The following is a 113,782-nucleotide window of genomic DNA, read 5'->3' on the forward strand; positions in this document are numbered from 1 at the left end:
AGTTTCAGTTCGCGCACCGGCAGTTTGAGCTCGGCGCTCCAGAAATCCAGGCAATACCACTGCAACTGGCCGGCGTTGCGTTCGAACAACGGCTGCAATTCCATCTCGGCCATGGCCCGACTCACCCCGTGCAATTCGGCGTAACGCTGGGGCAGGTGTTCCATCCAGAAATGGTTGTCGTAATGCAGGTCCAGCAGCGTGCCGTCCATATCCAGCAGAACGGTGTCGATGTCGCGCCAGGGCAGCAGGGACATAAAAAACTTCTCCAGCGGTAAAAAAGATATCCGACGTAAACAATCAGGATAGGCCGGGTAAAGGCTGGTTTGAAAGCGTCGCGAGCGAAGGGAGTGCAAGGAAAAAACAGGCGAGGACGGGGAGTTTACGAGTTGTAAATGACCCGTCCGAGCCTGTTTTTGACGCAGCAATCCCGAGCGCAGCAGCTTTCAATCAGCCTGTATAGTAACGCGTTCACGCCAAGGAGCTTCTTATGCGCCAGAAACCCACCATCCTCGCCCGCGAGATCGTCGCCACCAGCCGTTTGTTCTGCGTCGAAGAGCTGAAGTTGCGCTTTTCCAATGGCGTGGAGCGTACGTATGAGCGACTGGTGGGCAAGGGCGCCGGTTATGGCGCGGTGATGATCGTGGCGATGCTTGATGCGGACCACGCGGTGCTGGTTGAAGAGTATTGCGGCGGCACCGATGAATACGAGCTGTCCTTGCCCAAAGGCTTGATCGAGCCGGGCGAGGACGTGCTGGCGGCAGCCGAGCGGGAGCTCAAGGAAGAGGCCGGGTACGGCGCGCGGCAACTGGAGCATTTGACTGAGTTGTCGTTGTCGCCCGGTTACATGAGCCAGAAGATCCAGGTGGTGTTGGCCACTGATCTGTACGAAGAAAGCCTTGAAGGCGATGAGCCCGAGCCGATGGGCGTGGACAAAATCAACCTGCGTGAGTTGTCGGCCCTGGCCCAGAACCCGCGATTCACTGAGGGCCGCGCATTGGCAGCACTGTATCTGGCCCGTGATCTACTGACTCAGCGTGGAGTGTTCCAGCCATGATTTTCCCCCATCCGTTGATGGCGCCTGTTGTTGAACTGGCGCTGAAAGCCGGTGAAGCGATTCTGCCGTTTTGGCGTGCCAACGTCGCCGTGACTGCAAAATCCGATGATTCTCCGGTGACGGCCGCCGACATGGCCGCTCACCATGTGATCCTGGCCGGGCTGACGGCGCTGGACCCGAACATCCCGGTGTTGTCCGAAGAAGATGCCAACATTCCCCAGAGCGTGCGCGCCGGGTGGCAGCGTTGGTGGCTGGTGGACCCGCTGGACGGAACCAAGGAGTTCATTTCCGGTAGCGAAGAATTTACCGTCAACATCGCGCTGATCGAGCAGGGGCGTGTGGTGTTTGGCGTGGTGTCGATGCCGACCAACGGACGCTTCTACGTCGGTGGTGCGGGTCTGGGCGCGTGGCGTGGCGATAAAGACGCGGAGCCTTTGCCGATTCAGGTTCGCGAGGTTCCTGCTGAGGGTGAAGCGTTTACCGTGGTTGCCAGTCGTCGGCATTCGAGTCCTGAGCAGGAGCGCTTGCTGGCCGGGTTGAGCGACAGTCTGGGTGAGCTGCAATTGGCCAATATCGGCAGTTCGCTGAAGTTCTGTTTGTTGGCGGAGGGGGCGGCGGATTGTTATCCGCGGTTGGCGCCGACTTCGCAGTGGGACACGGCGGCGGCGCAAGGCGTGCTGGAAGGGGCGGGCGGTGAGGTGCTGGATTTGAGCGGTGCGCCGTTTAGTTATCCGGCGCGGGAGTCGTTGTTGAATGCATTTTTCCTGGCGCTGCCGGCGAAGGCTGTGTGGCGGGAAAAGTTGTTGGCTTTGGCTCGGGGTTGAAGATCAAAAGATCGCAGCCTCGTTTCACTCGACAGCTCCTACACAGCTCCTACAGGGGGCGGCGCGTTTCTCTGTAGGAGCTGTCGAGTGAAACGAGGCTGCGATCTTTTGCTTTAGCGGTGAAGGACGTACTGCCCCGTAAACTTCACCGCATCGTCATCACTGTCGGCATTCACAATCCGTGAATGCAGTGTCAACCGCGCTCTCCCATACCGCACATACATCGCCAAAAACTTCTTCCACACCGCCGCACTCGGCGCATGGCAAATCGCTGTCGCGTCCATGGTCACCGGCAGCGGATAGCTGATCTGTCCTTCCTGAATCACGATGTGCCCGCCTTCAACCCCTTCTTCACGCAAACGCAGATGCAACCAACCCCAACCGGCCAGCACCGCGCCGCAATACAGCGTTGGCCTCCAGCGGCAAGTGCAGGCGCAGTTGTTGGTCGTGCCAGTCGAGCACTTTGAGGCCCATGTCCCGCGTCAGGGGAATGTCGCGATGGAGGACTGATTCCAGATGATGGCTGTCGCGGCTCATGCACGGATCTCTTGTTTGAAGATGATGATTTGACGGTAGCTCAATCGGGTTCCTCGGTGTGGCTGCTGCCACCGTCGGCGAAGTTCAGCCCGTGTTTGCGCAGCTTGTCGTGCAAGGTCTTGCGTGGGATGCCAAGCGCTTCGGCGAGGCTGCGCACCGAGCTGTGAGAACGCGCCAGTTCGGCGGCGATCAAGCTCTTCTCGAAGTTTTCCACTTGTTCGCTGAGACCGCCGCTGACCACTTCGACCGTCATGCCTACAGCGCCATCTGCTGCGTTATTGTCCAGGGCCAGTTCCAGGCCCAGGGCAAAGCGTTCGGCGGCGTTCTGCAATTCCCGCACGTTACCCGGCCAGGTGTGGCGCAGCAGCAGGGCGCGTTGTCCCGGTTGCAACTCGTGGGGCGGTAGGCCATGGCGAGCGCTGGCTTCGTCGGCAAAGTGCTGGAACAGCATCAGCGCATCTTCGCCACGCTCGCGCAGCGGTGGAATACGCAGCGGTGCGACGTTCAGGCGGTAATACAAGTCGGCACGGAAGCGGCCCTGATCGGCGGATTGACGCAGGTCTTCCTTGGTCGCAGCGATGATGCGGATGTCCAACGGGATCAGCTGATTGCCGCCCAAGCGCTCGACCACCCGCTCTTGCAGCAAACGCAGCAATTTCACCTGCACATCCAGGCTCATGCTTTCGATTTCATCGAGGAATAATGTGCCGCCATTGGCGAACTCGAACTTGCCGATGCGACGCTTTTGCGCGCCGGTAAAGGCGCCTGGCTCGTGACCGAACAGCTCGCTTTCGACTACCGACTCGGCCAGGGCGCCGGCATTGATTGCTACAAACGGACCGTTACGACGGCTCGACAGATCGTGCAACGCACGTGCGACAACTTCTTTACCGGCGCCGGTTTCGCCAAGGATCAGCACATCGGCCTTGGTCGCTGCCAATGCACCGATCTGCTCGCGCAGGCGCAGCATCGGCGCCGATTGCCCGACCAGTCGGGTGCTCAGCTCATTGCGATCGCTCAGGGCCAGACGCAGGCTGCGGTTGTCCAGCACCAGCCGGCGCAGGGCCAGGGCGCGGCGCACGCTGTCGAGCAGGGCGTCGCTGGCGAAGGGTTTTTCCAGAAAGTCATAAGCCCCGGCGCGCATGGCCTGCACCGCCAGCGGCACATCGCCGTGACCAGTGATCAGCAGCACTGGCAGTTCCGGGTCCTGGGCATGCAGTTCAGTCAGCAATTCGAGACCGTCCATGCCCGGCATGCGGATGTCACTGACCACCACGCCGGGCCAGTCGCGTTCCAGTTGCGCGGCCAGGCCCTTGGCTTCGGCCAGTGGCAGAATTTTCAGGCCGGCGAGGTCCAGGGTCTGGCTCAGGGCTTGACGCAGGTGCGGATCGTCGTCGATCAGCACGACCTGGATGCGGTTGTCGATGGTCATGCACTTCGGTCCTCGGACGGTTGCAGGCTCACACCCGGTGCGCCTGCACGCAGCTTCAGGGTAATCAGGGCGCCACCTTCCTTGTGGTTGGCGAACGACAGTTCACCACCGAAGGCACGCATCAGGGTTTCGCAAATCGCCAGCCCCAACCCAAGCCCCTGAGTGCGGGTCTTGGTGGTGTAGAAGGGCTCACTGGCGCGGCCAAGTGCCTCCAGGCAGAACCCGGGGCCATTGTCGCGAATGTACAGATTGACGCCGTCGGCAGTGGTTTGGGCACTCAACCAGAGCTTACGCGGCGGGCCTTTTTCCGTCAGGGCGTCCAAGGCGTTGGCCAGCAGATTGCCGAGCACCTGACGCAGACGGGTTTCCCCGGCCTCGACCCACAGGGTGGCGGCCGGCAAGTCGCGGATCAGCTCGACTTCCATGCTGCGTCGACGCTTGGCCAGCAGCGCCAGCGCATCGTCCAGCGCCGGTTGGAGGGCGACGCTTTCCGGGGCGTGGCGATCGCGCCGGGCGAAGGCGCGCAGGTGGGCGATGATCGAGGCCATTCGCCCGGTCAGTTCGCTGATCAGCTTGAGGTTGCCGCGCGCATCGTCGGTGCGCTGATGATCGAGCAGCACCTCGGCGTTTTCTGCGTAGCTGCGGATCGCCGCCAGCGGTTGATTCAATTCGTGGCTGATGCTCGCCGACATGGTGCCAAGGGCCGACAGTTTGCCGGCCTGCACCAGATCATCCTGAGCGCGAACCAGCTCTTGCTGGGCCTGTTCGCGTTCCAGCACTTCCTGTTTCAGTCGACGGTTGAGGCCTTCGAGGTCGCTGGTCCGCTCGGCTACCCGGCCTTCCAGCTCGCGACGGGCCTTGGCTTCGAAGGCGATTCGTTCGAGGTAATGACGGCGTCGCTGCATCATCAGACCCAGCAGCAACATCAAGACCAACAATGTCGCGCCGCCGATGGCGACGACCGTGCGTACCGGGCGATCGATCAGGGTGCGGGGGGCGAGGATGCTGACGTTCCAACCGGTTTCTGCGATTGGCTGGGTTTGTGTCAGCCAGGCGTTGGGGTTGAGCCGCAATGGTTTGGGATCACGGGTCGGATAAGGTTGAATCGCGGTGATTGCCTTTCTTTCCTCTTCGCCCAACGGGCGGGTCGAGCGGAATCGCCACTCGGGCCGCGACGTGAGAATGACCACCCCGTTATGGTCGGTCAGCAGCAGTTGTTCCGGGGTTTTGCCCCAGAGGCTTTCGGTGTGGTCTAGGTCGACCTTGACCACCAGCACGCCGATGATCTTTTCGCCGTTACGCACGGCGGCGGCGAAGAAATAGCCACGCTTGGCCGAGGTTGTGCCCAAACCGAAAAAGCGCCCAAGCCGCCCGGCCATGGCTTCGCTGAAATACGGCCGGAAGGAAAAATTACGCCCGACGAAACTGTCGTGTTTGTCCCAATTGGACGCGGCCAGGGTCTTGCCCGTGGTGTCCATCAGGTACATGACTTCGGCGCCAGTCTGGGCGCTGATATTTTTCAACAAGCGATTGGCGTTGCCTTGGGTGACGCCATCGTCGGGCGCGCCGAGGACGGCTCGCAGGGCCGGCAGATCGCCGAGGATTTGCGGCAACACTTCATAACGGTGCAGGGTACCCAGCAGGTTGGCGACGTAAAGGTCAAGGGTCTGACGGTTCTGCCCGGCCAGTTCGCTGCGGTAGTAACGCTCGGCCAGATGCTCCAGCGGCCACAGCAATGGCGCCAGGCACAGCGCGAGCAGGGCCAGGCTGCGCCAGCGGGGTCTGCGGGGGAGGGTTGGAGTCATGAGCATCGAGCGCCTGTGGGTACAGGCGCATTATGCCTAGGCTTGCGGGCGCAGTCTGCGCGCCGTGGGTCAGGCACGCTTGCGCGGTGAAGATTCAGACGGTGTTTCAGGAAAAGACGTCAGCGTCCTTGAAGAACGCGGCGGCCTGATCTTTACCGGACAGTTGCGGTGCTTCATCCAGTTGCCAATCGATGGCGAGGTCCGGGTCGTCCCAGCGAATGCTGCGCTCGGCGGACGGTGTGTAGTAGTCGGTGGTTTTGTAGAGGAATTCGGCGAACTCGCTCAACACCACGAAACCGTGGGCGAACCCCTCCGGGACCCAGAGTTGGCGATGATTCTCGGCGGACAGACGCACGGCCACCCATTTGCCGAAATGTGGCGAGCTGCGGCGAATGTCCACCGCCACGTCGAGTACTTCACCCACTGTGACGCGAACCAGTTTGCCCTGAGTGTTTTCCAGTTGGTAATGCAGGCCGCGCAATACGCCTTTTTGCGAGCGGGAGTGGTTGTCTTGAACGAAATTCGTCTCCAGGCCCGTCGCTTCTTTGAAAGACTTGGCATTGAAGCTTTCATAGAAGAAACCGCGCTCGTCACCAAATACCTTGGGTTCGATGATCAGAACACCGGGAAGGTCGGTGGTGACTACTTTCATGGTCTTTCTCCAGTAATAGGCTTGATCGGGACATTCTTGCGCAAACTGGCGGCCGGGGCGAGTGGCGCGTGTTTTTTCCTGATCCGACTGACGCCGTCGAACATCAGGTGGGTGACAGGGAGGAGGAAGGGGTTGCGTATCGTCCAAAGCAGTGGCGATATAAGCGCCTAATAAAATTTCAGGGGTCGTTGTATGCCACTCGCCACGTTGATTCATCGCGCCAGTTTGCCCAGCCCGCAAGTGTCTGCGGAGCAAGCGCTTGAGCTGTTGAAGGGACATTACGGGCTGAGTGGAAGGTTGCAGGCCCTCGGCAGCCAGCAAGATCTTAACTATCGGGTCGACAGTGACCAAGGGCGTTTTGTCCTGAAAATCTGCCGTGGCGACTACTCGGCGCAGGAGCTGCACGCCCAGCACGCCGGGCTCAAGCATTTGGGTGAACACCCCGATGTGCATGTGCCACGAGTGATTCCCGCCAAAAACGGTGCAGACCTACTTTCCCTGGAAGTCGGGGGCCAACCGGTGCATGTGCGCCTGCTCGATTACATCGAAGGCCAGTCGCTCACACACCTGGATCATCTGCCCGGTTCAGTGGTGGCCGGTTTCGGTCGGCTCTGCGGTGAAATGGACCTGGCCCTGGCCGGTTTCGACCATCCGGGCCTCGAGCGCACCCTTCAATGGGACGCCCGTCACGCCAACGCGCTGATCGCGCATTTGCTGCCGGTCATCAACGACGACCAGCAACGCCGGTTGATCGCCGATGCGGCTGAACGGGCCGAGCGTCATTTGCAGCCGCTTGTGGATAAGCTGCCGGTGCAGGCCATTCACATGGATATCACCGACGACAACGTGGTGTGGCAGCGAGATTCGCAACGCCAGTGGCAATTGCAGGGCGTGATCGATTTCGGCGACCTGGTTCGTACCTGGCGCATTACTGATCTGTCGGTGACCTGCGCGGCGCTGCTGCACCACGCTGATGGCGATCCGTTCTACATTTTGCCGGCGGTTCAGGCCTATCACGCTGTCAATCCGCTCACGCATGAAGAGTTACTGGCGCTTTGGCCGCTGATCGTCGCCCGTGCGGCGGTGTTGGTGCTCAGCGGTGAACAGCAGGTCAGCATCGATCCTGGCAACGCGTACAGCCGCGACAATCTCACCCACGAGTGGGAGATTTTCCGCGTCGCTACATCAGTGCCGTTGGCGTTGATGGAAGCGGCGATCCTGACCTCGGTCGGCCAGAACCTGCCGAGCATCGGTAGCGAAGGTTTCGCGCCGCTGCTGCCGAGCCTGGTGGGGCGTGAGTTTGCGTTGATCGATTTGGGCGTGCTCAGTCCGCATTTTGAGGCCGGCAACTGGGAGCAGGAGGGGATCGATCAACGTCTGCTGACCGAAGCCGCCGCGGCTCATGGTCTGGCGGCCAGTCGTTATGGGCAATATCGCTTGTCCCGCACCCGGCCGGACAGCGCCACGGAGCCGGACACGTGTCCATTGCACGTCGAATTGCGCCTGCCCCACGGCACGGCGGTCGAGTCACCGTTTGCCGGGGTGGTGCATCAGCCGGCTGCAGGCGTGCTGCAATTGGATGGCCCGCAACTGAGTGTGCGGTTGTGGGGCGTGACGCCGTCGCTGCACGTGGGCGCAGCGCTGGTCAAAGGCCAGGTGTTGGGTTCGGTCAACGGGCCATTGGTGGTGCAGTTGTGCCGAGGCGCCTCGTTCAATGCGCCCCTGTTTTGTACGCCGTCTCGTGCCGCGGCCTGGCAAGCGTTGTGCCCGTCACCAGCGGTGCTGCCGGGACTGGCCTGTGACGCTGAAGAAGAACTCGATTCGCAGACGTTGCTGGCGCGCCGTGACGCCAGTTTCGCCCGTACCCAGAAGCACTATTACGTCGACCCGCCGCGCATCGAACGCGGCTGGCGCAATCACCTGATCGACATGCAGGGTCGCTCCTACCTCGACATGCTCAACAACGTTGCGGTGCTTGGCCACGGTCATCCGCGCATGGCCGCGGTCGCCAGTCGTCAGTGGTCGCTGCTCAATACCAACTCGCGTTTCAACTACGCGGCGATTGCCGAGTTTTCCGAGCGCTTGCTGAAGTTGTCGCCGGACTCCATGGACCGAGTGTTCCTGGTCAACAGCGGCAGCGAGGCCAACGACCTGGCAATCCGCCTGGCATGGGCCTACAGCGGCGGTCGCGACATGCTCAGCGTGCTGGAGGCCTATCACGGCTGGACAGTGGGCGCGGACGCGGTCTCGACCTCGATTGCCGACAACCCGAAGGCTTTGAGCAGCCGTCCGGACTGGGTGCACCCGGTCACCGCGCCGAACACCTATCGCGGCGAATTCCGTGGACCGGATAGCGCGCCGGACTACGTGCGCAGCGTCGAACACAACCTGGCGAAAATTGCCGAGCAGAAGCGTCAGCTGGCCGGTTTCATCTGCGAACCGGTGTACGGCAATGCCGGCGGTATCTCGCTGCCGCCAGGGTATTTGAAGCAGGTTTATGCGCTGGTTCGTGCTCAGGGCGGTGTCTGCATCGCCGATGAAGTGCAGGTCGGTTACGGCCGCATGGGCAACTTTTTCTGGGGTTTCGAAGAGCAGGGCGTGGTGCCAGACATCATCACCATGGCCAAAGGCATGGGCAACGGCCAGCCGTTGGGCGCGGTGATCACTCGCCGGGAAATCGCCGAAGCGCTGGAGGCCGAGGGTTACTTCTTCTCGTCGGCCGGCGGCAGCCCGGTCAGTTGCCAGATCGGCATGGCGGTGCTGGATGTGATGGAAGAAGAAAAGCTCTGGGAAAACGCTCAGGTCGTGGGCGGGTATTTCAAGGAACGGCTTGAAGCGCTGATCGATATTCATCCGCTGGTGGGCGCGGTGCATGGTTCCGGCTTCTATCTGGGCGTCGAGTTGATCCGCAATCGCGAAACCCTGGAACCGGCGACCGAAGAAACCACGGCGCTGTGTGATCGGTTGCGCGAACTGGGGATCTTCATGCAGCCGACCGGCGATTACCTGAACATCCTCAAGATCAAACCGCCGATGGTGACCTCGCGTCAGAGCGTGGATTTCTTCGTGGACATGCTGTCGCAGGTTTTGGATGAAGGGTTGTAAACGGTATTTTTCGATGTACACGGACTAATGTGGGAGCGGGCTTGCTCGCGAAAGCGTCGTATCAGTCGACATCAATGTTGAGTGATCAACCGCCTTCGCGAGCAAGCTCGCTCCCACAGGGGATCGCGCTCAGTCCGATTATTATCGAGTTTTACTGCGTTGTTTTAGACAGAAGGCATACTTATCGCTTTTAAAGCCGATTTTTATCGGCTATAAAGTCGTCATTCTTCTTTCTGTCATCGGTCGATGCCACCTTCGACCCTCAAGCAATTGCCCCGGAGATGATTCATGAGCCGTATCGTTACCGTCGCCGCCACCCAGATGGCCTGTTCCTGGGACCTTGAAGCCAACATCGAGACCGCTGAGAGGTTGGTCCGTGAGGCCGCGGCGAAAGGCGCGCAGATCATCCTGATCCAGGAACTGTTCGAGGCTCCGTACTTCTGCCAAAAGCCGAACCCGGATTACCTGCAGCTGGCCACGACCGTTGAAGACAACGTCGCCATCAAGCACTTCCAGAAAGTCGCCAAAGAACTGCAAGTCGTTTTGCCGATCAGCTTCTACGAACTGTCGGGCCGTGCGCGTTTCAACAGCATCGCGATAATCGATGCCGACGGCAGCAACCTCGGGATTTATCGTAAAAGCCATATCCCGGACGGCCCTGGCTACCACGAAAAGTACTACTTCAATCCGGGCGATACCGGCTTCAAAGTCTGGAACACCCGTTACGCGAAAATCGGCGTGGGCATCTGCTGGGACCAGTGGTTCCCGGAATGTGCCCGCAGCATGGCGTTGCTGGGCGCGGAAATCCTGTTTTACCCGACCGCAATCGGCAGCGAGCCACACGACAAGACCATTTCGTCCCGTGATCACTGGCAGCGCGTGCAACAAGGCCATGCCGGCGCCAACCTGATGCCGCTGATCGCCAGCAATCGCATCGGCAACGAAGAGCAGGACGGTTACGACATCACCTTTTACGGCTCGTCGTTCATCGCCAACCAGTTCGGCGAGAAGGTTCAGGAGCTCGACAAGACCGAAGAAGGCGTGCTGGTTCAAAGCTTCGACCTCGATGAGCTGGAGCACATCCGCAGCGCATGGGGTTCGTTCCGTGATCGTCGCCCGAACCTGTATGGCACACTAAAGACCCTCGACGGTTCCCTGGAGTCCTGATCGCTATGACCACTTTGAACAGCACCCCTCGCGCTGATGGCTTTTACATGCCAGCCGAATGGGCGCCGCAAACCCAGACCTGGATGATCTGGCCCGAGCGCCCGGACAACTGGCGCCTGGGTGGCAAACCGGCGCAGGCCGCGCACGTCGCGGTGGCCAAAGCCATTGCCCGCTTCGAACCGGTGACCGTGGCGGTTTCCGCCGGCCAATATGAAAACGCCCGTGCCCGCCTGGACGTGCCGAATATTCGTGTGGTGGAAATGTCCAGCGACGACGCCTGGGTTCGCGACACTGGCCCGACGTTTGTCATCAATAACAGTGGCGAAGTCCGTGGTGTGAATTGGGACTTCAACTCGTGGGGCGGTTTCGACGGTGGTCTGTACTCGCCGTGGAATCGCGACTCGCAGGTCGGCGGCAAGATCCTCGAGATCGAGCGCAGCCAGCGCTACCGCACCGAGGGTTTTGTACTCGAAGGCGGTTCGATCCACGTTGATGGCGAAGGCACGCTGATCACCACCGAAGAATGCCTGCTTAACCGCAATCGCAATCCGCACCTGAACCGTGCAGCGATCGAAGCGGTGCTCAGTGCGAATCTGGCTGTGGATAAAATCATCTGGCTGCCGGACGGTTTGTTCAACGACGAAACCGACGGCCATGTGGATAACTTCTGCTGCTACGTGCGTCCGGGCGAAGTGTTGCTGGCCTGGACCGATGACCCGCAGGACCCGAACTACCCGCGCTGCCAGGCGGCGATGAAAGTGCTGGAAAGCAGCACCGACGCCAAGGGTCGCCCATTCACGGTGCACAAGATGCCGATTCCGGGGCCGCTGTATGCGACCGAAGAAGAGTGCGCTGGTGTTGATCCGGTGGACGGGACTCAGGAACGTAATCCGACCGTTCGTCTGGCCGGTTCCTACGTGAACTTTCTGATCGTGAACGGCGGCATCATCGCGCCGAGCTTTGACGACCCGCTGGATGGCCCGGCAAAAGAGATTTTGCAGGCACTGTTCCCGCAGCACGAAGTGGTGATGGTGCCCGGCCGCGAACTGTTACTGGGAGGCGGTAACATCCACTGCCTTACCCAACAACAGCCAGCACCGCACAAGGAGTGAGTGAGGTTGTAACAGCTTGAGTTGATTGCAGAATCGATTCGGCAACCATTTTCCCCTCCCTCCTTGTAGAGAGCCCGCAGTCCATCAGGACCGCGGGCTTTTTTGTATCCGCTTGTCGACAGTTACGAAACCTTGGCACAGCTCTTGTATCTCTCATGGTGCAAAACAGGGAGGGGGAGAACTGCGATGTTCTGTCATAAACCTTGGATAAGTTAGCCGCTCACAAACCAGGAGAGAGCGCGGAAATGAACGCCGAAATGAATGTGGTGAGCGAGCGGGCGTTGCATCCCCTGGCAGTAAACAGCGAATCGCTCCAGGTCCTGGCGCACTGGTTGAAGTCCAATGGAACGCGTCAGATCAGAGAACCTGATCCGCGCCGGATGATGATCGAACGCTACCCCGCTGGTTTATTCAGCGAAGCGGAGCTGGAAGCGTTGTGGGATGTGATGGAAGGATAAGAAGAAAAAACAACGGATTGGTAAAAGCGCTGCCGGGATGGCGGCGCTTTTTTTATGGGCGAAGGTTTTTTCATGATCACTGGAGATCAAATGTGGGAGCGGGCTTGCTCGCGAAGGCGGTGTGTCAGTCGACATTAATGTTGAATGATCGATCGCCTTCGCGAGCAAGCCCGCTCCCACACTGGATCGCAGTGAATTTAGAAACTGTAGGTTCCGGTCACGACCAGGCTGCGCGGTTCACCCGGCTGAATCTGTGCCGCACTGGTGGCCGACGAGTAATAGGTCTTGTCGCTGATGTTGTTCAGCGCCGCGCGCAAATCCCAATCCTTCTGCCGGAACCCGGCCAATGCATCCCAACGGCCATAACCCGGCAGCACGGTGGTGTTGAGGTTGTCGGCATAACGCTGGCCCACCAGGGTCAGGCCGGTTTCGGCGTACCAGCCCATTTCCGGTTTCCAGGTCAGGAACAGGCTGCCGTTATGCTTGGCCACGTTGCTGATGCGTTTGCCTTCAAAGCCGTTGTTGTCCTTTACGACCGTCGCGTCCTGCACACCCACGCCACCGCGCACGTACCAGTTGCCAGCGATCTTGCCGGTCCCGGTCAGCTCGATCCCCCGGGAGCGTTGCACGCCGGTCATCAAGGTGACGGTCGGATCGTTGGGATCGCTGGTACGGCGGTTGTAGAGTTCCAGTTCGTAGATCGCCAACGTGGTGCTCAGGCGATCATCGAGCCAGTCGCTCTTCACGCCGATTTCCTTTTGCTTGGTCAGCTCGGGACTCAGGTCATTGCTGTTGCCGGCGGCGCCTGGGGTGATACCGATCAAACCACCGCCGACCGGGGAAAACGTCTTGGTCCAGGAGGCGTAGAAGGAATGATTCTGCAGCGGCGTCCACACCAGTCCTACACGCGGGCTGGTGCTATGGCTGTCACGATCTTCGGAAATGTCCCGCAGCTTGTTGGTCGACTCAATGTCAAAGGTGTCGTAACGCAAGCCGGCCAGCAGTTGCCATTGATCGTTCAGGCGCAGTTGATCCTGCACGTACACCGCACGGCTTTCGACTTCGGTGTGAGTGCTGCTGGACACTTGCATCCGCCCGGTATGGCGCAAATTGCGGTCGGGGTTGTTCAGGTCCAGTGCCGGTACAGGCTGAGCCCCGCGTCCGGTGGCCGCGTTGTACAACGTAGGGTCGCGCCGCTGGCTACCGATTTCGATGCCGGTCAGCAAACGATGCTCAAGGCCGAACGTGTCAAAACCGCCTTCCAGTTCGACGTTGTTGTAGACGTTGCGGGTGGTCAGGTCCTGTTGCCAGTGCTGGCGCGTGACCTTGTTGGTCGCCGGGGTATAACCCGTCAGGTAGGTGTTGTCGAAATCGCTGTTGAGCTTGAACACGCCCAGGGTGTGGCGCAGCTGCCAGTTGTCGCTGAGCTCATAACTGAGTTTCGAGCGCAGGGATTGCGACTTGTCATCGATGAAATCGTGCTCGCTGCCGTAGGTCGTGTCCCGTCCTACGTCCGCCGGGCGCCCGTTTACACCGGGGATGCCGCGATCCGGCGTACGGTTGTAGCGGCTGTATTCGTACTGCACCAGCCAGTTCAGGTCCGGCGTCAGTTGCCAGCTCATCGACGGAGCGAACAGTTGGCGATTGCCGCTCACGCCGTCGCGGAAGCTGTTTTGGTCCATGTTGCCCATGTTCAGGCGCAGGCTGATGTTCTCGCTCGGGTCGGTGCTGAGGTCGGCGTAGAGGCTGCGCAAATCATCGCTGCCGCCCTGGGCCTCGATGGTCGAGCGACGACCGAATTCAGGCAATTTGCTGACCCGATTGACGATCCCGCCCTGACTGCCACGACCATATAAAACAGCGGCCGGGCCTTTGAGGACTTCGATGCGTTCGATGTTGTGCAAATCGCGCACGTATTGGCTGTCGTCGCGGATGCCGTCGAGGTAGAAGTCGTTGCTGGCGTCGAAACCGCGGATGCGCAGGCTGTCGAAGCGAGTGTCGGCGCCGCTGCTGACGTTGGGGATGCCGCTCAGCGCGGTGCCCAGATCGTTGGTGCCGTAATCCACAACGTTCGCGGTTTTGATCGAGTCGATGGCTTGTGGAACGTAGCGCACCGGCGTGGCGGTGCGGGTCGCGGTGCTGGTTTCTTTCACGCGCGGGTCATCGGCTTCAGCTTCGGCGCTGATCGACGTCTCGGGTAAAACAGTGGTGGCGGCGCAGGCAAAACCGGCAGAGAGAAATGCAGAAAGCCCAAGTGTGACGGGCGTGAGGCGAAAGGGGGCAGGCATCTGAAGCGCATCCGGAAGGGTGGAGTAATTCGAGGATGTGAATGGTAATGCTTGCTATTTACTTCCGTTAATTATTCTTGAAAGGTTTCTCTGTTTGATTATTTCGAATTGTGTCGAGATGGCTACAGTGGGGCCGTGAGGCCATTCGACCGATTCATGAAACAGACTGAAAGCCATTGCAGCGTTTTTCAGAAACGGGCGGAGGACTAATCTGCCGGCATCTCGTTTTCCTACGCTTTTGCCGGAGTCTTCCCATGATCCTTCACTACATTTACGACCCGTTGTGCGGCTGGTGCTATGGCGCAAAACCGCTGGTGCAAGCCGCCCAGGCTGTTTTGCCAGTGATCGCCCACGGCGGCGGGATGATGACCGGTGCCAACCGCCAGACAGTCTCGCCACAACTGCGCAACTACGTGATGCCCCACGACCGGCGCATTGCCGAGTACACCGGCCAGCCGTTCGGCGAGGCGTATTTCGAGGGTTTGCTGCGCGATGAGACAGCGGTGTTCGATTCCGCACCGCCGATTGCCGCGGTGCTGGCAGCCGAGCAGCTCGCCGGCCGCGGACTGGAGTTCCTGGGGCGTTTGCAAAGTGCTCACTACGAGGAAGGTCGACGCATTGCCGATGAAGCTGTGTTGTTAGAACTCGCGAAAGACATCGGTCTGGAACCTCAAGCGTTCCAGGCTGCTTTCAAAGACGCTGAAACCGATCGCCATATCAAGGACAGTCGAGCATTCCTGGCCGAAGTCGGCGGCCAGGGTTTCCCGACCTTCGCCCTGGAACACAATGGCCAATTCACCCTGATCGATATCGGCCCGTGGCTCGGCAAGCCGCAAGCCTTCGCGGCATGGCTGAGTCAGTCGCTTCCCGGACAAGCGTCATCATCGGAGCTTCAAGCCTGTGGCCTCGACGGCTGCGCCCATTGACGTCGACCAGTGATTTCTTAGACGTTTTTCGCCTATTTACAGACGATTCATGAAATTGACACATCGTTAAGGGCGCGGCTAGGATTCGCCCCACGCCTGTGGCTAACCGCCATGACTCATAAAATAACAAAAAGGCCCGCCACGATCTCTTCGTGCGCGGGCCTTTTTGTTTGGGGTGAAAAAAGAGTGCGATAGCGCCGTTTCAGCCGTTCGACACAGCGCGTATCAACCGATCATAAGGAAAAGAACAAAATGTTGAACAAGCGAATCAGCCTGATCGCTCTGGGGATGTTGAGTGCTACACAGGTCATGGCTAACGACCAGGCCGAATCCAAGGGTTTTGTTGAAGACAGCAGCCTCAAAGTGCTGCTGCGCAATGCCTACATCAATCGCGACAAAAAAGACGGCAACGACGACCAGCGTGAATGGGGTCAGGCTGCCATCGGCACCTACACCTCGGGCTTCACCCAAGGTACCGTCGGCGTGGGCGTTGATGCCTTCGGTCTGTACGGCTTGCGTCTGGACCGTGGTAGCCACAGCGGCGGCCAAGGCATCGACTTCTTCAAGGAAGGCGACAGCGGTAACCCGGCCGGCGACCTGGCCAAAGCCGGTGGCGCGGTAAAATTCCGCGTATCCAGCACCGTTCTGACTTACGGCGACCAGATGCCGGTCCTGCCGGTGCTGAACTACGACAACTCCCGCCTGCTGCCAGAAAGCTACACCGGCACCCTGATCACCTCCAAGGAGATCAAAGGCCTGGAGCTGAACGCCGGTCGCTTCACCGCCGAATCGCGCAAAAGTGCTGAAGGCCGTGACAGCGGTGGCCTGAAGTCGATCAACGTGTTGGGCGGTAGTTACCAGTTCACCGAACAGTTCAAGGCTGCGCTGTACGCCTCCGACGTCGAAGACGTGTTGAAGAAGCAATACGTAAACGCCAACTACATGTTCCCGATCGACAAGGATCAGTCCCTGACCCTGGACTTCAACGGCTACCGCACCAAGCTGGACGATTCCTACGTCCGCGACAGCGGTGCCACCGGCGACGACAACAAGATCTGGAGCCTGGCCGCCACATTCGCCACCGGCGCGCACTCGTTCACGCTCGCCCACCAGCGCAGCACCGGCGACAGCAACCTGGGCTACCCGTATGGCGGCTATCAGAAGGACCAAGGTCGCGTCGGCGATGGCGGCAATACCATCTACCTGGCGAACTCCTACTGGTCCGACTTCAACGCCGAAGACGAACGCAGCTGGCAGCTGGGCTACGGCCTCGACTTCAGCACCTTCGGAATTCCAGGCCTGAGCTACAACTTCGCCTACGTGCGCGGCGACAACATCACCACCTCCACCAGCGAAGGCGGTACCGAGCGCGAAATCTTCAACCAGTTCAAATACGTCGTGCAAAGCGGCCCGGCCAAAGACCTGAGCGTGAAACTGCGCAGCTCCATCCTGCGTGTCTCGCAGAAATCGAGTGAGTACAACTCCAGCGGTAATGAAGTGCGTGTGTTCGTGGATTACCCGATCAACATTTTCTGATGATCGGTTGCGCTATCTAAGCCTGATGCAAGGCTGAGAAAGGAAAAGCCCCGATTGATTCGGGGCTTTTTTACGCGTGCGGCTTGGGTCTACGTGACGACGTCACTGGTTACGATTGTTACCCGGTGCATCGAGCACCTTCGCTACGTCATCGATGATCGCCTTGCTCATATCCTGCAAAAAATGCGACGCCCAGGCATGCCGGTCGGTGTCGCGGACCATGGCGGCGTCAGATGCTAGAAGTTTGGCGATGTGGAGCAGGTCGGAGGCGTGGGAGAGGGCTTTGATCACCGGGACACCGGCATTGATGCGAAACAGCGGTTGGTTGCCGTGGTAGGAGAAAGGGGTGAGGCCGATGGTTTTCAGGTCTTGGGGGTTGGTCATTGGGCACCTCCGGTTTTTGGGCGGTGGTGGGCGTGACCCGGTGTGGCAGTAGCGAAAATTTTGAATGGATTGCGGGCATGCATAAGGAGAACTCCGGTTGGTTCCTGCATCGAATTCGAGTTCTCAGGCCCGGTCGCTGAATTGGCAGCGACGGGTTGAAGGTAGCTTGAGGGAGGAGGATGCGCAACCGTGGCTAGGTGGTGGCGTCGGTGTGAAATTGATTGGTTCGACAAGCAACGCCAACAGCGTAGAGATCGCTAGCTAGCTTCAATCAGCGCTCGTTCTTCCAACCAAATCTCTTGAACAAACTGGTCCGTAATCGCATAAATTCCATGCCCGCGCCGCATGATGATGTTCTCGGCAACCAGTGCAATTACCACTGGCTGAATTTCTTCAACGCGCACCTCACGACCCACGATCTTCGAATACTCAGCTGCAGCATCGATGGAGAAAATACCCCGAGCATCGCCTTCCGTAGACGCGATTTTGTTGAAAATAGCCTGAGCCAAACTACCTAACAGCTCCACTTTTTCTAGTTCGATGCTGGCCGCCGCCGAGCGCAAAGTGCTGGCAATAACAGGCAGGAAAAGATCGGGATCACCTTCTTGCTGCATGAGCTGTCGCAAGGCTTTGAGCATTTCCTCAGGCCGGTTCCCCAAGGTATTGAATGCTTCAATAGCGACTTCGAGTGAAGGTAGCTTTTCTTTCTTAACCGTCGCAGCGAGCCGGTTAAGCAAGTATTCAACGTAATCCCCTTTCAGTACTGGATACGCTGTCGATGTCGCCCCAGAAAACGCCTGGTTCCTCTTCGCCGTGAGTTCGCTGACTTGCGCCCTGTGCGATCCCGTTCCAATAAACAGAAAGTAACCCGGTGTATCTGGTCGGGGATTGATCGCATCACGAGCAGCTTTGAGTGCCAGAAGCAGCTGATTACCATCGTCGGATGAAATGGCGTGCTGTACTTCGTCGATGATCAGCACCAAGTCGGTTTTCGCTTGATCAACAACCTCTGTCAGCGCCTGCGCCAGCGTTGGCCCACCTGAGTTCCCGATGCTGTCGAGTTTGAAACCAAATTTGAATCCTGCAGCGCCTATATCCGCAGCGCTGACACGCTTGAGCATTTCGAGCAAACCGGAACCCGGCGTTTGCAGCTCTTGCAGGGTTTTACGGATGGCGTCATGCACCAGTGTCGCTGGATTGGCCAGTGTGTCGCTCCATAGGTCGACGTAAATGACCAGAGCACCCGCTTCTTCCAGCGCAGGGATGAGGTCGCTCCTCAGGAATGTCGTTTTTCCGGTCCTTCGCAGGCCGGATAAAAACAGACCTGAGCGCAAACCTTCATCGAGAACGCCCGGATTGAGAAGCTGGTTCGCCATTTCTTCGGCCAATTCAGGACGCTGAAAAATGCTGCTCATGCAATTACCTCTTTTTATGGATACGCCATAATTATTGGCCAGCCATAATTTAGCATAAAGACTGGGAGCTGGCCTGAGGGCGCTCCAATCGCCATTTCCAGAGCGAAAAGGAAGTTTTACCGCATGTCGTTGGCAGCGACATAACATCAATACGTGTCGCAGAAATTGAAAAATAGCGACACGTTCGAACCAAAGAGATCGTTGTCAGGTACAAAAATTTCGCGTCTAGCTAATTACACCATGTAACTAATGATGTTCCAGTCCCCACCTTTATCCCCTCCAGCTAACTCCATACATTGAGCTCCAACGCCGACCCATTCATTCCGAAGGGAAGGTCACTTGGAGATTCCTCATGCCTTTCGTAAGCGTTCGCATCACCCGCGATGGCGTTACCTCAGAGCAGAAAGCTCAGGTGATCGCCGAAATAACTGAAACCCTGGAACGCGTCCTCAACAAGGATCCGCACCTGACCCACATCGTGATCGAAGAAGTCGACACCGATAACTGGGGATACGCCGGCATCACCACCACCCTGTATCGAAAGCAGCTGGCTGAGGCGGAGGGGCAGTCATGACCGCATCCGTCTCCATCGATTTCATCTCCGACGTGGTGTGCCCGTGGTGCGCGTTGGGCGCGACGGCGCTGGAGCAAGCGATCGAGAACGTGGCCGGTGAGGTCTCGGTGGAGCTGACCTACAAGCCCTTCGAATTGAACCCAAACATGCCGGCAGTCGGCGAAAAAGCGGTCGAGCATTTGATGCGCAAATATGGACGAACCGCCGAAGACGTCGCCGCCGGTAAGGCGATGCAGATCGCTCGCGGTGAGGCCATTGGCTTCAAGTTCGATCTGGAGAAGCGCAGCCACTTCTACAACACATTTGATGCTCACCGGTTGTTGATGTGGGCGTTGCAGGAAGGGCGGCAGGTCGCACTGAAGAAAATCCTGCTGCGCGCTTACTTCACCGACGGCCAGAACCCGAGCGATCGCGAGACGCTGGTGGGTCTGGCTGCTGAAGCGGGGCTGGATGCGGCGGCTGCTCAAGAGGTGTTGGCGTCCGGAGCGTTCGCTGAGGAAGTGCGTGAGCTTGAAGCGTTTTACCGCCAGCGCGGCATCAATTCGGTACCGGCCATGGTGCTCAACGGTCGTCACCTGGTGTCCGGTTCGCAGTCGGTCGAGTACTACGAACAGATGTTGAGACAAATGGCGAAGGCCCCCGCCGAAGCCTGATTACTTACTTTTTCAAACCATCATTTATTAGTTGAGGTTCATCATGAGCAATTCGAAAAAAGTCATCGTTATTACTGGTGCTTCCCAAGGTCTCGGCGCAGGCATGGTCAAGGCGTTCCGTGATCTGGATTACAAGGTTGTCGCCACTTCGCGTTCGATCAAACCGTCCACCGACCCGGACATCCTCACCGTGGCGGGCGACATCGGCAACCCGGAAGTCGCCCAGCAAGTCATCCGTGAAGCCATCGCACGTTTTGGCCGCATCGACACCCTGGTCAACAACGCCGGTATCTTCATCGCCAAGCCGTTCACCGCGTACACCGCGGAAGACTACGCCAACGTGCTGTCGGTGAACCTGAACGGCTTCTTCTACATCACCCAACTCGCGATCACCGAAATGGAAAAACAAGGCAGCGGCCACGTCGTCAACATCACCACCAGCCTGGTAGATCACGCCATCGACGGTGTGCCATCGGTACTGGCGTCGTTGACCAAAGGTGGCCTGAATGCGGCAACCAAATCCCTGGCCATTGAGTACGCCAAGCGTGGGATTCGGGTGAATGCGGTTTCCCCAGGTATCATCAAGACGCCGATGCACGGCGAGGAAACTCATGAAGCGCTGGGGAACCTGCACCCGGTTGGGCACATGGGTGAGATCAGTGATATTGCGCAGGCAGTTGTTTATTTGGACAGTGCCAACTTCGTCACTGGCGAGATCCTGCACGTCGATGGTGGTCAGAGCGCCGGTCACTAAGGCCCGACCTGTCCCAACGCCGTCGATCAATGTCGACGGCGTTTTCATTGGAGAGCGCACCATGACCATCCATGTTCATAAGATTTTCCTGATCACCGGAGTCAGTTCAGGCTTCGGCCTGGCTTTTTCGCAAGCAGCGCTGGCGGCGGGGCACACGGTGGTGGGTACGGTGCGGCGCGAATCCGAGCGTGCTGCGTTCGAAGCGCTGGATGCTCATCGCGCCAAAGCGTTCGTACTCGATGTCACCGATTTTCCGGCGATTGAGCCGCTGGTGGCCGATATTCTGCGCGAGGTGGGCCAGATCGACGTGTTGGTGAACAACGCCGGTTATGGTCATGAGGGCATTCTAGAGGAGTCGCCGCTGACTGAACTGCAGCGTCAGTTCGACGTTAATGTGTTTGGCGCGGTGGCAATGATCAAGGCGGTTTTGCCCGGTATGCGTGAGCGGCGCAGGGGGCATATCGTCAACATCACGTCCATGGCCGGCTTCATCACGTTGCCGGGCATCGCCTACTACAGCGGCAGCAAATTCGCCCTCGAAGGCGTGAGTGAAGCGCTGGCCAAAGAAGTGGAAAGTCTGGGCATCCACGTGACCGCCATGGCGCCGGGCTCGTTTCGTACCGAATGGGCAGGCCGCTCGATGATCCGTTCGGGTCGTACATTGAGTGAGTACGACGCGGTGTTCGATCCGGTCCGCAAGGCGCGTGAAGAAAAAAGTGGCAAGCAGGCCGGCGATCCGCACAAAGCGGCGCAGGCATTGTTGACCCTGGTGGCTGCGCAAAAGCCGCCGGTTCATCTGTTACTGGGTAAGGATGCTGTGAGGCTGGTGCGCGAAAAGATTGCGCACCTTCAGGCGGAAATCGACGCTTGGGAGCACCTTTCGGAGTCGACGGAGTTCGACTGATCGAAACCCTCGGGGGCGTAGAAACTCAAACCTCGGAAACAACAAAGCCCTCGTATTTCTACGAGGGCTTTGTTTTGTATGGTGCCGGCACCAGGAGTCGAACCCGGGACCTACTGATTACAAGTCAGTTGCTCTACCAACTGAGCTATACCGGCGTGTTAGGGCGACGATTATAGCGATTGGGTTGGTTCTGTAAACCCCTGAATTCAGACTATTTTTGCGTAGGCGTCAGGCCGGCCCCGCGGACGCTTCTGCGGGGCCGGTCAATGCGATTGCTTTAAAGCGTTACACGCCGTTTTTAACCGCGTTGATCAGGTCCTGACTCAGCACTTGCGCAGGCGCTACTTGCACACTTTGCGTGTAGAACGGCGGCAGGTTCTGGGCCAGTGTCGACAGCGCTTGTGCGGTGGTGTTGCCCGGCAGCAGCACGTATTGGAGGTTGGACGGATAGCTCTGGGGCACGGGGCCTTCCATGGTCGAACCGTACGCGCCGAAGGTCATCACGGCCTGCGGGGTGGTGGGGTCGGGGGCGTAGAGGAAGACGAAGGTGCCGTACTTCGGATGCGTCAGGTATTGCTCGGCTTGGGCGCGAACCGCCGGGTCGGGGTCGTTCATCAGGGTCCAGCGCATGACCGCGTAGTTGCGGGTGGTTTCCATGAACGCTGTACGAATCGGCGACTGGTTCTCGACGCCTCCCAGGCACACCAGCAGGTTGCCGAACGGATCGATGAGGGCCACCGAATTGAACACCGGGCTGTGCTGTGCGGTTTGTAACAGTGGCGGGGCGAGCTCTGCGCCGGGATCGCGTGGGTTGGCCGATTGCACGGTCAGCGCAAATGGGCTGAGCGCAGTCAGTGCCTGGCGGACTTTGCTGTTGGCCGGAAGGTTTGCCGGGTTTTGCAGTTGATCCGGTGGCAGACCGCTGTTGTTGCTGGCCTCGCGCACGGTGTTGACGCTGGCGGAGAAGATCGAGCTGGTGAGGAAGTAAGCCGCCGAGTCGATGGTCTGGCCGCCGAACACCGGGCTGGTCGAACCCTGATAGGCCCGGCTGACAGGCGCCGCAATCGCGTAATAACCCCAGGTGTCCTGCGCCTGTTGGCGGATCTGCGGTGGCAGCGACGGAAAGGTGAACTGACTGTTGTAGTTGATGCCTGCATAGTCATCGATCGCACTGACGGCGACGTTAAATCCTGCAGTCAGCAGCGAACCGGCGCACATGGCGCATGGGTCCAGGGTGGTGACGACGGTCAACTGATTGGGCGGTGGCAAGTTCAATGGCGCGACGTTTTCGTAGTACCAGTCCACCAATTGCCGCTCGCCGTGGGCGGTCGGATCATGAGGTAGAAAGTACGTGGTGCCACTGCCGGGGAAAGGCATCAGCACATTGTTGTGCAGCGCGGCGATGACCTCGCCCGTTGCGTTGTTGATGATGGCGCCACCCACCGCGAAGGTTTGCTGCAGCGCAGCATCAATGGCTTGGTTGGCGACGGTATCGACGGCTTCCTGTGCACTGTTCAATGTGCTCATGTTTTTTCCCAGCTCCTTGCTGTTTGAACGCCAGGCAATTCTGGCGTTTGGCAAAGATAGTTCAGGTTTCGCAGGTCGTTTATGTTGTTTTGGATGAACGCTTATGCACAACGGGATCTGTACCGCACCTGCTTAGAGGCAAATTTGTGGAGCCGTTCTCATTTGATCGCAAATGCCTGTTTTTCCGATTTTTTTACAGGTGTACGAAAATTGAACAGTTGTGTTTCAGGCCCGAAACAGCCGTATATATTGGATCCACGATAATTTCATCCCCAGAGTTATCCACAGGCTGAGGCGCTTTAAGGGCGCTCAGCCAGGATCAGGAAATTACGCGGTGTAAGTGGGGTTTCGCAGAAGGTGCCGAGGCGAACGGCATAACCCTGCTCGGAGAGGAAAAGTGCCCGATCGAGTACCAGCCAAAGCTCCAACGGGCGTCGGAAAAGTCCGCGCAGCAACTCGAGATTGCGCACTTCGGCCAATCGCTGCCAACCGGCGGCTTCAAGTGCAGACCAATCCTGCGGGCCGATTGTGGATAACTCTTTAAGCGCGGCCAAATGATGGCAGTAATCAGCGAAGGATTTATCCAGCCATGCACTGGGCAGGGAAGGGGTGGGCAGGTATTCGTCTATGCCACGCAGTTGCCGCTGCAGCAGGTCGAAGGCCAGGCGTCGGGCCATGGAGATGTCACGTTGACGTCGGACGCGAGCGCCGGCAGTGACGGTTTCGCTCATCGGTAGCGAAAGATCATCGAGGGACAGCTGTAGGTCGGAGCACTTGGCCGACGAGGAAAGCGGCTGATACTCGCTCAGACTGATCCGGTTATAGCAGCAAGGCGCGATGGCCAGTTGTTTGCAGCCAGCGGCACTGGCGAGCTGGATCAGCCGCACATGCAGATCACCGCAGGCATGCAGCGCTACCGGCGTGTGGTCAGCCTTCAAGAAAGAGGCGGCATCCGCAGCGAGTACATCTTGCTCGACATGCAACGCATGCAATTGATGACGCTGGCTGAGTGCCTGACCGCTGGCGACCAGCGCCGGGTCGTATTCCAGGCAGGTCAGCTGTTGCCCGGCTGTCAGCAACCGTCGTCCCAAGTGGCCTTTGCCCGAGCACCAGTCCAGCCAATGGCTCGGCGCGTCAGCAAACTGCAAACGACTGGCGAAGGCTTCGATTTGCTGCCACTTGCGCCCCGGCACATCGACATTTAACCGATGGTTTGCCGCTTCAAGCGCATGAGCCGGCAATTCATTCACTGCGCTCAGTTCAAGGGACAACGCCGCCAGCGAGGCAAACGGCTCCGGCGCATCCAGCAACCACGGTTGGTTGTGGCTATATTCCGCCTCTTCCAGCGACCGCCCTCGTAGCCATTCGGCCAGAGCTGGGTAGGACGCTTCCCATGGAAGCTGCTGATGTGTAAACGGCCGAGGCTTCCACAGCGCCTGATGCTCGATCAGAAAAGCATCCAGCGCCGTGAAACGGGTGAGTAAGGCCTCACCCGTCAGCACGCAGAAATCAACGCCCCTGGCAGGCATCGACGCGCAGCCAGCGCTCCAGCAGCTTGAAGCCGCGAACCAGCACGTAAGCCATCAACAGATAGAACATGCCCGCCGCGAAGAAGATCTCCACCGGCAGGTAGGTCCGGGCAATGATGGTGCGGGCCATGCCGGTCAGTTCCAGCAGGGTCACGGTGCTGGCCAGGGCGCTGGCCTTGAGCATCAGGATGACTTCGTTGCTGTAGGCCGGCAGACCGATGCGGGCGGCACGGGGCAGGATGATGTAGACCAACGCCTTGGCCCGGGACATGCCCAAGGCTCGCGCCGCTTCGATCTCGCCCGGTGGAATCGCCTGGATCGCGCCGCGCAGGATCTCGGCGATGTAGGCCGCGGTGTGCAAGGTCATGGTCGCGGTAGCGCACCAGAACGGATCGCGCAGATACGGCCACATCGAGCTGTTACGGATCGCGTCGAACTGCGCCAGCCCGTAATAGACCAGGAACAGCTGAACCAGCAACGGCGTGCCGCGGAAAAAGAAGATGTAGCCGTAGGGGAATGCCCGCACGTACCAGAGTCGCGACGAGCGCGCGATGCCCAGTGGAATTGCCAGCAGCAAACCGGCGATCACGGCGATGGCCACCAGTTCCAGGGTCAGCGTCGCGCCCTGAGCCAGTTTCGGCAGCCACTTGATGATGACTTCCCAGTTCATTGGGTGCTCCTCGCGAAGCCGCGAGCGGCGCGTTTTTCCATGAAGTACATGCCGGTCATGGCGAGAATCGTCAGGCCCAGGTACATGAACGCAGCCACCATATAAAAGGTGAACGGCTGCTTGGACACGGTCACGCCGATTTGTGCATGGCGCATGATTTCTTCCAGGCCGATGACCGATACCAGTGCGGTGTCTTTCATCAGGATCATGAACAGGTTGCCCAGCCCGGGCAGGGCGATGCGCCACATCTGCGGCATGATCAGTTTGGTGAAGATACGGAATTTCGACAGACCCAACGCCACACCCGCTTCGCGGTGACCTTTGGGGATGGCCAAAATTGCACCACGGAACACTTCCGTGGCGTAGGCGCCGAAGCACAGTCCCAGTGCAATTACGCCGGCGGCGAAAGCATTGAGTTCGAGGTCGGGGTTGCCGAAGAACTCGCCCAGGGCACGCATCAAGTTGACCGTGCCGAAGTAGATCAACAGCACCCAAAGCAATTCAGGGATGCCGCGAACCAGTGTCGAATAAGTGCCGCCAAGCCATTGCAGCGGCTTGTACGGGGAAGTCTTGGCCAAGGCGCCGAGCAAACCGAGCACCAGCCCCAGGCACAAGGCCGAGAGTGCCAGTTTCACAGTCATCAGCGCGCCAGCGGCGAGCGCCGGGCCGAATCCGTAGAGATCGATAGTCATGGATTTCTTTTCAAATCGCGGCAGGCAATGCCAGGGACTGGCGCCGTCAAGTAACGGCGCCAGCCAGGCAGGTCAGAATCAATAGATGCTGAACGGGAAGTACTTGTCGTTGATCTTTTTGTAGGTGCCATCAGCGACGATTTCTTTCAGTGCGGTGTTCAGCTTCGTACGAATCTCATCGCCTTTACGTACAGCGATACCGATCTTGTCGCTTTCTTCCACCGGGTCGCCTTTGAACTCATAAGAACGGCCGGCGTCGCTTTTCAGCCACTCGTAGTTGACGTACTTGTCCGCCAGGATGCCGTCCAGACGACCGGAGGTCAGGTCGAGGTAGGCGTTTTCCTGGGTGTCGTAGAGTTTGACTTCAACGCCTTCCATGTTGTCTTCCAGCCAGGTGCCAGCGAGGGTCGCACGTTGTGCACCGATCACTTTGCCTTGCAGGGAGTCCTTGTCGGTTTTGAAATCGACGTTTTTCGGCGCGATGAATTGCAGCTTGTTGGAGTAGTAAGGGTCGGTGAAGTCCACCGCTTGCTTGCGTTCGTCGGTGATCGACATCGAGGAGATCAGGAAATCGAATTTCTTGGCGTTCAGGGCCGGAATGATGCCGTCCCAGTCGGACGTAACCACGGTGCATTCGACTTTCATCTTGGCGCACAGGGCGTCGCCGATTTCTTTGTCGAAGCCGACGACATTGCCACTGGCATCTTTGTTGTTGAACGGCGGGTAGGCCGCTTCGATGCCCATCTTCAAGGTCTCGGCGGCGGCACCGGCGCTGAAGGCCAGGGTGACGGCAGCCGCCAAGAAGATTTTTTTGTAGTTCTGCATGTGGGTAGCTCCGTTAGCGGTTGCTGGACATGAATTGTTTGCAGCGCGCCGAAAGCGGGTTTTCGAACACCTGCTGTGGCGATCCTTGCTCTTCTACCAGGCCCTGGTGGAGGAACACCACCTCGCTGGACACCTGACGGGCGAAGCCCATTTCGTGGGTGACCAGCAGCATGGTGCGGCCTTCTTCGGCCAATGCGCGGATGACATTAAGTACTTCCTGGACCATTTCCGGGTCAAGGGCGGAGGTGGGCTCGTCGAACAGGATCACCTTGGGCTGCATCGCCAGCGTGCGGGCGATGGCCGCGCGTTGTTGCTGGCCACCGGAGAGTTGCGCAGGGTAGGCGTGGCGCTTGTCAGCAATGCCGACCTTGGCCAGCAAGGCTTCGGCGACTTCGATGGCTTCGGCTTTGCTCTGACCGAGTACGCGGCGCGGCGCTTCGATGATGTTGTCGAGCACGCTCATGTGCGGCCAGAGATTAAAGTTTTGAAACACAAAACCGATCTCACTGCGCAGGCGATTGATCTGCTTGCCATCGGCTGCGACCAGTTCGCCGTTCTTGGCGGCTTTGAGCTTGAGTTCTTCGCCGGCCACCAGGATTTGGCCCTGATGCGGGTTTTCCAGCAGGTTGATGCAACGAAGGAAGGTGGACTTGCCGGAACCGGAGGAACCCAGGATCGAGATCACGTCGCCGTCGCGGGCGGTCAGCGAGATGCCTTTGAGCACCTCAAGCTGTCCGTAGCGTTTGTGCAAGTTGCGGATTTCAAGCGCGGGCGTGGCCTCAGCCATGTGCGTTCCTCATAAGTATTTCGCTCCTGCTGTTGGCGGCCTTCCTGGCGAGGCGGCCAAGCTAGCATAGCGTCTGAATGGCAGCCAACAGCGCTACGGGCGGTAAACGGGTTGCCTGTGGCAGGTTGTCGCATCGGCACAGCAGACTGTCGCGCTGCTATCAACCGAACAGCCGTTTGAACCCTGCCTGTCGATAAAAAGGCTGGGGCTGTTCCAAAAAAGGGCGCGATGTTGCCAGCTTTGGCGGGGGGTTGGAAGCGCTAACCGGCCAAACGTTCCTGATCTGCACTTTTATTGTGCGTCGGGCATTTTCCGGGTGTGTTTCCGGTGCGCGAATTCGTTCTCAAAGTGAGTCGCAGGGTAACGCTCTGGCAAAGTGCCATTAATTTCAATGGGTTGCGATGACTGTCCGGTCTGGATGAGATCGCCGTGGTAGACGGCTTTGAAACATTTTGGCGCAATTATTGCGTACAGAATCCAGAACGCCCCGTTGGTTTCTTTTTACGAGAAAGAAATTCAGGCGGGATGCACGCATTCGCTTTTCCTTACAAAGGTAGTTTCAATGAGCAGTACCCCAAGCTCCAATGGCCTCGAACAGGGGCTCAAACCGCGTCATGTGACCATGCTGTCGATTGCCGGGGTAATCGGCGCCGGCTTGTTCGTAGGCTCGGGTCACGCCATCGCAGCCGCAGGCCCGGCCGTGCTGTTGGCCTACGCCGCCGCCGGTATGCTGGTGGTGCTGGTGATGCGCATGCTCGGCGAAATGGCTGTGGCTTCGCCGGACACAGGCTCCTTCTCGACGTATGCAGATCGCGCGATCGGTCACTGGGCCGGTTTCACCATCGGCTGGCTCTACTGGTGGTTCTGGGTGTTGGTGATTCCGCTGGAAGCCAACGCCGCCGCGACCATCCTGCACGCCTGGTTCCCGAATGTGGCGATCTGGGCCTTCACGTTGATCATCACTTTGCTGCTGACGGTGACAAACCTGTTCAGCGTGAAGAACTACGGTGAATTCGAATTCTGGTTCGCCCTGGTCAAAGTCGTGGCGATCATCGGTTTCATTGGCCTCGGCATTCTGGCGATCTTCGGCTTCCTGCCGAACAGCCAGGTCAGCGGCGTTTCGCATCTGTTCGACACCCAAGGCTTCCTGCCAAACGGCATGGGCGCAGTGCTGGGCGCGATCCTGACCACCATGTTTTCCTTCATGGGCACTGAGATCGTGACCATTGCGGCCGCGGAATCGAAGAACCCTGGCCAGCAAATCTCCAAGGCCACCAACTCGGTGATCTGGCGGATTGGCTTGTTCTACCTCGTGTCGATCTTCATTGTTGTGGCCCTGGTGCCATGGAACGACCCGATTCTGGCCAGCGTCGGTTCCTACCAGACTGTACTGGAACGCATGGGCATCCCGAATGCCAAGCTGATCGTCGACATCGTGGTGCTGGTTGCTGTGACCAGCTGCCTCAACTCGGCGCTCTACACTGCATCGCGCATGATGTTCTCCCTGGGCAAGCGCGGTGATGCACCGGCCGTTTCCCAGCGCACCAACAAGAGCGGCACGCCGTACTGGGCCGTCATGTTGTCCACCGGTGCTGCGTTCATCGCGGTTTTCGCCAACTACGTGGCCCCGGCCGCCGTGTTCGAGTTCCTGCTGGCCAGCTCCGGCGCTATCGCGCTGCTGGTGTACTTGGTGATCGCGATTTCGCAACTGCGTATGCGCAAGCAGCGTATGGCACGTGGCGAGAAAATCGCTTTTAGCATGTGGCTGTTCCCGGCCCTGACCTACGCGGTGATCATATTCATCGTTGCGGCCCTGACCATCATGCTTTTCCAGGAAGCGCATCGCGTGGAGATCCTCGCGACCGGTCTGCTGAGTTTGCTGGTGGTGGCTGCCGGTTTGTTTGTGGCTCGCCGTCGCAAGCTGCAGAAGATGGGTGCGGTGGTGCTGAGCTGATTCGTACCGCATAACGCAAAACGGCCGCTGTCAGTGATGACAAGCGGCCGTTTTTGTTTCTGAAGCGATTGTTTACTCAGCCTTTTCTTCCAGCGCATCCAGCGACTCGCGATAGCTGTCGAGCGCCGTGCCAAAGTCGGTGATGAACTGCGGATCTGTCAGCCAGGCCTGGGCGGTGTCGCGGTCCATGCCGTCGGCCCACATGCGGTAGTCGATCAGCATGTCGGCGGCCAGGTGAGTGGCGGCCATGGCTTCGTTGTCGGCGTTTTCCATGTCCAGCAGTTCTGGATGGTCGCTGATGATGTCGGCGAGGTTCGACAGCAGGGACAGCAGCATATCGTTACGGCTGGTGGCTTCTGCGTCGCGCATTTTGCTGAACATCGCCAGGGTGTATTCCGGGATCGGCTCACCGATTTCCCCCAGATCATCGTCCAGTGCGGCGGGTTTTCTGCCGTGAATATTGATTTGCTTGGCTTTGATCTTGGCGCGTTTGGCGCGTTTCTGTTGCTTGTTCAGGGAGGCCATGGGAACTCAGTTCGGTTTCTGTTGGTTTTGGGCCGCGATAGCTTCGGAAGCTGCCACGTAATCAATCTGGAAGGCCGGGGATTCGATCCAGGCCAGGGCACTGGCTTCGTCCGCTTCGGTGGACCATTGGCGGTATTCGATCAGCGCAGCGATGATGAAGTCTGTCGCTGTTTCTTCGCCTTCCTGCTCCAGCACCAACGCGAGCAGCGGGTGTTCAAGAAAGGCCGCGCACATAGCTTGTTGGCTGATCTTTTGCGCGTCGATCATCTCTTTGAACAGCTCGGTCAAATCCACCGATTCGAAGTCGATACGATCATCGTTCGGGTCCAGCTCGACCGGCGCGGCGGCCCGTTGGGTGCGGTTCTGCTTGGCCTTGGCTTTGGCGCGTGTGGCGCGTTTGTTCTGCTTGTTGGCGGATGCCATGGGCGTCGTTCCGTATTCCGTTGAGTGGGCGCATCAGTCAGTTGCGTGGCACTAGCCGCCCGGGTGTGTTGGGGGTCAGTTCGCCGGTCTGCAGCCAGGACAGTGCAATGGGCCATAGTGTGGCTTGGTATGCGCTACGAAAAAAGGCGAAATGTCCGACTTCTTTTTCGCCGATGTCTTCGGGGGCGATTCGCAAGTGGGCGTTCGTGCTGTTGGTGAAGTAACCGAGCAGCCGTTCGATGGCCGGAATCGTGCCGTAAGGATCGTCGCTGAGGCTGATGGCCAGGTTTTGTGCGGTGACGGATGAGAAGGGCAGTCGCCCGGTTTTTGCGTGAAGGACGCGACCGCTGGGGCGTTTCTCGTAGTGCGCGGTGGGCATGCTCCAGTCGCGAACCACGCCGGCGGGGGTGTCCTCTAGCCAGCCGAGACGTTTGCCGGGGAAGTAGCCGCAAAGCAATGTCATCAACGGCATCACCAGATGCCACTTGCCGAACATCCGCCAGCGATGGGCGGGCGCGTAATCGCGCCAGTAAGCGAATTGCGCACCGACGGTCACCAGACGTCGAATTATATGCCCGGAAGCTCCCAGGCCCGCTGCACAGCCTCCAAAGCTGTGACCGACGACGTCGATGGGTTGCCCGGGAAATTCACGTTGAGCGCGCTTGAGCATCGCCTCAAAGTCCAGCGTGCCCCAATCTGACCATGAAGCCCGAAGCCCTTTCAGCGACGCCGGCCGTGATTCGCCGATGCCACGGTAGTCGTAAGTGATCACGTCGAAGCCGTTGGCGAACAGGTAATCGGCGAAGCGCGAGTAGTGGCGACAGCGGACTGAGGTGGCGGCGTTAATGATCACCACAGGACGGGTCGAGTCTTGATGCGCATGCCGCCAGGTGAAGCCGCCAAGGATGAAACCGTCGGCGGCGGGTTCCTTGAAAGAGTCACCAGGTGTGCCGGTGGGTAACGGCAATTCAAGTTGCGTCGGGGCCAGTGAGGGCATGTCCTGTAAATTCATCGGCTTTGAACCTTTGCGGTTAGCCAGTCACCATAGTCTTCACGCCGTTTATGAACAATCCACCCGTGCTTATCGGGGCTTTTGCTTGAGTAACCGCTCCTCAAGCACCGCCCACTCCCGATCCAGTTCTGTGCGAAGTTCCTCCTCGCTCGGCAGTACCAATCTGTATGTACTGGCGAACAGTTGTTCGTTGCCTTGCAGTACTGAATAGCGCACCACTGATTCATCTTTTTGCGCGCAGAGAATGAGGCCGACGGTGGGGCCATCCGCCGGTCCGCGCTTGAGGTCGTCGTAAATGCGCACGTACATGTCCATCTGGCCGACATCCTGGTGGGTCAGTACGCCGCGCTTGAGGTCGAAGATGACGAAGCACTTGAGCAGGTAGTTGTAGAACACCAGATCGATGTAGAAGTCTTTGCTTTCGGTACTGATGCGTTGCTGGCGAGCGATGAAGGCGAAGCCTTTGCCCAATTCGAGCAGGAAGCCCTGGAGTTGATTGATCAATGCTTGTTCAAGTTCACTTTCCTGGATCAAGCCCGCATTGGGCAGGCCGAGAAACTCCAGTAGCACTGGGTCCCGGATGAAATCCCGAGGGCTGGCGTTCATTTGCTGGATGTTGGTGGCGGCTTCCTGTTTGACGGCAGCCCGGTCGCGGCTCGCCAGCAAGCGTTCGTAATAGAGGGTATTGATCTGGCGCTCGAGGGCGCGACTTGACCAGTTCTGCAGGGCTGATTCGTTCATGTACCAATGGCGAGCGTGGTCGTTATCGACGCGCAGCAGCCTGCGATAGTGGGTCCAGCTCAATTCGGAACGCACTGCGTTCCAAATTGGAAAGGTCTGATAAAAATCACGCATGTGTCGCAGATTGCGTTCGTCAAAGCCCTTTCCGAACTCTGCTGTAAGCCTTTTCGCCAGCGTCGACAGCAACTGCTTGCCATAACCCGCTCGCCGGGCCCCCTCCTGCTCGAACTCCACAATATGCCGCCCGATCTGCCAGCAGGTTTGCACCTGGACGGTATCGACCGCACGTAGCACCTTCTGCCGCGCCTGACGGATCAGTTCGCCAAGATTGCCAAGCAGTGAGGTGAGTTGTGGGTCTTGGGTGTTATCGGGCTTGAGTGCGCTCATGAGGTCTTCCGCTGCTGGATGAACAGGCAGAAGAGGATTGCAGGGGGAGGTTGGTCAGCGATGCCGGGCGCGGCTGGTAAACCGGAAGGAAAATCCGACTGGTTTTGCGGGATCACGCCGACGGCAATCCGCGCTTGAGGAATACAACGTGTAGTCCAATTCGCAGTGAGCCCAAGTACTAATCAATCTAAAACTTGGTGATTCAGCAGGAAATCTAACAGGAGTACAGATTGGGTTCTGCGGAGCCCGGGAGCCGCCACCATGAAGTACCTCCATTCACTCCTGTTGCCCATCGCCGCTGTCGGCGTATTGATGTTTCCCGTCATGCTGAGCGCTGCCAGCCTTGAACCCATCGACAACTCAGGCGTGCAAGTCCAGCCGCAACAGCAAGGCGGGATTAGTTACCTGTCCGGGGGGATTGGCGAGGATGAGTCGAAGGCCATTCAGCAAGCCACGGGCTACAACCTGCACATGACATTCTCTATCGGTGCGGAGAACAAATACGTTCCCGATGTGGATGTGGTCATTCAGAAAGAACCAGGGCAGACGGTGCTGACGCTGAGTCAGGCTGGCCCGCTGGTGTACGTTCAGCTACCTCCTGGCAAGTACACCGTTGTCGCGACCCGCAAAGGTGAGGCGCGACATGACACGACGGATGTCGGAAGCGGCACTGCTCGCAATCTGGTCTTCCATTGGAATGGTGACGAATAGCTAAGGATGGGCGAGAGAGAAGTGTCGCGAGCAAGGCAGAGAAAAAGCGCCTGATCAAATTGCAGTCATAAAAAAACCTGAATCTTGAGATTCAGGGTTTTCGGTATTTGGTTCCAGAGACGAAATCGAACCACCGGCACGGGGATTTGACAGCGCGCGACCTTCAAGTTGATAGCCCTCTAAAGTCTATAAAAAGTAATGCGCAGGGCGGGTCGGCTGCGATCAAAGTTGAAAGCAAGAACTGGTCGGCGCCGCACCGGTAATCATAACGAAGCTAATGAATTGAGGATCGCGACGCGCAAAGGATTGGTTTCTACGCTTAGCAGCTTGATGGCTAATGCGCAGCAGACAACGATCAGCATGGGTTTAATCAACCGTGGTCCGACCCGAACAGCAGCCCGTGCGCCCAGTTGAGCGCCGATAAAGGCCGCCAAAGCCATGGCTATGGCAATCGGCCAGATAATCACACCTTTGGTAATAAAGACCGACAGAGAACCCAGGTTGCATGAGGCGTTGGCAAGTTTGGTAAAACTCATGGCCCGCATCATGCCCAAGCCGCAAAGAAGTACAAACCCGACAATAAAGAAAGAGCCTACACCGGGGCCAAATATACCGTCGTAAAAGCCCAGGATCGGCGCCACGGTAAACGAAAAAAGCAGAATTCCGATTCTCTTGCGTCGATCTTCATTGGCCAGCTTTGGAGAGAGCGCAAAATAGATCGCCACCAGAATCAGCATAATAGGCACGCAAACTTCCAGATAGCGCTTATCAATAGAGCTGACCAGCAAGGCACCACTGGCGCCGCCAATAAATCCGCAGATAACCAGGAAACGGCCCTCGCGCCACTCGATCATTCCTTTGCGTGCAAAGGTTGCAGTGGCCGAAATAGTTGCCGACGCGGCCTGGAACTTGTTCGTTGCAATTGCACTGACCGGATCTAAGCCTGCCAGAAACAAAGCAGGCAAGGTGATCAAGCCGCCACCACCGGCAATCGCATCAAAAAAACCGGCGCAAAAAGCGACGAGCGCCAACATGCCAATGACATCCCAAGACATTACATTCCCTCTTTATCGTTATTGGCCAGTCATCAAATGACGGGTTGTTCAACGGCCTGAATACTTGAAAAATCAGCCCTGCAGCAGTAACGGGTCCTCTGAAATAACGAGAGGGGAAGAAAATTTTGAAAGTCCGAAAATGCGAACCAGGACTCGTCTGTTGTCTTTGATGACATCGTGACAGTGCAAAGCCCGGATGTTATTGATGGCCATGGCCGACTCCTGGGTCAGTGTGTATTCAACCGGGGTTGCCTCGCCCACACCCCGGCAAAGGGCGGTGTAAGCCGTTTTGACAAAGGTCGAGACGTTGTCATTGACCGAAAAGCGATACGAGTTAAAGCGGGCTGCGAACCCGACCTTGTCGTCGAACTCCAGAATCGAAACGTTGCGGCCATCTTCCCCTTTGCCACTGACAAAGGAGTCACTACGAGTGAACTGGAAGTTATCCGTGGTCAGTGCGAGGCAGTTGGTGACGCCAATTTTTTCGAGTATGGGAGGTAGTGGAATGATCCGAGTAGGTTCCAGGCTCGGGTTCCACAAGGCGGAAAGTATGAGCGACGACGGAGAGGGCGAGTGCCCGTCTTTCGCGTTCACGGCGCACCAGTAAGGCGCCTCGGTGTGCGGGCCAAGCGCGAGGCCGGAATGGGAACTCAGTTCGTTGATTTCCGTCTCGGCATTGATTTTGATGAGCCCGCCACCCTTGAAGTTGGCCACCAATCGAACCAGTTTTCCTTCGTTGTCCATGTCATAGGCAAAGGCACTGTTATCCACCAGTTTCAACAAGATCTGATTACGTGCGGCCAGGCAAAGGACGTCGTATCGATTTTCCAGGGATGTCAGGTCAGGCAGTTCATTTGGAGGGCTGACATCGGTGATTTTTTGCAGGCCTTCAAAGATCAACACGGAAACAAGGCCATCGGAGTAGGCACCCAGCAGTTCACATTGGTCTTTCGAAAACGAGGACTTTAATTCGGTGGTTGCCAGAGAGGCTTTGGACTTGGCTCCTGATGCCTGTGGCCCGCCGATGGCGGCCAGTTCTTCGGCGAATTTGTGAAGCAATGTTGACTGCCGAGTATCAAAGCTGAAAGTCCTGATTTCTTGTTCAGTAAGCTCAGCGGTTTCGACGTCCGGTTTAATAGCGTCAATCATTGTCTACATCCCTGTTGTGTATCTGCTCCCGGTTATGCGGCAGCTCCTGTTCCGATTCTGCCCAATCCGATGATCAGCGTATGTCATCCATTTCCGCTAAAGCATACGGAGCGTTCCGACAGGCCCGAGAGACTATCAAGAAGGGCCGATCACCAATGCCTGTAACGGCTTGTCGGGACTCGGCCTCGGCAAGCGTTACAGGCGCGTGCTGGCGTCGACAGGGGGTGGGGAATTGATGCTTCGTCCGGCGCTTCGATAGTGGCTGGAACAGTGCCTCATCAAATCCCAGACATAAAAAAACCCTGAATCTTGCGATTCAGGGTTTTCGGTATTTGGTGCCCAGAGACGGAATCGAACCGCCGACACGGGGATTTTCAATCCCCTGCTCTACCGACTGAGCTATCTGGGCAACGGGGCGCATTAAACTGGTTTTTCAGGGGGTCGTCAAGAAAGTTTTCAAAAAAATTTTAATTATTACCGTCGCTTACGTTCCGACCCTCGAAAAAGCGGGATTATTCAGCCGGCGGAACGTAGCCGTCAGCCTTGGCGTATTCCTCGCCGGAAAAGAACTTGTCCATCTCGCCCTGAAGATATTTGCGGTCTTCGGCGTTCATCATGTTCAGGCGTTTTTCGTTGATCAGCAGGGTCTGGTGCTTTTGCCAGTCTGCCCAGGCTTTGGCCGAGACGTGGTCAAAAATGTCCTGACCTTTTGCGCCTGGAAATGGAGCGCGCTCCAGGGCGGGCAATTCTTCTTTGTACTTGCGGCACATGATGGTGCGGGTCATGACGACTCTCCTGCGTTCAATACGGCGGCCGCGCGTTCGAGCAAGGTTTTGACCGGGGCGGCAAGGCCCAGGCGCGGCGGGGTGGCGAGGTTATACCAGAGCCAGTCGGCCTCGGCCACGTGATGGCCGGCCTCCTGGACCTGAACCAGCCAGGGTTCGATGGACAACTGAAAATGACTGAAGGTGTGTACCAGGCTCGGCAGCGCCTGTTGGCTGCCAAGCTCCAGCGAATGCTGCGAAGCCAGATGTTGCAGGTCGTCGAGGTCGTCGAGTTCCGGCAGGCTCCATAAACCACCCCACAAGCCCGTGGAAGGGCGACGGTAAAGCAGAATCGCGCCTTCGCCGTTGGTGAGCATCGGCATCAGCGTGCGCTTCTGTGGCACGGCTTTGCGCGGCTTGGGGATCGGGTAGCGCGTCTCCAGGCCAAGCATGTGCGCTTCGCAGCCCTTTTCGAGCGGGCAGAGCAGGCAGCTCGGCTTGCTGCGGGTGCAAAGTGTGGCGCCCAGATCCATCATCGCCTGGGTGTAGGCGTTGACCCGATCATGCGGTGTAAAGCGCTCAGCGTTCGCCCACAGCTGTTTGGCGACCTTTGGCTCGCCCGGATAACCCTCTTGCGCGGTAAAGCGCGCCAGCACCCGTTTGACGTTGCCGTCGAGGATCGGCGCCCGCAGGCCCATGCTCAGGCTGGCGATGGCGCCCGCCGTGGACAGGCCGATGCCCGGTAGATCCGTGAGTTTTTCCACATCGCGGGGAAACTCGCCACCGTACTGCTCGACGACAATCTTCGCGGTCTTCTGCAAATTGCGCGCACGGGTGTAGTAACCGAGGCCGGTCCACAGGTGCAGAACTTCGTCTTCCGGCGCGGCGGCCAGGGCTTCGACCGTCGGCAACGAGGCCATGAAGCGGTCGAAGTAGTTCAGCACGGTGCTGACCTGGGTCTGCTGCAACATGATTTCCGAGACCCACACCCGATAGGGGGTGATGCCTTGTTGCCAGGGCAAGTCGTGGCGGCCGTGGCGGTCGTACCAGTCCAGCACCGCCGATGAAAACTGCTCGGCTCTCATCGCTTGAACAGCCCCTTCAACGCGTTTTTCAGTTCAGGGCTGACCTTGTCGCCAAGCTTCTCGTCGATTTTTTCGCTGATCCGTTCGCCGGCCAGTTTGCTCGCGACCTCGCCCATGCGTTCGTTATCGAGGCGGCAAGCCTTGGCGCCCAGTTCCAGCGGACCACGGCAGCGCAGCGGCCACTCGATGCCGACGAACTTCTCGCCGACCTGGCAGGCAGGGTCCGGCATGTCGCTCTTGTCGCCTTCGACGATAACGCCCACGCGATAGTCCATGCCCAACACCCGAAAATCGACATCGCCGTCGCCGTTGACGGTCATGCCCGGGATGCGCACTTTCAGGTCCGGGTTGCTGGCCACGCCGTTACGGAAGGTCAGGTTGCCCTTGAGCTCCTGGAACGGTGTGTCCTTGCCCCGAGGCTCGCCGCTGAGGGATTTACGGTTCAGGGTGGCGATGCCTTTGCACAGCTGTTGTTCGAGGTTGGCATTGAGCAGCACGCCGTTGTTGATGACGAAACTGGCGTTGCCGTTGAGGGTTTCGATCAGCGCTTTCTGGCTGTTGCCGTTGCCGGTCAGGTTGCTGTTGAGCGTCACCAGACCTTTGACCGGTGGATTTTTACCTTGGCTTTCAAGGATTTTTTCCACCGGCACTTTGCTGATGCTCGTCTGCATGTTCAGCGCTGGCACCTGTTGGCGCACGTCGAGCGTACCTTTGGCGTCGAAGTTGCCGTCGTACAGGTCGCCGCGAAGGCTTTCCAGTGTCAGCAGACCGCCTTGGCCTGTGGCTTTGAGCGCAGCGTTCTGGATCGGCAATTTATCGAGGGTCAGCTGGCCGAAGGTCAGGTCAGCGTCTACGTCGAGTTTGCTCAGGCGTTCCACCGGCAGCAGGCGCTCGTTGCTCCACGCGTCTTTGGTCGGTGCTTGCGGTAGCGGCGTGCTGCCCGGACCAGCCAAGGCATCGGCTTCGGTGCTGGCCACTTCGGCCTGACGCACCTGCGTCGCGCTACTGGCTTCGGCGGATTTTGGCGGCAGGTAACGGTCGACGTTGAAGGTGTCGGCCTTGAGGGTCGCCCGCAGCGATTGTTTGGCGAAGTCCTCGACGGCGATGCGGCCACTGAAGGTGCTGTCATCGACTTTCAGGTTGATGTTGTCGAGCACCACGCTGGTCGGCGTGCCAGCCAGACGGCTGACTAACTCGACTTTGCTCAGGCTACCGTCAGCCATCGCCGGAAGCTTCTGGCCGATGCTGTCGACGAATTTCGCCAGATCGAACTGGGCGATCGACAGGCCGCCGCTGATTTGCGGGGTTTTGTCGAGGTCGTTGACCTTCAGTTCACCCAATGCGCGCAGTTGGTTGGCAGAGATCTTGATGCCAGTCCATTCGGCGACGTTCGCGGCTTTATCGAGCAGTAACTGGCCCTGGGCGGCGAAGGTTATGGTTTTGCCTTGCAGCGGATCGCCAGCCACTTCGCCAGAGAGTTTCATGTCTTCGAGTTTGTAGCGCTGCAGTGCGCGCTCGAAACGCAGTTCGCCGTTGAGCTCGGTACGGACACGCAAGACCGGCTGGTTGGTGCCCAGGAACGCGGTGAGCTTGACCGGGATGTTCGTGGAGTCATGCACCGGGCCGGTACTCAGCTGGATGCTTTCGGCGCTGAATTGCTTGCCGGTTTTTTCGTCGCTGTATTCAACGCGGGCGTTGTTGACGGTCAGGCTGTCGATGTCCAGGCGAATCGGCTGCGCCGGTTTTTCCGCTTGGGCGGTGGTCTCGGTCGCTGGTTCGCCAGTGGTCGCGGGCGGAGTGGCCGGCGCCGGTACCTTGCCGATGTCTTGCCAGTTGCCGTGACCGTCCTTGTCGCGGGTCAGGCGCAGGTTCAGGCCTTCGACGCGCACATCGCTCATCTGCACTTCACGGCGCAGCAGCGGCAGCACACGGACCGACAAGCCAAGCATCTGCAAGTCAGCGAACGGCTCGGTGGGTTTGGCCAGGGTCGCGACGCTGGCTTCGTGCAATTCCAGGCCCAGCCACGGGAACAGGCTCCAACCGATATCGCCATTGAGCGTCAGCTCGATGTGGGCCTTGTCGCGGGCTATCTGGCGAATCTCGTCTTTATAGTCGTTGGGATCAAAGAGGTGGGTCAGGGCAAAGCCCAGCGCCACAATGATCAGCAACAGCCCGAGAAGTACCAGACCCAGGATTTTGCCGAACGCTTTCATGGGCGAGTCCTTGTAGTTAGTCGAATTCGAAATTTAGCCGGGGAGTATAGCGCTCCGCAGCGGACGACCGGTCAGCGATCACGTCGGCAATACATCCAGCGGTATTTTCAGTTTGGCCGCCAGCGCTTGCGCCTCCAGATGCCCGGCAGGCGCCAGCAAGCGCAATGTCGCGCCCGATTGCGACGCCATTTTCTGCGCTTCATTCACCAGGCGCTCGGCCACGCCACGACGACGGGTGATTTTTCGTACACATAGTTGGGACAGACGCCAGGCATCCGAGTGCCGTTGCAGGCGTGCCGCGCCCAAAAGCCTATCGTTGAAGCGGCCGGCGATCAGCGAACCGTCCAGCAGGCAGCTTTCGATCAACTGCAAATCTCCGGCAAACGGGGCAAACAGCCAGTCCGGCGCATCGCGGTAGATCTTCTGCAGATCTTGCTGATCCTGATAAGTGGCTTCGTTTAGCGGCTCGACAATGATCGGCATGAGGGCTCCTTCAGGTACGAGAACTGATGACATACAAAAGGTGATGTCACTTTGATTTTTCTGTCACGTACAGATGGTAACCTTTGCCGGTTCGTCCGTCCTTCTGCGACGTGATATCGCACCAAAATGGAGCTTCACCTCAAAAACAGTCATGCGTGCGCATAAAGGCTGGGGGTGAGGAGCGCTGACGAACCATTCTAATAATTGGGGGATACACAATGACCACGAGCATCACGGCGGACGGCCTCAAAGCCGACCAGCCCGCGTTCCTGTCCAAGGAACGCATCATCGCCAAGCCCGGTTTCAACCGTTGGCTGGTACCACCGGCCGCTCTGGCCATCCACCTGTGCATCGGCATGGCCTACGGCTTTTCGGTGTTCTGGTTGCCACTGTCCAAAGCCTTGGGCGTGACCAAGGCAGTGGCCTGCGCGCCGGACATGAGCTTCATCTCGCAAGTCTTCTCGTCCCAATGTGACTGGCCGATCTCGATGCTCGGCTGGATCTACACCCTGTTCTTCATCTTCCTCGGTTGCTCGGCCGCCATCTGGGGCGGCTGGCTGGAACACGCCGGGCCACGCAAAGCTGGCGTTGTATCGGCACTGTGTTGGTGTGGCGGTCTGCTGATTTCAGCGCTGGGGGTCTATACCCACCAGATATGGCTGATGTGGATCGGCTCCGGGGTCATTGGCGGTATCGGCCTGGGCCTGGGTTACATCTCGCCGGTCTCGACCTTGATCAAGTGGTTCCCGGACAAGCGCGGCATGGCGACCGGCATGGCGATCATGGGCTTCGGTGGTGGCGCGATGGTTGGTGCTCCGCTGGCCGCAGCCTTGATGGGCCACTTCGCTTCGCCAACCAGCGTCGGCGTATGGCAGAGCTTCCTGGTGATGGCCGCGATCTACTTCGTGTTCATGATCGGTGGCGCACTGTCCTACCGCGTTCCGCCAACCGGCTGGAAGCCTGAAGGCTGGACGGCTCCGGCGAAGAAAGCTTCCAACGCGATGATCACCCACCGTCACGTCCACGTGAACGTGGCGTGGAAAACCCCGCAATTCCGTCTGGTGTGGCTGGTGCTGTGCCTGAACGTTTCGGCGGGTATCGGCATCCTCGGCATGGCTTCGCCGCTGTTGCAGGAAGTATTCGCCGGTAAATTGCTGGGCACTGACCAGACGTTTGGTCAACTGGACGCTGGGCAACTGGCCTCGATCGCTGCGATTGCTGCCGGATTTACTGGTTTGCTGAGTCTGTTCAACATCGGTGGCCGGTTCTTCTGGGCCTCGTTCTCGGATTACCTGGGCCGCAAAAACACCTATTTCGTGTTCTTCGCCCTCGGTTTCGCGCTGTACGCGTTGATCCCGAACCTCGGTCACCTGGGCAACGTTGCGCTGTTCGTAGCGGCCTTCTGCATCATCCTGTCGATGTACGGCGGTGGTTTTGCGACTGTCCCTGCGTATCTCGCGGACCTGTTCGGTACGCAAATGGTCGGCGCGATCCACGGTCGTCTGCTGACTGCCTGGGCGGCGGCGGGTGTGTTGGGTCCGGTGTTGGTGAACTACCTGCGTGAGTATCAGTTGAGCATCGGCGTTGAACGCGCCGCGGCTTACGACATCACCCTGTACATCCTTGCGGGCCTGCTGGTGCTGGGTTTCATCTGCAACCTGCTGGTGCGTCCGGTGGCTGACAAGTACTTCATGACCGACGCTGAGCTGGCTGCCGAACAGGCGCTGGGCCACGACAAAGGTGCTGACAGCAGCACCGTATTGGAGTGGAAAGCGGATGCGGGCACCAAGCCTTTGGCGGTGGCTGCGTGGCTGGTGGTAGGGATTCCGTTGGCGTGGGGTGTTTGGGTGACCCTGCAGAAAACCGCAGTACTGTTCCACTAACGCAAAACCCCTGTGGGAGCGGGCTTGCTCGCGAAAGCGGTGTGTCAGTCGACATTGATGTTGGCTGACACACCGCTTTCGCGAGCAAGCCCGCTCCCACATTTGATCTCCTCAAGGTACAGAATCTGGGTTTGCTGGCTTGTACTGACATGTCTATCCCCGACAACACGGGATTCACTCCGTCAGTGAAATCACCTCCCGTGTTTCTGTTTGGCGCCCGCGCCCCTATAATGGATGCCTTTTTCGCCCAATGATTTTGCGGAGCTGGTGATGGCCGAACGTAAGGCGTCAGTTGAGCGCGACACTCTGGAAACCCAGATCAAAGCCTCGATCAACCTGGATGGCACCGGAAAGGCCCGATTTGATATCGGTGTTCCTTTTCTTGAGCACATGCTGGACCAGATCGCCCGTCACGGGCTGATCGACCTGGATATTGTCAGCAAGGGCGACCTGCATATCGACGACCACCACACGGTGGAAGACGTCGGTATCACCCTGGGTCAGGCATTCACCAAAGCCATCGGCGACAAAAAAGGCATCCGTCGCTACGGCCATGCCTACGTGCCGCTCGATGAAGCGCTGTCGCGCGTGGTGATCGACTTCTCCGGCCGTCCTGGCCTGCAGATGCATGTTCCTTATACCCGCGCCACCGTCGGCGGTTTCGACGTTGACCTGTTCCAGGAATTCTTCCAGGGCTTCGTCAACCACGCCAACGTCAGCCTGCACATCGACAATCTGCGTGGGCACAACACCCACCACCAGATCGAGACCGTGTTCAAGGCTTTCGGCCGCGCACTGCGCATGGCCGTAGAGCTCGATGACCGCATGGCCGGTCAGATGCCGTCGACCAAAGGCGTTCTGTAATGCAGACGGTCGCGGTTATCGATTACGGCATGGGCAACCTGCACTCGGTGGCCAAGGCCCTCGAGCACGTCGGTGCCGGCAAGGTCTTGATCACCAGTGATGCCGACGTGATTCGCGAAGCCGACCGGGTGGTATTTCCCGGTGTCGGCGCGATTCGCGATTGCATGGCGGAGATCCGTCGCCTGGGCTTCGATTCGCTGGTGCGCGAAGTCAGCCAGGACCGCCCGTTCCTCGGCATCTGCGTCGGCATGCAAGCCTTGCTCGACAGCAGTGAAGAGAACGACGGCGTCGACTGCATCGGCCTGTTTCCGGGCGCGGTGAAGTTCTTTGGCAAAGACCTGCACGAAGATGGCGAACACCTGAAAGTCCCGCACATGGGCTGGAACGAAGTGAAGCAGACGGTCACACATCCGCTGTGGCACAACATTCCGGACCTGGCGCGTTTCTACTTCGTGCACAGCTACTACATCGCTGCCGGCAACCCGCGGCAAGTGGTGGGTGGCGGTCACTACGGTGTCGATTTCGCCGCGGCGCTGGCCGATGGCTCGCGTTTCGCCGTGCAGTTCCACCCGGAGAAGAGCCATACCCATGGCCTGCAATTGCTGCAGAACTTCGCCGCGTGGGATGGTCGCTGGTAAATGGCCGTCAAGAAATCCAAACCGCCGATCCTGACCCTCACTCCTGAACAGGAGAACGAGGCCAATCACAAGATCAAGCGCTTTATGGAAGATCGTTTCGAACTGGACCTGGGTTCGTTCGAAGCGGCTGAAATCCTTGAGCTGTTTACCCGTGAAATTGCGCCGCACTATTACAACAGGGCGATTTTCGATGTGCAGACGCACCTCAAAGAGAGGTTCGAAAGCATCGAAAGCGACTTGTGGGCGCTCGAGAAAAACTGATTTCCGAGCGAAGCTGAACACTCGAATTTGAAGGTTTGCCAGATGCTGATTATTCCCGCTATCGATCTCAAGGACGGTGCCTGTGTTCGTCTGCGCCAGGGCCGCATGGAAGATTCCACGGTGTTCTCGGATGATCCGGTGAGCATGGCTGCCAAGTGGGTGGAGGGCGGTTGCCGTCGTCTGCATCTGGTCGACCTGAACGGCGCCTTCGAAGGCCAGCCGGTCAACGGCGAAGTGGTCACCGCCATCGCCAAGCGCTACCCGAACCTTCCGATCCAGATCGGCGGCGGTATCCGCTCTCTGGAAACCATCGAACACTACGTGAAAGCGGGCGTGAGCTACGTGATCATCGGCACCAAAGCCGTGAAAGATCCGGCTTTCGTTGCTGAAGCTTGCCGCGCGTTCCCGGGCAAAGTGATCGTCGGTCTGGATGCTAAAGACGGTTTTGTCGCCACTGACGGCTGGGCTGAAATCAGCACCATTCAGGTGATCGACCTGGCCAAGCAATTCGAAGCCGACGGCGTGTCCGCGATCGTTTATACCGACATCGCCAAAGACGGCATGATGCAGGGCTGCAACGTACCGTTCACCGCTGCGCTGGCCGCTGCGACGAAGATTCCGGTCATCGCTTCGGGCGGTATCCACAATCTGGGTGACATCAAGTCGCTGCTCGACGCCAGGGCGCCAGGCATCATCGGCGCCATCACTGGCCGGGCGATCTACGAAGGCACTCTCGATGTCGCTGAAGCGCAAGCTTTCTGCGATTCGTACAAAGGCTGAGGACTGACCATGGCGCTGGCCAAACGCATCATCCCTTGCCTGGACGTGGATAACGGCCGGGTGGTCAAGGGCGTCAAGTTCGAGAACATCCGCGATGCTGGTGACCCGGTGGAAATCGCCCGTCGCTACGACGAGCAGGGTGCCGACGAGATTACTTTTCTCGACATCACCGCCAGCGTCGATGGCCGCGACACCACGCTGCATACCGTCGAGCGTATGGCCAGCCAGGTGTTCATCCCGCTGACCGTGGGTGGCGGTGTGCGTACCGTGCAGGACATTCGCAATCTGCTGAATGCTGGCGCGGACAAGGTTTCGATCAACACTGCTGCGGTATTCAATCCTGAGTTTGTTGGTGAAGCGGCTCAGCATTTCGGTTCGCAGTGCATCGTCGTTGCCATCGACGCGAAGAAGGTTTCACTGCCGGGCGAAACCCCGCGCTGGGAAATCTTCACTCACGGCGGTCGCAAGCCTACCGGTCTCGACGCCGTTGAATGGGCGAAGAAGATGGAAGGCCTCGGTGCCGGTGAAATCCTGCTGACCAGCATGGACCAGGACGGCATGAAAAACGGCTTCGACCTGGGCGTCACCCGCGCCATCAGCGATGCGCTGGGGATTCCGGTAATCGCGTCCGGCGGCGTCGGCAACCTGCAGCATTTGGCCGACGGCATTATCGAAGGCCACGCCAGCGCCGTATTGGCGGCGAGTATTTTCCACTTCGGCGAATACACCGTGCAGGAAGCCAAGGCCTACATGGCTCATCGCGGCATCGTGATGCGCTAAACAAACCGATACAGGCCAGTGGACATCATGGCGGGCTCAGGGCACTCTTGGGTACGCCATGGATTTCGGTAGCCAGACATGCTTAGACGCCTTCTTCTTGCCCTCGCCGGTGCTTCTCTATTGCTCGTCAATGGGGCACATGCCGCAGAAAATCCCGACACCGGCCTGGTGTTGCTGACTGAAAATTTCCCCCCCTACAACATGGCGAAGAACGGCAAGAACTTCGCTCAGGACGAGAACATCAATGGCATCGCGGTGGACATCGTCCGCGAGATGTTTAAACGCGCCGAAGTCACCTACAGCCTGACGCTGCGTTTCCCTTGGGAGCGAATCTACAAACTCGCCCTGGAGAAGCCCGGTTACGGCGTATTTGTGATGGCGCGGTTGCCGGACCGCGAGAACCTGTTCAAGTGGGTTGGCCCGATCGGGCCGGATGACTGGATCATGCTGGCCAAGGCCGATAGCAAGATCAGCCTGGAGTCGTTGGAGCAGGCGCGCAAATACAAGATTGGTGCGTATAAAGGCGATGCGATTGCCGAGACGTTGGCCAAGCAGGGATTGAAGCCGATAGTCGTGCTGCGGGATCAGGACAACGCGAAGAAGCTGGTCAATGGCCAGATTGATCTGTGGGCCACGGGTGATCCGGCCGGACGTTACCTGGCTCGCCAGGACGGTGTGACCGGGCTCAAGACCGTGCTGCGATTTAACAGCGCCGAGTTGTACCTGGCATTGAACAAGGACGTGCCGGATGACGTCGTCGCCAAGCTTCAGGCAGCGCTGGATCAGCTGCGCAAGGAAGGCGTGGTGGACGACATCATGGCGAAGTATCTGTAACCATCACTTCGATACAACCTGAGACGGAGCCGGCGTCGCGCTCAAGTACACGGCACTTGTAAACACGTTATTCAACATCGCCCTTGTCAGCTGCAGTTCCCCTGAGGCGACGCCGATAATGCACAGTGCATGTGCGCCGCTTTGTGGCCCGATTTCAGTATTGATGTAAGCATCTTCAGCGCTGATGGCGGCGCTGTAATTGTCGGAAACTTTGCAGTCCCTGGCGTTATGGACCGTTTTGTAGCGATAGAAGGGCGCCTCGAGGGAGAACCTGAAGTCCCACGTAGGCTATACGATCTGCTCATCCGCGTTTTGCGTTCTATGAACGTATGACTTGAGCTTCCAGGGCTCCGTGACAGTCAGCTCGACCGGCTCCAACGAACAGTTCGCCCCATCGCTGGTGAAGACACCGTCAATAAAGCAGTTGTGCAGAAAGTTGGCAGAGTAGCTGTAGTTGAAACGGGCGGCCTTGCAAGACGTCGAGTGCTCACAATCTGGCGGCGCTGGGGTATTGCGCGAGATCACGACTTTACTGACGATGCCGGTGATTTCATTGGTGCGGCGGTTCAGCATCGGGCTGCCGGAGCTGCCACCGTGAAGGTCGCAGTTGTTTTTCATGGCCAAAGGGAACACCCCGGGGTGATCGATGAACGTTCCGGCGGTTTGTTCAGCGCAGGCACTCAGTCGAAGCCCTTGTTCGGTAAAGCCGCCCGGCGCGCCAATGTTAAGCGCATCATGACTCTCGTTGGTTTGATGGGACGCCAGCTTGAGCGGGTTGACCCCGGCCTGTATCAGCGACGCCAATGTTGCGTCGACCTCCAGTACTGCAAGATCGGTCCCGACCAGACTGCTCCATCGGGCAGTCCGGATGGCGTATCGGCGCTTACGCTGTGGCATGTCATGAAAGTAGTGGAAGGTGACGTTGGCTTTAAAAGGCAGATTGGTCCGCGCCGAACCGTACTGAAACAACACGCAATGACCGCTGGTGAGCAGGTAAGCAGGGCCGGTGGCTCGGCCTTGCCTGTTTCGCGTATCCAGTAGAACGGCGCTGCAGGTCAAGCCCGATTGGAGATTGAGTCGTCCCACGCCGCTCCAGAGTTCATAAAGATGTTCGCTGTTTTGCAGTGCCCTTGACGGTGAGTCGTTGACGGCGCCTTCGCCCAGATCGCGGGCCTGCACTGCGGAAATAGCTAGCAGGCCAATCAGGCCTGCGAAGCAAAAGAAGCTAAGGTATTTCATGTCCATTCCTTGGTGATGAAATTCAGGGTGAGCGCTATCGTGGCACGCGGCTGTGTACCGGCAGGTATAAATAGTTATCGCGAAATGGAGTGGGCTGCGAGGAATTATCGGGCAGTCGGGAGGCGGTACTGGCCATCCTTGCCGTGCGCTGCCGTTGCACGATTGCCGCGCACGCTGATCATCTGTTTGATGTCGATCCAGTCAATACCCTGAGCTTTGAGTTTGGGTAATTCACGTTCAAGTACCGCTAATGTCTGCGGATACGGATGCCCGATCATCACCGCAGAACCCTGTTTGCGCGCCAGGCTGATAGCCGTCTGTAGCTGAGTAAAGATCGCGGCTTCAGTGGGCTCGTCATCCAGGAACACATCCCGCGAAACGCTCGCCAAACCGATCTTCTGCGCCTCGGCGGCCGCCACGGTTTGCGCACTGGTGCGGCTGTCGACGAAGAACTTGTGTCGGCGCTGCAAGTCCGCCATCAGCCAGGCCATGGCCGGTTGCTGAACGGTCATGCGGCTGCCCATGTGGTTGTTGATGCCAGCGGTATACGGCACAGCCTGGAACGCCGCGTTCAGGCGCTTTTCGAGTTCTTCGATGGGCAAGTCGGGATGCCAGGCGAACGGGCCGGTGGCCGGGTCCATCGGCATGTGCAGGATGACGATCTTGCCGGCGCGGTGAGCTTCGCGGGCGAATTCGGTGGCGTGGGGTGTGTCGGGCATGATCGCCGTGGTCACCGGACCGGGCAGGGCCAATACGCGACGATCCCGGGGCAGGTTCTGCCCCAGGTCATCGATGATCAGAGTGATGTAGGCCTTTTGAGGGGCAGGCGCCGCGTGAGCGACACCCGCCAGACAGCACAGCAAGCCGAGGATGAACCGCAGGCGCATCTCAGCGGCCGGAGGTGATGCTCAACCCTTTGAGCAGGCTCAGGGCCTGGGCCAATTGGTAGTCGTCATCCTGCGGCATCGCCTTGGCTTTGCCACTGGAGCTGGTCGGTTTGTCGGCGCCGCCGTTGCCATTGCCCAGGTGACCTTGCAGATCGGCTTCCTTGAAGTACTCGCCGTCCTGCTCGTTGGTGATCTTGGCCTTGCGCACTTCGATGTCCGGGACGATGCCCTGAGCCTGGATCGAGCGGCCGTTCGGCGTGTAATACAGCGCCGTGGTGATCTTCAGTGCGCGGTCGTTGTTCAGCGGCAGCACGGTTTGTACCGAGCCTTTGCCGAAACTGGTGGTGCCCATGACCACCGCGCGTTTCTGATCCTGCAAGGCGCCGGCGACAATTTCCGAGGCCGAGGCGCTGCCGCCGTTGATCAGCGCGACCATTGGCACGGCTTCGCTTTCGTCCTTGCCGGTGGCGGAGAAACGCAGTTCGGAGTTGGCGATACGGCCCTTGGTGTAAACGATCAGGCCCTTGGTGATGAAGTGGTCGACCACTTCCACCGCCGCTTGCAGCACGCCGCCCGGGTTGTTACGCAGGTCGAGGATGATGCCTTTGAGCTTCTTGCCGTTGTCCTTGCGCAGCTTGGCCAGGGCCTTGGAGACCTCTTCGCCGGTCTTGACCTGGAACTGGGTGATGCGGATGTAGCCGTAGCCGGACTCCAGCAGCTGGCTCTTCACGCTCTTCACTTGAATGATGGCGCGGGCCAGGGTCACGTCAAACGGTGTACCGCCGTCGCGCACCAGGGTCAGGGTGATTTTCTGGCCGATCTTGCCGCGCATCTTGTCCACGGCTTCGGTCATGCTCTGGCCGCGGGTCGGCTGGCCGTTGATCTTGACGATGAAGTCGCCGGCCTGAATGCCAGCCTTGGAGGCCGGGGTGTCATCGATCGGCGAAACCACCTTGATGAAACCGTCTTCGGCGCCAACTTCGATGCCCAGGCCGCCGAATTCGCCGCTGGTGCTTTCCTGCAATTCAGCGAAGTCTTCCGGGCCCAGGTAGGCGGAGTGCGGGTCGAGGTTGCTGAGCATGCCTTTGATGGCGTTTTCCAGCAGGGTCTTGTCGTCCACCGGCTCGACATAGGCAGCCTTGATCCGATCCATGACCTCGGCAAAGGTGCGCAACTCTTCCAGCGGCAATGGCGCCTTGGTGGTCGCAGCAGTGCCCGCAGGCGCGACCGCCGGGGCCGGTTGAGCGGCGAACGCCAGAGGCGCGCCGATCACCAGGGCGATCGTCAGGGCCAGCGAGGTAAGGCGGGACAAATGCAGCATGTCGAACGAACTCCTGAAGTAGATGGCGTACTTATCCTTGCGCACGACACCATTGCGCTGGATCACTCGGGTGACCCTGCTGACGAATAGCGAAATACAGCGCTGGTGTGTCTTGCCCGCCACTGCTACCCACAGTGGAGATGGACTCACCGGCTTTTACCACGTCACCCGCAGACTTCAGCAGCGTCTGGTTGTGACCATAAAGACTCAAAAAACCGTTGCCGTGGTCGAGAATCACCAGCAGCCCGGCGCCTCGCAGCCAGTCGGCGAACACCACGCGACCGCCATGCACGGCGTGCACCTGGCTGCCGGCGGAGGCGCTGATCATCACGCCGTCCCACTTGGTGCGGGCGTCGTCGCCACGGGTTTCGCCAAAGCGTGCCAGCAGTCGACCATCAACTGGCCAGGGAAGTTTTCCCCGGCTTGAAGCAAAGGGGCCACCAAAGGTCTCGCCTGAACTTGAAACCAGTGCGCCGGGTGTCGATTTAACGGGTTTGCGTGGGGCGTCAGTGGCGTCTGCATCTGCTGCAGCCTGAGCCTCACGTAAACGCTTTTTTTCGGCTTCCTGCTGGGCGATCAGCGCTTTTTGCCGCGCTTCTTCTGCCTCACGGGCCTGACGGGCCAGGGTTTCTTCAATGGTTTTAAGGACTTTAGACAGGTCTGCCTGATCCTGCTCGCGGGCTGCCAGCTTCTGATCGCGGGCCTTCACGTCGTCGCTGAGTTTGGCCAGGACTTGCTGGCGCTCCTTGCGGACTTTGTCGAGTTCGTCGCGCTGGCTGTCGAGGCTGCTTTTCTGCACCAGCAATTGCGCCTGTTGCATGGCGATGTCTTTTTCGACATTAGCCAGTTGGCGCAGGGTTTCGTTGAAATTCTTCAGCTGCTCCAGGCGGGCCTGGCTCAGGTAGTCGTAATAGGTGAGGGTGCGGGCGAATTTTTCCGGGTTCTGCTGGTTGAGCAGCAGCTTCAAGTACTCCTGACGGCCGTTCTGATAGGCCGCGCGGGCCTGAATGGCGATCAGTCGCTGCTGTTCAATCCGCGCGCTCTGGAGTTTTTTTTTCTCGGCATCGAGTCGCTGCAGCTCGGATTCGCTTTTCTTCAGCTCTTTTTGCAGGGCGTCGACCTGCTTCTCGAGCTTGCCCATCTCGGTCTCGGTGCCTTTGAGGTCTTTTTGCACACCGGATTTTTCTTCCTGGAGCTTGCCCAGCAGTTTTTTCAGCTCGGCAATGTCCTGACGCGTGGCGTCCAACTGTTGTTGGGTTTGCGCGCGCTCGTCAGCAAAGGCCGGTTGGAGCAGGCATGTCAGAGCAAGGGCTATCAGGACGCGAAGCATAGAGGCGGGCGACACCAGGGAAAGGGACGGCCTAGTATGCCCGCCAAGCGCTGCAAAAAAAACGCCCAATTGGGGCTGTGTGATAACCGGAGCAGAGTTACCTCTGAAAACACTCCAAAACCAATGTGGGAGCGAGCTTGCTCGCGATGGCGCCATAACATTCAACGTAGATGTTGACTGTCAGATTGCTATCGCGAGCAATCGAGCGTCGACCGGCTGCTCCCACAGGGTTTAGCGGCGTTTGTTAGGCCGGATTACACCAGAATCGACGTGCCGGTCATCTCAGCTGGTTTCTCAAGATCCATCAACATCAGCATGGTCGGTGCCACATCCGCCAGCACGCCGCCGTCGCGAACCTTGAAGTCACGCTTGCCAACATAGATGAACGGCACCGGTTCGGTGGTGTGGGCGGTATGTGCCTGGCCGGTGGATTCGTCGGCCATTTGCTCGACGTTGCCGTGGTCGGCAGTAATCAGCGCTTCACCGCCGACTTTTTCCAGGGCATCGACGATGCGGCCAACACACAGGTCGAGGCATTCAACGGCCTTAACGGCTGCGTCGAACACGCCGCTGTGGCCGACCATGTCGCCGTTGGCGTAGTTGACCACGATCACGTCGTAACGCTGGTTTTCGATGGCATCGACGATGCGGTCGGTGACTTCCGGGGCGCTCATCTCGGGCTGCAAGTCATAGGTGGCGACTTTTGGCGACGGGATCAGGATGCGTTCTTCGCCCGGGAACGGTTCTTCACGGCCGCCGGAGAAGAAGAAGGTCACGTGGGCATACTTCTCGGTTTCGGCGATGCGCAGCTGGGTCTTGCCATTTTTCGCCAGGTAGTCGCCCAGCACATTATCCAGGCTGCCCGCGGCGAAGGCCGATGGTGCAGGAATGCTGGCGGCGTACTGGGTCAGCATGACGAATCCGGCCAGTTTCGGCTGGCGGGCACGTTCGAATTCCTTGAAATCGTCTTCGACGAACACGCGGGTCAGTTCACGGGCGCGGTCGGCGCGGAAGTTCATGAACACCACGGCGTCGCCGTCTTCGACTTTCACCGGCTCGCCGATGGAAGTGGCTTTGACGAATTCGTCGCTCTCGCCACGTTCATACGCGGCTTGCAGGCCTTCCTGTGCGGTGGCAGCGTTGAATTCGCCGTTGCCGTCGACAATCAGGTTGTAAGCCTGGGACACGCGGTCCCAACGGTTGTCGCGGTCCATGGCGAAGTAACGGCCAACAATGCTGGCGATCCGGCCTTTGCCGAGGGCCTGGAAGGCCGCATCCAGCAGTTCGATGGACGACTGGGCGCTTTTCGGCGGTGTGTCGCGACCATCAAGGAAGGCGTGCAGATAGATTTTTTCGGCGCCGCGCTTGAAAGCCAGTTCAGCCATGGCAACCAGGTGATCCTGGTGGCTGTGAACGCCGCCATCGGACAGCAGGCCCATGAAGTGCACGGCTTTGCCGGCAGCGACGGCTTTATCGACAGCGGCGCAGATGGTCGGGTTCTCGAAGAACTCGCCGTCGCGGATCGATTTGGTCACGCGTGTGAAGTCTTGATACACCACGCGGCCGGCGCCGAGGTTCATGTGGCCGACTTCGGAGTTGCCCATCTGGCCGTCCGGCAGGCCGACGTCCATGCCGCTGCCCGAGATCAGGCCGTTCGGCACGGTGGCCCACAGACGGTCCAGTACGGGCTTCTTCGCCGCAAAGATGGCGTTGGATTCAGGGCTCTCACTGTGACCGAAGCCGTCGAGAATAATCAGGACCAAAGGTTTAGGCGTGGTAGTCATGGATTCCACTCGTGGCTGAGTTAAAAGAGGGCGATGGAAAAGGGAGTGGCAGTTTAAAGCTAAGTTCCGACGGCGTCACCGCCGGACGGGGTTTGGCCCACCATAGTGGCTGTGTATACTGGCCGACATTTTAACGCCCTGGAACCTCCTTCGATGGTTGCTCACCTGATTGAATTTGCCACTAACCACTATCTGCTCGTCGGTATCTTCGTCGTACTGCTGGCGTTGCTGATCGCTTATCAGATGCAAGGCGGCGGTCGCAGCCTGAGCACCGGTGAACTGACCGGACTGGTCAACAAGGACGCGGGCGTTGTGATCGACATTCGTTCGACCAAGGACTTCGCCGCCGGTCACATTGTTGGCGCGGTGAACATTCCTCACGACAAACTGACCGCTCGCGTCGGCGAACTGGAAAAGCACAAGGCCAAGACCATCATCCTGGTCGACGCCATGGGCCAGACTGCCGGCACGCATGCCCGCGAACTGATGAAGTCCGGCTTCACCGCCGCCAAGCTCTCCGGCGGTATTTCCAGCTGGAAAGGCGACAACCTGCCGCTGGTGAAGTGATATGAGCAACGTCGTCGTCTATTCCAGCGATTACTGCCCTTACTGTTCGCGAGCCAAGTACCTGCTCGAGAACAAAGGCGTGGCCTTCGAAGAGATCAAGGTCGATGGCAAGCCGCAGGTGCGTGCCGCCATGGCTCAGAAGGCCGGACGTACGTCCGTGCCGCAGATCTGGATCGGCAGCACCCACGTGGGTGGTTGTGATGATTTGTTCGCCCTTGAGCGCGCCGGCAAGCTCGACGCCATGCTCAAGGCCTGAATGCCTTCCCTATAAGACCCCAAGATCAGAAAGGATCTGAGATGACTGACCAACAGAACACTGCAGCTAGCGAAGAAGAAACCGCACCGCAATTCTCCTTGCAGCGCATCTACGTACGTGACTTGTCCTTCGAAGCCCCGAAAAGCCCGGCCATCTTCCGCCAGCAGTGGGAACCGAGCGTCGGTCTGGATCTGAACACCCGTCAAAAGGCTCTGGAAGGCGACTTCCACGAAGTCGTGCTGACCTTGTCCGTGACCGTGAAAAACGGTGAAAACGGCGAAGTGGCGTTCATCGCTGAAGTGCAACAGGCCGGGATCTTCCTGATCAAGAACCTCGACGACGCTTCGATGAGCCACACCCTCGGCGCGTTCTGCCCGAACATCCTGTTCCCGTACGCTCGCGAAACCCTGGACAGCCTGGTCACCCGCGGTTCGTTCCCGGCCCTGATGCTGGCCCCGGTGAACTTCGACGCGCTGTACGCACAAGAACTGCAACGCATGCAGGCTGCGGGCGAAACCCCAACCGTGCAATAAGCGGTCCTGAGTCAAAGCAAGTCCAATGTGGGAGCGGGCTTGCTCGCGAAAGCGGTTGATCATTCAACATTGATGTTGACTGACACGACGCCTTCGCGAGCAAGCCCGCTCCCACATTTGTTATGCGGTGTTATTTAAAACCGAGCTGGCGCCAGCCTTCGTAGACGGCGACCGCCACGGTGTTCGACAGGTTCAGGCTGCGGCAGCCTTCACGCATCGGCAGGCGCAGGCGCTGTTCGCCGGGCAGGGCATCGAGTACTTCCGCCGGCAAACCACGGCTTTCCGGGCCGAACAGGAATGCATCGCCCTCGGCGAAGCTGGCATCGTGGAACGGCCGCGAGCCCTTGGTGGTGAAGGCGAACAGCCGAGGATGACCGAGGCTTTCCAGACAGCTGGCGAGGTCTGCGTGGCGTTGCAGGGTGGCATACTCGTGGTAATCGAGGCCGGCCCGGCGCAGACGCTTGTCGTCCATCTCGAAGCCCAGCGGTTCGATCAAATGCAGGTGGCAGCCACTGTTGGCGCACAGCCTGATAACGTTGCCGGTATTCGGCGGAATTTCTGGTTGGAAAAGGATGACGTGAAACATGCACGGCTCCGAAGGTAAAGATGAGCGGCATTCTACGCCTGAAGCGGACCCGCGTTCGAAGCTATTCCCGCGAGTGATGGCTTCGCTGGCGATTGTCGGGGTGATGGTAGGGCTGATGATCGGTCGCCTGACCACGCCCGACCCCAGCGAATTGCAGCAGGTCGAGGTGACGAACGACGGGTTGGTGGTGTGGTTCAACAACGAACCCAAGGCTCACGGCGAGTTCGTCGACGGTAGCCTCGCGTTGCTGTTCGAGGCTGAAGGCAAGGCGCAGAAAGGTCAGCTCAAAATCAACGACAAGAGCGTGAACTGGCGCGTGCGTTTGAGTGATGGGGGGTTGTTGCTGACGGTGGTGGCGGCTCGGCCACTGCAGGGCGAGTGGGCCGGTAGCGAGGTCGATGACCGCTGGCGGCTGGAGATCCATCTCCGAGAGCAATAAAAGAGGGAATCCCCGGCCTGCCTGTACCAAGGTCCCCAAAACGGGAGGGCTCGCGCATTGCGTCGTGAGCCCGGTGTAAAGAAGGAACCCCTGACCTGCCTGTATCAAGGGCCCCAAAACTGCTTGGGCTCGTCGCAAGTGCGGTGTGAGCCCGATGTAAAGAGGGGAATCCCCGGCCTGCCTGTACCAAGGTCCCCGAAACCGGGTAGTGAACTGAATCACTGAATGGACTATTGCAGGGGGCGTGCCAGGTTTTAACAAGTTGAAACAGAATGTCGCGCAGAAACGTCGAAAGCCCCGTATTCCGGGGCTTTCGTGTTTTTTCGATAGGGGTTCGATTGCGAAAGCCGGCGGGATTTCGGATCTGTTGCCGTGCGCGATTGCGGTTCACGGTGCATTCAGTCGGTGCACGATGGCCCCAAAAGCATCGCGAGCAAGCTCGCTCCCACAGGGTTCAGGGGGTTCACTCAATCGTGAAAACACTGAAATCCACTGTGGGAGCGAGCTTGCTCGCGATTGGATGTAACTGTCGGCGAAGAGCTAAAGGCTGCTTAGCCTTCTTCCCCTTCATCATCATCCCCACCATCAACCTTCATCCCCAATTCCTTGATCTTGCGAGTCAGGGTATTACGCCCCCAGCCCAGCAAAACGGCGGCATCGCGGCGGCGGCCGGCGGTGTGTTTGAGGGCGGTTTCGATCATGATCCGCTCGAACGCCGGTACAGCGCTGTCCAGCAGGCTCGACTGGCCACGGGCCAACGCCTGATCGGCCCACTGGCGCAGCGCTTGCTCCCAGTTGGTCACTGGCGCCGAATCCTGCGGCAGGTTCAGCAGCTCCGGCGGCAGGTCGCTGATGTGCACTTCGCGACCCGAAGCCATCACCGTGATCCAGCGGCAGGTGTTCTCCAGCTGGCGCACGTTGCCGCCCCACGGCAGGTTCTTCAGGTATTCCTCGGTTTCGCTTTTCAGCAGCTTTGGCTCCACCGCCAGTTCTTGCGCGGCGCGGCTGAGGAAGTGCTTGGCCAGGGTGGGGATGTCTTCGCGACGGTCCGACAACCGTGGAATGTGGATGCGGATCACGTTGAGGCGGTGGAACAAGTCCTCACGGAATTTCCCGGCGTGCACCAGGGTTTCCAGATTCTGGTGAGTCGCGGCGATGATTCGCACATCGACCTTCACCGGCACATGACCGCCGACGCGATAGAACTCGCCGTCCGCCAACACCCGCAGCAAGCGGGTCTGGGTGTCTGCCGGCATGTCGCCGATTTCATCGAGGAACAGCGTGCCGCCGTCAGCCTGTTCAAAACGCCCGCGTCGCAGGTTGGCCGCGCCGGTGAACGCGCCTTTCTCATGGCCGAACAGCTCGGATTCCATCAGGTCTTTCGGGATTGCCGCCATGTTCAGCGCAATGAACGGCGAAGCCGCCCGTGGGCTGTGACGGTGCAGCGCGTGTGCCACCAACTCTTTACCGGTACCGGATTCGCCGTTGATCAGTACAGTGATGTTGGAGTGGCTCAAGCGCCCGATGGCGCGAAACACTTCCTGCATCGCCGGTGCTTCACCGATGATTTCCGGGGTGCGGGTCAAGGCGACCGGGACTTCCAGGCCTTGCTGTTCCTGGGCGTGCTGGTTCGCGCGTTTGACCAGCGACACCGCTTCGTCGACGTCGAACGGCTTGGGCAGGTATTCAAACGCGCCGCCCTGATAGGACGCGACAGCGCTGTCCAGATCGGAGTGAGCGGTCATGATGATGACCGGCAGCCGTGGGTGTTGTTCGCGAATCCGCGCCAGAAGGTCCAGACCGCTGGCACCCGGCATACGGATGTCGGAGATGATCACGTCCGGCTGCTGGCGCGCCAGGCGGCTCATCACGCCATCGGCGCTGTCGAAGCTTTGCGTGGTCATGCCTTCTTGCTGCAAGGCTTTTTCCAGGACCCAACGGATAGAACGGTCGTCATCGACGATCCACACGGTTTCACTACGGCTCATGTCGATGTGGCTCCTTGTTCCAGTGGCAGAAAGATCGAGAAGGTGGTGTGGCCTGGATGGCTGTCACATTCGATCAGGCCCTGGTGCTGGCTGATGATGTTCTGGGTAATGGCCAGACCCAGCCCGGTACCGTCCGGACGGCCGCTGACCATGGGAAAGAAGATGGTTTCTTGCAAGTCCGCGGGAATGCCCGGGCCGTTGTCGATGATTTCGATCTTGGTCACCAGGCGATGGCGCACGTGGCCGATGGTGAACTGCCGCATGGCGCGGGTACGCAGGCTGATGCGGCCCAGGCGCAGCTCGTTCTGGCTGCTGATGGCCTGCATCGCATTGCGCACGATGTTCAGCACGGCCTGAATCATCTGTTCGCGGTCGATCAACACGTCGGGAATGCTTGGGTCGTAGTCGCGCACCAACGTGATGCAGCCCTGGCTTTCGGCCTCCACCAGATGACAAACGCGTTCCAGAACTTCGTGGACGTTGCACATCGCCAATGACGGCAGCTTATTGGAACCGAGCATGCGATCGACCAGATTGCGCAGGCGGTCGGCCTCTTCAATGATCACGTTGGTGTAGTCGCGCAGGCTTTCTTCCGGCAGTTCGCGGGCGAGCAATTGCGCCGCGCCGCGAATCCCGCCGAGAGGATTCTTTATTTCGTGAGCGAGGCCGCGCACCAGCATCTTGCTGGTTTCCTGCTTCGACAACTGCGCCTCTTCCTTGGTGATTCGCAGCAAGCGGTCACGGGGGTGGACTTCCAGCAGCAGCATCGTGGCGCCGTTGGCCAGGATCGGGGTTACCGCGTAGTCGACGGTCAGCGTCTGGCCGGTGAGGGCGGTGAGCATCGCTTCGCGCTTGGTGAACGGGTGTGCCTGCTCGACCGCCTGGCGCAGGGAGTTCAGCGCCTCGGGAGATTCGGTGAACAACTCGCTGATGAACTGCCCATGGCTACGCTGGCCGCTGATGGCCAGAAGCATCTCCGCCGCCGGGTTCATGTACTCAAGGCGCAGTTCGGCGTCGAGCAGAATGGTGGCGGTGGTCAGGTTGTCGAGTAGCAATCGATGCAGTGCGTCGCTAATGGTCATCAGGACCTCTTTTGGAGCAGGGCGCGCGCATGAATAAAGCGCTGATACGAGGAAAATGCAAAAACCAAACCAAGGCTCCGAAAAGAAGCGTTTAAGGCCTGAAACGGGCGTTTGACGCTCGTTTGCGTGGCGTTCTGCAAGCTTTGACGGGTACTTTCGAACCAAAATGGGTTGGGATGTGAGTACGGTGCAACCAATTGCACCAATATAGTGCGCAAACCTGAACGGCGTTAGAAGAAGCGCAGGAAGGGATTTTTTTCTTCTACGGGTTTGTCTTTGAGCGGGCATTCCGGCCGTTGGCCGTAATCGGGGAGGGCGCAGGGTTTGACCTGACGCTTCTGTGCGAGGGAGATGCGCAGCATGTGGAACGGCTGGTTGGCGGTGCGCTCGACCGTGCGGCCCTGCTCGTCGAGGATTTCCACGGCGAGGTAATGGCTGCCGCGATCAATGTTGCTCAGGGCGAATACCGGGCTCAGGCCGGGATCTGCGGTAGGTTGGCCGTCGAGTAGCAATCGGTAGCGATGGCCTCGCTGCAGGCCGGGTTCGCTGGTGACGCTGACGATAATCTCGCCAGCACTACTGCGGACCGTGGCGTCTGGCTCCGGCACCAGGACTCTCAGCATGTCGTAGTGGAACAGTGGTTTTGTTTCGGCCTTCTTACCAGCCGTCACCGGTGCTGCGCCGCCAGGGTTGGCGGACATGCGATTGCTCGTTGCCAGCGGCACGCGCTTGGCATTGCCGGAGCCTGGCTGGTCGGTGTAGACCCGATTGCCCTGAGCGTCGACGTAGGTGAACACCTCGGCCGTCACCGGCAGGGCGATCAAGCAGGTGATCAGCAGCCACAGCCTCACGGCTTATGCACCCGTTGTACGGTGAACGTCTCGGTGGGACTTTGTTGAACGATGTTTTCCCCGTCGATCACCTGTACAGCAAGGCTGTGTGTGCCGCGGTCAATATTGACCAGTTGCAGGATCGGCACGTTGCTCGGCTGGCCGTAAGGTTGATCGTCCAGCAACAGCCTGAGCAGATGAGGGCCTTGCAGGCGGGGTTTGATCAGCACGTTGACGGTGAAGGTGCCATTGTTGGCACGCAGTGCTTCGGTGGTGGGTAAGTTGGTCAGCTCCAGCACCTCGTAAGCGCTGCGCGGCTGTTCGCGGCTGGTGGCTTCGACAGGTGGCGCAGAAGGGGCTTGGGGCTCAACCCTGTTAAGCGGTGGTAACTCGACCGGTTGAGCCTTCACGCCATCGGGCGGTTGATTGCTGTAGGCGGTGTTGCCGTCGGCGTCGGTGTACTTATAGATCTGCGCGGCGGCGGGCAGGGCGATCAACAGCAACATCAGTAGAAAACCACGACCCATAAAATCGACCAGAAACAAAAGCGTTGAGGTGCAGCATAGGTCAGGCGCGGCGATTGTCCCAAGTTGTAAACATTTGGGCATGGTTTAACGAGGTCCATCAAGCACCGTAAATACCTGTGGGAGCGAGCTTGCTCGCGATAGCGGTTTCTCATTCAACATTGATGTTGGCTGATCCGCCGCCATCGCGAGCAAGCTCGCTCCCACAGGGGTTTATTGCAGCCGTTGAATCGCGCCCACAAAAAAAGGCCTCCCGAACGAAGGAGGCCTCTTTTTTGTCACGCCGCTTGCGCAGGCGCTACTGGATCAGCAGCTGTAGTACAGCTCGTATTCCAGTGGGTGTACGAAGGTACGTACTTTGATTTCTTCTTCGCTTTTCAGAGCGATGTAAGCGTCGATGAAGTCGTCGCTGAAAACGCCGCCTTTGGTCAGGAACGCACGACCTTTGTCCAGCTCTTCCAGGGCTTCTTTCAGGCTGCCGCAAACTTGTGGGATCTCTTTCGCCTCTTCAGGCGGCAGGTCGTACAGGTTTTTGTCAGCAGCATCGCCAGGGTGGATCTTGTTCTGGATACCGTCCAGGCCGGCCATTACCAGGGCAGCGAAGGCCAGGTACGGGTTAGCTGCTGGATCCGGGAAGCGGGCTTCGATACGACGAGCGCGAGGGCTGGACACGTAAGGAATACGGATCGAAGCGGAACGGTTGCGAGCCGAGTAGGCCAGCATTACCGGAGCTTCGAAACCTGGGACCAGACGCTTGTAGGAGTTGGTCGACGGGTTGGTGAAACCGTTCAGCGCTTTACCGTGCTTGATGATGCCGCCGATGAAGTACAGAGCGGTGTCGGACAGGCCGGCATAGCCTTCGCCAGCGAAGGTGTTCTTGCCATCTTTGGCGATGGACAGGTGAACGTGCATACCCGAACCGTTGTCGCCGTACAGTGGCTTAGGCATGAAGGTCGCGGTGCGGCCGTATGCATCAGCAACGTTGTGTACGCAGTACTTCAGGGTCTGAACTTCGTCAGCCTTGGCCACCAGGGTGTTGAACTTCACACCGATTTCGTTCTGGCCAGCAGTTGCCACTTCGTGGTGGTGAACTTCGATGACCAGGCCCATTTCTTCCATGGCGTTGCACATGGAGGTACGGATTTCGTGGTCGTGGTCGAACGGCGGAACCGGGAAGTAGCCGCCTTTGACGCCTGGACGGTGGCCTTTGTTGCCGCCTTCCACGTCCTGGTCGGACATCCACGAACCTTGTTCGGAGTAGATCTTGAACATCGAGCCGGAGATATCGGACTTGAACTTCACTTCGTCGAAGATGAAGAATTCAGGCTCTGGACCAACAAATACGGTGTCGCCGATACCGGTCGACTTCAGGTATTCCTCGGCACGCTTGGCGATCGCACGTGGGTCACGGTCGTAGCCTTGCATGGTCGAAGGCTCGATCACGTCGCAAACCAGGATCAGGGTTGGTTCTTCGGTGAACGGGTCGAGAACGGCAGTGCTGTCGTCCGGCATCAGGATCATGTCGGAGGCTTCGATGCCTTTCCAGCCGGCGATGGAGGAACCGTCGAACATTTTGCCTTCTTCGAAGAAAGCTTCATCCAGCGCGTCGCGAGCCGGCATGGTCACGTGGTGCTGAGTGCCTTTGGTGTCCGTGAAGCGCAGATCAATCCACTTGACGTCATGATCTTTGATGAGTTGAACCGACTTCGACATAGTGTCCTCCGGGTGGCTTCGGGCTTAGTAGTGGATGCCCTTAGAATGTGGGTGATGCCGGCGCGAATACTCTGCCAAGGCAACCTGCCTCACAAGGGAGCAAATTGCATGCCAGTGCCCCACCATGGGTTTTTTGCCCCAATTTCTCGCTTATAAAGGTGCAAAGCGCAGCAAAGCTGGAAATAGCGCCCCGTAATGTAGCGTCAAATCCAACAAATGACCCGTTTTGGTGCGCGCAAAACCTTCTGCACATTAACTGGTTAAACCTTGAGCAATTTCCGCTATAATCCGCGCCCCCCTTTTTCGGCTGGCCCAGCGCGCGCTGTTTTCATGAAACTAATCGTAAAAGTCTTTCCCGAGATCACCATCAAGAGCCGCCCGGTACGGATGCGTTTCATCCGCCAGTTGGCCAAAAACATCCGTACCGTGCTCCGCGACCTGGACCCGGCTGTGGTGGTGAACGGTGTGTGGGACAATCTCGAGCTGGAAACCCGCGTCAGCGAGCCCAAAGCCCTGAAGGAGATGACCGAGCGCCTGAGCTGCATGCCGGGCATCGCGCATTTCCTGCAGGTCGACGAATACCCGCTGGGCGACTTCGACGACATCGTCGCCAAGTGCAAGCAGCACTTCGGTGATGCGTTGGCCGGGAAGATCTTTTCGGTGCGCTGCAAGCGTGCCGGCAAGCACGAATTCAGTTCGATGGACGTCGAGAAATACGTCGGCAGCCAACTGCGTCGTCAGTGCGGCGCCGCCGGAATCTCGCTGAAAGAGCCGGAAATCGAAGTTCGCCTCGAAATTCGCGACAAACGGTTGTTCGTGATCCACAGCCAGCACAACAGCATCGGCGGTTATCCGCTGGGTGCCCTGGAACAGACACTTGTGCTGATGTCCGGCGGCTTCGATTCCACCGTCGCCGCTTACCAGATCATGCGCCGCGGGCTGATGAGCCATTTCTGCTTCTTCAATCTGGGCGGGCGAGCCCATGAACTGGGCGTCATGGAAGTCGCGCATTTCATCTGGAAGAAGTACGGCAGCTCCCAACGCGTGTTATTTGTCAGTGTGCCGTTCGAGGAAGTACTGGGAGAAATTCTCGGTAAAGTCGATAACAGTCATATGGGCGTAGTTTTGAAGCGTATGATGTTGCGCGCTGCTTCCCGTATTGCCGATCGGCTGGAGATCGATGCGCTGGTCACCGGCGAAGCGATTTCCCAGGTGTCGAGCCAGACGCTGCCGAACCTGTCCGTGATCGACTGCGTGACCGACAAGCTGGTCTTGCGTCCGCTGATCGCCAGTCACAAGCAGGACATCATCGACCTGGCCAACGAAATCGGTACTGCCGACTTCGCCAAGCACATGCCGGAATACTGCGGGGTCATCTCGGTGAACCCCAAGACCCACGCCAAGCGTCCACGCGTGGAGTACGAAGAACAACAGTTCGACATGGCAGTACTTGAGCGTGCGCTCGAGAACGCCAAACTGGTGCCGATCGATCGTGTGATCGACGAATTGGGCCAGGACTTGCAGATCGAAGAAGTCAGCGAAGCGCTGGCTGGTCAGATCGTCATCGACATCCGTCACCCGGATGCCGCTGAAGACGACCCGCTGGGCCTCGTTGGCATTGAGGTACAAACGATGCCGTTTTATGCATTGAACGCTCGTTTCAAGGAACTGGACCCTACTCGCCAGTACCTGCTGTATTGCGACAAAGGCGTGATGAGTCGCCTGCATGCCCACCATTTGCTCAGTGAGGGGCATGCCAATGTGCGCGTTTATCGACCGAGCTAAGTGCCCGGGGCTGTTTGCCTGTGGCCTGCGTCACCGGCCCCCCGACGCCGCCGTCAAGCTGTAACGGCTTTGCCGGACTCTACTGTTAATCGCTGCCAAGACTTGTCAGCACACCGAATCCTCTGATCGAGATACACAAGTGATCGAAAATCTACGCAACATCGCCATCATTGCTCACGTTGACCATGGTAAGACCACCCTGGTAGACAAACTCTTGCGTCAATCCGGCACCCTGGAGCGCAACGAGCTCAACGACGAGCGCGTGATGGACTCCAACGACCAGGAGAAAGAACGCGGTATTACCATTCTGGCGAAAAACACCGCCATCAACTGGAACGGCCACCACATCAACATCGTGGACACCCCGGGCCACGCCGACTTCGGCGGCGAAGTTGAACGCGTAATGTCGATGGTTGACTCCGTTCTGCTGCTGGTTGACGCTCAAGACGGCCCTATGCCGCAAACCCGTTTCGTGACCAAGAAGGCTTTCGAAGCCGGCCTGCGTCCAATCGTGGTCATCAACAAGGTTGACCGTCCAGGCGCGCGTCCGGACTGGGTTCTGGACCAGATCTTCGACCTGTTCGACAACCTCGGTGCTACCGAAGAACAGTTGGACTTCAAAGTCGTCTACGCCTCGGCCCTGAACGGCATTGCCGGTCTGGAACACACCGACATGGCTGAAGACATGACCCCGCTGTACCAGGCGATCATTGACCACGTACCGGCTCCACAAGTTGACCGTGACGGTCCGTTCCAGATGCAAATCTCGGCACTGGACTACAACAGCTTCCTGGGTGTTATCGGCGTTGGCCGTATCGCCCGTGGTCGCGTCAAGCCGAACACTCAAGTTGTGGCTATCGACGCCGACGGCAAGCGCCGTAACGGTCGTATCCTGAAGCTGATGGGTCACCACGGTCTGCACCGTATCGACGTTGACGAAGCAGCTGCCGGCGACATCGTCTGCGTCAGCGGCTTCGACCAGCTGTTCATCTCCGACACTCTGTGCGACCCACTGAACGTCGAAGCGATGAAGCCGCTGACCGTTGACGAACCAACCGTTTCCATGACCTTCCAGGTTAACGACTCGCCGTTCTGCGGTCGTGAAGGCAAGTTCGTCACCAGCCGTAACATCAAAGAGCGTCTGGACAAAGAACTGCTCTACAACGTTGCCCTGCGCGTTGAAGAAGGCGACACCGCCGACAAGTTCAAAGTCTCCGGCCGTGGTGAGTTGCACCTCTCGGTACTGATCGAAACCATGCGTCGCGAAGGCTTCGAAATGGGTGTTGGTCGTCCGGAAGTGATCATCCGCATGGTTGACGGCGTCAAGCACGAACCGTACGAAAACGTGACCATCGACCTGCCAGAAGAATCGCAAGGTTCGATCATGGAACAGATCGGTATCCGTAAAGGCGACCTGACCAACATGGTTCCGGATGGCAAGGGCCGTGTGCGCCTTGAGTACAACATCCCGGCTCGTGGCTTGATCGGTTTCCGTAACGAGTTCCTGACCCTGACCTCCGGTGCAGGCATCCTGACCTCGATCTTCGACCGTTACGACGTGATGAAGTCCGGCGACATGTCCGGCCGTCAGAACGGCGTGCTGGTTTCGGTTGCTACCGGTAAGGCTCTGACTTACTCGCTGGAAACCCTGCAAGCTCGCGGCAAACTGTTCCTGGGTCACGGTGAAGACGTGTACGAAGGTCAAATCGTCGGCATCAACAGCCGCGACAACGACTTGGGCGTTAACCCAACCAAAGGCAAGAAGCTCGACAACATGCGTGCCTCGGGTAAAGACGAAACCATCGCTCTGGTTCCGCCTATCCGTTTCACCCTGGAACAAGCTCTTGAGTTCGTGCAAGAAGACGAACTGTGCGAAGTCACTCCTAAGTCCATCCGTCTTCGTAAGAAGATCCTGGGCGAAAGCGAGCGTACCCGCGCTGCCAAGAAAGCCGGTAACTGAGTTTCGACTTAGTTAGCTGCTAAAAAAACGCCCCCGACCGCAAGGTCGGGGGCGTTTTTGTTTGTCTGGGGGTTGTGCGGTGTTTGTTCCGGCCCCTTCGCGAGCAAGCCCGCTCCCACATTGGATCTGCGTCGTTCACAGAACCAATGTGGGAGCGGGCTTGCTCGCGAAGGCGGACGGTCAGCCGCCGAAGAACTCAGCGACGATCAGAACTTCTCGAGGGTCCGACGGCTCTCGCTGGTCTCACGCGCCATTTCTTTCGGCTTATACGCGCAATACCCCGGCCGCGGCCCGATTTTCGGGTGGTTGCGGCAAGTATCCGGGCGCTTTTCATAAATAGTGCACAGACGGCTCTTACGATCCAGGTACAGGCAATCGTTGTTGCTCATGCGCTGAAGGGTGAAGATCTCGGACTTCTGGTTGTAACGCTCGACGATCCCTTCCTTCTGCAAACGCTTGGCGATGTTCTTCGGCGGCTCGCCGCGCTCGAACTCATCGACGATGCCGATACGGATCAGATCCTTGATCTTGACCTCGACCGGCAGGGTGCAGCAGCTGGAAACGCACGAACCACACATCGGGGCGGAGTACTTGGCCCAGGTATCGAGGCGATCGATCTCCGCGGCGGCGATCAGGTTGGACTTCATCATCGGTTGTTACCAGCGTGCATCAGGGCGCGCGATCATACCGGGACTGGTGGATTTTTGAACAACCTTTCGCCAGATTTTTTTCGTATTCCGCCCAATAACACCTGTAACCCGGCACGGCACCTGCATTCTTTCCGGTGCGCGACAAGGTAATGTCGATCTATCTCACACTAACGGGAAAAACTGCCGAACCAGAGTTCCAACGGCCTGTCAGACCGTCTAGGCTCAACAACTCCACGCTCGCTCGAGGTCCTATCGATGACTCAAGAACCACTTGTTCGCGAAGCAGAGGTGGCCGCATTCCGCGACGCCGTCTTGACCAAACTCACCTACGCGGTGGGCAAAGACCCGGATCACGCCTTCGACCACGACTGGTTCGAAGCCATTGCCCTGGCGGCGCGCGATCACATGGTCGAGCACTGGATGGACCACACCCGGCAGATCTACCGCAAAGGTCAAAAGCGGGTTTATTACCTCTCCCTTGAATTTCTGATCGGCCGTCTGCTCTACGACAGCCTGAGCAACCTTGGCCTGCTGGATGTTGCCCGCGAGGCCCTGACTGAGCTCGGCGTCGACCTTGAACGCATCCGCCTGCTGGAACCCGACGCAGCGCTGGGCAACGGCGGCCTCGGTCGTCTGGCCGCGTGCTTCATGGAAAGCATGTCGACCCTCGGCATTGCCGGCCACGGTTACGGCATTCGTTATGAACATGGCTTGTTCCGCCAGGCCATCGTCGACGGCTGGCAGCAGGAACAGACCGAACACTGGCTGGATTTCGGTAACCCTTGGGAGTTTGAACGGCCAGAGGTCGTTTACCCGATCGGTTTCGGTGGCAGTGTCGAAACCGTCACCGACGAAGCGGGCAAGTCCAAGCAAGTCTGGACGCCAGCAGAAACCGTTCGCGCGATTGCGTATGACACGCCGGTCGTCGGCTGGCGCGGGGCGAGCGTTAACACGCTACGCCTGTGGCGCGCCCGGGCCATGGAAGATTTGCACCTGGAACGCTTCAACGCCGGCGACCACTTGGGCGCCGTGGCAGAAGTCGCCCGGGCCGAAAGTATTTCCCGGGTGCTCTACCCGGCGGACAGCACCGAAGCGGGCCAGGAACTGCGCCTGCGTCAGGAGTATTTCTTCGTCGCCGCGTCCTTGCAGGACTTGCTGCGCCGTCATCGCAACATGCACACCTCGGTCCTGACCCTGGGCGATCATGCTGCGATCCAGCTCAACGACACCCACCCCTCGATTGCCGTGGCCGAGCTGATGCGTCAACTGGTCGATGTCTATGACGTCGCGTGGGATGCGGCGTGGCAAGTCACCGTCGACACGCTGTCCTACACCAACCACACGCTGCTGCCGGAAGCGCTGGAAACCTGGCCGGTCGGTTTGATGGAGCGGATGCTGCCGCGGCACATGCAGATCATTTATTTGATCAACGCCCAGCACATCGATTCGCTGCGGGCCAAGGGTATCCATGACTTCGAGGTGCTGCGCGCGGTATCGCTGATCGAGGAAGACAACGGTCGCCGCGTGCGCATGGGCAACCTGGCGTTCCTTGGCTCCCACAGCGTCAACGGCGTGTCCGGCCTGCATACGCAACTGATGCGCAAAACGGTGTTTTCCGAACTGCACAACCTCTACCCGGACCGGATCAACAACAAGACCAACGGCATCACCTTCCGCCGCTGGCTCTACCAGGCCAACCCGGAGCTGACCTCGATGATGGTCGACGCGCTTGGCCCCGATCTGCTGGACAACCCCGAAGAACGTTTGCTCGGCCTGGAACCGTTCGCCGAGAAAGCCGCGTTCCGCAAGGCGTTCGCCGAGCAGCGCCTGCACAGCAAGAAAGCCCTGGCGTACATCATTCATGAGCGGCTTGGCGTTGCGGTCAACCCGGCCGCGATGTTCGACGTGCAGGTCAAACGGATCCACGAATACAAACGTCAGTTGCTCAACCTGTTGCACACCGTTGCGCTGTATCAGGCGATTCGCGCCGAGCCGGAAATCGATTGGGTGCCGCGGGTGAAGATCTTCGCCGGCAAGGCGGCGGCCAGTTATCACCAGGCCAAGCTGATCATCAAACTGACCAACGACATCGCCCGGGTGGTGAACAACGACCCGACCGTGCGCGGTTTGCTGAAAGTGGTGTTCTTGCCCAACTACAACGTCAGTCTGGCGGAAAGCATCATTCCAGCAGCGGATTTGTCGGAGCAGATTTCTACCGCCGGCTTCGAAGCGTCTGGTACCAGCAACATGAAGTTCGGCCTGAACGGCGCGCTGACCATCGGCACCCTGGACGGGGCGAACGTGGAAATGTGCGAGCGCATCGGCGTCGAGCACATGTTCATCTTCGGCCTCAGCGCTCAGCAGGTTGAAGCGCGCAAGCAGAACCATGAGTTCAACGCGACGCCTGATATTGCCGCATCCCATCGGCTTAATGACGTGCTTCAAGCGATACGCGGCGGGGTGTTCTCGCCGGATGATCCGTCCCGTTACACAGGATTGATCGATTCGCTGATCGACTACGATCGCTTCCTGGTCTGCGCCGATTTCGACTCTTACTGGGAAGCGCAGATGCGGGTAGAAGCCCATTGGCACGATTCGAAGGAATGGTGGCGTTCGGCGGTGTTGAGCACCTCCAGGATGGGCTGGTTCTCCTCTGACCGGACCATTCGCGAATACGCCACGGATATCTGGAAAGCGTTGGAGTAAGCCTTCGCTCGGATCGATATACTGGCGCCCCGGGAAAGATCGCAGCCTTCGGCAGCTCCTACAGTCAGCGTTCACCTAACATTGGGTAAACGTGGGCGGTGTAGGAGCTGGCGAAGGCTGCGATCTTTGCTGTACGGGCTGCGCTAATCTTCTTGGATTGGCCACTGCGCTTAGGGATATCGACCATGCAATGGATGTTCATGCTGATTGGCTTGGTGCTGGGTTGGGTACTCGACGAGTCGTTCAGTGATGCGCTGTTGGGCGCGCTGCTCGGGTTGGGTATTGGCCAGGCCGTTCGCATCGGTCGCTTGGGTTCACAGGCTGTCGAGCAGCGCCGGCTGCTTGAACAGGCGCAGGTGGCGCTGAAGGCGGTCGAGCAACGTCTGGCATTGCTGGAGGTGTCAGGCGTCAAGGCGTCGCAAACCAGCGAGCCAGTTGTCAGCGAAGCCGCTGCACCTCCTGAATTCATTCTCGACGAAATCCCTGTCGAGACCCCGGAGCTGATCTGGGAACTCCCTCCCGAACTGGAGCCGATCACCGCGGCAGCCGCCGAAAGCAGCCGTCCAGCGCCCGTCGATGCCTGGAAACCCGAGCCGGTCGCCCGCGAGCCGCAACAACCCGCTACCCCACGTGCCCCGAACTTCATCGACCGCGCCATCAGTGGCGCCCGCAACTGGCTGTTCGGCGGCAACACCGTGCTGCGGGTCGGTGTGGTGCTGTTGTTTCTCGGTCTGGCCTTCCTGTTGCGTTACGCCACCGAAGGCATGGTGGTGCCGATCGAGTTGCGTTACGCCGGAGTTGCGGCGGCGGCATTGGGGCTTCTGGGGCTGGGTTGGTGGCTTAGAACACGCAACAGCAATTACGCGTTGATGTTGCAGGGCACCGGGATCGCGGTGTTGTACCTGACCGTGTTTGCCGCGATGCGCCTGCATCCGCTGCTCGATCCTACGGCGGCGTTAGGCCTGCTGGTCGCGGTGACGGTGTTCTCGGCGATCCTCGCCATCACCCAGGATGCCTTGGGCCTGGCTGCCGCTGCAGCGTTGGGCGGTTTTGCCGCGCCGATCCTGACCTCCACCGGTGCCGGCAACCATGTCGCGCTGTTCAGCTACTTCGCCTTGCTCAACGCCGGCATCCTCGCCATCGCCTGGTTCAAGGCCTGGCGGCTGCTTAACCTGATCGGTTTCGTCGGCACCTTCGGCATCGGTTTCGCCTGGGGCCTGCGTTCCTATTACCCGGAACTGCTGTGGAGCACCGAGCCGTTCCTGATTGTGTTTTTCCTGATGTACCTGGCCATTGGTCTGCTGTTCGCCCGGCGCAAGTTGCTGGAAATGAGTGACGCACCCGAGGACGGCAGTCGTGAAGCGCTGCTGCATTGGTCGGCGCGCAAGGGCGATTATGTCGACGGCACGATGCTGTTCGGTCCTCCGTTGGTGGGCTTCGGTTTGCAGTTCGCATTGGTCCAGCACTTGGAATTCGCTGCAGCCTTCAGCGCGTTGGCGTTGGGCATGATTTACATGGGGCTGGCGCGGTTGTTGATGGGCGGACGAGCGTTGCTGCTGGCGGAAACCTGTCTGGCGCTGGGGGTGATCTTCGCCAGCCTGGCGATTCCGTTGGGGCTCGATGCACGCTGGACTGCTGCTGCCTGGGCCGTCGAAGGCGCCGGCATCTTCTGGCTCGGCCTGCGTCAGCAACGACCGCTGGCCCGAGCCTTTGCCTTGCTGCTGCAACTGGGCTCGGCGCTGGCGTTTATCAGCGAACTGCGGATCGGTGAAAGCAGCCTGCTCGACGGTGCGCCGCTCGGTGCGTTGATGCTCGGCGTGGCGTTGTTGTTCAGCTTCTACCAGTTGCGCAAAGCCTTGCCCGAGCAGACATCGGAATGGGAGCGCAAAGGGCTGCCGGTGTTGGCTTGCCTCGGTCTGACCTTCCTCTATCTGCTGGCGCCGTTGTTCTTCTTCACTCACGGCACGGCGATCAGCTGGGCGCTTGCGGGGTTGGCGACGTTGTTTGTTGGCTTGCGTCTGCAATCGCGCACGTTCCTGTTCACTGCGTTCGCCGTGCAGTTGCTCGGCGGTGCGTTGTTCCTGATGCGGCTACAGGGTTCGAGCGGTGAGTCTGGCGCCGTGTTCAACGCGGGTTGGAGCGGCCTGCTGAGCGCGTCGTTGATCGGCCTGGCGCTGATCGCTGGCATGTTGCTGGCGGCGCGCGACGAGATGGTCCGAAGCGATGTGCGATTGCTGCGCGGCTTGTCGGTGGTGCTGCTGGCCGGTCTGGTGTTGATCAATCTGGCGGTGCTGTTCGTCCTGCCTTGGCAAACGGCGAGTGCGGTATGGGCGGCCAGCGGTCTGCTCATCATCTGGCTGAGTCTGTACCTCAAGCAGCGCGTGAGTTTTGTCTTCGGCTTGCTGTTGCAGGTCATCGGCGGCGCGGCGTTCCTGATGGCCGGGCCTGATTTGCTCGGACCGCTTGCGAGCGAAGGATTGACGCCTCTGGCTCATAGCGGTTTCTGGACGCCGCTGGTGTTGGGTTTGGCTGCGATGGTTGGCGCCTGGCGCTTGCAGCTCGGCAACCATGCCTCGGCCTTCGATGGGCTGAGTTTGCAGCGTTTGTCCGAAGTGCTGCTGGTGTGGGGTGCTGGTTGGTGGGCGCTGGCGTGGGTCAGTGAAGTGCTGCGCTTCGCACCGTTGAATCTGCAAGCGACGTTGTTGCTGGCCGTTGCTGCGCTGAGCGTTGCGCTGTGGACAGTCTTGGCGCTACGCCTGAAATGGTCGTCGCTGGGCTTGCTCTGCACCTTGCTGATGCCTGCGGCCGGTTTGGTGTTGCTGGCTGCGTGGCACTCGCGTTATCACCCGGCGGCCAACGTCGGTTGGCTGGCATGGGCGGCCGTGTTTGTTGTGCATTTCATCTCCCTGCGGCGATTGGCGCCGATGTTGCCGGCGCGCGCCCTCAGTGCCGCGCACGTGCTCGGCTGCTGGCTGTTGATCGGCGTGTTGGCCCTGGAACTGCGTTACGGCTTGCTGCTGTTGTCCGAGCAGTACAACGCCTGGCGCTGGTTGGGTTGGGCGATTCTGCCGAGCCTGTATCTGGTGCTGATGGCGGCACCCCGTGCCTGGCCATGGCCGGTGTCGGCTTATTCGCGCGAATACCGCATGTACGCGGCGGCACCGCTGGCGTTGCTAATGCTCGGCTGGTTCTGGCTGGCGAACGTCGTCAGCGACGGCACCGCCGAGCCGTTGCCTTACGTGCCGCTGATCAACCCGCTGGAGTTGGGTCTGCTGTTTGCGCTGTTCGGTGTCTACGTGTGGTCCCGCAGCGCCGTGACGCAACTGGCGATTCGCAAGGACTATGCCGAACACGCCACGCAACTGATCGCTGGCGCATCGCTGTTTGTGTTCTTTACTGCGCTGGTGATGCGCACGGCCCATCATTGGGGCGGTGTGCCGTTCGAACTGGATGCGTTGCTCGAGTCCATGCTGGTGCAGGCCGGTCTGTCCATCGTCTGGACCTTGATGGCCCTGAGTCTGATGATCGGCGGCCATCTGCGTCATCGCCGCGAAGTCTGGCTGATCGGTGCGGGGCTGATCGGTGTGGTGGTGGCCAAACTGTTCTTTGTCGAATTGAGTAACCGCGGCGGACTCGCCCGAATCGTCTCGTTTATCGGCGTTGGCGTGTTGCTGCTGGTGGTGGGCTATTTCGCCCCGTTGCCGCCCAAGCGCGTCGAGGCTGTGCCGGAGGCTGAAAAACCGGCCCCGCAAACCGAAGGAGTGTCGTTTTGAGTCAGAAGCTGAACCTTGTCTGGTTGGGCGTTGTTGCGTTGGGCGTGGCGCTGTCGGCCAGTGCTCAGGAAAAACTGGCGGACTTCGCCACGCAGGTGCCGTTGTCGGTCAGTGGTGAAGGTCCGTGGTATCGCCTCGAATTGCCGTTGAGCGTGCAATTGAATGCGCGGCAAACCGATCTCAGCGATGTGCGCGTGTTCAATGCCGCCGGTGAGGCTCAGGCGTATGCCTTGGCGCGCGCGCCGGCGCAGACCAGCGAAAACCGCACCCTGACCGACGTGAAATGGTTTCCTCTGTACAACTCGGCGGACTCCACCGAGCACGCACCGAGCGTGCGGGTGCAATCGAGCGCCAACGGCACGCTGGTCGAAGTGCAGCCGTCCAGTCAGCTGGAGGCGGGCGAAGAAATGCTGCGGGGCTGGTTGCTCGACGCCAGCAGCATCAAAGCACCGTTGCAGCAGTTGATCCTCGACTGGACCAGCGAGCGCGACGGTTTCCAGCGTTTCACCATCGAGGCCAGCGACGACCTGCAGCATTGGCAGTCGTGGGGCGAAGGGCAGGTGGCACGCCTGACGTTTGCCGACGAGCGGGTCGAGCAACATGAAGTCGCCCTTCCGGGTCAGTCGGCCCGTTATCTGCGCTTGCTGTGGAGCACGCCGCAATCGGCCCCGACGTTGACCTCGGCGCAACTGCAAAGCGCCAAGACCCGCAGCCTGCCGCTACCGCTTGTCTGGTCGCAACCGCTGGCCGGCAGCAGCGTGAAGGCCGGTGAATACACCTGGCAATTACCCATGGGGCTGAATGTCGAGCGCTTGCAGGTCGAGTTGAGCCAGACCAACAGTTTGGCACCCGTAACCTTGTCCGGTCGTCGGGAAAGCAGCTTGCCGTGGCAGCCGCTGAGCAGCGGTTTGCTTTATCGCCTGACCCAGAGTGGCCAGGACGTGGTGCAAAACGAATTGCAGCTGTCGGGGCAAACCGTACAGCAGTTGAAGCTGACGGTGGACGAGCGCGGCGGTGGTCTGGGTGCCGAGGCACCGACTGTGCGATTCGCCGTGCGCTCCATTCAATTGGTGTTCCTGGCGCGCGGGGCGGGGCCTTATACGCTCGCGCTGGGAAGTGCCACGGTGAAGGCGGCGAACCTGCCACTGTCGACGTTGATTCCGGATTACAGCGCTGCAAAGTTGGCGACTTTGGGCAAGGCTACGGTCGAAGGCGCGGCGGTGGCCACGCCAGCGTCGACCGTGACAACGGCTGCGACGATGGACACAAGCTGGAAGAAGTTCGGGTTGTGGGCGGTGTTGCTGCTCAGCGTTTTGGTTCTGGGCGCGATGGCGTTCAGTCTGTTGCGCAAGCCTGCTACCAAATCCTGAGGATGGCTGGTGCTACGCACCATTCGCGAGCAAGCCCGCTCCCACAGGGGAATGCATTTCAAAATGTGGGAGCGGGCTTGCTCGCGAAGACGGAATGTCAGACAAGGAAAGTCTCGAAACTGCCACTCATCCTCCGCTCACATCTCCTGCGTTTCGAACTACGCTCAACCGGGCGCATGAACTCTATTGGGTGTAACACGTCTGATAGGAGGAAATGCGCCCCGACTCGCGTTAAACTGCGCGGGTTTTTAGCCCCCCATTCCACCGGAGCCTTCCATGTCCCGCGTTACCCTGAGTCGCTATTTGATTGAGCAGACCCGTAGCAATAACACCCCTGCCGATCTGCGTTTCCTGATCGAAGTGGTGGCGCGTGCTTGCAAAGAGATCAACCACGCCGTGTCCAAAGGCGCCCTCGGTGGTGTTCTGGGCAGCATGGGCACTGAAAACGTCCAAGGTGAAGTGCAGAAAAAACTCGACGTGATCTCCAACGAGATCCTGCTCGAAGCCAACGAATGGGGCGGTCACCTGGCCGGCATGGCGTCCGAAGAAATGGACAATGCCTACCAGATCCCGGGCAAATACCCGAAAGGCGCGTACCTGTTGGTATTCGACCCGCTGGACGGCTCGTCGAACATCGATATCAACGCGCCGGTCGGTACGATCTTCTCGGTGCTGCGTTGCCCGAACGAATACCTGAGCCAAAACGAGCCCTTGAACGAAAAGGCTTTCCTGCAGCCAGGCACCGAGCAAGTGGCTGCCGGTTACGCGATCTACGGTCCACAGACCATGTTGATCCTGACCCTGGGTGACGGCGTAAAAGGCTTCACCCTGGACCGCGAAATGGGCAGCTTCGTGCTGACCCATGAAGACATCAAGATCCCGACCTCCACTCAGGAATTCGCGATCAACGCGTCCAATCAGCGTCACTGGGAAGCTCCGGTACAACGCTACGTCGGCGAATTGCTGGCTGGCGAAGAAGGTCCGCTGAAAAAGAACTACAACATGCGCTGGGTCGCCGCGATGGTCGCGGACGTGCACCGCATCCTGACCCGAGGTGGTCTGTTCATGTACCCACGCGACAGTCGCGAGCCGTCCAAGCCGGGCAAGCTGCGTCTGATGTACGAAGCCAACCCGATGTCGTTCCTGGTTGAACAGGCTGGCGGCGCGTCCACCGATGGCCATCAGCGCATCCTCGACATCAAGCCGGACGGCTTGCACCAGCGTGTCGCCGTGTTCCTCGGTTCGAAAGAAGAAGTCGAACGCGTCACGGCTTACCACAAGGAATAAACCCATGACCGCGCCCTGGCAGCCATTGCTCGAATGGTGGTTCGGAACCCTCGAATCCCCCCACGAAATAGCGGCTGACAAGGGCAAGTTATGGTTCGGCAAGCGCGACAGCCAGGACCTCGAAGCGCGCACGCGTTTCGGGGACTGGGTCGAGCAGGCACTGGCTGGCGGATTGACCGAGTGGGCGCAACGCCCCGAAGGTTGGCTGGCCCTGGTGCTGCTGCTCGATCAACTCCCGCGCATGATCTATCGCGACACTCCCAAATCCTTTTCAGGCGATCTCAGGGCTCAGGCACTGGTGGCGCAAGGCATTGCTGCGGATTTTGATCGGCAGTTGCGCCCCATACAACGGGTATTCATCTATCTGGTGTTTGAACATTGCGAGAATCTGGCGGTGCAGAACGAAGCGGTTTCGCGGTTTATCGATCTGCTGGCGCAGCAACCTGAGGGTGATCGGGCGGTGTTTGCCGATAACCTGGATTATGCCGAGCGGCATCAGAAAGTGATTGCGCGGTTTGGACGGTTTCCGCATCGCAATGCGGTGTTGGGAAGGGAATCTACGGCTGAGGAGTTGGCGTTTCTTTCGAAGCCCGGGTCTCGTTTCTAAATCTTCGTTGTTGCAGATGCCGTCTTCGCGAGCAAGCCCGCTCCCACAGGGGATTTGTGATCGACGCAAATCCAATGTGGGAGCGGGCTTGCTCGCGAAGGGGCCCGCAAGAATGGCTTAAATCCTGAAACTACCCACCAACTGTTTAAGCCGCGCCGCCTGCTGCTCAAGGTCTGAACACGCGCGCAAGGTCGACTGCAAGTTCTCCACGCCTTCCTGATTCAGCGTGTTGATTTCGGTGATGTCGACGTTGATCGACTCCACCACCGCCGTCTGCTCTTCCGTCGCAGTGGCCACCGACTGGTTCATCCCGTCGATCTCACCGATACGCTGGGTCACGCTGCCCAGACGTTCGCCCGCCAGGTTGGCGATGCCGACGCTGCTTTCGCTCTGGCGCTGGCTGTCGGTCATGGTGCTCACGGCTTCCCGGGCGCCGACTTGCAGTTCCTCGATCATCTTCTGCACTTGCTGCGCCGAATCCTGAGTACGGTGCGCGAGGTTACGCACTTCGTCTGCCACCACGGCAAAACCGCGACCGGCTTCACCGGCACGGGCCGCTTCGATGGCGGCGTTGAGTGCCAGCAAGTTGGTCTGCTGGGAGATGCTGGTGATCACTTCCAGAATCTGCCCGATGTTTACGGTGTTGCTGTTGAGCGCTTCGATATTGCCACACGAATCGCTGATCTTCGCCGAGAGCTGCTGCATCGCCGCGATGGTTTTATCCACGACTTGCTGGCCGTCCTCGGCCAATGCGCGAGCATCGCTCGAATGCTGAGAGGCGAGGGCGGCGTTCTGGGCGATTTCCTGGGCGGCGGCGCCCAGTTCGTTGATGGCGGCGGCCACGCTACTGGTGCGCGAGGCTTGCTGGTCGGAGTTGAACATCGACGAGTTCGACGCGGCAACCACACGCAAGGCGACTTCGTTGACCTGGCCGGTGGCCGAGGACACTTCGCGAATCGACGTATGAATACGCTCCACAAAACGGTTGAACGAGGTGCCCAGGGCACCGAATTCGTCCTGGCCGTGAATGGTCAGGCGTTTGGTCAGGTCACCTTCGCCTTCGGCGATGTCATGCATGGCGCGGCCCATGGTCAGCAGCGGCTGCATCAGGAAGCTGATCAGCATGCCCAGCAACGCGATGATGATCACCACGGCAATGACCATAGCGATGATCGCCGAGGTGCGGAACTCGCTGAGCATCGAGAACGCGGTGTCCTGATCCAGCACCAGCGCTACGTACCAGTCTGCCGAAGGCACACCGTTGACGTGGGTAAAGGAGATGAATTGGGTCTTGCCGTCGATCGCGACTTCTTTCATGCCCGGGCTGACTTTCGGCGCGCCGTTCGGGTAGGCGTCGGTCAGGCTTTTGAGTACGAGTTTGCTGTCCGGGTGAATCAGGATCTTGCCGTCGGCACTGACGATGAACGCATGGCCGTGGCCGCCGAAGTTCAGCGAGTTGATGATCGCGCTGACGCTGGACAGGTCGATGTCTGCCCCGGCGACGCCGATCATTTGATTCTGATATTTCACCGGCGTGGCGACGGTGATTACCAATTTGCCCGACGACGCGGCGATATAAGGTTCGGTGACGATGGTCTGTTGCGCGCTGTTGGCCGCCTTGTACCAGCCGCGGGCGCGGGGGTCGTAATCCGCCGCACGATTGCCGGCCGGGACCGAGAACATCAGGCCATCGGTGCCACCGAAGTAGCTCAGCTGAAAATTACTGGTGTAGGCGGGCAGGTCGATGGCGCGCTTGAGGTTGGCCTGGGCGCTGCCGTCCACCGCGATCTGCTGGGACAGCGATTGCAGCAACTGCATGCGGCTTTCCAGCCAGGTCTGGATGTTGCTGGTGGTCAGGCTGCCGAGTTCCTGCATCGAGGATTCGGTACTGCTGCGCAGGGTTTGCCGCTGGCGGTAGTCGTTGAAGAGGATGAAACAAGCGAATGCAACGGCCACCACGAGGGCGGCAGCCAACAAGATCTTGTGGCTGAACTTCATGTTTCTGGTCATTAAATGAGCTACCGCGAAGAGGCTGGTCAACAAAGGGGCGTCAATTTGCCACAGTCGTGGGCTTTGCGCTGCTTTTATGTCGACTGAGCGGCGCCAAAGATTAGGCGGCTTTTGCGAATACCGACGAAATGGTCAACAGCAAACAAAAGTTCCTTATATTTCACGAAAGGCGGACGACCGGCCCAAAAATAGCCGGCCGGCCACGGAACCAGACAGGGGTTTTCTCTTCTAAGCTTCAGCTTGGCAGCCATGCCATTCCCCTTCGCCCCAGGAGCTACACCATGTCGCTGCGTTCTATCGCCCTGCTTTCGTTCTGCGTGTTGTTGGCCGCTTGCAGCAAGATCAATCAGGAAAACTACTCGAAGTTGTCGTCAGGCATGCCCAAAGCCGAGGTAGAAACCTTGCTGGGTAAACCCGCCGATTGCTCGGGCGCGCTCGGCATGTCCAGCTGTACCTGGGGCGACAAGAACAGCTTTATCAGCGTGCAGTACGCCGGTGACAAAGTGCTGATGTTTTCCGGCCAAGGCCTGAAGTAATCCGGGGCTATGCGCCCACGGGAGAAAAACAATGAAACGGTTACTGATAGTCCTTTTAGCCGGCCTGGTATTGGCCGGCTGCGCCACTTCCGGCGTAGATCCGTTGGCACCGAAAACTGTCAACAGCGTCAATCTCAAGAAGTACCAAGGGACCTGGTACGAATTGGCCCGTCTGCCGATGTATTTCCAGCGCAACTGCGCGCAATCCGAAGCCCATTACACGCTCAAGCCTGACGGCAAAGTGTTGGTGCTGAATCGCTGCCTGACGGCAGACTGGCAATGGGAAGAGGCCAAAGGCGTGGCCTGGCCACAGGAGCCGGGCAAGCCCGACAAGCTGTGGGTCGAGTTCGATACCTGGTTTTCGCGGCTGATACCGGGTGCGGCGAAGGGAGAGTACTGGGTGTTGTACGTCAGCGATGACTATAAAACCGCCATTGTTGGCGATCCGAGCCGCAAGTATCTGTGGCTGCTGTCACGGACCCCGACGGTCAATGGTGTAGTGCGTGAAGAACTGCTGAGCAAGGCACGTCAGCAGGGTTACGACACTACGCGGCTGATCTGGCGCGCGACCGATACGCAGATGGCCAAGACCTCGAACTAACGGTTACCAGAATCCCAATGTGTGTGCGGGCTTGCTCGCGAAGGGGCCATCAAATTCAACAGAGATGTTGACTGACAGTCCGCCTTCGCGAGCAAGCCCGCTCCCACATTTTTTTGCGTCAGCCCAGGAGGTCGCGCAGGACTTGGGTGAAAGCGCGGTTACTCTCTTCTGCGCCCGCATGACGCCCGTCGCGCACAACCCACTGGCCATTGACCAGCACATCCCGCACCTGGCGATCACCGCCGGCAAACAACCAACGATTGAGAATCCCGTCACCACTGGCCGTCGCCAGGTACGGATCGTTGCCATCCAGCACCAGCCAATCCGCACGTTTGCCAACTTCCAGCGCACCGATCGGTTGACCCAGCGCCTGAGCCCCGCCCTCCAGCGCCGCGTCGTACAGCGTGCGGCCAACCATCGGCTGATCCGCGCCATACAAACGATTACGTCGTTGGTCGCGCAGACGCTGGCCGTATTCCAGCCAACGCAATTCTTCCACCACACTCAATGACACATGGCTGTCGGAGCCGATCCCCATGCGCCCGCCCTGAGCGAGGAAGTCCACCGCCGGGAAAATCCCGTCGCCGAGGTTGGCTTCGGTGGTCAGGCACAAGCCGGCGATGGCGCGACTCTTGGCCATCAGCGTGACTTCTTCCGGGTTGGCGTGGGTCGCGTGAACCAGGCACCAGCGCTGATCGACCTCGGTGTTTTCGTACAGCCATTGCAGCGGACGGCGGCCGCTCCAGCTCAGGCAGTCATCGACTTCCTTCTGCTGTTCGGCGATGTGAATGTGCACCGGGCACTGCTGGTCGCTGGCGGCCAGCACTTCGCTGATCTGCTGCGGTGTTACCGCGCGCAACGAGTGGAAACACAAACCCAGCGACTGCGCCGGTTGCTGCGCCAGGATCGGCTGCAAGCGCGACTGAAGCTTGAGGTAGTTTTCGGTGCTGTTGATAAAGCGGCGCTGGCCTTCGTTCGGGGCCTGGCCGCCGAAACCGGAATGGCTGTAGAGCACCGGTAGCAGGGTCAGGCCGATCCCGGCGGAACTGGCGGCCTGGCTGATGCGTAGCGCCAGTTCGGCCGGGTCCGCGTAAGGCTGGCCGTTGGTGTCGTGGTGTACGTAGTGAAATTCCGCGACCGAGGTGTAACCGGCCTTGAGCATTTCGATGTACAGCTGACGGGCGATGACGCCGAGTTGATCCGGGCTGATTTTTCCGACGAGGCGATACATCAAATCGCGCCAGGTCCAGAAACTGTCATTCGGATTACCCGCCACTTCCGCCAGCCCGGCCATGGCCCGCTGGAAGGCGTGGGAGTGTAAATTCGGCATACCCGGCAGCAGCGGACCGCTTAGCCGTTCGGCGCCATCTGCGTTGGAATCGGCCTGGATATGGGTCAACACGCCGTCGGCGCTGACCTCAAGACGTACATTGTTGGCCCATCCACTAGGCAGCAGCGCGCGTTCGGCAAAGAAGGCGGACATGGTTCAGCACCCCATCGTGTGTTATTTGTATATACATATACAGACGTTTGCCTGCTCGGTAAACTCCGGCAAGCTAGCAACCTCTCTTCAACGAACAAGGATTAACCGTGCCGACTCCGCCTGCAGTCTCTCCGTTGGCCGCACACATGGGCGACAGTCCGGCGCCCTTGTACGCCCGCGTCAAACAGATGATCACCCAGCAAATCGACAGTGGAAACTGGCCGCCGCACTACCGCGTTCCGTCGGAAAGCGAACTGGTCAACCAGCTGGGTTTCAGCCGCATGACCATCAACCGCGCTCTGCGCGAGATGACCGCCGACGGTCTGCTGGTGCGCATGCAGGGTGTCGGCACTTTTGTCGCCGAGCCGAAAAGTCAGTCCGCGCTGTTTGAAGTCCACAACATCGCCGACGAAATCGCCTCTCGTGGCCATCGCCACACCTGCAAGGTCATCACCCTCGAAGAAGAGGCCGCCGGTTCCGAGCGGGCGCTGGCCCTGGACATGCGTGAAGGCCAGAAAGTCTTTCACTCGCTGATCGTGCATTTTGAAAATGATATCCCGGTGCAAATCGAAGACCGTTTCGTCAACGCACTCGTGGCGCCGGACTACCTCAAGCAGGACTTCACCCTGCAAACGCCCTACGCCTATCTGAACCAGGTCGCGCCGCTGACCGAAGGCGAGCATGTGGTCGAGGCGATTCTGGCCGAAGCCAGCGAGTGCAAGTTGCTGCAGATTGAAAAGGGCGAGCCGTGCCTGCTGATTCGCCGCCGCACCTGGTCCGGCCGTCAACCGGTGACCGCCGCCCGTTTGATCCACCCAGGTTCCCGTCATCGTCTGGAAGGACGCTTTCATAAATGAGTCAGTTCAAGGTTTTACGCGCAGTTGATTACCCACGCATGCCATGGAAAAATGGCGGCGGCAGCACTGAAGAAATCACCCGTGATGGAGGTGCCGGCCTTGAGGGTTTCGGCTGGCGCCTGTCGATTGCCGATATCGGCGAGTCGGGCGGTTTCTCGACATTCGCGGGCTATGAGCGAGTGATCACTGTGCTGCAAGGCGACGGCATGACCTTGCGGGTTGATGGTCAGGACACGCGGCCATTGTTACCGCTGGACCCGTTTGCCTTCAGCGGCGAGAGCCAGGTTTCCTGCACATTGCTCGGCGGGCCGATTCGCGATTTCAACCTGATTTATGCGCCGCAGCGTTATAGCGCGCGATTGCAGTGGCTGGACGGCGAGCAGCGGTTTTTCAGCTCGGCAGGCACGGTGCTCTTGTTCAGTGTCACCGACGAGCTTGAAGTGAAGGTTGGTAACAGTGCCTCACAACTCGGTCGCCATGATTGCCTGCAACTCGACGGTAACGCCGGCCTGCTGGAAGTCTCCAGCAATGGCCCATGCTGCGTGATCGAGCTGACTGCACGCTGATTCAAAATACCTAAAAGATCGCAGCCTCGTTTCACTCGACAGCTCCTACAAGATGAACACCATCCCTGTAGGAGCTGTCGAGTGAAACGAGGCTGCGATCTTTTGCTTTTCAACGTTCCCGAATGCGCACCAATTTGTTACCGAACGCCCCAGCGTGGCGCAAACCCCCGTTCAAGTAACAGCTGTAACCCTCCTCGCAAAATCCCCCCGAAAAATTGCATCTTTGCCAGAACCCTTGATCCAGGCGCTTTCCAGCCCTTTAAAAATTTTTCTTGAACACTCATCCAGCAAGTTGGCCGCTTGATTGCATGTGCTTGTATGTACAAGTAAAGACGTATGCGTATGAGTCGATCGAGACTCCTCGCAACGTCCACTGATTCGCTTGTGTCGCTTTGACGCGCACAGGCTGGCTTACCCACCGCCAGGGTTGGTTTGGATTGATCGCTGAGGAGTCTTTTTCGTGACTGACAATACCCAGAAACCTACGAAGTATCGTGACGTTGAAATTCGTGCCGCTCGCGGTAACAAGCTGACCGCCAAAAGCTGGCTGACTGAAGCGCCGCTGCGCATGCTGATGAATAACCTCGACCCGGAAGTCGCCGAGAACCCTAAAGAACTGGTGGTTTACGGTGGTATCGGCCGTGCAGCACGTAACTGGGAATGCTACGACAAGATCGTCGAAAGCCTGACCAACCTGAACGACGACGAGACCCTGCTGGTGCAATCCGGCAAGCCGGTCGGCGTGTTCAAGACTCACAGCAACGCCCCGCGCGTACTGATCGCCAACTCCAACCTGGTGCCACACTGGGCGAGCTGGGAACACTTCAACGAACTCGACGCCAAAGGCCTGGCCATGTACGGCCAGATGACCGCCGGCAGCTGGATCTACATCGGCAGCCAGGGCATCGTTCAAGGCACCTACGAAACCTTCGTCGAAGCCGGTCGCCAACACTACAACGATGACCTGAAAGGTCGTTGGGTTCTGACCGCAGGCCTGGGCGGCATGGGCGGCGCTCAGCCTCTGGCCGCGACCCTGGCCGGCGCTTGCTCGCTGAACATCGAATGCCAGCAGGTCAGCATCGATTTCCGTTTGAACAGCCGTTATGTCGATGAGCAAGCCACCGACCTCGACGACGCTCTGGCCCGCATCGCCAAATACACCAAGGAAGGCAAAGCGATTTCCATCGCCCTGTTGGGTAACGCGGCCGAAATCCTGCCAGAACTGGTCAAGCGCGGTGTGCGCCCGGACATGGTCACCGACCAGACCAGTGCCCACGACCCGCTCAACGGTTACCTGCCAGCCGGCTGGACCTGGGAAGAGTACCGCGCTCGCGCCAAGACCGAGCCAGCCGCTGTCGTCAAAGCCGCCAAGCAATCCATGGCCGTGCACGTTAAAGCGATGCTCGAATTCCAGAAAATGGGTATTCCGACCTTCGACTACGGCAACAACATCCGTCAGATGGCCCAGGAAGAAGGCGTCGAGAACGCATTCGACTTCCCGGGTTTCGTACCGGCTTACATCCGTCCGCTGTTCTGCCGCGGTATCGGTCCGTTCCGTTGGGCTGCACTGTCGGGCGATCCGCAAGACATCTACAAAACCGACGCCAAGGTCAAGGAACTGATCCCGGACGACGCGCACCTGCACAACTGGCTGGACATGGCGCGCGAACGCATCAGCTTCCAGGGCCTGCCGGCACGTATCTGCTGGGTCGGGCTGGGCCTGCGCGCCAAGCTCGGCCTGGCATTCAACGAAATGGTGCGTAGCGGTGAATTGTCGGCGCCAATCGTGATCGGTCGCGACCACCTGGATTCCGGTTCTGTGGCCAGCCCGAACCGCGAAACCGAATCGATGCAAGACGGTTCCGATGCCGTGTCCGACTGGCCACTGCTCAACGCTCTGCTGAACACGGCGAGCGGCGCGACCTGGGTCTCCCTGCACCACGGCGGCGGCGTCGGCATGGGCTTCTCCCAGCACTCGGGCATGGTGATTGTCTGCGACGGTACGGACGAAGCGGCCGAGCGTATCGCTCGCGTACTGCACAACGACCCGGCGACCGGCGTCATGCGTCACGCCGATGCGGGTTACCAGATCGCGATCGACTGCGCCAAGGAGCAGGGGCTGAACCTGCCGATGATTACCGGCAAATAACGCAAAACCCTGTAGGAGCTACCGCAGGCTGCGATCTTTTGGCGTCGTTACTGACGCCGAAGATCAAGATCAAAAGATCGCAGCCTCGTTTCACTCGACAGCTCCTACAGGGACCGAGCGAATTCCAATAACAATCCACAGAGGTTGAATCATGGCTGTTAACAGCGATCGTGCAGGCAGTAAACCGTTGATCGAGAAACGTTCGATCGACTACATCCCGGAAGCGGAGAGACACGGTCGTCTGTTGAGCCAGTTCACCCTGTGGATGGGTGCCAACCTGCAAATCACCGCGATTGTCACCGGGGCCCTGGCCGTGGTGCTGGGCGGTGACGTGTTCTGGTCGTTGATCGGTCTGTTGATCGGTCAACTGCTCGGCGGTGGCGTAATGGCGCTGCATGCCGCGCAAGGGCCCAAGCTTGGCCTGCCGCAGATGATCTCCAGCCGGGTACAGTTCGGCGTGTATGGCGCGGCCATCCCGATCGTGCTGGTCTGTCTGATGTACCTCGGCTTCACCGCAACGGGAACCGTGCTTTCCGGCCAGGCGCTGGGCCAGTTGTTTGGCGTCAGCGACAGCGTCGGCATCCTGATTTTCGCCAGTGTCATCGTGCTGGTCACGGTGCTCGGTTATCGAGTGATCCATTGGATTGGCCGTGTTGCCAGTGTTATTGGTGTGATCGCCTTCGTTTACCTGTTCAGCCGTCTGATGAGCCAGACCGACGTTGGCGCGCTTCTGCAAATCCGCCACTTCAGTTGGAGCAGCTTCCTGCTGGCGGTGTCGCTCGCGGCGTCCTGGCAGATCGCCTTCGGCCCGTACGTGGCGGACTATTCTCGCTACTTGCCAAGCAAGACGTCATCGGTGAAAACCTTTTTCGCAGCGGGTGCGGGTTCGGTGATTGGCGCACAGGTGGCGATGATCCTCGGTGTGTTTGCCGCGGCTTCGGCCAACGGGCAATTTGCCGGCCACGAAGTGGCGTACATCGTTGGTTTGGGCGGTACCGGTGCCACTGCTGCGCTGCTGTACTTCAGCATTGCGTTCGGCAAGGTCACCATCTCCACGCTGAACTCCTATGGCAGCTTCATGTGCATTGCGACCATCATCAGCGGTTTCCGTGGTGAGCTGAAGGTAACGCGCTTGCAGCGTCTGGTCTTCGTGCTGGTCATCGTCGGTACTGCGACCCTGATGGCGTTGCTCGGTCAGCACTCGTTCCTCGGTGCGTTCAAGTCCTTCATCCTGTTCTTGCTGGCGTTCTTTACACCCTGGAGCGCGATCAACTTGGTGGACTACTACTGCATCACCCGCGAGCGCTATGACGTGCCGGCGCTGGCCGATCCGAACGGTCGCTACGGTCGCTGGAACCCGCTCGGTATCAGCGTCTATGTCTTCGGTGTGCTGGTGCAACTGCCGTTTATCTCCTCCAAGTTTTATACCGGTCCGCTGGTGGCCGCTCTGGGTGATGTAGATATTTCCTGGATCATTGGTTTGGTGCTTCCCGCAGCCCTGTATTACGTGTGTGCGAAAAAATGGCACAGCGCAGTACCCGATCAACTGATCCTGCCGGTCGAGCAGGACAGCGTTGCACAACCTAAAACAAGCGGGGCCGGTCGCGCTGCGGCGCAGGCCTGATTGGACGTGGACAGGGCTGGATGCCTCTTGACTGCCGTAAGCCAACTCATGATTAGGAGCGTCACACAATGAAATCGAACAAGACCCTGCTGACCACATTGCTTTCCATGGGCCTGCTGGCCAGCGCCGGCGCCACTCAGGCGGCTGGTTGGTGCGAGTCGGGTAAACCGGTGAAGTTCGCCGGCCTGAACTGGGAAAGCGCCATGCTGCTGACCGACGTGCTGCAAGTCGTGTTGGAGAAAGGCTACGACTGCAAGACCGACAGCCTGCCGGGCAACTCCATCACCATGGAAAACGCCCTGAGCAGCAACGATATTCAAATCTTCGCCGAAGAGTGGGTCGGCCGTAGCGAAGTCTGGAACAAGGCCGAGAAGGCCGGCAAGGTTGTCGGTGTCGGCGCTCCAGTCGTTGGCGCAATCGAAGGCTGGTACGTGCCGCGTTACGTGATCGAAGGCGACGCCAAGCGCAAGCTGGAGCCTAAAGCCCCGGACCTGAAAGCCATCGCCGATCTGGGTAAATACGCTGCAGTGTTCAAGGATCAGGAAGAGCCATCCAAGGGCCGTTTCTATAACTGCCCGGCGGGCTGGACCTGTGAGCTGGACAACAGCGAAATGCTGAAAAGCTACGGCCTGGAAAGCACCTATACCAACTTCCGTCCGGGCACCGGTCCGGCACTGGATGCCGCGGTGCTGTCGAGCTACAAACGTGGCGAGCCGATCCTGTTCTACTACTGGTCGCCAACCCCGCTGATGGGCCAGGTTGATCTGGTGAAACTCGAAGAGAAACCAGGCGTGGACAAGCGCGTGACCATCAAGGTCGGCCTGTCCAAAACCTTCCACGAGCAAGCCCCGGAACTGGTGGCGGTGCTGGAGAAGGTCAACCTGCCAATCGACCTGCTCAACCAGAACCTCGGGCGCATGGCCAAAGAGCGGATCGAGTCACCAAAACTGGCGAAAATCTTCCTCAAGGAACATCCTGAAGTCTGGCACGCATGGGTGAGCGAAGACGCAGCCAAAAAGATCGACGCGGCCTTGTAGGTTGAGTTTCTCCGACTGCCCTGAGCGGCAGTCGGATGCTTGATCGCAACCCCTTGATTGAGAGCCTCTTATGTTTCCCGAAAGCTTTACCTTTTCCATCGCCGACTGGGTCAACAGTTGGGTCGATTCACTGGTCACCAACTACGGCGACGTGTTCCGGCACATCTCCGACACCCTGTTGTGGGCCATCGTCAATCTTGAAGGCATGCTGCGTGCGGCGCCGTGGTGGCTGATGCTGGCAATCGTGGCGGGCGTTGCCTGGCACGCGACCCGCAAAGTCGTGACCACCGCCGTGATCGTTGGCTTGTTGTTCCTGGTGGGCGCGGTCGGCCTCTGGGACAAGCTGATGCAGACCCTGGCGCTGATGATGGTGGCGACCATCATTTCGGTGATGATCGGCATTCCGCTGGGCATTCTCTCGGCGCGCAGCAATCGCCTGCGTTCGATCTTGATGCCGCTGCTGGACATCATGCAGACCATGCCGAGTTTCGTGTACCTGATCCCGGTGCTGATGCTGTTCGGCCTGGGCAAGGTCCCGGCGATTTTCGCCACCGTGATCTACGCCGCACCACCGCTGATCCGCCTGACTGATCTGGGCATTCGCCAGGTCGACGGCGAAGTGATGGAAGCGATCAACGCCTTCGGTGCCAACCGTTGGCAGCAACTGTTTGGCGTGCAACTTCCGCTGGCCCTGCCGAGCATCATGGCCGGGATCAACCAGACCACCATGATGGCCCTGTCGATGGTAGTGATTGCCTCGATGATCGGTGCCCGTGGCCTGGGTGAAGACGTGTTGGTGGGGATTCAGACCCTCAACGTCGGACGTGGTCTTGAGGCGGGTCTGGCGATCGTGATTCTGGCAGTGGTTATCGACCGTATTACTCAGGCGTATGGTCGGGCACGGCATGAGGTGAGCAAATGAACAACGAAGCCATCAGCAAAATCGAAGTCAAAAACGTCTTCAAGATTTTCGGCAACCGTTCCAAGGATGCGCTGGCCATGATCGGCCAGGGCAAAACCAAAGATCAGGTGCTGTCCGAAACCGGCTGTGTGGTCGGCGTGAACGACTTGTCCCTGAGCATCGGCACCGGCGAGATCTTCGTGATCATGGGGCTGTCGGGTTCCGGCAAGTCGACGCTGGTGCGCCACTTCAATCGCCTGATCGACCCGACCAGCGGCGCGATCCTGGTGGACGGCGTGGACATCCTGCAATACGACATGGAAGCCCTGCGCGAATTTCGCCGGCACAAGATCAGCATGGTGTTCCAGAGCTTCGGCCTGCTGCCGCACAAGACCGTGGTGGATAACGTCGCCTACGGCCTGAAAGTGCGTGGCGAGACCAAGCAAATGTGCTCCGAGCGCGCGCTGCACTGGATCAACACCGTGGGCCTCAAGGGCTACGAAAACAAATACCCGCATCAGCTCTCAGGCGGCATGCGTCAGCGTGTGGGCCTGGCTCGCGCCTTGGCGGCAGACACCGATATCATCCTGATGGACGAAGCCTTCAGTGCCCTCGACCCGCTGATCCGCGCGGAAATGCAGGACCAGTTGCTGGAACTGCAAAAGACCCTGCACAAGACCATTGTCTTCATCACCCACGACCTCGACGAGGCCGTGCGCATCGGCAACCGCATTGCGATTCTCAAGGATGGCCGCCTGATTCAGGTGGGTACGCCAAGAGAGATCCTGCATTCGCCGGCGGATGAGTATGTGGACCGGTTCGTACAGCGGCGGGCGGCGGTGGTTTAAAGGTTTGCGGTGTTTGTGCTGGCCTCTTCGCGAGCAAGCCCGCTCCCACATTTGGAATGCGTACCCCTGTGGGAGCGGGCTTGCTCGCGAAGGCGTCAGCGAAGCTGCATCAATATTCAAGTTGTACGCACGAGGTTGAAGATGTCCCAGGCTGAAAAAATCGTTATCGCCGACGCCCCGTTGCGTTGGCAGGATGTGGTCGCCGTAGCCCGCCATGGCGCGCAGCTTGAGCTGTCGCCACAGACCTGGGCACGGATCGAAAATGCCCAGGCGATCGTCCAGCGCATCGTCGTCAGCGGCGAGCGCGCCTATGGCGTCAACACCGGCCTCGGCGCGTTGTGCAATGTCTCGCTCAAAGACGAACAACTCAGCCAACTGTCGCGCAACACCTTGCTCAGTCACGCCTGTGGCGTTGGCGCTCCATTGGCCGACGAACAGACCCGCGCAATCATCTGCGCCGCTATTCGCAACTATAGCCATGGAAAATCCGGCATTCATCGCCGGGTGGTCGAAGCCTTGTTGGCGCTGCTCAATCGCGGCATCACCCCGCAAGTGCCATCCCAAGGTTCGGTGGGTTACCTGACCCACATGGCCCACATCAGCATCGCGCTGCTGGGTGTCGGCAATGTCAGCTATCGCGGGCAGATTGTTTCCGCGCAGCAAGCCCTGGCCGAAGAACGTCTGCAACCGGTTCAGCTGGGTGCCAAAGATGGCTTGTGCCTGGTGAACGGCACGCCGTGCATGTCCGGCCTCAGCTGCCTGGCACTCGCCGACGCGACGCGTCTGGTGCAATGGGCCGACGTGATCGGCGCCATGAGCTTCGAGGCCCAGCGCGGTCAGATTGCCGCGTTCGATGCCGAGATCATCGCGCTCAAACCGCATCCAGGCATGCAGCAAGTCGGCATCAACCTGCGGGCGTTGCTCGATGGCAGTGAAGTGATTGCCAGCAGCAAAGGCATTCGTACTCAGGATGCGCTGAGCATCCGCTCGATTCCGCAAGTTCACGGCGCCGCTCGCGATCAGCTTGAACACGCGAAAAAGCAGATCGAAACCGAACTCAACTCGGTCACCGACAACCCGATGCTGCTGGGCACGCCGGACGACTTCAGGGTGGTGTCCCAGGCCAACCCGCACGGTCAATCCGTAGCCTTGGCGGCGGATTTGCTGGCCATCGCCATGGCTGAAATCGGCTCCATCGCCGAACGTCGGCTGGATCGCTTGATCAATCCTCACGTCAGTGGTCTGCCGGCGTTTCTGGTGGCCAACCCGGGGGTGAACTCCGGGATGATGATCGTCCAGTACGTCGCCGCTTCGCTGTGTGCGGAAAACCGTCAGTTGGCGCAACCGGCGGTGCTCGACAACTACGTCACCTCGGGCCTGCAGGAAGACCACCTGAGCCTGGGCACCAACGCCGCGTTGAAGCTGCATCGCGCCCTGGAAAACTGCACGCAGATCCTCGCCATCGAGTACCTGTTGGCGTCTCAGGCGTTTGAATTCTTGAAAGAGCAACGCTTCGGCGCCGGCACCGATGCCGCCTGGCGTCTGCTGCGCGAGCGAGTTCCGGCCTACGACCAGGACCGCTGGCTGGCACCGGACATCGCCAGTGCCGCCGCCGTTTTGAAAGACCCGATTTTGCTGCACAAAGTGTTACCGAACCTGAACTGATTTCCACCACACCAGCGTGCCAAGGCGCGGCTCCCCAGAAGGCGAGGCGCGACGGACAACGGACATCTCCGGAGCGTCTGGTGAGTCCTCTTCGTTTATGAAGAACAAAACTCTCAAAAGGAGCATAGAAATGACTGCGTTAAACCTTATTCCAGGCCAACTGAGCCTTGCCCAACTGCGTGATGTTTATCAGCAACCGGTCAAAATCACCCTCGACAACAGTGCCTCGGCCCAGATCGAAGCCAGCGTTGCCTGCGTGGAACAGATCCTCGCCGAGAACCGCACCGCTTATGGCATCAACACCGGTTTCGGCCTGCTGGCTTCGACCCGTATCGCCAGCGAAGACCTGGAAAACCTGCAGCGCTCGCTGGTGCTGTCCCACGCCGCCGGTGTCGGCGAGCCGATCAGCGACGCGCTGGTTCGCTTGGTCATGGTGCTCAAGGTCAACAGCCTGAGCCGCGGTTTTTCCGGCATTCGTCGCGTAGTGATCGACGCGCTGATCGCACTGATCAACGCCGAGGTTTACCCGCACATTCCATTGAAAGGTTCGGTCGGTGCCTCCGGTGACTTGGCGCCTCTGGCCCACATGTCGCTGGTGCTGCTGGGCGAAGGCAAGGCGCGCTACAAAGGCGAGTGGATGGAAGCCACCGAAGCGCTGAAAGTGGCCGGTCTGACTCCGCTGACCCTGGCTGCCAAAGAAGGTCTGGCGCTGCTCAACGGCACTCAGGTTTCTACCGCTTATGCATTGCGCGGTTTGTTCGAAGGCGAAGACCTGTTTGCTGGCGCCCTGGCCATTGGTGGTATGACTGTTGAAGCCGTGCTGGGCTCGCGCTCGCCGTTCGACGCGCGCATCCACGCCGCTCGTGGCCAGAAAGGCCAGATCGACGCCGCTGCCGCTTACCGCGACCTGCTGGGCGAGCGCAGCGAAGTGTCCGACTCGCACCAGAACTGCGAAAAGGTCCAGGACCCGTACTCCCTGCGCTGCCAGCCGCAAGTCATGGGCGCCTGCCTGACCCAGTTCCGTCAGGCCGCCGAAGTGCTCGGCATCGAAGCCAACGCGGTTTCCGACAACCCGCTGGTATTCGCCGCTGAAGGCGACGTGATCTCCGGCGGTAACTTCCACGCCGAACCGGTCGCTATGGCTGCCGACAACATGGCCCTGGCCATCGCTGAAATCGGTTCCCTGAGCGAACGTCGTATCTCGCTGATGATGGACAAGCACATGTCGCAACTGCCGCCGTTCCTGGTGGCCAATGGCGGCGTGAACTCCGGCTTCATGATTGCCCAGGTGACCGCTGCGGCATTGGCCAGCGAGAACAAGGCGTTGTCCCATCCGCACTCGGTGGACAGCCTGCCGACGTCGGCGAACCAGGAAGACCACGTTTCCATGGCGCCGGCTGCCGGCAAGCGTCTGTGGGAAATGGCCGAAAACACGCGCGGCGTTCTCGCGGTGGAATGGTTGGCGGCTTGTCAGGGTCTGGACCTGCGTGACGGTCTGAAGACTTCGACCAAGCTGGAAAAGGCTCGCGCCATCCTGCGTGCTGAAGTGCCGTTCTATGAGAAGGATCGGTTCTTTGCACCGGACATCAATGCTGCTAGCGAGCTTCTGGCGACTCGTTGCCTGAACGAGCTGGTTTCGGCGAAGTTGCTGCCTAGCCTGTAATGGCCCCATCGCGAGCAAGCTCGCTCCCACATTGGAATGCATATCCCTGTGGGAGCGAGCTTGCTCGCGATTCGATTTTGCGTCGAATAAGAATAAATAAGGACGAGCAATGCAACAGCCAGCAAAAGGTTTGAAACGCGGGCTCTCTGCCCGACATATTCGCTTCATGGCACTGGGGTCGGCGATCGGCACCGGGCTGTTTTACGGTTCTGCCTCGGCCATTCAAATGGCCGGGCCTGCGGTCCTGCTCGCTTACCTGATCGGTGGTGCGGCGGTGTTCATGGTCATGCGCGCCCTCGGTGAGATGGCGGTGCACAACCCGGTGGCGGGCTCTTTCGGCCACTACGCCAGCACTTATCTTGGGCCGATGGCGGGCTTCATCCTCGGTTGGACCTACGCGTTTGAAATGGTCATCGTCGGCATGGCCGACGTCACCGCATTCGGTATTTACATGGGCTTCTGGTTTCCGGAAGTCGCCCGCTGGATCTGGGTACTGGGCATCGTTTCGGTAGTCGGCGGCTTGAACCTGTGCAACGTCAAAGTCTTCGGTGAAATGGAGTTCTGGCTGTCGCTGCTCAAGGTCGCGGCCATCGTCGCGATGATCCTCGGTGGCTTCGGCATCATGCTGTTCGGCATCAGCACGGCGCCCGGCGCCCAGGCGACCGACATCAGCAATCTCTGGAGCCATGGCGGCTTCATGCCCAATGGCGTGGGCGGCTTGATCGCTTCGTTCGCGGTGGTGATGTTTGCGTTTGGCGGCATTGAAATCATCGGCGTGACCGCCGGTGAAGCCAAAGACCCGCAACACGTGCTGCCCCGGGCGATCAATGCCGTACCGTTGCGTATCCTGCTGTTCTACGTGCTGACGATGTTCGTACTGATGTCGATCTTTCCATGGCAGCAGATCGGCAGCCAAGGCAGTCCATTCGTGCAGATTTTCGACAACCTCGGAATCAGCTCGGCGGCGACCATTCTCAATATTGTGGTGATCTCGGCGGCGGTGTCGGCGATCAACAGTGACATCTTCGGCGCTGGCCGCATGATGTACGGTCTGGCCCAGCAAGGGCATGCGCCCAAGGGCTTCGCCCGCTTGTCGCGCAACGGTGTGCCATGGATGACGGTAGTGGTAATGAGTGCCGCGCTGCTGCTGGGCGTGCTGCTGAACTACCTGATTCCGGAAAACGTGTTCCTGTTGATCGCCTCTATCGCCACCTTTGCGACGGTGTGGGTCTGGTTGATGATTCTGTTCACCCAAGTGGCCATGCGTCGCTCCATGAGTGCCGAGCAGGTCGCCCAACTGAAATTCCCGGTACCGTTCTGGCCTTATGCGCCGATGGCGGCGATTGCCTTCATGCTGTTCATCTTTGGCGTGTTGGGCTATTTCCCGGACACCCAGGCGGCTCTGATCGTCGGCGTGGTCTGGATTGTATTGCTGGTGCTGGCCTACCTGACGTGGATGAAACCGGCGGCAGGGAAGGCAGTACCGGTGGAGCGGGAACCTTCTTTTTCTCATCGATAACCTAACGGAGGCCACGGATGAAAACTCTCTGGCAACACTGCCACGTCGCAACCATGGCGCAAGGCGCCTACTCGATCATCGAGGATGCGGCCATCGTGACGTCAGGAGCGCACATTGAGTGGATCGGCCCACGCGCTGAACTGCCGTCGGGCGAGTACCCGGCAGTCAATGATCTTAAAGGGGCCTGGGTGACGCCGGGCCTGATCGACTGCCACACCCACACGGTGTTCGGCGGTAACCGCAGCGGTGAATTCGAACAGCGTCTGCAAGGCGTCAGCTATGCAGAAATCGCAGCGGCCGGTGGTGGCATCGCCAGTACCGTGCGCGCCACTCGCGCGGCCACTGAAGACGAGCTGTACGCCAGCGCCGCCAAGCGTCTGAAGAGCCTGATGCGCGACGGCGTGACCACCGTCGAGATGAAATCCGGCTACGGCCTGGACCTGGCCAGCGAACGCAAGATCTTGCGGGTCATCCGCCGTCTCGGCGCCGAGTTCCCGGTCAGCGTGCGCAGCACCTGCCTGGCCGCTCACGCCTTGCCGCCGGAATACGCGGATCGTGCCGACGACTACATCGATCACATCTGCGCCGAGATGCTTCCGGCCCTGGCCGCCGAAGGGCTGGTGGATGCGGTGGACGCGTTCTGCGAATACCTGGCGTTTTCGCCGGCGCAGGTCGAGCGGGTGTTCATCGCCGCACAACAACTTGGTCTGCCGGTGAAGCTGCACGCCGAACAGTTGTCGTCGTTGCATGGTTCGAGTCTGGCCGCGCGTTACCACGCACTGTCGGCCGATCATCTGGAATTCATGACCGAAGACGACGCCATGGCCATGGCCAAGTCCGGCACCGTCGCGGTGTTGCTACCCGGCGCGTTCTACTTTCTGCGGGAAACCCAATTGCCGCCGATGGAAGCTTTGCGCAAACACGGCGTGAAAATCGCCATCGCTACCGACCTCAACCCAGGCACCTCACCGGCGCTGTCGTTGCGTTTGATGCTGAACATGGCGTGCACCTGTTTCCGCATGACCCCGGAAGAAGCCTTGGCTGGTGCAACGATTCATGCCGCCACGGCACTGGGCATGGCTGAAACCCACGGTTCGCTGGAAGTCGGCAAGTGTGCAGATTTCGTCGCCTGGCAAATCGATCGTCCGGCCGACCTCTCGTACTGGCTGGGCGGTGACCTGGAAAAACGCGTCGTGCGTCACGGCGTTGAAGTGAGCATTTAGGAGAACGGTTGTGGATAAGGTTCTGAACTTCAAACAAGGTCGCGTGCCGCTGCTGATCAGCATGCCCCACGCCGGCCTGCGCCTGACCCCGACGGTCGAAGCCGGGTTGATCCCCGACGCGAAAAGCCTGCCGGACACTGACTGGCACATTCCGCAGCTATACGAATTTGCTGCCGAGCTGGGCGCCAGCACCTTGGCCGCCGAGTACTCGCGTTTTGTCATCGACCTGAATCGACCGTCCGACGACAAGCCTTTGTATGCCGGCGCGACCACCGGCCTGTACCCGGCGACGCTGTTCGACGGTATTCCGTTGTTCCGTGAGGGTATGGAGCCGTCGGCGGCGGAACGAGCGACTTACCTGGAGCAGATCTGGACGCCGTACCACCGCACTTTGCAGAGCGAGCTGGCGCGACTGAAGGCTGAGTTTGGCTACGCGCTGCTGTTCGATGCGCACTCAATCCGCTCGATCATCCCGCATCTGTTCGACGGCAAACTGCCGGACTTCAACCTTGGCACCTTTAACGGCGCCAGTTGCGATCCACAGTTGGCCACTCAGCTGGAAGCCATCTGCGCGCGCCACGGCGATTATAGCCATGTGCTGAACGGTCGCTTCAAGGGTGGCCACATCACCCGGCATTACGGCAATCCGGCCGAGAACATCCATGCGGTGCAACTGGAGTTGGGCCAGTGCACCTACATGGAAGAGTTCGAGCCGTTCCGTTATCGCCCGGACCTGGCGGCGCCGACGCAGGTGGTGCTCAAGGAATTGCTGCAAGGGCTGCTGGCCTGGGCCCAAAAGCACTACAGCGCATAAGATCAAAAGATCAAAAGATCAAAAGATCGCCACTGTGCAAAACACGGTCGCCACAGTTCGCTTTTACCCTCTCGACGCTGCGTAATGTTCTGGGCACGGTGCACAAAGACACCGGCCCACAATAATCCGCTGCCGTACGAGATAATCCCGATGAAAAGACTGTTCACCCGCTGTCTCTCAATCCTCTGCGGCACTGCTCTGCTGAGCACCAGCGTTCTGGCCAGTGACGACGCTTCCTGCAAGGCCGTGCGCATGGGCGTGGTCAACTGGACCGACGTGATCGCCACCAGCGGCATGGCCGATGTGTTACTCAACGGCCTCGGTTACGAAAGCAAGCAAACCAGCGCCGTGCAGCAAATCATCTTCGCCGGCATCCGCGACAAGCGTCTGGACATCTACCTCGGTTACTGGAAACCGGCGATGGACAAAAACATCGCGCCGTTCCTGGCTGCCAATCAGGTGAAGGTCATGGACAAACCGAGCCTGGCCGACGCTCAGGCAACCCTCGCCGTACCTGAATATGTCGCCGAAGCGGGCCTGAAAACCTTCGCCGATATCGCCAAATTCAAGGATCAACTCGGCGGCAAGATCTACGGCATCGAGCCCGGCAGTGGCGCCAACACCACCATCAAAACCATGATCGAGACCAATCAATTTGGCTTGAAGGATTTCAAGCTGATCGAGTCGGGTGAGGCCGGCATGCTTGCCGCCGTTCAGCGGGCGGTGAATCGCAAGGAATTCGTAGTGTTCGTCGGCTGGACCCCGCACCCGATGAACATCAACATGAAGATCGCCTACCTGACCGGCAGCGAAGACGTTTACGGCCCGAACGAAGGCGCCGCCACCGTTTCCACCGTGACCGCCCCGGACTACGCCCAGCGCTGTCCGAACGTAAACCGTCTGCTGGAAAACCTGACCTTCACCGCCGCCCAGGAAAGCCAGTTGATGGTGCCGATCATGGAGCGCAAGACGCCTCAGGATGTTGCCAAGCAGTGGTTGCGCGACCATCCGGAAGATCTTCAACGCTGGCTGGCAGGTGTCAGCAGTTTCGATGGCAAGGATGGTGTGGCGACCGTTCAGACCAGTTTGAAACTTTGATGAGTTCCTATCCGTTATCCGAGCAAATGGCGGCTTTCGTCGAGAAAACCGTCAGCTTCAACAGCACCGACAGCAGTCTCGGTGGTTTGCGCCAGGCTTATAGCGACATGTGCCGGGCGTTCACTCCGTCACGTCCCGCCGGGCTGTATGTGGTCGATTTTGAATTGGCCGGCGTGCCGGTGCGGTCTTATCAACCGCCGGTTTCGCCACCGACCAGCGGTTGCCCGTGCATTGTTTATCTGCACGGGGGCGGGTGGGTGGTGGGGGATCTGGATTCCCACGACTTCATCTGCGCCGAACTGGCATCGACACTCGGCGTGCTGGTGATCGCCGTCGATTATCGGTTGGCGCCGGAACATCCATTTCCGGCGGCGTTCGAGGATTGTCTGGGTGTCTGGCGCGCACTACGGACCGGGCCATTCCGGCTCGATCCCGAGCGAACGCTGGTGGTCGGGGACAGCGCCGGTGGCAACCTTGCGGCGGCGTTGTGTCTGGCGTTGCGCGATGCGGGCGAGCCATTGCCGGCTGCGCAGGTGCTGATTTATCCGGGGCTGGGCGGTGATCACCGATTGCCGTCGCGCAGCGAATGCGTCGATGCTCCCTTGCTCAGCAGCAGCGACCTGGATTGTTATCACGCCCTGTACTTGTGCGGTACTGGGCAGCCAAGTGCCTATGCGATGCCGTTGCTCGCCGAGGATTTCAGTGGGTTGCCGCCGGCCTTGATCGCCGTGGCGCAATTTGATCCGTTGCGCGATGACGGCATGCTCTACACCGAGCGACTGAACGCAGCAGGCGTGGCAGCCACGCTCTATTACGGGGAGGGGTTGGTTCACGGCTGTTTGCGGGCTCGGGGGCAGGTCGCCGAGGTCGACGCACTCTATGAAACGCTGCTCGGCTATTTGTCTGAAAAAACAGGCTGAGAAACTCTGACTCTGCAAGGCATGCTCATTGGCGTAATTCGGGTTTATGATGCCGGACGGCAGAATCATAGAAGTCCCCCCAGGGATGACCTCGACCCCTTACGGAGCGCGCAATGCAGACTTTGTACCCGCAGATCAAACCCCACGCCCGGCACGATCTGGCCGTCGATGAAACCCACACGCTGTATGTCGACGAAAGCGGTTCGCCGGAAGGTTTGCCGGTTGTATTCATCCACGGCGGCCCCGGCGCCGGGTGTGATGCCCAGAGTCGTCGGTTTTTCGATCCAAACCTGTATCGCATTGTGACCTTCGACCAGCGCGGTTGCGGTCGTTCCACGCCCCACGCCAGCCTGGAGAACAACACCACCTGGGATCTGGTCGCCGACCTTGAGCGAATTCGCCAGCATCTTGGCATCGATAAATGGGTGTTGTTCGGCGGTTCATGGGGATCGACCCTGGCACTTGCCTACGCGCAAACCCACCCGGAGCGTGTGCACGGTCTGATTCTGCGCGGGATTTTTCTCTGCCGTCCGCAGGAAATCGAGTGGTTCTACCAGTGTGGCGCCAGTCGTCTGTTCCCCGATTACTGGCAGGACTACATCGCGCCGATCCCGCTGGACGAGCGCGAAGACTTGCTCTCGGCTTTCCACAAACGCCTGATCGGCAACGATCAGATTGCCCAGATGCACGCGGCCAAGGCCTGGTCCACCTGGGAAGGCCGGACCGCCACCCTGCGCCCGAACCCGATGGTGGTCGATCGTTTCTCCGAGCCACAGCGCGCACTGTCGATTGCCCGCATCGAATGTCACTACTTCACCAACAATGCGTTCCTTGAGCCCAACCAGCTGATCCGCGACATGGGCAAGATCGCCCATTTGCCTGGCGTGATCGTCCACGGTCGCTACGACGTGATCTGCCCGCTGGATAACGCCTGGGAGCTGCATCAGAACTGGCCGAACAGTGAATTGCAGGTGATCCGTGACGCCGGCCATGCCGCCTCCGAACCTGGCATTACTGACGCACTGGTTCGCGCCGCCGATCAGATGGCCCATCGTCTGCTCGACCTGGCCCCTGAAGAAGCATGAAGGGCCTGCTGCAACGCGTGCGTGGCGCGCGAGTCGAGGTAGCGGGGGAGGTGGTGGGCGCCGTCGATCAGGGATTGCTGGTGTTGGTGGCGGTCGAGCCCGAGGATACTCGGGCCAGCGCCGACAAACTTCTGCAGAAACTGCTTAACTATCGTGTGTTCAGTGACGCCGAGGGCAAGATGAATCTGTCCTTGGCGGATGTAGGCGGTGGGTTGCTGCTGGTCTCACAGTTCACCCTGGCCGCCGATACCAAGAGCGGGTTGCGTCCGAGTTTTTCGACCGCTGCCCCTCCGGCCCTGGGCGAGGAGCTTTTCGACTATCTATTAGGTAAGGCGAAACAGGTGCATGGCACTGTGGCATCAGGTAGATTCGGCGCGGATATGCAGGTGCACCTGGTCAACGACGGCCCGGTAACCTTCCTGTTACAGACCTGAAAGCGCTTGAAACATGTTTTTAAGGGCTTTTCGACTGAAAACAGGCGTTTTTCGCGATAAATACTTTGTTACCCCTGATGCGTTGTAACGCGGCCTACTAGATAATCGCGCGCTACGGGGATCAGCGTTCGTTGGTCCATTTTGACTTAGGTAGAGACTTGTCCTGGACCTCTTGGGGAATCATTTAGCCCCTTAGGAGTCGGAACAATGCTCGCCAACTTGGCAAGAGTGGTCTGTAGGGTCGGTTTTTCCATGCCGCGCACCCCACAGGCACTTTAACTGGCCGTTGGTTTTTTGATCTGTTTTCGGCGAGGGTTGCTCGTGATTGTTAGTCCCTGTAATGCAAAATTGTCTGCCAAACGGTTACGAAGCGCTCTGGTAGCGGGCTCTGCACTGCTCTGCCTGCTCAGCGCCGGTCAGCTTTGGGCATTCAATCTGGATGATGTATCGGTCAAGGCAAAAGAGCTGGCCGGGCAGAAATACGAAGCTGCGCGCAGTAACCTGCCGAACGAGTTCCGCGAGATGAAATTCGCGGACTATCAAAAAATTCGCTTCCTGACCGAAAAAGCCGAGTGGGCCGATCAGAAAACCCCGTTCAAGCTGTCGTTCTATCACCAGGGCATGCATTTCGATACGCCGGTGAAAATCAACGAAATCACAGCTAACACCGTCGAAGAGATCAAATACGATCCAAGTCGTTTTGATTTCGGCGACGTGAAGTTCGATCCTAAAGCCACCGAACAACTGGGTTATGCCGGTTTCCGTGTGCTGTACCCGATCAACAAGGCTGACAAGCAAGACGAAATCATGACCATGCTCGGCGCGAGTTACTTCCGCGTTGTCGGCAAGGGTCACACCTATGGCTTGTCCGCTCGCGGCATGGCCATCGATACCGCGTTGCCGTCCGGCGAAGAATTCCCGCGTTTCACCGAGTTCTGGATTCAACAGCCGAAGCCGGGTGACAAGCACCTGGTGATCTTCGCCCTGCTGGATTCGCCACGCGCTACCGGTGCCTATCGCCTGACCCTGCGTCCGGGCAGCGACACCGTTGTCGACGTCAAGGCCAAGATGTTCCTGCGTGACAAGGTCACCAAGCTTGGCGTTGCGCCGCTGACCAGCATGTTCCTGTTCGGTGCCAATCAGCCGTCGAAAGTGCTGAACTACCGTCGCGAATTGCACGACTCCAGCGGCCTGTCGATCCATGCTGGCAATGGCGAATGGATCTGGCGCCCACTGAACAACCCGAAACACCTGGCGGTGAGCAACTTCTCGATCGAGAACCCGCGCGGTTTCGGCCTGCTGCAACGTGGCCGCGACTTCAGCCACTACGAAGACCTCGACGACCGCTACGACAAGCGCCCAAGTGCCTGGATCGAACCAGAAGGCGATTGGGGCAAGGGCTCCGTCGATCTGGTAGAGATTCCGACTGCGGACGAAACCAACGACAATATCGTTGCGTTCTGGAGTCCGGAAAAACTGCCTGAGCCTGGCCAGTCCCTGGATGTTGCTTACCGCATGCACTGGACCATCGACGAAGCTGCACTTCACGCACCGGACAGCGCCTGGGTTCAACAGACCCTGCGTTCTACGGGCGACGTTAAACAGTCCAACCTGATTCGTCAGCCGGACGGTAGCGTTGCTTATCTGGTGGACTTCGAAGGCCCGTCCCTTGCGGCATTGCCGGAAACTGCGGACGTTCGCAGTCAGGTCAGCGTTGGCGAGAATGCCGAGTTGGTCGAGAACAGCGTACGTTACAACCCTGAAACCAAGGGCTGGCGCCTGACGTTACGGATGAAGATCAAGGATCCGGGCAAGCCTACCGAGATGCGTGCTGCACTGGTCGAGAACATCGTGCCTGCCGACCTGGCCAAAACATCGGTACCCGCGTCCAATTCGTCCGTCGCCAAGGCCGACAAGATTGCCGCCCGGCAGCAGGAGAAGCTGGACAGGGAAGCCAAGGAAGCCAAGGAAACCAAGCAAGCTGAGACCAAGCAGGTTGGAGCCATGCCAGCCGCAGATTCCAAGGACAAGGACAACAAAGACGCCAAGCAGCCAGTCGCTGCCGACGCGGCCCCAGCCACACCGGAATCGGCACCGACTGAAGAAGTCCTGACCGAGACCTGGAGCTACCAGTTGCCTGCCGATGAGTAATTCTCAAGTACAGCCAGAGACTCTTGCCGAGTATCTGGCGCATCTACCAATGACCGACGAGCAGCGCGCGGAACTCGCGGGCTGCCAGTCTTTCAGCGAATTGCATGAACGCCTTTCGTCCTCGACGTTCGACGCGCCGACCGAGGCTGCTCAAGCTTCGGTGGGTCGTCGGCTGACCCTGAACACCGCCGAAGAACTGGCAGACGCTGAAATGCTGGTGCTCGACGCCAGCGGCCGGGTCTGTCTGCGGGCAACCCCGCCGATTCGTCGGACCAAAGTCGTGCCGGAGCCGTGGCGCACCAACATTCTGGTGCGTGGCTGGCGTCGTCTGACCGGTCGCACCAATCCGCCGGCCCCGCCGAAGGATGAAAATGTGCTGCCGGCGGCTCGCTGGCGCACCGTCGGTTCGATCCGTCGCTACATTCTGCTGATACTGATGCTCGGCCAGACCATCGTTGCTGGCTGGTACATGAAAGGCATCATGCCGTACCAAGGCTGGTCGTTCGTCGACCTGAACGAAGTGCTGCATCAACCGCTGTCGCAAACGGCTACGCAAGTACTGCCGTATGCGCTGCAAACCAGCATCCTGATTCTGTTCGGGATTCTGTTCTGCTGGGTGTCGGCCGGTTTCTGGACGGCACTGATGGGCTTCCTCGAGTTGCTCACAGGCCATGACAAATACCGCATTTCTGGTAAAAGCGCCGGTAACGAGCCGATCCCCAAGGACGCGCGCACCGCACTGGTGATGCCGATCTGCAACGAAGACGTGCCTCGGGTGTTTGCCGGGTTGCGGGCGACCTTCGAGTCGGTTGCGGCCACGGGCAACCTGGATCGCTTCGACTTCTTTGTCCTCAGCGACAGTAACGACGCCGATATCTGCGTCGCCGAGCAACAGGCCTGGCTGGACGTCTGCCGTGAAGCCAAGGGCTTCGGCAAGATCTTCTATCGTCGCCGTCGCCGTCGCGTTAAACGTAAAAGCGGCAACCTCGACGACTTCTGCCGTCGTTGGGGCGGTGATTACAAGTACATGGTCGTGCTCGACGCGGACTCCGTGATGAGCGGCGATTGCCTGACCAGTCTGGTGCGCTTGATGGAAGCCACCCCGGACGCCGGGATCATCCAGACCGCGCCGCGCGCGTCTGGCATGGACACGCTGTATGCACGCATGCAGCAGTTCGCCACCCGCGTGTACGGTCCGCTGTTTACCGCCGGTCTGCACTTCTGGCAGTTGGGCGAATCCCACTACTGGGGCCACAACGCGATCATCCGCATGAAGCCGTTCATCGAGCACTGCGCCCTGGCGCCGTTGCCCGGTAAAGGCGCGTTTGCCGGTGCAATTCTGTCCCACGACTTCGTTGAAGCGGCGCTGATGCGCCGTGCCGGCTGGGGCGTGTGGATTGCCTACGACTTGCCGGGCAGCTACGAAGAATTGCCGCCGAACCTGCTGGACGAACTCAAGCGTGACCGTCGCTGGTGCCACGGCAACCTGATGAACTTCCGGTTGTTCCTGGTAAAAGGCATGCACCCGGTGCACCGTGCGGTGTTCCTGACGGGCGTGATGTCTTACTTGTCGGCGCCGTTGTGGTTCTTCTTCCTCGTGCTGTCGACGGCGCTGCTGGCGGTCAACACGCTGATGGAGCCGCAGTACTTCCTTGAGCCGCGCCAGCTCTATCCGTTGTGGCCACAATGGCACCCGGACAAGGCGATCGCGCTGTTCTCGACCACCGTCGTGCTGCTGTTCCTGCCGAAGTTGTTGAGCATCATCCTGATCTGGGCCAAGGGCGCGAAAGAGTTCGGTGGCAAGTTCAAGGTGACGTTGTCGATGCTGCTGGAGATGCTGTTCTCCATGCTGCTGGCGCCGGTGCGGATGATTTTCCACACCCGCTTCGTGCTCGCCGCGTTCCTCGGCTGGGCCGCGACCTGGAACTCGCCGCAACGTGACGACGACTCCACGCCATGGAGCGAAGCGGTCAAACGCCACGGTCCGCAAACCTTGCTGGGCTTCTTCTGGGCCCTGCTGGTGATCTGGCTGAACCCGAGCTTCCTCTGGTGGCTGGTGCCGATCGTCGGTTCGTTGATGCTGTCGATTCCGGTGTCGGTGATTTCCAGTCGAGTCGGCCTGGGCCTCAAGTCCCGTGACGAAAGCCTGTTCCTGATCCCTGAGGAATACAATCCGCCACAGGCGTTGCTGGCGACCGACCAGTACACCCACGAAAACCGTTGGCATGCGCTGAACGACGGCTTCGTCCGCTCGGTGGTCGATCCACAGCAGAACGCCTTGGCGTGCTCGCTGGCGACGTCCCGTCACCGTCAGGCCGAGCCGATCGAGTGGCTGCGGATCGAACGGGTGCGTCATGCGCTGAAAGCTGGGCCTGAGGGTCTGAACAACAATGAGCGCGTGGAACTGCTCAGTGACCCGGTAGCACTGGGTCGTCTGCATGAGCAGATCTGGAACGAAGCTCACCCCGAGTGGCTGGAGGCGTGGCGTAAATCGGTGAAGGCCGATCCCCATGCGCCGCTGTTGCCGCTCAAACCGCTGAGTGTGCAGCCTCAGTTGGCCTGATGAAATCCCCCCGCATCCTTTGAGATCGGGGGCGCTTCAAAAAGATCGCAGCCTTCGGCAGCTCCTACATGGTGTACATCTGTAGGAGCTGCCGAAGGCTGCGATCTTTTGCTTTCCGTCCTCCGAAACAACAAATCCCACCCAAACCCTTGTGCAAACGAACGAGTGCGTTAGCATCCGTCCCCGAATTGGTGCGCCCGGACAACTTTCTGTTCGTATCTGCCGTTTTTCCAAGGAAAACCTGCGGTTTGCGCGCCTCACAACGCGATGGTTTTGGGGACTTGATGATGAAGAAGTATCTCTCGATGCTGCTGGTCGGCGTCACGGCATTGGTTGCAGTCAGCGCGGCGCACGCCGGTGCCATCGATGACGCGGTCAAGCGCGGCACGCTGAAAGTCGGCATGGACCCGACCTACATGCCGTTCGAAATGACCAACAAGCGTGGCGAGATCATCGGCTTCGAAGTCGACATCCTCAAAGCCATGACCAAGGCCATGGGCGTCAAGCTGGAGATGGTTTCCACCGGCTACGACGGCATTATTCCGGCCTTGCTCACCGACAAGTTCGACATGATCGGCAGCGGCATGACCCTGACCCAGGAACGCAACCTGCGCCTGAACTTCAGCGAACCGTTCATCGTGGTGGGCCAGACCCTGCTGATCCGCAAGGAACTGGAAGGCACTATCAAGTCCTATAAAGACCTGAACACCGCCGACTACCGCATCACTTCCAAGCTTGGCACCACCGGCGAGATGGTCGCCAAGAAGCTTATATCCAAGGCCAACTACCACGGCTACGACAACGAGCAGGAAGCCGTGCTCGACGTGGTCAACGGCAAGGCCGACGCTTTCATCTACGACGCGCCTTACAACGTCGTGGCGGTGAACAAGGTCGGTGCCGGCAAATTGGTGTTCCTCGACAAGCCGTTCACCTACGAGCCGCTGGCCTTCGGTCTGAAGAAGGGTGACTACGACAGCCTCAACTTCATCAATAACTACCTGCGTCAGATCCACGAAGACGGCACCTACGATCGCATCCATGACAAGTGGTTCAAAGACACCGCTTGGCTCAAGGACATGGAATAAGGCTCGGTCAGTTAGACCGCGTCGCTCCATTCGCGAGCAAGCCCGCTCCCACATTTAACCGCGTACTTATCCAGCAACTCGGTCAACTGTGGGAGCGAGCTTGCTCGCGATGGCGTCCTCCTTGGCGACACAAATTTCGGAATCTGCTTACAGATGAAACAGAAAAAAGCCCAATGGCCGTGGCACGTTTTAACCGTGCTGCTGCTGATCGGCCTGGCCGGCGCGTTGTATTACGCCACCTCGCTGATGTCCTACGAATGGCGCTGGAACCGTGTGCCGCAATACTTCGCCTATCACGCCGAAGAATCCCAGCGTGCCGCCGATATCTCCACCGTCAGCGAACTGGTGCGCAAGGGCGACAAGGCTGAAGTCACCCTGCGCAATGATGCCGGTACAGAGCAGCACCTGACCGTCGACGATAGCAGCCTGCAAGTCGCCCAAGGTGATGACGTGGCAGAAGGCGACGTGATTGGCGTGACCCGCCATTGGGCCGCCGGACCGCTGATGTGGGGGCTCTGGACCACCTTGTGGTTGTCCGTGGTTTCAGGTGTGCTCGGTCTGCTGATCGGCCTCGCCACGGGTCTGTGCCGACTGTCGAACAATCCGACCCTGCGCGATCTCTCGACAATCTACGTCGAACTGGTCCGCGGTACGCCGCTGCTGGTGCAGATCTTCATTTTCTACTTCTTCATCGGCACCGTGATGAACCTCTCCCGGGAGTTCGCCGGGATCGCCGCGCTATCGCTGTTCACCGGCGCTTATGTGGCGGAAATCATCCGTTCCGGCGTTCAATCCATCGCCCGTGGCCAGAACGAAGCCGCGCGCTCCCTGGGTTTGAGCGCTGGTCAGTCGATGCGCCACGTGGTGCTGCCGCAAGCGTTCAAACGAGTGCTGCCACCGCTGGCCGGCCAGTTCATCAGTCTGGTCAAGGACACCTCGCTGGTGTCGGTGATCGCCATTACCGAACTGCTGAAAAGCGGTCGCGAAGTCATCACCACCTCGTTCTCGCCGTTCGAAATCCTGTTCTGCGTGGCCGGTCTGTACCTGTTGATCAACCTGCCGCTGTCGAAAATCGCCAGCCGGCTTGAGCGGAGGCTCGCGCAAAGTGATTGAAGTCCGCGATCTGGTAAAAGTTTTCGACACCCGCGGCCACGTGGTTCGCGCAGTGGATAACGTCTCGACGCACGTGGCCAAGGGCGAAGTGCTGGTGGTGATTGGCCCGTCCGGTTCCGGCAAGTCGACCTTCCTGCGCTGCCTCAATGGCCTCGAGGAATTCGACTCGGGTTCGGTGAGCATCGACGGCTTGCAACTGGCCGACCCGAAAACCGATGTGAATGCCTACCGCCGTGAAGTCGGCATGGTGTTCCAGCATTTCAACCTGTTCCCGCACATGACCGTGCTGGAAAACCTTTGTCTGGCCCAGAAAGTCGTGCGCAAGCGCGGCAAGAAGGAGCGCGAGGCCAAGGCCTTGGCGTTGCTGGAGAAAGTCGGCATTGCGCAGAAAGCCAACGAGTTTCCGTCGCGTCTTTCCGGTGGTCAGCAGCAGCGCGTGGCCATCGCCCGGGCACTGGCGATGGAGCCGAAGGTCATGCTGTTCGATGAGCCGACCTCGGCGCTCGACCCGGAAATGGTCGGCGAAGTGCTGGACGTGATGAAAACCCTGGCGGTGGAAGGCATGACCATGGTCTGCGTCACCCACGAAATGGGCTTCGCCCGGGAAGTGGCGGATCGGGTGCTGTTTTTCGATCACGGTAAATTGCTGGAAGACGCTTCACCGGCCGAATTCTTCGATGCACCGAAGGATCCGCGGGCTCAGGCCTTCTTGCGCCAGGTTCTCTAACCTCAGCGCCTGCGGAACCGCATTCGCGAGCAAGCCCGCTCTCACATTGGTTTTGTGATCGACACATATCCCCTGTGGGAGCGAGCTTGCTCGCGATGGCATCACCTCGGTCCCAAGCGAACCGAGGCATTCGTATCACCTTAAACCTTGAACCGTCCCACCAGCATCTGCAGATGCGTCCCCAGCCGCGCCAGCTCAACGCTAGACGCCGCGGTCTCTTCACTGGCGGCCGAGGTCTGCTCGGACACGTCGCGCACGTTCAGCACGCTACGATTGATCTCTTCGGCCACCGCGCTCTGCTGCTCGGCCGCGGCGGCGATCTGCTGGTTCATCGACTGAATCGCCGAGACGGTGCGGGTAATACTTTCCAGCGAGCCACCGACGCGGCGGGTCAGTTCGACGCTGCTGTCGGTCAGGCTGCGGCTGTTGTCCATGATGGTCGCCACTTGCTGGGTGCCGGTTTGCAGGCCGACGATCAGCTCTTCGATTTCTTCGGTTGACTTCTGGGTACGCTGGGCCAGGCTGCGGACTTCGTCGGCGACCACCGCAAAACCACGTCCGGCCTCACCGGCACGGGCGGCCTCGATGGCGGCGTTGAGGGCCAGCAGGTTGGTTTGCTGGGCCACGGATTTGATCACGTCGAGCACGCTGCCGATCTTGTCGCTTTCGCGTTTGAGATGATCCATGGCCTCGGTGGAGTTGCCGACTTCTTTGGCCAGGCGCTCGATCTGGGCGATGGCTTCGCCGACCACTTTGTCACCTTCGCGGGCCTGCTGGTCGGCGGCGACGGCGGCTTCGGAGGCTTCTTCGGCGTTACGCGCGACTTCCTGCACGGTGGCGGTCATTTCATTCATGGCGGTGGCCACCTGGTCGGTTTCGACCTTCTGGCTGTTGACCCCGGCGCTGGTCTGCTCGGTGACTGCCGACAGCTGTTCGGCGGCACTGGCGATTTGCGTGACGCCGTCACTGATGCCGCCAATCAACTCGCGCAGGCCCAGGGTCATGCTTTGCATGGCGCGCTGTAGCTGACCGAGTTCGTCCTGACGTTCAGAGATAAGGTTTTGGGTCAGGTCGCCGGCAGCAACGCGCTCCGCCACTTTGAGGGTCTGGCTCAGGGGAATCACGATCTGGCGAGTGATGGCCCACGCGGCAAGCATGCCGAAGGCCAGCGCAAGGGCGGTGGCCAGCAGCAGCAGGTTTTTGGCGTGCGCGGCGTCGGTGTCACGGACGATGGTTTGCGATACGGTGAGTTTTTTGCTGGCGTCGAACAGGATGTCGCCTTGTACGGCCATGCGTTTGAGCGCGGCAGCGCTGGCAACCTGAGAGTCACGGAACTGGCTGACGGCGGCGCGATAGGCCTTGAGCGAGTCAGTGGCCTGCTGCAGGTTGGCGATGTGCTGTTCCGGCAGTTTGGAGGGCAGGCTTTCGAGGTTTTTCAGCGCGTTGTCGATGGCGTCCAGCGCCGGTTGCTCGGCTTCGGTTTTGCCGCTGTAGGTGTAACCGCGCACCTGGAAGCGTGCTTGCTGGATCAGTTTGCTCAGGTCGATCACGCTGTTGAAATCGGCGACGCTGTCACCTTGCAGCATGGATTTTTCGACGTCGGCGACACGGGCCACGGCGTTGTCGGCGGTGGCGCCTAGTTTGCCGCGGGCGTCTTCGCGGGTGGCGCCGGCCTGGGTCATGGCGGTGAAGGCTTGTTTGTACTCACTGACGGCGGCCAGTTGCTGGTCGATCATCGCCACGTCGGCCGGTTGTTCGATCAACGTGCGTGCGGTTTTCAGGCCGGTATCGAGTTGGCCAAGCAGGTCGTTGACCGCACCGGGGCCTTGTTCGCCCCGACGCATTTCGTATTCCAGGCGGGCCACGCGCAGGTCTTTGGTCAGGTCATTGAGGCTGGCAATAAACCCCAGCTTATCGCCGCGACTCATCACGCCGCTCAGGCCGGTCCAGCCGGTGAAGGTGATCAACAAGGTAAGAAGCAGCACCAGACCGAAGCCGACACCCAGTTTGCGATTGACGCTGACGTTCCCCAGTTTCTCGGCTAGCCATCGGTACATGCTGCTACTCCCCAGGACCACTCATTGGTTTTATGGGAACTGTATCGGCCGGATGACGAGAATCTGTAGGAGCTGCCGAAGGCTGCGATCTTTTGATCCTGGCAGCCGCGAGATCGGCACAGATCAAGATCAAAAGATCGCAGCCTTCGGCAGCTCCTACACAGGGTGGTGCGGTGTCAGAAGAGGCGGGCGAGCAGCGCAGTGACGGCGGTTTCGACCCGCAGGATTCGGTCGCCGAGCTGTACCGGTTGCAGGCCGGCCTTGCCGAGCAGGTCGATTTCGTAAGGAATCCAGCCCCCTTCGGGGCCGATGGCCAGGGTCACCGGTTCGGCCAGGCCACGAGGGCAGGGCGGGTAATGGCCGGGGTGGCCGACGAGGCCGAGGGTGCCCTCGGTGATTGCCGGCAGACGGTCTTCGACGAACGGCTTGAAGCGTTTCTCAATGACGATTTCCGGCAACACACTGTCCCGGGCCTGTTCGAGGCCGAGGATCAACTGCTCGCGAATCGCCTCGGGCTCCAGGAACGGGGTTTGCCAGAAGCTCTTCTCGACGCGATAGCTGTTCACCAGAATGATTCGTGGTACACCCATGGCCGCCACGGTCTGAAACACCCTACGCAGCATTTTCGGGCGTGGCAGGGCCAGTATCAGGGTCAGTGGCAGCTTGGCGGGTGCTGGCTGGTCGAGGGTGACGCGCAATTCGGCTTCATCGGCGTCCAGGCGCAGCAGTTCGGCCGAACCCATTAGCCCGCCGATACGCCCGACCCGCAGGCTGTCGCCGACAACCGAGCGGTGGACTTCTTGCATGTGCGTCAACCGGCGATCACGCAGGATCGCCCGGTCGGCCGCAATGAAGTCGGCCTCTTCGAGCAGCAGCAGGTTCACGGTTGAGTCGCTGGTGGCTGGTCGTTGTGATCGTCGGCCGGTTGGTCGTCAGGGTGCTCGCCGCGCTTGCTGATCAGGCTCCCGAACAGGATGCCGATTTCAAACAGCAGCCACATCGGTACCGCCAACAGTGTCTGCGAGAAGATGTCCGGTGGCGTCAGGATCATGCCGACCACGAAGCAGCCGATGACCACGTACGGGCGGATTTTCTTCAGGTATTTGACGTCGACCACGCCGATCCACACCAGCAGCACCACGGCCACCGGAATTTCAAACGCCACGCCGAAGGCGAAGAACAGCGTCATGACGAAGTCGAGGTAGCTGGTGATGTCAGTCATCATTTCCACGCCGGCCGGGGTGGCGGCGGCGAAGAACTTGAAGATCAACGGGAACACCAGGTAATAGGCGAACGCCATGCCGGTGTAGAACAGCACGATGCTGGACATCAACAATGGCACCGCGATGCGCTTCTCATGCTTGTACAGGCCCGGTGCGATGAAGCCCCAGATCTGATGCAGGATCACCGGGATCGCCAGGAACAGCGAGACCATCATGGTCAGCTTCAGCGGCGTCAGGAACGGCGACGACACGTCGGTGGCGATCATCGTCGCGCCGGCCGGCAGGTACGCGCGCAGCGGCGTGGAGACGAAGGTGTAGATCTGCTGGGTAAAGGCAAACAACCCGGCGAAGATGATGAAGATCGCCGCTACACAACGCAGCAGACGGGTACGCAACTCGGTGAGGTGCGAAACCAGCGGCATGTGCTGGTCGTTTTCAGGGAGATCGCTCATGGGGCTCGCGGCGGCAATGTTGGGTCATGTGGGGTCGGCGCAACAGGCGCAGCCGCAGGCGTAACGGGTTCAACCGGGGGCACTGCAACAACGGGCGCGGATTCGACAGCCGCTACCACAGGTGCTGGCTCGGCGACTGGAGCATGAATCGTCTGCTCCGCCACCGGTTCAACCGGCTGAACCGGTGTAGCCTCCTGCTGAGTCGGCGTGAAAATCTTCCGCGCCTCCTGTTCCAGCGACAGAATGTGCTCGTTGTGCAGCTGCCGACGAATCTCGTCGGCACCGATTTCACGTTCAACTTCCTGTTTGATCGCGTTGAAGCTGCGCTTCAGACGGCCGACCCACAGGCCGGCGGTGCGCGCAGCACCCGGCAGACGCTCAGGGCCCAGCACCAGCAGGGCCACGAGGCCGACGAGCAGCAGTTCAGAGAAGCTGATACCAAACATTAGTCAGTGCTCACACGTCTTTGCGGATCGGCTCTTCGACTTTTTGCGCCTGCACATCGATGGTGTGCGGCTGGTTCACAGACTGTGTGGTCTGTGGCTGAACGGGTGGAACCGGTTGGGCCGGGGTTACCGTCGGGTCAGCTGGCTTGTCTTCATCGTTCATGGCTTTTTTGAAGCCCTTGATCGACTCACCCACGTCAGTGCCCAGGTTTTTCAGTTTCTTGGTGCCGAACACCAGCACGACAACAACCAGGATGACGATCCAGTGTTTCCAGTCAAAAATGCCCATGTTGCTGCTCCTCTCTAATAGTTGTTCAGGCGGACGGGCGCGAGGCTTTCTCGGCGTGTCCGGACAGACCGAAACGACGGTCCAGTTCATCGAGTACAGCCTGTGGATGCTGCCCCAGTTGGGCGAGCATGACCATGCTGTGGAACCACAAATCGGCGGTTTCGTAGATCACATCGCTGCAGTCACCGCTGATGGCGGCATCCTTGGCGGCAATGATGGTTTCGACCGACTCTTCGCCGACTTTTTCCAGAATCTTGTTCAGGCCCTTGTGGTACAGGCTGGCGACATACGAGCTGTCGGCGGCGGCGCCTTTGCGCTCTTCCAGCACTTGGGCCAGACGGGTCAGAGTGTCACTCATGGGTGTGTCCTGCGCTATAGATGGCGTGCGGATCTTTCAGGACCGGGTCGACGGTTTTCCAGTCGCCGTTCTCGAAGACGCGGTAGAAGCAGCTCTGACGGCCGGTATGGCAAGCGATGTCGCCGATCTGCTCGACCATCAGGATGATCACGTCGGCGTCACAGTCCAGACGCATCTCATGCAGGGTTTGCACATGGCCGGACTCTTCGCCCTTGCGCCACAGCTTGCCGCGGGAACGTGACCAGTAAATGGCGCGGTTCTCGGCAACGGTCAGTTCCAGCGCTTCACGGTTCATCCAGGCCATCATCAGGACGCGCCCAGTCTTGTGATCCTGGGCAATCGCCGGCACAAGGCCATCGGCGTCCCACTTGATCTCGTCCAGCCAGTTTTTCATCTTCGACTCCGACAGCGGGTTCCACACTTCATTAGTAGAACCAAGCGTTGAAACAGTGTGCCAGCGTGCGGGGGCGCTGGCTATCGGCGAACGACCAGATACAAACCAACCGCCACCATGATGCCGGCCGGCCAATGACCCAGTTCGTTCAGCGGCCCACCGGCAGCGAGTATTGTGCCGCCGGCCAGGTGTGCACAGCCGAGCAGTCGCAGCAGCCAATCGTCCTTGCGGCGGTGCCACGGTGGTGGCGGGTCGTAGGCGTGAGGCTGGGATATGCGCTCGAGCAGGTCGCGGGCCATGTTGGCCAGGTGCGGCAACTGCTCGAACTGGCTCTGCACGTTGCCGAGCAAGGCTTTGGGGCTGACGCGCTCACGCATCCAGCGTTCGAGGAACGGCTGGGCGGTGTTCCACAAATCGAGGTCCGGGTACAGCTGACGACCCAGGCCTTCGATGTTCAGCAGGGTTTTTTGCAGCAATACGAGCTGCGGCTGCACTTCCATGTTGAAGCGCCGGGCGGTCTGGAACAGGCGCATCAGCACCTGGCCGAAAGAAATATCTTTTAACGGTTTTTCGAAGATCGGCTCGCACACGGTGCGGATCGCCGCCTCGAATTCGTTGAGTTTGGTTTCCGCCGGCACCCAGCCCGAATCGATGTGCAATTGCGCCACACGACGGTAGTCACGCTTGAAGAACGCGAACAGGTTGCGCGCCAGGTAGTCCTGGTCTTCCGGGGTCAGGCTGCCGACGATGCCGCAGTCGATCGCAATGTACTGCGGGCTCCACGGGTTCACGGTGCTGACGAAGATGTTGCCGGGGTGCATGTCGGCGTGGAAGAAGCTGTCGCGGAACACCTGGGTGAAGAAGATCTCGACGCCACGTTCGGCGAGCATTTTCATGTCGGTGCGCTGGTCGGCCAAGGTTGTCAGGTCGGTGACCTGAATGCCGTAGATGCGCTCCATCACCAGCACTTTCGGCCGGCACCAGTCCCAATAGACTTGCGGCACGTACAGCAGCGGCGAGCCTTCGAAGTTGCGCTTCAACTGGCTGGCGTTGGCCGCCTCCCGCAGCAGGTCGAGTTCGTCGTAGATGGTTTTTTCGTAGTCCAGGACCACGTCCACCGGGTGCAGCAGGCGCGCGTCGGCCGAAAGCTTTTCGGCGGCGCGGGCGAGGATGAACAGCCACGCCAGATCCTGCGCGATGATTGGTTTGAGGCCCGGGCGGATGACCTTGACCACCACTTCTTCGCCGGTTTTCAACTGCGCGGCATGCACCTGCGCCACCGAGGCGGAAGCCAGCGGCTCGACGTCGAAACGGCTGAAGACTTCACTGATTTTCTTGCCGAGTTGTTCTTCGATCAACTTCACCGACACTTGCGAGTCGAACGGCGGCACGCGGTCCTGCAGTTTCATCAGCTCATCGGCGATGTCTTCCGGCAGCAAGTCGCGGCGGGTGGACAGGATTTGCCCGAACTTGATGAAAATCGGTCCCAAGTCCTGCAACGCCAAGCGCAATCGCGCGCCACGGCTCAGGTCCAGCGTCTTGCGCGGGAACCAGCGCCACGGCAAGGCGTAGCGCAGCGCCAGCAGAAACCACGGCAGTGGCAGGGCGAACAACAGGTCATCGAGGCGGTAGCGAATCACAACGCGCTGGATGCGCAACAAACGGCGGACGGCAAGCAGCTTCATGCGTTATCGCTTGGGTCGAGGGATCGGGAAAGGCGCTCAAAACGCGCCTCGAGACGTTCCAGGTCGAGTTTGATCTGGTCCAGTTCACTGAAACGGGCTTCGGCTTCGCGCTGGCCGACGAGGGTGCGCGATTCTTCGGCCAGGTACTCGCCAAGGTTCTGATTCAGGCTGGCGAACCCTTGCTGATAAAAGCGTGCGCGGCTACGCAGGTGACCGCCGAGCAGTTGCGTGGCGACAGGTCCCAGCCAGCGCGAGAGTTCGTACTCCCAGTCCAGTTCAAGGTCCTGAAGGATCGCTGCCAGCTCCAGCAGCACGCCGCTGTCGCCGTCGAGTTCGACTTCAGGAGCATGCAGGACCGAAGTTTTGTCCTTGCTCATGGCCAGTTTCAGCAGGCTGGAGGCCGGTGCGCGCAAGGTGCAGTCGGCGCCGGTTTCCCAGTGGGACGCCAGCATCAAGCCTTCGTCGCTGGGCAGGATGAACACTTGCAGCGCCGGACTGCGGCAGTCGACCGCAATCACCTTGCCACTCAAATGCGCCAGCCGCGGCAGCGCCGTGCTGTCGAGACGCAGCACCCGGTTCAGACCGAGTTCAACGCTGGCGAGCAGGCCGGCTAGCAACATCAGGGTTTGATGCCGCGGTGCAGGGCGACGATGCCTGCGGTCATGTTGTGGTAGGTCACGCGGTCGAAACCGGCCTCGACCATCATCGACTTCAGGGTTTCCTGATTCGGGTGCATGCGGATCGATTCGGCCAGGTAACGATAGCTTTCCGAGTCGTTGGTGATCAGCTTGCCCATCAGTGGCATGAAGGCGAACGAGTAGGCGTCGTAGGCTTTGG

Annotated in this window: 103 protein-coding genes, 2 tRNA genes and 3 pseudogenes (2 of these 108 only partly in view); 55 read left to right on the forward strand and 53 right to left on the reverse strand. The window is 59.4% G+C overall.

What is annotated here, in order from left to right; translation table 11 throughout:
• Positions 1–254, reverse strand: the 5' end (the start) of a protein-coding gene (yrfG, locus tag E3W21_RS10190) for a GMP/IMP nucleotidase (protein WP_134419548.1). Its footprint begins 409 nt before the window's first position; the window shows 254 of its 663 coding nt (coding positions 1–254); the start codon lies at positions 252–254; its stop codon lies off the left edge, out of view.
• Positions 255–487: 233 nt separating this feature from the next.
• On the opposite strand from yrfG, the gene nudE reads away from it, so the two are divergent.
• Positions 488–1,054 carry an ADP compounds hydrolase NudE gene (gene nudE / locus E3W21_RS10195; protein WP_033058385.1) on the forward strand — a complete coding sequence of 189 codons (567 nt, stop codon included), beginning with the start codon at positions 488–490 and terminating at the stop codon, positions 1,052–1,054.
• The gene (cysQ, locus tag E3W21_RS10200) at positions 1,051–1,878 is read left to right on the forward strand and encodes a 3'(2'),5'-bisphosphate nucleotidase CysQ (protein ID WP_134419550.1); all 828 of its coding nucleotides are present in this window, start codon (positions 1,051–1,053) and stop codon (positions 1,876–1,878) included. The genes nudE and cysQ overlap by 4 nt, the downstream gene beginning before the upstream one ends.
• A 113-nt stretch (positions 1,879–1,991) precedes the next feature.
• Here the strand turns inward: cysQ and E3W21_RS10205 are convergent.
• The 4 genes and pseudogenes from E3W21_RS10205 to rfbC all read right to left on the reverse strand — a co-directional run bounded on the left by E3W21_RS10205 (position 1,992) and on the right by rfbC (position 6,304).
• Positions 1,992–2,415 (reverse strand): annotated as a pseudogene (locus tag E3W21_RS10205) (YiiD C-terminal domain-containing protein).
• Positions 2,416–2,455: 40 nt separating this feature from the next.
• Positions 2,456–3,847: a sigma-54 dependent transcriptional regulator gene (locus tag E3W21_RS10210; protein WP_134419552.1), complete on the reverse strand. Its 1,392-nt coding sequence runs from the start codon at positions 3,845–3,847 to the stop codon at positions 2,456–2,458.
• Positions 3,844–5,652, reverse strand: a complete 1,809-nt coding sequence (locus tag E3W21_RS10215) for an ATP-binding protein (RefSeq protein WP_134419554.1) — start codon at positions 5,650–5,652, stop codon at positions 3,844–3,846. The genes E3W21_RS10210 and E3W21_RS10215 overlap by 4 nt, the downstream gene beginning before the upstream one ends.
• A gap of 106 nt (positions 5,653–5,758) precedes the next feature.
• Positions 5,759–6,304: a dTDP-4-dehydrorhamnose 3,5-epimerase gene (gene rfbC, locus E3W21_RS10220; RefSeq protein ID WP_134419556.1), complete on the reverse strand. Its 546-nt coding sequence runs from the start codon at positions 6,302–6,304 to the stop codon at positions 5,759–5,761.
• A 192-nt stretch (positions 6,305–6,496) separates the two neighbouring features.
• Here rfbC and E3W21_RS10225 point away from each other — a divergent pair, with 192 nt between their 5' ends.
• From E3W21_RS10225 to E3W21_RS10245, 4 genes are all read left to right on the forward strand, one after another.
• Positions 6,497–9,409, forward strand: coding sequence for an aminotransferase (locus E3W21_RS10225; RefSeq protein WP_134419558.1), 2,913 nt, complete (start codon positions 6,497–6,499; stop codon positions 9,407–9,409).
• A gap of 288 nt (positions 9,410–9,697) precedes the next feature.
• Complete coding sequence (aguB, locus tag E3W21_RS10235; RefSeq protein WP_134419560.1) at positions 9,698–10,576, forward strand: N-carbamoylputrescine amidase; 879 nt, start codon at positions 9,698–9,700, stop codon at positions 10,574–10,576.
• Between the two features lie 5 nt (positions 10,577–10,581).
• Positions 10,582–11,688 (forward strand): agmatine deiminase, encoded by a 1,107-nt coding sequence (gene aguA, locus E3W21_RS10240; protein ID WP_134419562.1) that lies wholly within the window; start codon positions 10,582–10,584, stop codon positions 11,686–11,688.
• Positions 11,689–11,933: 245 nt separating this feature from the next.
• Entirely contained in the window at positions 11,934–12,146 is a 213-nt protein-coding gene (locus E3W21_RS10245; protein WP_046045525.1) for a hypothetical protein, read from the forward strand.
• Between the two features lie 197 nt (positions 12,147–12,343).
• Here the strand turns inward: E3W21_RS10245 and E3W21_RS10250 are convergent, their stop codons facing one another.
• The gene (locus tag E3W21_RS10250; protein ID WP_134419564.1) at positions 12,344–14,434 is read right to left on the reverse strand and encodes a TonB-dependent siderophore receptor; all 2,091 of its coding nucleotides are present in this window, start codon (positions 14,432–14,434) and stop codon (positions 12,344–12,346) included.
• A gap of 254 nt (positions 14,435–14,688) precedes the next feature.
• Between E3W21_RS10250 and E3W21_RS10255 the strand changes: the two genes are divergently transcribed.
• Together E3W21_RS10255 and E3W21_RS10260 are read left to right on the forward strand one after the other, a co-directional pair.
• Positions 14,689–15,360 (forward strand): DsbA family protein, encoded by a 672-nt coding sequence (locus E3W21_RS10255; RefSeq protein WP_134419566.1) that lies wholly within the window; start codon positions 14,689–14,691, stop codon positions 15,358–15,360.
• A 252-nt stretch (positions 15,361–15,612) separates the two neighbouring features.
• Positions 15,613–16,896: an OprD family porin gene (locus E3W21_RS10260; protein WP_129439326.1), complete on the forward strand. Its 1,284-nt coding sequence runs from the start codon at positions 15,613–15,615 to the stop codon at positions 16,894–16,896.
• A 102-nt stretch (positions 16,897–16,998) separates the two neighbouring features.
• Here the strand turns inward: E3W21_RS10260 and E3W21_RS10265 are convergent, their stop codons facing one another.
• Together E3W21_RS10265 and E3W21_RS10270 are read right to left on the reverse strand one after the other, a co-directional pair.
• Positions 16,999–17,280 carry a DUF3077 domain-containing protein gene (locus tag E3W21_RS10265; RefSeq protein ID WP_134419568.1) on the reverse strand — a complete coding sequence of 94 codons (282 nt, stop codon included), beginning with the start codon at positions 17,278–17,280 and terminating at the stop codon, positions 16,999–17,001.
• Positions 17,281–17,537: 257 nt separating this feature from the next.
• Entirely contained in the window at positions 17,538–18,695 is a 1,158-nt protein-coding gene (locus E3W21_RS10270; protein ID WP_129439320.1) for an AAA family ATPase, read from the reverse strand.
• Positions 18,696–19,047: 352 nt separating this feature from the next.
• Between E3W21_RS10270 and E3W21_RS10275 the strand changes: the two genes are divergently transcribed.
• The 4 genes from E3W21_RS10275 (at position 19,048) to E3W21_RS10290 (ending at position 21,580) form a co-directional block, all read left to right on the forward strand.
• Positions 19,048–19,269, forward strand: a complete 222-nt coding sequence (locus E3W21_RS10275) for a 4-oxalocrotonate tautomerase family protein (RefSeq protein ID WP_134419570.1) — start codon at positions 19,048–19,050, stop codon at positions 19,267–19,269.
• The gene (locus tag E3W21_RS10280; RefSeq protein WP_134419572.1) at positions 19,266–19,922 is read left to right on the forward strand and encodes a DsbA family oxidoreductase; all 657 of its coding nucleotides are present in this window, start codon (positions 19,266–19,268) and stop codon (positions 19,920–19,922) included. The genes E3W21_RS10275 and E3W21_RS10280 overlap by 4 nt, the downstream gene beginning before the upstream one ends.
• A 43-nt stretch (positions 19,923–19,965) precedes the next feature.
• Positions 19,966–20,676, forward strand: coding sequence for an SDR family NAD(P)-dependent oxidoreductase (locus tag E3W21_RS10285; protein WP_134419574.1), 711 nt, complete (start codon positions 19,966–19,968; stop codon positions 20,674–20,676).
• 61 nt (positions 20,677–20,737) lie between these two features.
• Positions 20,738–21,580, forward strand: coding sequence for an oxidoreductase (locus tag E3W21_RS10290; RefSeq protein WP_129439316.1), 843 nt, complete (start codon positions 20,738–20,740; stop codon positions 21,578–21,580).
• Between the two features lie 79 nt (positions 21,581–21,659).
• Here the strand turns inward: E3W21_RS10290 and E3W21_RS10295 are convergent.
• The 7 genes from E3W21_RS10295 to E3W21_RS10325 form a co-directional block, all read right to left on the reverse strand.
• A tRNA-Thr gene (locus E3W21_RS10295) sits at positions 21,660–21,735 on the reverse strand.
• 130 nt (positions 21,736–21,865) lie between these two features.
• The gene (locus E3W21_RS10300; protein WP_046052203.1) at positions 21,866–23,107 is read right to left on the reverse strand and encodes a nucleoside deaminase; all 1,242 of its coding nucleotides are present in this window, start codon (positions 23,105–23,107) and stop codon (positions 21,866–21,868) included.
• A gap of 299 nt (positions 23,108–23,406) precedes the next feature.
• Positions 23,407–24,636, reverse strand: a complete 1,230-nt coding sequence (locus E3W21_RS10305) for a methyltransferase (RefSeq protein WP_134419576.1) — start codon at positions 24,634–24,636, stop codon at positions 23,407–23,409.
• Positions 24,617–25,306: an ABC transporter permease gene (locus tag E3W21_RS10310; protein WP_134419578.1), complete on the reverse strand. Its 690-nt coding sequence runs from the start codon at positions 25,304–25,306 to the stop codon at positions 24,617–24,619. Before E3W21_RS10310 ends, E3W21_RS10305 begins: the two co-directional genes overlap by 20 nt.
• Positions 25,303–25,998, reverse strand: a complete 696-nt coding sequence (locus E3W21_RS10315) for an ABC transporter permease (RefSeq protein ID WP_134419580.1) — start codon at positions 25,996–25,998, stop codon at positions 25,303–25,305. The genes E3W21_RS10310 and E3W21_RS10315 overlap by 4 nt, the downstream gene beginning before the upstream one ends.
• Before the next feature lie 78 nt (positions 25,999–26,076).
• Positions 26,077–26,823, reverse strand: a complete 747-nt coding sequence (locus E3W21_RS10320; protein ID WP_046052200.1) for an ABC transporter substrate-binding protein — start codon at positions 26,821–26,823, stop codon at positions 26,077–26,079.
• Positions 26,824–26,836: 13 nt separating this feature from the next.
• Positions 26,837–27,610, reverse strand: coding sequence for an ABC transporter ATP-binding protein (locus E3W21_RS10325; protein WP_007897462.1), 774 nt, complete (start codon positions 27,608–27,610; stop codon positions 26,837–26,839).
• Positions 27,611–28,172: 562 nt separating this feature from the next.
• Here E3W21_RS10325 and gabP point away from each other — a divergent pair.
• Positions 28,173–29,564 carry a GABA permease gene (gene gabP / locus E3W21_RS10330; RefSeq protein ID WP_129439294.1) on the forward strand — a complete coding sequence of 464 codons (1,392 nt, stop codon included), beginning with the start codon at positions 28,173–28,175 and terminating at the stop codon, positions 29,562–29,564.
• A gap of 72 nt (positions 29,565–29,636) precedes the next feature.
• Here gabP and E3W21_RS10335 read toward each other — a convergent pair whose 3' ends face one another.
• The 4 genes from E3W21_RS10335 to E3W21_RS10350 form a co-directional block, all read right to left on the reverse strand.
• Positions 29,637–30,089 carry a hypothetical protein gene (locus tag E3W21_RS10335; RefSeq protein WP_129439292.1) on the reverse strand — a complete coding sequence of 151 codons (453 nt, stop codon included), beginning with the start codon at positions 30,087–30,089 and terminating at the stop codon, positions 29,637–29,639.
• 6 nt (positions 30,090–30,095) lie between these two features.
• The gene (locus E3W21_RS10340; protein ID WP_046045549.1) at positions 30,096–30,512 is read right to left on the reverse strand and encodes a hypothetical protein; all 417 of its coding nucleotides are present in this window, start codon (positions 30,510–30,512) and stop codon (positions 30,096–30,098) included.
• A gap of 37 nt (positions 30,513–30,549) precedes the next feature.
• Complete coding sequence (locus tag E3W21_RS10345; protein ID WP_134419582.1) at positions 30,550–31,524, reverse strand: alpha/beta fold hydrolase; 975 nt, start codon at positions 31,522–31,524, stop codon at positions 30,550–30,552.
• A gap of 69 nt (positions 31,525–31,593) precedes the next feature.
• Positions 31,594–32,652 carry a YhcG family protein gene (locus tag E3W21_RS10350; protein ID WP_134419584.1) on the reverse strand — a complete coding sequence of 353 codons (1,059 nt, stop codon included), beginning with the start codon at positions 32,650–32,652 and terminating at the stop codon, positions 31,594–31,596.
• 261 nt (positions 32,653–32,913) lie between these two features.
• Between E3W21_RS10350 and E3W21_RS10355 the strand changes: the two genes are divergently transcribed.
• Positions 32,914–33,363, forward strand: coding sequence for a carboxypeptidase regulatory-like domain-containing protein (locus tag E3W21_RS10355; protein WP_134419586.1), 450 nt, complete (start codon positions 32,914–32,916; stop codon positions 33,361–33,363).
• 263 nt (positions 33,364–33,626) lie between these two features.
• On the opposite strand, the gene E3W21_RS10360 is transcribed toward E3W21_RS10355, so the two are convergent.
• From E3W21_RS10360 to E3W21_RS10390, 7 genes are all read right to left on the reverse strand, one after another.
• Complete coding sequence (locus E3W21_RS10360; RefSeq protein ID WP_134419588.1) at positions 33,627–34,418, reverse strand: TSUP family transporter; 792 nt, start codon at positions 34,416–34,418, stop codon at positions 33,627–33,629.
• Positions 34,419–34,490: 72 nt separating this feature from the next.
• Positions 34,491–35,567, reverse strand: coding sequence for a hypothetical protein (locus tag E3W21_RS10365; RefSeq protein ID WP_134419590.1), 1,077 nt, complete (start codon positions 35,565–35,567; stop codon positions 34,491–34,493).
• A 333-nt stretch (positions 35,568–35,900) separates the two neighbouring features.
• A tRNA-Phe gene (locus E3W21_RS10370) sits at positions 35,901–35,976 on the reverse strand.
• Positions 35,977–36,079: 103 nt separating this feature from the next.
• Positions 36,080–36,352: an oxidative damage protection protein gene (locus tag E3W21_RS10375; protein WP_008149405.1), complete on the reverse strand. Its 273-nt coding sequence runs from the start codon at positions 36,350–36,352 to the stop codon at positions 36,080–36,082.
• The gene (gene mutY / locus E3W21_RS10380; protein ID WP_134419592.1) at positions 36,349–37,416 is read right to left on the reverse strand and encodes an A/G-specific adenine glycosylase; all 1,068 of its coding nucleotides are present in this window, start codon (positions 37,414–37,416) and stop codon (positions 36,349–36,351) included. Before mutY ends, E3W21_RS10375 begins: the two co-directional genes overlap by 4 nt.
• On the reverse strand, positions 37,413–39,629 hold the full coding sequence (locus E3W21_RS10385; RefSeq protein WP_134419594.1) for an AsmA family protein: 2,217 nt from the start codon (positions 39,627–39,629) through the stop codon (positions 37,413–37,415). The genes mutY and E3W21_RS10385 overlap by 4 nt, the downstream gene beginning before the upstream one ends.
• 78 nt (positions 39,630–39,707) lie before the next feature.
• Positions 39,708–40,112, reverse strand: coding sequence for an acetyl-CoA sensor PanZ family protein (locus E3W21_RS10390; RefSeq protein WP_134419596.1), 405 nt, complete (start codon positions 40,110–40,112; stop codon positions 39,708–39,710).
• A gap of 218 nt (positions 40,113–40,330) precedes the next feature.
• Here E3W21_RS10390 and E3W21_RS10395 point away from each other — a divergent pair, with 218 nt between their 5' ends.
• From E3W21_RS10395 to E3W21_RS10425, 7 genes are all read left to right on the forward strand, one after another.
• Complete coding sequence (locus E3W21_RS10395; protein WP_033058296.1) at positions 40,331–41,995, forward strand: OFA family MFS transporter; 1,665 nt, start codon at positions 40,331–40,333, stop codon at positions 41,993–41,995.
• Positions 41,996–42,265: 270 nt separating this feature from the next.
• Positions 42,266–42,859 carry an imidazoleglycerol-phosphate dehydratase HisB gene (gene hisB / locus E3W21_RS10400; RefSeq protein WP_129439274.1) on the forward strand — a complete coding sequence of 198 codons (594 nt, stop codon included), beginning with the start codon at positions 42,266–42,268 and terminating at the stop codon, positions 42,857–42,859.
• Positions 42,859–43,497 (forward strand): imidazole glycerol phosphate synthase subunit HisH, encoded by a 639-nt coding sequence (gene hisH, locus E3W21_RS10405; RefSeq protein WP_076028989.1) that lies wholly within the window; start codon positions 42,859–42,861, stop codon positions 43,495–43,497. Before hisB ends, hisH begins: the two co-directional genes overlap by 1 nt.
• The gene (locus tag E3W21_RS10410) at positions 43,498–43,758 is read left to right on the forward strand and encodes a DUF2164 domain-containing protein (protein WP_054616495.1); all 261 of its coding nucleotides are present in this window, start codon (positions 43,498–43,500) and stop codon (positions 43,756–43,758) included.
• A gap of 42 nt (positions 43,759–43,800) precedes the next feature.
• Positions 43,801–44,538 (forward strand): 1-(5-phosphoribosyl)-5-[(5-phosphoribosylamino)methylideneamino]imidazole-4-carboxamide isomerase, encoded by a 738-nt coding sequence (gene hisA, locus E3W21_RS10415; protein WP_129439272.1) that lies wholly within the window; start codon positions 43,801–43,803, stop codon positions 44,536–44,538.
• Positions 44,539–44,547: 9 nt separating this feature from the next.
• Positions 44,548–45,318, forward strand: coding sequence for an imidazole glycerol phosphate synthase subunit HisF (gene hisF / locus E3W21_RS10420; RefSeq protein WP_121731627.1), 771 nt, complete (start codon positions 44,548–44,550; stop codon positions 45,316–45,318).
• Between the two features lie 78 nt (positions 45,319–45,396).
• Entirely contained in the window at positions 45,397–46,152 is a 756-nt protein-coding gene (locus tag E3W21_RS10425; RefSeq protein WP_129439270.1) for an ABC transporter substrate-binding protein, read from the forward strand.
• 288 nt (positions 46,153–46,440) lie between these two features.
• Here E3W21_RS10425 and E3W21_RS10430 read toward each other — a convergent pair whose 3' ends face one another.
• The 5 genes from E3W21_RS10430 to gpmI all read right to left on the reverse strand — a co-directional run bounded on the left by E3W21_RS10430 (position 46,441) and on the right by gpmI (position 52,713).
• Positions 46,441–47,391, reverse strand: a complete 951-nt coding sequence (locus E3W21_RS10430; RefSeq protein WP_256661541.1) for a serine protease — start codon at positions 47,389–47,391, stop codon at positions 46,441–46,443.
• Positions 47,392–47,495: 104 nt separating this feature from the next.
• The gene (locus tag E3W21_RS10435) at positions 47,496–48,278 is read right to left on the reverse strand and encodes a divergent polysaccharide deacetylase family protein (RefSeq protein WP_134419598.1); all 783 of its coding nucleotides are present in this window, start codon (positions 48,276–48,278) and stop codon (positions 47,496–47,498) included.
• Position 48,279: 1 nt separating this feature from the next.
• Complete coding sequence (locus tag E3W21_RS10440) at positions 48,280–49,599, reverse strand: S41 family peptidase (RefSeq protein WP_129445084.1); 1,320 nt, start codon at positions 49,597–49,599, stop codon at positions 48,280–48,282.
• A gap of 31 nt (positions 49,600–49,630) precedes the next feature.
• Positions 49,631–50,929 (reverse strand): murein hydrolase activator EnvC, encoded by a 1,299-nt coding sequence (locus E3W21_RS10445; protein WP_056745475.1) that lies wholly within the window; start codon positions 50,927–50,929, stop codon positions 49,631–49,633.
• A gap of 254 nt (positions 50,930–51,183) precedes the next feature.
• Positions 51,184–52,713, reverse strand: a complete 1,530-nt coding sequence (gpmI, locus tag E3W21_RS10455) for a 2,3-bisphosphoglycerate-independent phosphoglycerate mutase (RefSeq protein WP_134419600.1) — start codon at positions 52,711–52,713, stop codon at positions 51,184–51,186.
• A gap of 153 nt (positions 52,714–52,866) precedes the next feature.
• Here gpmI and E3W21_RS10460 point away from each other — a divergent pair, with 153 nt between their 5' ends.
• From E3W21_RS10460 to secB, 3 genes are read left to right on the forward strand one after another with little or no spacing between them, the layout of a single operon-like run.
• Positions 52,867–53,280, forward strand: a complete 414-nt coding sequence (locus tag E3W21_RS10460; RefSeq protein ID WP_008149429.1) for a rhodanese-like domain-containing protein — start codon at positions 52,867–52,869, stop codon at positions 53,278–53,280.
• A 1-nt stretch (position 53,281) separates the two neighbouring features.
• A complete protein-coding gene (gene grxC / locus E3W21_RS10465) occupies positions 53,282–53,536 on the forward strand; it encodes a glutaredoxin 3 (protein WP_008149430.1) in 255 nt (84 codons plus the stop codon).
• Positions 53,537–53,577: 41 nt separating this feature from the next.
• Entirely contained in the window at positions 53,578–54,069 is a 492-nt protein-coding gene (secB, locus tag E3W21_RS10470) for a protein-export chaperone SecB (RefSeq protein ID WP_027922165.1), read from the forward strand.
• Between the two features lie 130 nt (positions 54,070–54,199).
• On the opposite strand, the gene E3W21_RS10480 is transcribed toward secB, so the two are convergent.
• Complete coding sequence (locus E3W21_RS10480) at positions 54,200–54,655, reverse strand: tRNA (cytidine(34)-2'-O)-methyltransferase (RefSeq protein WP_007949025.1); 456 nt, start codon at positions 54,653–54,655, stop codon at positions 54,200–54,202.
• On the opposite strand from E3W21_RS10480, the gene E3W21_RS10485 reads away from it, so the two are divergent.
• Positions 54,654–55,094 (forward strand): hypothetical protein, encoded by a 441-nt coding sequence (locus E3W21_RS10485; protein WP_046052179.1) that lies wholly within the window; start codon positions 54,654–54,656, stop codon positions 55,092–55,094. The genes E3W21_RS10480 and E3W21_RS10485 overlap by 2 nt on opposite strands.
• Before the next feature lie 551 nt (positions 55,095–55,645).
• On the opposite strand, the gene ntrC is transcribed toward E3W21_RS10485, so the two are convergent.
• The 5 genes from ntrC to glnA all read right to left on the reverse strand — a co-directional run bounded on the left by ntrC (position 55,646) and on the right by glnA (position 61,231).
• On the reverse strand, positions 55,646–57,082 hold the full coding sequence (ntrC, locus tag E3W21_RS10490) for a nitrogen regulation protein NR(I) (protein WP_046052178.1): 1,437 nt from the start codon (positions 57,080–57,082) through the stop codon (positions 55,646–55,648).
• Positions 57,079–58,164: a nitrogen regulation protein NR(II) gene (gene glnL, locus E3W21_RS10495; protein ID WP_134419602.1), complete on the reverse strand. Its 1,086-nt coding sequence runs from the start codon at positions 58,162–58,164 to the stop codon at positions 57,079–57,081. Before glnL ends, ntrC begins: the two co-directional genes overlap by 4 nt.
• Before the next feature lie 230 nt (positions 58,165–58,394).
• Positions 58,395–59,015 (reverse strand): DUF4124 domain-containing protein, encoded by a 621-nt coding sequence (locus E3W21_RS10500; protein ID WP_134419604.1) that lies wholly within the window; start codon positions 59,013–59,015, stop codon positions 58,395–58,397.
• On the reverse strand, positions 59,012–59,521 hold the full coding sequence (locus E3W21_RS10505) for a DUF4124 domain-containing protein (protein WP_134419606.1): 510 nt from the start codon (positions 59,519–59,521) through the stop codon (positions 59,012–59,014). Before E3W21_RS10505 ends, E3W21_RS10500 begins: the two co-directional genes overlap by 4 nt.
• 303 nt (positions 59,522–59,824) lie before the next feature.
• A complete protein-coding gene (glnA, locus tag E3W21_RS10510) occupies positions 59,825–61,231 on the reverse strand; it encodes a glutamate--ammonia ligase (RefSeq protein WP_046045568.1) in 1,407 nt (468 codons plus the stop codon).
• Positions 61,232–61,561: 330 nt separating this feature from the next.
• Here glnA and thiI point away from each other — a divergent pair, with 330 nt between their 5' ends.
• Positions 61,562–63,016 (forward strand): tRNA uracil 4-sulfurtransferase ThiI, encoded by a 1,455-nt coding sequence (thiI, locus tag E3W21_RS10520; RefSeq protein WP_134419610.1) that lies wholly within the window; start codon positions 61,562–61,564, stop codon positions 63,014–63,016.
• Positions 63,017–63,155: 139 nt separating this feature from the next.
• Positions 63,156–64,976, forward strand: coding sequence for a translational GTPase TypA (typA, locus tag E3W21_RS10525; protein WP_129439249.1), 1,821 nt, complete (start codon positions 63,156–63,158; stop codon positions 64,974–64,976).
• A gap of 206 nt (positions 64,977–65,182) precedes the next feature.
• Here typA and E3W21_RS10530 read toward each other — a convergent pair whose 3' ends face one another.
• Entirely contained in the window at positions 65,183–65,626 is a 444-nt protein-coding gene (locus E3W21_RS10530) for a YkgJ family cysteine cluster protein (protein WP_129439247.1), read from the reverse strand.
• Positions 65,627–65,881: 255 nt separating this feature from the next.
• Here E3W21_RS10530 and E3W21_RS10535 point away from each other — a divergent pair, with 255 nt between their 5' ends.
• The 5 genes from E3W21_RS10535 to E3W21_RS10555 all read left to right on the forward strand — a co-directional run bounded on the left by E3W21_RS10535 (position 65,882) and on the right by E3W21_RS10555 (position 75,369).
• Entirely contained in the window at positions 65,882–68,332 is a 2,451-nt protein-coding gene (locus E3W21_RS10535; RefSeq protein WP_134419612.1) for a glycogen/starch/alpha-glucan phosphorylase, read from the forward strand.
• A 185-nt stretch (positions 68,333–68,517) separates the two neighbouring features.
• Entirely contained in the window at positions 68,518–72,105 is a 3,588-nt protein-coding gene (locus E3W21_RS10540; RefSeq protein WP_134419614.1) for a DUF2339 domain-containing protein, read from the forward strand.
• Complete coding sequence (locus E3W21_RS10545) at positions 72,102–73,475, forward strand: DUF3999 domain-containing protein (RefSeq protein WP_134419616.1); 1,374 nt, start codon at positions 72,102–72,104, stop codon at positions 73,473–73,475. The genes E3W21_RS10540 and E3W21_RS10545 overlap by 4 nt, the downstream gene beginning before the upstream one ends.
• A gap of 276 nt (positions 73,476–73,751) precedes the next feature.
• Positions 73,752–74,762, forward strand: coding sequence for a class 1 fructose-bisphosphatase (locus tag E3W21_RS10550; protein ID WP_129439239.1), 1,011 nt, complete (start codon positions 73,752–73,754; stop codon positions 74,760–74,762).
• A 4-nt stretch (positions 74,763–74,766) separates the two neighbouring features.
• Positions 74,767–75,369: a DUF924 family protein gene (locus tag E3W21_RS10555; RefSeq protein ID WP_134419618.1), complete on the forward strand. Its 603-nt coding sequence runs from the start codon at positions 74,767–74,769 to the stop codon at positions 75,367–75,369.
• Positions 75,370–75,486: 117 nt separating this feature from the next.
• On the opposite strand, the gene E3W21_RS32305 is transcribed toward E3W21_RS10555, so the two are convergent.
• The 3 genes and pseudogenes from E3W21_RS32305 to E3W21_RS31135 all read right to left on the reverse strand — a co-directional run bounded on the left by E3W21_RS32305 (position 75,487) and on the right by E3W21_RS31135 (position 77,630).
• On the reverse strand, positions 75,487–76,251 hold the full coding sequence (locus E3W21_RS32305) for a methyl-accepting chemotaxis protein (protein WP_371927073.1): 765 nt from the start codon (positions 76,249–76,251) through the stop codon (positions 75,487–75,489).
• Positions 76,252–76,344: 93 nt separating this feature from the next.
• A pseudogene (locus E3W21_RS32310) lies at positions 76,345–77,379 on the reverse strand (cache domain-containing protein); the annotation flags it as partial.
• Positions 77,380–77,453: 74 nt separating this feature from the next.
• Positions 77,454–77,630: a hypothetical protein gene (locus tag E3W21_RS31135; protein ID WP_165353246.1), complete on the reverse strand. Its 177-nt coding sequence runs from the start codon at positions 77,628–77,630 to the stop codon at positions 77,454–77,456.
• A gap of 30 nt (positions 77,631–77,660) precedes the next feature.
• Between E3W21_RS31135 and E3W21_RS10565 the strand changes: the two genes are divergently transcribed.
• Complete coding sequence (locus tag E3W21_RS10565; protein WP_033055306.1) at positions 77,661–77,915, forward strand: lipoprotein; 255 nt, start codon at positions 77,661–77,663, stop codon at positions 77,913–77,915.
• Positions 77,916–77,946: 31 nt separating this feature from the next.
• Positions 77,947–78,516, forward strand: coding sequence for a lipocalin family protein (locus E3W21_RS10570; RefSeq protein WP_129439233.1), 570 nt, complete (start codon positions 77,947–77,949; stop codon positions 78,514–78,516).
• Between the two features lie 118 nt (positions 78,517–78,634).
• On the opposite strand, the gene E3W21_RS10575 is transcribed toward E3W21_RS10570, so the two are convergent.
• On the reverse strand, positions 78,635–79,999 hold the full coding sequence (locus tag E3W21_RS10575; RefSeq protein WP_134419622.1) for a formimidoylglutamate deiminase: 1,365 nt from the start codon (positions 79,997–79,999) through the stop codon (positions 78,635–78,637).
• A gap of 146 nt (positions 80,000–80,145) precedes the next feature.
• Here E3W21_RS10575 and hutC point away from each other — a divergent pair, with 146 nt between their 5' ends.
• From hutC to E3W21_RS10685, 21 genes are all read left to right on the forward strand, one after another.
• Entirely contained in the window at positions 80,146–80,856 is a 711-nt protein-coding gene (hutC, locus tag E3W21_RS10580) for a histidine utilization repressor (RefSeq protein ID WP_177326944.1), read from the forward strand.
• On the forward strand, positions 80,853–81,422 hold the full coding sequence (locus E3W21_RS10585; RefSeq protein WP_134419624.1) for a HutD family protein: 570 nt from the start codon (positions 80,853–80,855) through the stop codon (positions 81,420–81,422). The genes hutC and E3W21_RS10585 overlap by 4 nt, the downstream gene beginning before the upstream one ends.
• Before the next feature lie 460 nt (positions 81,423–81,882).
• Positions 81,883–83,571, forward strand: coding sequence for a urocanate hydratase (gene hutU / locus E3W21_RS10590; protein ID WP_134419626.1), 1,689 nt, complete (start codon positions 81,883–81,885; stop codon positions 83,569–83,571).
• Positions 83,572–83,722: 151 nt separating this feature from the next.
• Complete coding sequence (locus tag E3W21_RS10595; protein WP_134419628.1) at positions 83,723–85,195, forward strand: cytosine permease; 1,473 nt, start codon at positions 83,723–83,725, stop codon at positions 85,193–85,195.
• 68 nt (positions 85,196–85,263) lie between these two features.
• A complete protein-coding gene (locus tag E3W21_RS10600) occupies positions 85,264–86,232 on the forward strand; it encodes an ABC transporter substrate-binding protein (RefSeq protein WP_134419630.1) in 969 nt (322 codons plus the stop codon).
• 70 nt (positions 86,233–86,302) lie between these two features.
• Complete coding sequence (locus E3W21_RS10605; protein WP_134419632.1) at positions 86,303–87,154, forward strand: proline/glycine betaine ABC transporter permease; 852 nt, start codon at positions 86,303–86,305, stop codon at positions 87,152–87,154.
• Positions 87,151–87,981: a glycine betaine/L-proline ABC transporter ATP-binding protein gene (locus tag E3W21_RS10610; protein WP_008149478.1), complete on the forward strand. Its 831-nt coding sequence runs from the start codon at positions 87,151–87,153 to the stop codon at positions 87,979–87,981. The genes E3W21_RS10605 and E3W21_RS10610 overlap by 4 nt, the downstream gene beginning before the upstream one ends.
• Positions 87,982–88,122: 141 nt before the next feature.
• Complete coding sequence (hutH, locus tag E3W21_RS10620) at positions 88,123–89,646, forward strand: histidine ammonia-lyase (RefSeq protein ID WP_134419634.1); 1,524 nt, start codon at positions 88,123–88,125, stop codon at positions 89,644–89,646.
• Positions 89,647–89,776: 130 nt separating this feature from the next.
• On the forward strand, positions 89,777–91,309 hold the full coding sequence (gene hutH / locus E3W21_RS10625) for a histidine ammonia-lyase (protein ID WP_134419636.1): 1,533 nt from the start codon (positions 89,777–89,779) through the stop codon (positions 91,307–91,309).
• A 109-nt stretch (positions 91,310–91,418) separates the two neighbouring features.
• On the forward strand, positions 91,419–92,828 hold the full coding sequence (locus E3W21_RS10630; protein WP_134419638.1) for an amino acid permease: 1,410 nt from the start codon (positions 91,419–91,421) through the stop codon (positions 92,826–92,828).
• 17 nt (positions 92,829–92,845) lie between these two features.
• On the forward strand, positions 92,846–94,051 hold the full coding sequence (gene hutI, locus E3W21_RS10635; protein ID WP_134419640.1) for an imidazolonepropionase: 1,206 nt from the start codon (positions 92,846–92,848) through the stop codon (positions 94,049–94,051).
• 10 nt (positions 94,052–94,061) lie between these two features.
• A complete protein-coding gene (gene hutG, locus E3W21_RS10640) occupies positions 94,062–94,865 on the forward strand; it encodes an N-formylglutamate deformylase (RefSeq protein WP_134419642.1) in 804 nt (267 codons plus the stop codon).
• A gap of 150 nt (positions 94,866–95,015) precedes the next feature.
• Positions 95,016–95,963, forward strand: coding sequence for a choline ABC transporter substrate-binding protein (locus E3W21_RS10645; protein ID WP_134419644.1), 948 nt, complete (start codon positions 95,016–95,018; stop codon positions 95,961–95,963).
• On the forward strand, positions 95,963–96,883 hold the full coding sequence (locus tag E3W21_RS10650) for an alpha/beta hydrolase (RefSeq protein WP_134419646.1): 921 nt from the start codon (positions 95,963–95,965) through the stop codon (positions 96,881–96,883). Before E3W21_RS10645 ends, E3W21_RS10650 begins: the two co-directional genes overlap by 1 nt.
• A gap of 113 nt (positions 96,884–96,996) precedes the next feature.
• The gene (gene pip, locus E3W21_RS10655; RefSeq protein ID WP_056741134.1) at positions 96,997–97,968 is read left to right on the forward strand and encodes a prolyl aminopeptidase; all 972 of its coding nucleotides are present in this window, start codon (positions 96,997–96,999) and stop codon (positions 97,966–97,968) included.
• Positions 97,965–98,402: a D-aminoacyl-tRNA deacylase gene (dtd, locus tag E3W21_RS10660; protein ID WP_008149496.1), complete on the forward strand. Its 438-nt coding sequence runs from the start codon at positions 97,965–97,967 to the stop codon at positions 98,400–98,402. The genes pip and dtd overlap by 4 nt, the downstream gene beginning before the upstream one ends.
• A 321-nt stretch (positions 98,403–98,723) precedes the next feature.
• Complete coding sequence (locus E3W21_RS10665; protein WP_134419648.1) at positions 98,724–100,553, forward strand: glucan biosynthesis protein; 1,830 nt, start codon at positions 98,724–98,726, stop codon at positions 100,551–100,553.
• Positions 100,546–103,116, forward strand: a complete 2,571-nt coding sequence (gene mdoH / locus E3W21_RS10670; protein WP_129439203.1) for a glucans biosynthesis glucosyltransferase MdoH — start codon at positions 100,546–100,548, stop codon at positions 103,114–103,116. The genes E3W21_RS10665 and mdoH overlap by 8 nt, the downstream gene beginning before the upstream one ends.
• A gap of 287 nt (positions 103,117–103,403) precedes the next feature.
• On the forward strand, positions 103,404–104,201 hold the full coding sequence (locus E3W21_RS10675) for a transporter substrate-binding domain-containing protein (RefSeq protein WP_134419650.1): 798 nt from the start codon (positions 103,404–103,406) through the stop codon (positions 104,199–104,201).
• Between the two features lie 153 nt (positions 104,202–104,354).
• Positions 104,355–105,314: an amino acid ABC transporter permease gene (locus E3W21_RS10680; RefSeq protein WP_129439201.1), complete on the forward strand. Its 960-nt coding sequence runs from the start codon at positions 104,355–104,357 to the stop codon at positions 105,312–105,314.
• Complete coding sequence (locus E3W21_RS10685; protein ID WP_046045596.1) at positions 105,307–106,041, forward strand: amino acid ABC transporter ATP-binding protein; 735 nt, start codon at positions 105,307–105,309, stop codon at positions 106,039–106,041. Before E3W21_RS10680 ends, E3W21_RS10685 begins: the two co-directional genes overlap by 8 nt.
• A gap of 140 nt (positions 106,042–106,181) precedes the next feature.
• Here the strand turns inward: E3W21_RS10685 and E3W21_RS32315 are convergent, their stop codons facing one another.
• The 11 genes and pseudogenes from E3W21_RS32315 to ubiE all read right to left on the reverse strand — a co-directional run.
• Positions 106,182–107,054, reverse strand: a complete 873-nt coding sequence (locus E3W21_RS32315; RefSeq protein WP_371927074.1) for a methyl-accepting chemotaxis protein — start codon at positions 107,052–107,054, stop codon at positions 106,182–106,184.
• Positions 107,040–108,098 (reverse strand): annotated as a pseudogene (locus tag E3W21_RS32320) (methyl-accepting chemotaxis protein); the annotation flags it as partial. The pseudogene E3W21_RS32320 and the gene E3W21_RS32315, both read right to left, overlap by 15 nt.
• A 176-nt stretch (positions 108,099–108,274) precedes the next feature.
• Positions 108,275–108,982 (reverse strand): 16S rRNA (uracil(1498)-N(3))-methyltransferase, encoded by a 708-nt coding sequence (locus E3W21_RS10695; RefSeq protein ID WP_134419652.1) that lies wholly within the window; start codon positions 108,980–108,982, stop codon positions 108,275–108,277.
• Positions 108,979–109,773, reverse strand: a complete 795-nt coding sequence (tatC, locus tag E3W21_RS10700) for a twin-arginine translocase subunit TatC (RefSeq protein WP_129439196.1) — start codon at positions 109,771–109,773, stop codon at positions 108,979–108,981. The genes E3W21_RS10695 and tatC overlap by 4 nt, the downstream gene beginning before the upstream one ends.
• Positions 109,770–110,219 (reverse strand): Sec-independent protein translocase protein TatB, encoded by a 450-nt coding sequence (tatB, locus tag E3W21_RS10705; protein WP_129439194.1) that lies wholly within the window; start codon positions 110,217–110,219, stop codon positions 109,770–109,772. The genes tatC and tatB overlap by 4 nt, the downstream gene beginning before the upstream one ends.
• A 10-nt stretch (positions 110,220–110,229) precedes the next feature.
• Positions 110,230–110,508, reverse strand: a complete 279-nt coding sequence (locus tag E3W21_RS10710) for a twin-arginine translocase TatA/TatE family subunit (RefSeq protein WP_129439192.1) — start codon at positions 110,506–110,508, stop codon at positions 110,230–110,232.
• A 25-nt stretch (positions 110,509–110,533) separates the two neighbouring features.
• Entirely contained in the window at positions 110,534–110,866 is a 333-nt protein-coding gene (locus E3W21_RS10715; protein WP_007899279.1) for a phosphoribosyl-ATP diphosphatase, read from the reverse strand.
• The gene (gene hisI, locus E3W21_RS10720) at positions 110,859–111,260 is read right to left on the reverse strand and encodes a phosphoribosyl-AMP cyclohydrolase (protein ID WP_134419654.1); all 402 of its coding nucleotides are present in this window, start codon (positions 111,258–111,260) and stop codon (positions 110,859–110,861) included. The genes E3W21_RS10715 and hisI overlap by 8 nt, the downstream gene beginning before the upstream one ends.
• An 80-nt stretch (positions 111,261–111,340) precedes the next feature.
• Positions 111,341–112,945 (reverse strand): ubiquinone biosynthesis regulatory protein kinase UbiB, encoded by a 1,605-nt coding sequence (gene ubiB, locus E3W21_RS10725; protein ID WP_129439189.1) that lies wholly within the window; start codon positions 112,943–112,945, stop codon positions 111,341–111,343.
• Positions 112,942–113,565 (reverse strand): SCP2 domain-containing protein, encoded by a 624-nt coding sequence (locus tag E3W21_RS10730; protein ID WP_129439187.1) that lies wholly within the window; start codon positions 113,563–113,565, stop codon positions 112,942–112,944. The genes ubiB and E3W21_RS10730 overlap by 4 nt, the downstream gene beginning before the upstream one ends.
• On the reverse strand, positions 113,565–113,782 hold the final stretch of the coding sequence (ubiE, locus tag E3W21_RS10735) for a bifunctional demethylmenaquinone methyltransferase/2-methoxy-6-polyprenyl-1,4-benzoquinol methylase UbiE (protein WP_007948968.1). It continues 553 nt past the right edge of the window; 218 of the gene's 771 nt are visible here — the last part of the coding sequence; the start codon falls outside the window, past its right edge; the stop codon is at positions 113,565–113,567. Before ubiE ends, E3W21_RS10730 begins: the two co-directional genes overlap by 1 nt.

It is taken from the genome of Pseudomonas sp. F01002, from assembly GCF_004402115.1.
In the GTDB taxonomy this organism is placed as follows: domain Bacteria; phylum Pseudomonadota; class Gammaproteobacteria; order Pseudomonadales; family Pseudomonadaceae; genus Aquipseudomonas; species Aquipseudomonas frigoris.

Coding starts and splice junctions, on each gene's coding strand:
- hisF (WP_121731627.1), top strand. CDS start 44,548: ATGGCGCTGGCCAAACGCATCATCCCTTGCCTGGACGTGGATAACGGC.
- E3W21_RS10390 (WP_134419596.1), bottom strand. CDS start 40,112: ATGCCGATCATTGTCGAGCCGCTAAACGAAGCCACTTATCAGGATCAG.
- E3W21_RS10485 (WP_046052179.1), top strand. CDS start 54,654: ATGCACGGCTCCGAAGGTAAAGATGAGCGGCATTCTACGCCTGAAGCG.
- E3W21_RS10565 (WP_033055306.1), top strand. CDS start 77,661: ATGTCGCTGCGTTCTATCGCCCTGCTTTCGTTCTGCGTGTTGTTGGCC.
- E3W21_RS10650 (WP_134419646.1), top strand. CDS start 95,963: ATGAGTTCCTATCCGTTATCCGAGCAAATGGCGGCTTTCGTCGAGAAA.
- hisI (WP_134419654.1), bottom strand. CDS start 111,260: ATGAAAAACTGGCTGGACGAGATCAAGTGGGACGCCGATGGCCTTGTG.
- rfbC (WP_134419556.1), bottom strand. CDS start 6,304: ATGAAAGTAGTCACCACCGACCTTCCCGGTGTTCTGATCATCGAACCC.
- tatC (WP_129439196.1), bottom strand. CDS start 109,773: ATGAGCGATCTCCCTGAAAACGACCAGCACATGCCGCTGGTTTCGCAC.
- E3W21_RS10335 (WP_129439292.1), bottom strand. CDS start 30,089: ATGGCCTCCCTGAACAAGCAACAGAAACGCGCCAAACGCGCCAAGATC.
- ntrC (WP_046052178.1), bottom strand. CDS start 57,082: ATGAGCCGTAGTGAAACCGTGTGGATCGTCGATGACGACCGTTCTATC.
- hisH (WP_076028989.1), top strand. CDS start 42,859: ATGCAGACGGTCGCGGTTATCGATTACGGCATGGGCAACCTGCACTCG.
- E3W21_RS10575 (WP_134419622.1), bottom strand. CDS start 79,999: ATGTCCGCCTTCTTTGCCGAACGCGCGCTGCTGCCTAGTGGATGGGCC.
- gpmI (WP_134419600.1), bottom strand. CDS start 52,713: ATGACTACCACGCCTAAACCTTTGGTCCTGATTATTCTCGACGGCTTC.
- E3W21_RS10610 (WP_008149478.1), top strand. CDS start 87,151: ATGAACAACGAAGCCATCAGCAAAATCGAAGTCAAAAACGTCTTCAAG.
- E3W21_RS10245 (WP_046045525.1), top strand. CDS start 11,934: ATGAACGCCGAAATGAATGTGGTGAGCGAGCGGGCGTTGCATCCCCTG.
- glnL (WP_134419602.1), bottom strand. CDS start 58,164: ATGACCATTAGCGACGCACTGCATCGATTGCTACTCGACAACCTGACC.
- E3W21_RS10375 (WP_008149405.1), bottom strand. CDS start 36,352: ATGACCCGCACCATCATGTGCCGCAAGTACAAAGAAGAATTGCCCGCC.
- E3W21_RS10325 (WP_007897462.1), bottom strand. CDS start 27,610: ATGGCTGAGGCCACGCCCGCGCTTGAAATCCGCAACTTGCACAAACGC.
- hutI (WP_134419640.1), top strand. CDS start 92,846: ATGAAAACTCTCTGGCAACACTGCCACGTCGCAACCATGGCGCAAGGC.
- ubiB (WP_129439189.1), bottom strand. CDS start 112,945: ATGAAGCTGCTTGCCGTCCGCCGTTTGTTGCGCATCCAGCGCGTTGTG.
- E3W21_RS10425 (WP_129439270.1), top strand. CDS start 45,397: ATGCTTAGACGCCTTCTTCTTGCCCTCGCCGGTGCTTCTCTATTGCTC.
- E3W21_RS10225 (WP_134419558.1), top strand. CDS start 6,497: ATGCCACTCGCCACGTTGATTCATCGCGCCAGTTTGCCCAGCCCGCAA.
- grxC (WP_008149430.1), top strand. CDS start 53,282: ATGAGCAACGTCGTCGTCTATTCCAGCGATTACTGCCCTTACTGTTCG.
- E3W21_RS10280 (WP_134419572.1), top strand. CDS start 19,266: ATGACCGCATCCGTCTCCATCGATTTCATCTCCGACGTGGTGTGCCCG.
- E3W21_RS10435 (WP_134419598.1), bottom strand. CDS start 48,278: ATGCGCCTGCGGTTCATCCTCGGCTTGCTGTGCTGTCTGGCGGGTGTC.
- E3W21_RS10320 (WP_046052200.1), bottom strand. CDS start 26,823: ATGCAGAACTACAAAAAAATCTTCTTGGCGGCTGCCGTCACCCTGGCC.
- aguA (WP_134419562.1), top strand. CDS start 10,582: ATGACCACTTTGAACAGCACCCCTCGCGCTGATGGCTTTTACATGCCA.
- E3W21_RS10595 (WP_134419628.1), top strand. CDS start 83,723: ATGGCTGTTAACAGCGATCGTGCAGGCAGTAAACCGTTGATCGAGAAA.
- cysQ (WP_134419550.1), top strand. CDS start 1,051: ATGATTTTCCCCCATCCGTTGATGGCGCCTGTTGTTGAACTGGCGCTG.
- E3W21_RS10645 (WP_134419644.1), top strand. CDS start 95,016: ATGAAAAGACTGTTCACCCGCTGTCTCTCAATCCTCTGCGGCACTGCT.
- hisB (WP_129439274.1), top strand. CDS start 42,266: ATGGCCGAACGTAAGGCGTCAGTTGAGCGCGACACTCTGGAAACCCAG.
- E3W21_RS10355 (WP_134419586.1), top strand. CDS start 32,914: ATGAAGTACCTCCATTCACTCCTGTTGCCCATCGCCGCTGTCGGCGTA.
- E3W21_RS10310 (WP_134419578.1), bottom strand. CDS start 25,306: ATGAACTGGGAAGTCATCATCAAGTGGCTGCCGAAACTGGCTCAGGGC.
- E3W21_RS10210 (WP_134419552.1), bottom strand. CDS start 3,847: ATGACCATCGACAACCGCATCCAGGTCGTGCTGATCGACGACGATCCG.
- E3W21_RS10430 (WP_256661541.1), bottom strand. CDS start 47,391: ATGAAATACCTTAGCTTCTTTTGCTTCGCAGGCCTGATTGGCCTGCTA.
- E3W21_RS10585 (WP_134419624.1), top strand. CDS start 80,853: ATGAGTCAGTTCAAGGTTTTACGCGCAGTTGATTACCCACGCATGCCA.
- E3W21_RS10410 (WP_054616495.1), top strand. CDS start 43,498: ATGGCCGTCAAGAAATCCAAACCGCCGATCCTGACCCTCACTCCTGAA.
- tatB (WP_129439194.1), bottom strand. CDS start 110,219: ATGTTTGGTATCAGCTTCTCTGAACTGCTGCTCGTCGGCCTCGTGGCC.
- pip (WP_056741134.1), top strand. CDS start 96,997: ATGCAGACTTTGTACCCGCAGATCAAACCCCACGCCCGGCACGATCTG.
- E3W21_RS10550 (WP_129439239.1), top strand. CDS start 73,752: ATGTCCCGCGTTACCCTGAGTCGCTATTTGATTGAGCAGACCCGTAGC.
- E3W21_RS10480 (WP_007949025.1), bottom strand. CDS start 54,655: ATGTTTCACGTCATCCTTTTCCAACCAGAAATTCCGCCGAATACCGGC.
- E3W21_RS10730 (WP_129439187.1), bottom strand. CDS start 113,565: ATGTTGCTAGCCGGCCTGCTCGCCAGCGTTGAACTCGGTCTGAACCGG.
- secB (WP_027922165.1), top strand. CDS start 53,578: ATGACTGACCAACAGAACACTGCAGCTAGCGAAGAAGAAACCGCACCG.
- E3W21_RS10680 (WP_129439201.1), top strand. CDS start 104,355: ATGAAACAGAAAAAAGCCCAATGGCCGTGGCACGTTTTAACCGTGCTG.
- E3W21_RS10395 (WP_033058296.1), top strand. CDS start 40,331: ATGACCACGAGCATCACGGCGGACGGCCTCAAAGCCGACCAGCCCGCG.
- E3W21_RS10340 (WP_046045549.1), bottom strand. CDS start 30,512: ATGGCATCCGCCAACAAGCAGAACAAACGCGCCACACGCGCCAAAGCC.
- E3W21_RS10570 (WP_129439233.1), top strand. CDS start 77,947: ATGAAACGGTTACTGATAGTCCTTTTAGCCGGCCTGGTATTGGCCGGC.
- E3W21_RS10265 (WP_134419568.1), bottom strand. CDS start 17,280: ATGACCAACCCCCAAGACCTGAAAACCATCGGCCTCACCCCTTTCTCC.
- E3W21_RS10360 (WP_134419588.1), bottom strand. CDS start 34,418: ATGTCTTGGGATGTCATTGGCATGTTGGCGCTCGTCGCTTTTTGCGCC.
- E3W21_RS10285 (WP_134419574.1), top strand. CDS start 19,966: ATGAGCAATTCGAAAAAAGTCATCGTTATTACTGGTGCTTCCCAAGGT.
- E3W21_RS10710 (WP_129439192.1), bottom strand. CDS start 110,508: ATGGGCATTTTTGACTGGAAACACTGGATCGTCATCCTGGTTGTTGTC.
- E3W21_RS31135 (WP_165353246.1), bottom strand. CDS start 77,630: ATGGCTGCCAAGCTGAAGCTTAGAAGAGAAAACCCCTGTCTGGTTCCG.
- E3W21_RS10540 (WP_134419614.1), top strand. CDS start 68,518: ATGCAATGGATGTTCATGCTGATTGGCTTGGTGCTGGGTTGGGTACTC.
- hutC (WP_177326944.1), top strand. CDS start 80,146: ATGGGCGACAGTCCGGCGCCCTTGTACGCCCGCGTCAAACAGATGATC.
- E3W21_RS10270 (WP_129439320.1), bottom strand. CDS start 18,695: ATGAGCAGCATTTTTCAGCGTCCTGAATTGGCCGAAGAAATGGCGAAC.
- mdoH (WP_129439203.1), top strand. CDS start 100,546: ATGAGTAATTCTCAAGTACAGCCAGAGACTCTTGCCGAGTATCTGGCG.
- E3W21_RS10460 (WP_008149429.1), top strand. CDS start 52,867: ATGGTTGCTCACCTGATTGAATTTGCCACTAACCACTATCTGCTCGTC.
- thiI (WP_134419610.1), top strand. CDS start 61,562: ATGAAACTAATCGTAAAAGTCTTTCCCGAGATCACCATCAAGAGCCGC.
- E3W21_RS10605 (WP_134419632.1), top strand. CDS start 86,303: ATGTTTCCCGAAAGCTTTACCTTTTCCATCGCCGACTGGGTCAACAGT.
- E3W21_RS32305 (WP_371927073.1), bottom strand. CDS start 76,251: ATGTTCAACTCCGACCAGCAAGCCTCGCGCACCAGTAGCGTGGCCGCC.
- E3W21_RS10300 (WP_046052203.1), bottom strand. CDS start 23,107: ATGAGCACATTGAACAGTGCACAGGAAGCCGTCGATACCGTCGCCAAC.
- glnA (WP_046045568.1), bottom strand. CDS start 61,231: ATGTCGAAGTCGGTTCAACTCATCAAAGATCATGACGTCAAGTGGATT.
- E3W21_RS10315 (WP_134419580.1), bottom strand. CDS start 25,998: ATGACTATCGATCTCTACGGATTCGGCCCGGCGCTCGCCGCTGGCGCG.
- dtd (WP_008149496.1), top strand. CDS start 97,965: ATGAAGGGCCTGCTGCAACGCGTGCGTGGCGCGCGAGTCGAGGTAGCG.
- E3W21_RS10255 (WP_134419566.1), top strand. CDS start 14,689: ATGATCCTTCACTACATTTACGACCCGTTGTGCGGCTGGTGCTATGGC.
- E3W21_RS10350 (WP_134419584.1), bottom strand. CDS start 32,652: ATGAGCGCACTCAAGCCCGATAACACCCAAGACCCACAACTCACCTCA.
- E3W21_RS10555 (WP_134419618.1), top strand. CDS start 74,767: ATGACCGCGCCCTGGCAGCCATTGCTCGAATGGTGGTTCGGAACCCTC.
- nudE (WP_033058385.1), top strand. CDS start 488: ATGCGCCAGAAACCCACCATCCTCGCCCGCGAGATCGTCGCCACCAGC.
- aguB (WP_134419560.1), top strand. CDS start 9,698: ATGAGCCGTATCGTTACCGTCGCCGCCACCCAGATGGCCTGTTCCTGG.
- E3W21_RS10715 (WP_007899279.1), bottom strand. CDS start 110,866: ATGAGTGACACTCTGACCCGTCTGGCCCAAGTGCTGGAAGAGCGCAAA.
- E3W21_RS32315 (WP_371927074.1), bottom strand. CDS start 107,054: ATGCAAAGCATGACCCTGGGCCTGCGCGAGTTGATTGGCGGCATCAGT.
- hutH (WP_134419634.1), top strand. CDS start 88,123: ATGTCCCAGGCTGAAAAAATCGTTATCGCCGACGCCCCGTTGCGTTGG.
- E3W21_RS10440 (WP_129445084.1), bottom strand. CDS start 49,599: ATGCTGCATTTGTCCCGCCTTACCTCGCTGGCCCTGACGATCGCCCTG.
- E3W21_RS10630 (WP_134419638.1), top strand. CDS start 91,419: ATGCAACAGCCAGCAAAAGGTTTGAAACGCGGGCTCTCTGCCCGACAT.
- E3W21_RS10505 (WP_134419606.1), bottom strand. CDS start 59,521: ATGGGTCGTGGTTTTCTACTGATGTTGCTGTTGATCGCCCTGCCCGCC.
- E3W21_RS10290 (WP_129439316.1), top strand. CDS start 20,738: ATGACCATCCATGTTCATAAGATTTTCCTGATCACCGGAGTCAGTTCA.
- E3W21_RS10305 (WP_134419576.1), bottom strand. CDS start 24,636: ATGCCTGCCAGGGGCGTTGATTTCTGCGTGCTGACGGGTGAGGCCTTA.
- hutH (WP_134419636.1), top strand. CDS start 89,777: ATGACTGCGTTAAACCTTATTCCAGGCCAACTGAGCCTTGCCCAACTG.
- E3W21_RS10445 (WP_056745475.1), bottom strand. CDS start 50,929: ATGCTTCGCGTCCTGATAGCCCTTGCTCTGACATGCCTGCTCCAACCG.
- gabP (WP_129439294.1), top strand. CDS start 28,173: ATGAGCAGTACCCCAAGCTCCAATGGCCTCGAACAGGGGCTCAAACCG.
- E3W21_RS10600 (WP_134419630.1), top strand. CDS start 85,264: ATGAAATCGAACAAGACCCTGCTGACCACATTGCTTTCCATGGGCCTG.
- E3W21_RS10365 (WP_134419590.1), bottom strand. CDS start 35,567: ATGATTGACGCTATTAAACCGGACGTCGAAACCGCTGAGCTTACTGAA.
- E3W21_RS10535 (WP_134419612.1), top strand. CDS start 65,882: ATGACTCAAGAACCACTTGTTCGCGAAGCAGAGGTGGCCGCATTCCGC.
- mutY (WP_134419592.1), bottom strand. CDS start 37,416: ATGAGAGCCGAGCAGTTTTCATCGGCGGTGCTGGACTGGTACGACCGC.
- E3W21_RS10385 (WP_134419594.1), bottom strand. CDS start 39,629: ATGAAAGCGTTCGGCAAAATCCTGGGTCTGGTACTTCTCGGGCTGTTG.
- E3W21_RS10530 (WP_129439247.1), bottom strand. CDS start 65,626: ATGATGAAGTCCAACCTGATCGCCGCCGCGGAGATCGATCGCCTCGAT.
- E3W21_RS10275 (WP_134419570.1), top strand. CDS start 19,048: ATGCCTTTCGTAAGCGTTCGCATCACCCGCGATGGCGTTACCTCAGAG.
- hisA (WP_129439272.1), top strand. CDS start 43,801: ATGCTGATTATTCCCGCTATCGATCTCAAGGACGGTGCCTGTGTTCGT.
- E3W21_RS10345 (WP_134419582.1), bottom strand. CDS start 31,524: ATGAATTTACAGGACATGCCCTCACTGGCCCCGACGCAACTTGAATTG.
- E3W21_RS10675 (WP_134419650.1), top strand. CDS start 103,404: ATGAAGAAGTATCTCTCGATGCTGCTGGTCGGCGTCACGGCATTGGTT.
- E3W21_RS10250 (WP_134419564.1), bottom strand. CDS start 14,434: ATGCCTGCCCCCTTTCGCCTCACGCCCGTCACACTTGGGCTTTCTGCA.
- E3W21_RS10215 (WP_134419554.1), bottom strand. CDS start 5,652: ATGACTCCAACCCTCCCCCGCAGACCCCGCTGGCGCAGCCTGGCCCTG.
- E3W21_RS10260 (WP_129439326.1), top strand. CDS start 15,613: ATGTTGAACAAGCGAATCAGCCTGATCGCTCTGGGGATGTTGAGTGCT.